The sequence below is a fragment of the Curtobacterium sp. RM9 genome (assembly GCF_054956955.1).
On the sequence record NZ_CM143271.1, the window covers coordinates 3,283,106 to 3,392,897 of the forward strand.

A 109,792-nucleotide genomic window follows, 5' to 3' on the forward strand; every position below is an offset into this window, starting at 1 on the left:
CGGGACGTCTCGCGCCGGTCAGCGGCGCACCGGCTCCACCGGCCGGGCACCGCGGCTCAACGCCGTCAGGTACAGCCGGTGCGCCGTGATCACCAGCGCCAGCCATCCGGCGCCGAGGGCGAAGGCCGCGAGCACGTCCGTGAGCCAGTGGTGGCCGAGGAACACCCGCGACGCACCGACCGAGAGCACGAACAGCGTGCCGACGACGATCGTCCACACCCGGGTCACCGTGCGGGACTGCCGGAGCAGCAGCAGGTAGACGATGGTGCCGACGATGACGGTGGCGTTGAGCGTGTGCCCGGACGGGAACGACGGGGAGTGCTCGTACGGCGGCACCGCGTCGGTCAGGGGCGGACGTGCACGGCCGATGAGGTCCTTGCCGGCGATGGTCATCGCGAGCGAGCCGGCGCTGGCGGACACCAGGAGCACGAGCGGCGTCCACGCCCGACGCTGCACCGTGAACCCGACCAGGAACAGGAGGGCGACGATCGGCATCCCGATCGTGCCCGCGATGTCGGTCCACCACGTCACCGCCGTGTCGACACCGGGCGACCGGAGCGTCAGCGCCCAGTCGAGCACGGGCCGGTCCAGCACGGCGACGTCGTCGGCCTCGCGGACGGCGTCGTACACCTCGGACGCGAGCCAGGCGAAGACCGCGGCGATCACGATCCCGACGACGAGCGTCACGACGAGGACGGGCAGAGCGCCGTACCGGTGTCCGAGCCGGACCCACCACGACGCGGACGCCCGCCCGGCCGGGGTGCGCCAGCGTGTCAGGTCGACGTCGCCGACGTGCCGGTCGGGCTCCTCGTGCCGCAGTCCCGGCCGATCGTGGGTGTCCATCGACCCACTCTGCCCGCCGGGGGCCGCAGGACGCCCAGGTGATCAGTCCTTGGCGTCGCCGTAGTCGTCGACGACCGCCACCGACAGCGGGAACACGATCGGGAAGTCGCGGAACAGCAGCCGGCCCGCGTCCACCGCGGCGGCGCGGACCTGCTCGGCGACCCAATCGGCGTGCTCGGCCGGTGTGTGCACCACGAGCTCGTCGTGCACGAAGAACACCAGGTGCGGGCCGGCCGTCACCGGGCCGGGGAACCGTGCCGCGAGCCGCGTCCGGAGCGACCCCATCCACGCGAGCGCCCACTCGGCGGCGGTGCCCTGCACGACGAAGTTGCGGGTGAACCGTCCCCAACTCCGCGCCCGGGCCTCGACCGAACGCTGCATCGCTGGCGTGCCCTCGACGCCGTACGCCCGGCTGCGCGCCTCGGACCACGACGCCTCGGGGACCGGGGAGGTCCGGCCGAGCAGCGTCGTCACCGGCTCGCCGCGCTCCCCCGCCCGGGCGGCACGGGCGACGAGGTCGAGCGCCCGTGGGAACGCCCGCTCGAGCCGCGGCACGAGTCGGCCGCCCTCGCCCTGGGTCGCGCCGTACATCGCGCCGAGCATCGCGAGCTTGGCCTGCTGCCGGGTCTCCACCGCGCCGGAGGCCACCACCCCGTCGTACAGGTCGCGGCCGTCCCCCGCGGCGGCCATCGCCCGGTCGCCGGCCATCGCGGCGAGCACCCGCGGCTCGAGCTGCGCCGCGTCCGCCACGACGAGCCGCCACCCGTCGTCGGCGACCACGGCCGAGCGGACCTGCTTCGGGAGCTGCATCGCTCCCCCGCCGTCCGCGGCCCAGCGCCCGGTGACGACCCCGCCGACGACGTACTTCGGGTGGAAGCGGCCGTCATGCACCCACTCGTCGAGCCACGACCAGCCGTTCGCCGTCAGGAGCCGGGCGAGCCGCTTGTACTCGAGCAGCGGCGCGATGACCGGGTGCTCGATCTCCTGCAGCTCCCACTTCCGCGTGCTCGACACCATCAGGCCCGCGCGGCGCAGCGACCGGAGGACGTCGGCGGGCGAGTCCGGATTGAGCGCGGGGTCGTCGAGACGCTCCCGGATGACGACCGCGATCTCCTCGAGCCGCCGGGGACGGACCCCGTGCGGCACGCGCGGCCCGAGGGCGTCCTCGAGGAGGCGTTCGTGCACGTCCGCACGCCAGGGCAGCCCGGCGTGCAGGATCTCGGCGGCGACCAGGGCGCCGGCCGACTCGGCGCTGAGCAGCAGGCGCAGCGCGCCGGGCGCGGCCGAGCCGCCGACGGCGGCGAGCTGCGCACGCAGCTCGGTGACCGGGTCGAGCGCGTCGTCCGGCACCGGCGCGGTGAACAGTTCGTCGTCGAAGAGCTGCGCCTGCGTCGGTCGGGCGGGGCGCGCCTCCAGGGTGGGTGCGTCGAGCGCGTCCTGCGGAGCCGACGCGAGTGCGGATCCACGGGCGGCGAGGGCCTGCCGCAGCAGGCGGCGGCCGAGCCGGAGGTCCACGCAGCGGGCGACTCGGCCGCCGGACCGGAGGACGGCCGGGTACCAGCGGGTGGTGTCGTCCCAGACCCAGCGGACGTCCGGTGCCTCGTGCGCGGCGACCCAGGCCGGGAGGCGCGGCTCGTCCACGCGGACCGGCTCGCCGCCAGCGGTCCCCGCGTCGGTCAGGGGCGTCACGAGGACGCCGCCGTCGACGCGGCGGAGGACGAGGTGCACGGGACGATCCTGCCGCACCCCACCGTCACCGGCTGACCGGTGGACCGGCTCAGTCGGTGGTGTCGTCGCCGCCCGGCCGGACGGCCGCGGTGTCGGCGACGTCGATGCGGACGTCGCCGTCGGGGGCTTCGGAGACCTCGACGCGGGGTGCGGCGTCGTGCGCGTCGGAGCCGCTCATCCGGCGGAGGGTGTCCTGTCGGCGCTCCTCGAAGGACATGTCGACACCGTCGTCGAGGTGGTCGCGGTCGGGCTTCGTCATGCCGCCGACGCTACTCGGCGACGACTTCGGAAAATCCTGTTGCTTCGAATTCGGAGCAGTGCTAGCGTGGCGGCAGTTGCTTCGAATCCGAAGCACCAGCGCTCCACCGACGGAAGGCACGATCATGCAGGCAGTACGGTTCCACGAGGTCGGCGGCCCCGAGGTCCTCCGCATCGAGGACGTCGAGCAGCCCACCCCCGCTCCCGGCGAGGTCCGGGTCCGCGTCGCGGCATCCGCGTTCAACGCGGCCGACGACGGGATGCGGGGCGGGTTCCTCCCGATCCCCGTCCAGCTCCCCCACGTGCCCGGCTACGACGTCTCCGGCACCGTCGACGCCCTCGGCGACGGCGTCACCGGGCTCGCGGTCGGCGACGCCGTCTTCGGGTTCCTGCCGATGGAGCGTGACGGCGGCGCGGCCGAGTACGTGGTCGCACCGGCCGAGGCCCTGGTGCCCGCGCCGACGAGCATCCCCCTCGCCGACGCCGCGGCGCTGCCGAGCGTCGCGCTCACCGCCTGGCAGGCGCTCGTCGACGAGGGGCAGCTGCAGGCAGGGCAGCGCGTGCTGATCGTCGGCGCCGGCGGGGTCGTCGGGAAGTACGCGATCCGTCTCGCGAAGCGTGTCGGGGTCGAGGTCGTCGCCACGGCCAGCCCGCGCAGCGCGGACGCCGTCCGGGCAGCCGGGGCGGACGAGGTCGTCGACCACACCACCTCCGACCTGCTCACCGCGGTGTCCGGACAGGTCGACGTCCTGCTCAACCTCGCACCGCTCGACCCGGAGCAGTTCGCGTCGTACGTCGCCCTCGTGCGGGACGGTGGCGCGGTCGTGAGCACCACGGCGTTCATCCAGACGCCAGGCGACGAGTCCCGCGGGGTCCGCGCCGCGACGGTGTTCGTGCGGCCGGACCGCGAGCGTCTGGCGGAACTGGCGTCGCTCGTCGACCAGGGGGCGATCGAGGTCGAGGTGACGCGGCGGATCCCGCTCGCGGAGCTGCCGGCGCTGCACGCCGAGGCCGCGGCGGGGCGGATCAGCGGCAAGGTGGTCGTCCTGCCGTGAGGCCGGCGTCGGCGCCGAGGTCGGCGTCGGCGTCGAGGTCGGCGTCGGCGTCGGCGTCGAGGTCGGCGTCAGCAGAGCGGGACGTTGACCGCCAGCCCGCCCATCGCCGTCTCCTTGTACTTCGTCGACATGTCGGCCCCGGTCTGCCGCATGGTCTCGACCACCTGGTCGAGCGAGACGTGGTGCACCCCGTCCCCCCGCAGCGCCATCCGCGCGGCGTTGATCGCCTTGTTCGCGGCGATCGCGTTCCGCTCGATGCACGGGATCTGCACGAGGCCGCCGATCGGGTCGCAGGTCAGACCGAGGTTGTGCTCCATCGCGATCTCGGCGGCGTTCTCCACCTGCTCGGGCGTGCCCCCGAGGACCTCCGCGAGCCCGGCGGCGGCCATCGAGGCAGCGGAGCCGACCTCGCCCTGACAGCCGACCTCGGCGCCGGAGATCGACGCCCGCTCCTTGTAGATCGACCCGATCGCTCCCGCGGTCAACAGGAAGCGGACCACGGCGTCGTCCCGTTCCGCGGGGCCGACCGACGGCACGTAGGTCAGGGCGTAGAAGAGCACGGCGGGGATGATCCCGGCGGCGCCGTTCGTGGGGGCGGTCACGACGCGGCCGCCGGTGGCGTTCTCCTCGTTCACGGCCATCGCGACGAGGTTCACCCACTCCATGGCGAACAGCGGGTCGTGGTCCGGGTCGTCGCGGCCGAGCTGCTCGTACCACGTGGCCGCGCGCCGACGGACCTCGAGACCGCCGGGCAGCGTTCCGGCCCGGCGGACACTGCGGTCCACGCACGACTCCATCACGCCGTGGACGCGGAGCAGGCCCGAGCGCACCTCGTCAGCGCTGCGCGTGGCGGTCTCGTTCGCGAGGGCGATGCCGCTCACCGGCAGCCCGGTGGCGGCACAGGCGGCGAGGAGCTCCGCGCCGCTGGAGAACGGGTACGGGACGGCGTCGTCGACGGGGATCGCTGCGGCGGACACCGGGGCCTCGTCGCCGTCGCTCGTGATGAAGCCACCGCCGATCGAGTAGTAGGTCTCCTCGGCCACGGTGCGTCCGTCGGCGTCCGAGGCCGCGAGCCGCATGGCGTTCGGGTGCCGCGGGAGCATCGTCAGCGGGTGCAGCACGATGTCGTCCATCCGGAACGGCACGGTGGTGCCGCCGGACAGCCGGAGCGTGCCGGACGCGTCGAGCCCGGCGAGCGACGCGGCCATGGCGTCCGGGTCCACCGACTCCGGGTCGTCCCCCATCAGGCCGGCCACGACGGCACCGAGCGTGCCGTGACCGCGGCCCGTCGACGCGAGCGAGCCGTACAGGTCGATCCGTACCGATGCGACGGGGGCGTCGGCGATCCGCCGGGCGAAGTCGGCACCGGCGCGCATCGGGCCGACGGTGTGCGAACTCGACGGTCCGATCCCGATGCTGAACAGGTCGAACACGGAGACGGGCACCTCGCCACACTAACCCGTCCGGACGGCCGGTCGATCAGCGGCGGGTGCCCTGTGCCGGCATGAGGATCCAGAGCACGACGTAGGCGATCCAGAGCGGCCCGGGGAACAGGCTCAGGACGACCCAGAGGACGCGGGTCAGGGTGCGGGACCAGCCGAGGCGGTCGGCGATGCCGGCGCAGACCCCGGCGAGGACGCGGCCGGAACGGGGACGGGTGAGTGCGTTCATGTCCTCCACGGTACGGAGCGTGCGAAGCGTGGCCGAGCCGGGTGGCACCCGGATCCGGGGTGGGGCTGCCCCCACCCCCGAGATCGCGGCGTGGACCGCTCCATCGGCACGGTGGTGGGAGACTGGACCCATGCCCATCCTCAACAAGGACATGCAGGTCTGCATCTCCCTCGCCGCACGACCGAGCAACATCGGCACCCGCTTCCACAACTTCCTCTACGACGAGCTGGGGCTGAACTTCGCCTACAAGGCGTTCACCACCACCGACCTCGCCGGTGCGGTGACGGGCATCCGGGCGCTCGGCATCCGCGGGTGCTCGGTGTCGATGCCGTTCAAGGAGGCGATCATCCCCCTGGTCGACGTCGTCGAGGACTCCGCCGCGGCGATCCAGTCGATCAACACCGTGGTGAACGAGGACGGCGTGCTCACCGCGTCGAACACCGACTACGAGGCCGTCGCAGCGCTGCTCGCCTCGCACGAGGTCGACCCGGCGTCGCGCGTGCTCCTCCGCGGGTCCGGCGGCATGGCGAAGGCCGTCACGGCGGCGTTCCGCGGCGCCGGCTTCGAGCACCTGACGGTCGTCGCCCGCAACGACGAGACCGGGCCGGCCCTGGCCGAGCAGTACGGCTACGAACGCGTGGCCGACGAGCGGGACGCCGGCGACGCCGACGTGGTCGTGAACGTGACGCCGCTCGGCATGCGTGGCGACCAGCAGGACACGCTCGCGTTCGAGCAGGAGCGCATCGACGCGGCGCACACCGTGTTCGACGTCGTGGCCTTCCCCGCGGAGACCCCGCTGGTGCTCGCAGGTCGCGCGGCGGGGAAGCACGTGGTCACCGGTGCCGAGGTCATCGCACTGCAGGCAGCGCGCCAGTTCGAGCGGTACACGGGCGTCGCACTGACCGACGACCAGGTCCGCCGCGCGAGCGAGTTCAGCCGCGCGGAGTAGCCCGCCCGACGGCGACCCACCCGAGCCGTCGCAGCGTCTCGCGGTTCCGGATCCAGATCGCCGGCTGCATCACGAAGCCGGGCACCCACGCGCCGGGGCCCTCGACGGCGTTCTCCACGATGGTCACCTTGCAGCCGCGGGCGTGCGACTCGACCGTGAGCTCGACCCGCGCCTCACCGATCGGCCATCCCTTCGGCTGGATGACCATGCGGTGCGGGGGCTCCCACGTGAGCATCGTCGTGACGTCGTCGATGACGAGCGGCCAGACGCCGAAGGAATGGTGCAGGCGCTGCCCGACCGCCGGCCAGCCGGGGTCCTGACCGCGCATGCGGGAGGCCCCCACCACCCAGGTGGTGAACAGCCAGCCGTCGGCGAGCACGTCGAAGACGTCCTCGGGTCGGCAGTGCAGGATGCGGACGTTCTTCGCCATGATCAGCCCTCCTGGGGGTCCGGAGCGAGGTCGGGGTCGTCCGGCAGGCCGAAGGTGTGGCGCAGGGCGCTCTTCGCCGCGCGCCACCCCGCCATGCCGTGCACGCCGGGACCGGGGGCGGAGGCCTCGGAGCACAGGTACATGCCCCCGCCCATCCGCCACGGGTCGCTCGACAGCACCGGACGCTTCACGAGCTGCCAGAAGCTCGCGGCGCCGGCGGCGATGTCCCCGCCGACGTAGTTCGGGTTGTGGTCGGACATGTGCGCGGCGGGGATGCTGTTCGCCGCGAGCACGGTGTCCCGGAAGCCGGGCGCGAACCGCTCGACCTGCCGCGTGATCGCCTCGGTCTGGTCGACGTCCGAGCCGGCGGGCACGTGCGCGTACGCCCAGAAGACGTGCTTGCCGCGCGGTGCCCGGGACGGGTCGACGACCGTCGGTTCCGATCCCAGCACGTACGGCCGTTCGGCGTGCTGCCCCCGCGCGACCGCCGACTCCGCCGCGGCGATCTCCGCTCGCGTCCCGCCGATGTGCACGGTGCCGGCACGCCGGAGCGCCTCGTTCGTCCACGGCACCGGGTCGGACAGCGCGAAGTCGACCTTCGCCGCCGCGTTGCCGAATCGGAACCGTCGGAGCGCGCCGCGCTTGGGCGTCGGGATCTGGTTCCCGGCGATCCGGAGCATGCCGGGGACGCTCGTGTCGAACAGCACGGCCTTCGCCGGGGTCAGGTCGCCGAGGGACCGGACCTCGCGCCCGGTCTCGATCCGCCCGCCGTGCGCCAGGAGGTCCGCGGCGAGCGCGTCGACGATCGCCTGGCTCCCGCCGACCGGCACCGGCCAGCCCCGTGCGTGGGCGTACGAGCCGAGCGACAAGGCCGCGGCGGCCGTGGACAGCGAGGGCATGTGCTGGATGGAGTGCGCCGCGACGCCGCTCACCATCGCGGGGGCGACCTCGTCGCGGAAGCGCACGTTCCACGCGCCGGTCCCCTGCTCGAGCGCTCGGAGGCCGAACTGCAGGACCGTGTACGGGTGGCGGGGCACGTGCAGCAGCGAGTCGGTCGCGAAGTCGGCGACCTGGTCGGCGTTCCGGGCGAGCACGCCCATGAGGTGCCGGAACGCCGGGCCGTCGATCCCGAGCTCGTCGGCGGTGCGGTCGAGGTCGCGGTACGCGATGCCGGCGTTCCCCCGGTCCAGCGGGTGTCCGTACTGCACCTCGGGCAACCGGAGGTCGATGCGGTCCTCGAGCCGGAAGCGTCGGAAGAAGTCGGACTGCAGCGCCATCGGGTGCACCGCGGAGCAGACGTCGTGGTGGAACCCCGGCAGCGTGAGCTCGGCCGTCCGGGCACCGCCGCCGATCGTGTCCTCGCGCTCGACGACCTCGACCGTCAACCCCGCGCGGGCGAGCGTCACCGCCGCCGCGAGTCCGTTCGGTCCCGCCCCGACGACCACCGCATCCACCATGGGTCCGAGCCTAGGGACCCGAGGCTGCGCGCCGTCCCGGTCACGGTCCTTCCCAGAACACCCGCGATGCTCGGCGGAACCGGGCGTACCTCGTGCGGTGGAAGGACCAGGGACGCCCGGGGCCGCTCACCGTGCCCGAAGACGCCTGCCACACGCTAGACCCGCGCCGCGTCCGGATCCGCCGGGTCGGTCCCGTCGTCGCCCGCATCGGCCGCGTCGGGCTCGTCCGCGTCCGCCGGGGTCACCGCCGACACCGGGTGCTCCGCGAGCAGCGCCGCGAAGTCCTCGTCGAGCATCTGCTGCAGCCGTTCGTCGCGTCCGACCTCGTAGTCGTCCGCTGGACGTTGCGCCCACCCGAGGCGCCCGACGACCGTGGTGCCGATGTCGTCCCAGGCCCGGGCACGGGCGGCGAGGACGAGGCGGTCGACGAAGCCCTGGTCGTCGCGGCGACGGTCGAGCATCTCGGCGAGCTGCTCGTAGGTCGCCTCGCGCGTCCGGAGCTTCAGGTCGTCCCCGCGTCGGTAGTCGTGCTGGTGCCGGGAACGTCCGCCCTGCTTGCTCGACTTCGAGCGGATGTCGCGCATGCGGGCGGCGTCCTGGCGCTGCTCCTCGGCCATCCGGTGCAGTTCCTCGCGGGCGGCCTCGGCGATGACGGCGTGGTCGAAGTACCCCTGGTCGCGGAGGGCGTTCGTGATGATCCGGTTCGCCACGGCCACGGTGAGGGCGGCCTTCGTGATGAGGAACCCCTCGTCGACGGCGCGCTTCAGTTCCACCTGGCTGACGGGTCGGTCGCGCACGTCCTGCTTGCTGCGTCTCCCGAACAAAGCCATGCTCAGACGATACCGGCGCGACGGTGTCCGTCGCCGGGTGGACCCTGATCACGCTCGGGAGGGACCGGGGCATCCTGCTCGACCTCGTCGCACTGGCCGTGAGGGTGCTGGTCGGTGTGCTGGCCGTCGTCGGCGGGGCCCTCGCGGTCTGGCAGAACGCGCACACCGGCGCCTGACCCGGCGGCACGGACCACCACTCCCCGCCCCGACGTCGCCTCAGAGCACCATCCCGTACACCGCGACGTCCACCCGGCGTGGCCCGAGCGGCAGCGCGGCGCGAAGCGTCCCCTCGTACCCGAGACCGAGCCGCTCGGCGAGGCGCCGGCTGCGCACGTTGTCCACCGCCGTCCGGATCTCGAGCCGCGCGGTGCCGCGTTCCCGGGCGACGTCGACGAGGACCGCGGCGGCCCGCCGGACGATGCCCCGTCCCTCCAGTCCGGCGTCGATCCAGTAGCCCAGCGACGCCTGCCCGAGGTACGGGTCGAACGCCAGCGAAGCGGCCCCGACGACCTCGTCGTCCGCCCGGATGACGCACGGCAGTGCCCGGTCCATCGCGTACTGGCCGAGCAGGTGCTCGGTGTGCATCCGCATGGCGTCGACGCCCTGCTCCTGCCACGCCCAGGGCTCGGCGGCGCGGAGGCGGTCCAGGTTCGCCGCCACGAGCGCGGCCATCGGCACGACCGTCGTGAGGTCGCGCAGGGTGAGGCCGTACCCGTCCCCGAGGTCCCGTCCCGATGCCGCCACGGGTCCGACACTAGGCACGCTCCGGGGCGCACGTCACCCTCCGGCGGTTACAGTCGTGCCATGCCCGACACCGCGCCTGCGCACGCGCTCGGTCTGCGCGACCGCAAGCGGATCGAGACCCGTCGACGCATCAACGTGGCCGCCCGCGACCTCGCGCTCGAGCAGGGTCTCGACCACACCACGATCGAGCAGGTCGCCGCGCGTGCGGAGGTGTCGCCGCGCACGTTCTTCAACTACTTCGAGAGCAAGGAGGACGCGGTCCTCGGGCACACCGAGCTCGACCTCGACCCGGCGACGCTGGACGCGCACCTCGCGACGGTCGCGGGGGAACCGGTGGCGCAGGCCGTCGTGGACCTCGCCTTCCTGGTCTTCGGCGACTCGTTCGGCGACGAGCGCGAGCGGCTCGCCCGCAAGGAGGTGATCGTGCGGTTCCCGCAGCTCATGCGCCGCCAGGTGGCGCGGATGACGACCGTCGCCGAGGCGATGACGGGCGCGGTCCGCACGCTGCTCGAACGCGATCCGGCGTGGGGGCCCGACGCGGCGACGCCGCAGGCGGCGGAGATGCTGCTCGGCATGTGCATGACCGGCATGCGGAGCGCGGTCCGGCACGAGGGCTCGGACCAGGACGACCTGCGCGACCAGGTGGTCGCCTCGATCCGCGACACCGCGGGTCGGCTCGCGGCCCACTGACGGACTGGAGGCGCGGTGCCAGCCGGCACCGCGCCTCCAGTCCGTCGGGTCGTCGCGACCAGAGCCGTCAGGCCTTGGTGATGAAGCCCTCGTCGACCATCCAGTCGAACGCGACGTCCGCGGGCTCGCGCCCCTCGACGTCGACCTGCCGGTTCAGCTCCTGCAGGACGGCGTCGGTGAGCGCCGGGGAGATCCGGTCGTAGACGTCCGCGAGCTGCGGGTACTCGTCGAGCGTCTCGGAGTTGATCACGGGCGAGACGTTGTACGCCGGGAAGAACCCGCGGTCGTCGTCGAGCACGGTCAGCCCGAGCGACTTGATGCGGCCGTCCGTGGTGAAGACCTCGCCGAAGTTGCACTTGCCACGGTCGGTCGCGGTGTACACCGTGCCGGTGTCGAGGATGCTGACGTTGTCACGCGGGACGCCGTTCTCCCCAGATCCGCCGTACTCCAGGCCGTACTTCTCGAGCATCGGCTTGAAGCCGTCCGCGCGGGAGTTGAACTCCGACTCCACGCAGAACGTGCGCTGGTCGAGCGGCAGCTTGGTGATGTCCGACAGGGTCTTGACGTTCCCGAGCTCGGACACCGCCTCGTCCCGCACGGCGAACGCGTAGGTGTTGTTCATCGGTGCGGGGTCGAGCCAGGTCAGGCCGTTGGCGGCGTCCTCTCGCTTGACCGCTTCCCACTGCTCGGTCTTGTCCGGGATCCCCTCGGCGTGCCCCATGAAGGTCAGCCACGCGGTACCGGTGTACTCGTACGTGAAGTCGGCGCCGTGCGAGGTCATCAGCTCGCGCACGGCGACGCTGCCCGGGACGTTCGTCTCGTCGGTGACGTCGAAGCCGGCGGCCTTGGCGGCGAGCACGGCGATCTTGCCGAGGACGAGCTGCTCCGTGAAGTTCTTGCTCGTCACGGTGAGGTGGGCGTCGACGGGCAGGTCGTCGATGCGCTCGATGGACCCGGGTCCGGCGGCGGGGACGAACGACGTCGCCGGCTGGAGCCCACACCCGGCGAGGGCGAGGGCGGCGGTGCCGGCGAGGACGCCCGTGGCGACCAGGCGCACGCGGGAGCGGCGGGTGGTACCGCGGGTGCGGGTGCTGCGGGTGCTGCGGGTGCTGCGGGTGCTGCGGGTGCTGCGGGTCATCGGAGTCCCTTCGGTCGTGCGACGGTCTCGACCACGCGGCCGATCCAGTCGATGGACAGGGCGAGGAGCGCCACGAGGAGCGCTCCCGAGACGAGCACCTTCGGCAGGAACAGCGTCACGCCGGTGGTGATCAGGAGCCCGAGGCCGCCCGCGCCGACGAACGTCGCGAGGCTGGCGGTGCCGACGAGCAGCACGAGGGCAGTGCGGATGCCGGAGAGCATGACCGGCACGGCGAGCGGCAGCTCCACCTTGAGGAGCACGCTGAACGCGCTCATCCCCATGCCTCGCCCGGCCTCGACGAGCCGGTCGTCGACGCTCTGCACGCCGAGCATCGTGTTCCGCAGCACCGGCAGGATCGCGTAGAGCACGAGGGCGACGACTGCCGACCACGAGTTCAGCCCGAGCCACGCCGCGAGCAGGACGATGAGCCCGACCGCGGGGGCGGCCTGCCCGAAGTTCGCGACGGCGATGACGGCCGGACTCGCGCGGCGGAACGGTCCGCGGGTGAGCAGGATGCCGAGCGGGATGCCGATGACGAGCACCAGGAGCGTGGCCTGCAGCGTGAGCACGAGGTGCTGCCCGGCCAGGTTGAGGATCGACGCGCCGTTCAGCGTCTGCCGCTCGGTCGCGGTGAGGTCCGCGGTGCGCAGCCAGACGAGCCATGCGGCGAGCACCACGAGGATCGCGATCGGCTGGACCGCGAGGCCCTTCCAGGACGTCGCCCTGCCGGTGGCGGGCCCCGCGGCGACCGCGCTCACAGGTCCTCCCCGGACGGCGCCACCGTCGGGGTGACCGGCGCGGACGGCATGGTCTCGATCGGGTTCGTGTTCGTGCCGACCGGCGTGTAGGCCTGCTCGGCGGCTGCGGCGGAACGCGAGCGCGTGATCGCCTCCATGACGGTCTCGACCGTGATCACGCCGCGGAACGCGTCGCGACGGCCGGTGACGAGGGCGGCGCCGGCGCTCGACACGAGCATGGTGTCGAGCGCGTCGTTGAGCGTGGCGGCCTCGCCGACGACCGGCAGGGCGGGGTCGATGCCCTCCGGTACGCGCTCGAGGCGCTCGAGCTGCCGACGCGACGGCCAGCCGATCGGACGCTGGCGGCGGTCGACGACGACGGCGTGCTGGTGGCCGCCGGCCTCGTTCATCCGCTGCAGGACGGCCTTCGTCTCCTCGCCCGGCGAACACGTCACCGCGGAGACCACGTCGACGTCGCGGACGCGGTTCAGCGTGAGCTGCTTGAGCCCGGCGCCCGAGCCGATGAAGTTCTCGACGAACTCGTTCGCCGGCTCGGCGAGGATCCGCTCCGGGGTGTCGTACTGCACGATGTGCGCGCCCTCGGTGAAGATCACGATCCAGTCGCCGAGCTTCACGGCCTCGTCGAAGTCGTGCGTGACGATGACGATCGTCTTGTGCAGCTCCTCCTGGATCCGCAGGAGTTCGTCCTGCAGGCGCTGCCGGGTGATCGGGTCGACCGCGCCGAAGGGCTCGTCCATCAGCAGGACGGGCGGGTCGGCGGCGAGCGCCCGGGCTACGCCGACGCGCTGCTGCTGGCCGCCGGAGAGTTCGCGCGGGAAGCGGTCGCGGTAGGTGTCCGGGTCGAGCGAGACCAGGTCGAGGAGCTCGTCGACGCGGGCCGCGATCTTCTCCTTCGACCAGCCGAGCATCTTCGGCACGATCGCGATGTTCGCCGCGACCGTCATGTGCGGGAAGAGTCCCCCGGCCTGGATCACGTACCCCATGCGGCGGCGCAGTTCGTCGCCGTCGATGCCCGTGACGTCCTCGTCGCCGACGACGATCCGGCCCTCGGTGGGTTCGATGAGCCGGTTGATCATCTTCAGCGTGGTGGTCTTGCCGCAGCCGGACGGGCCGACGAGCATGACGACCTTGCCGGCGGGGATCTCGAGCGTGATGCCGTCGACCGCGGGCTTCGTCTGCCCGGGGTACCGCTTGGTGACCTCGTCGAGCAGGATGCTGCGGCCGGTGACGTCCCCGGCGGGAGCGGTGGTGGTGGCGGGGTCAGTGCTGGACACGGATACCTCTCGAGATGGTCAGGCGGCCGAGGCCGATGAGGAGCAGGTCGAGGACGAGGGCGATCAGGACGACCCCGACCACACCGACGACGACGGAGGACAGCGCGTTCGCGCCGCCGAGCCGCGAGAGCCCGGAGAAGATGAAGCCGCCGAGGCCCGGACCGAGCGCGTACGCGGCGATCGCGGCGATGCCCATCACCATCTGGGCGGAGACCCGCACGCCGCTGAGGATGATCGGCCAGGCCATCGGCAGCTCGACCTGCACGAGGGTGCGGAAGCGGCTCATGCCGATCCCCCGGGCGGACTCGACGACGGTCGGCGGGATCTCGGCGAGCCCGACGACGGCGTTGCGCAGGATGGGGAGCGCGGCGAAGAACACCACGGTGGTGACGCTCGGCACCACACCGAAGCCGAGCGGCACGATGAGCAGGCCGATCACGGCGAAGGACGGCAGCGTCAGGCCGATGGCCGACACCCCGTTCGCGATCGAGGTCAGCCGGGCGCTGCGGTAGACGAGTGCGGCGAGCGCGACGGCGATGACCGTGGCGAGCACGACGCACTGCACCACCAGCGAGAAGTGCTGCCACGACGCGAACCAGATCTGGTCCCATCGCTCCACGACGTACTGGAACACGCGAGGCGCCCCCTTCCGGTCGGCCGAAGTGCCCACGGATCGGGGCACGAGTGCCTTCGAAGGTACGCAGGTTCGACTTCCCGGACCGACGGACCAACCGGTCCACCGGTCGCGCAGCCCTCAGCGAAGCGAAGGGATCCCCTGATCAGAGCGGGGTGACCCCGACGACCCTGGGAGAACGGTAACGATGCCGAGCAGTGGTCGGCTATGACTCCAGGCCGCGCAGTCCGGACCGTTCCGCGAGGTCGACGAGGTGCTCCCGCCAGGCGATCCACTCGTCCGGGCTCTTGTCGGCGAGGTTGCCGTCCCCGTCGCCGGCGAGACCGTCGAGCATCTCGCGCACGATGTCGGCGTGCCCGGCGTGCCGGGCGGTCTCGTACGCCATGTGCACGAGGATCCGGTGCAGTGTGACCTCGCGGTGCCCCTCCGGCCACCACGGCACGACCCCGTGCGCGTCGAGGTCGAGCGCCTCGATCGTGGCGTCGGCGTGCGCGGCGCTGCGGTGGTGGAAGGCCACGACGTCGTCCATCGTCTCGTCGGGCCCGGCGTACATGTCGTCGCCCTCCCACGACTCGAGCCAGGCCGGGGCGTCCGGCAGTGGCCGGCCGAACACCAGGCCGAGGTACCCCGCCTGCACCCCGGCGACGTGCTTGACGAGCCCGAGGACGTTCGTGCCGGTGGGCGTGACCGGCCAGCGCGCTTGGCGTTCGGCGAGCCCGTCGAGCTTGGCGAGCAGTGCGGCGCGGTGCTTCTGGAGGTACCGCTGCAGGGTCGCCTTGACGACCGTGGCGTCCGTCGTGGGCGACGCCCCCTCGTCGGACAGCAGCGACAGGCCGCTCGACGCGATCGTCCCGCGCGCGGGCGCGGGACGGACCTCGGGGACCTCGGGGACGGCGGCGTCGGCGCTCATGCCCTCGATCGTGCCAGTTCGCGCTCGCGGATGCGCTCCGACTCCGACACGGCGACGCGCTCGGCGGTGAGCAGCAGCCCGGCGACCTCGGCCGAGGTCCGCGCGGGGGCGTCGTTCCAGGTCGTCAGGTCGCGCACACGGCCCATGCGGACGTCGGGTGCCGGACACCAGAGCACCGGCTGCCCCTCGTCGGCCGCGAGCGCGTGCCAGACCACGTCGAGCGCGCGCTGCACGGGCTGCGAGTGCACGGCGTGCGGGCCACCGGCTGCCGAGACGATCGACCCGACCAGGCAGGCCCCGACGAGCGGACGCCCCTGCACGTCCATCGCGGCAGCGCTCGACGCCTTGCGCATCCGGCCGTGCTCGTCGAGGTAGGCGAACCAGGCGTGCTGGATCCAGCCGCGCTCGATCACCTCGCGCGCACCGGTGAGCAACCGTTGCAGGTCGGCGAGCTCCGCCAGACGGGCCTCAGCGCGGCGGACGCGAGCGGCGGCACGACGGGTGGCGAGCCGGTCGAGCAGGCGGCGGAGGCCGGTGCGGTCGGGGACGGACGGGACGGGAGAGGCGTCGGTGGCGACGTCGTGCTGGACGCGGAACTCGAGGGTCATGTCGGCCCCTCCGATCTTCACGTGCACGGATGGTGTGGGAACGATAGCCCCGCGCGGAGTCAGTCGTCCAGCACTTCGTCCAGGACGCGTCGGCCGACGGTCCGGAAGGCGTGGTCGTCGGTGGTGTGGAGCGCCGAGCCGATCGACACGGCCCAGCCCCGTGCCCTGGTCCACGCAGCGTCGTCGACCGCGAGCGACGTCCGGAACGCGCCCCGCGCCTCCCGGCCGAGCACCAGCCAGGCGGCCGCCAGGTCGACGGCGGGGTCGCCCGCCGTGACGTCCCCGAAGTCGACGACTGCCGCCAGGCGGTCGTCGCCGTCCGGCGACGGGTCGACGAGGACGTTGAAGGGGTGCAGGTCGCCGTGCACCCAGACGGCAGGCCCGGTGTACGCGGGTGCGTCGGCCGCCGCCCGCCAGAGCGCGGCCGCCGCTCCGGCACGGGGCACGTCCTCGGTCGTCAGTCGCGTCAGCACCGCGTCGCTCCGCGATGCGAGGGGCACCGCGCGGACCGGGTTCACCGGCGCGTCCGAGGGAGCCGGCACGTGCAGCCGCCGGAGGAACCCGGCGAGCGCCGAACCGAGGCGCGGTCCGCCCGGCCGGGTGCCCGCGACGACCCCGGGCAACCACGGCACGATGCTCCACGACCACGGGTACCCGAGGGCCGGGCGGCCGGTGCGGACCGGCAGCGGGACGGGCACCGGCGCGACCAGCGGAGCGAGTTCGGGAAGCCACCGCTGCTCGTGCTCGACGAGCTCCGCGGCGGCCGCACGGCGGGGGACCCGGACCGCGAGGTCGGTGCCGAGCCGGAGCACGACGTTGTCCCAGCCGCTCGCGACGATCCGGAGCGGCAGGTCCGCGAGGTCGGGGTGCTGGTCGACGAGGAGCGCCCGGACCAGGGAGACGCCGACGTCGACCTCGGCGGCGGGGGTGGCCATCGGGTCAGGGTAGCCGTCTGCCGCGCACCCGTGAACTGGGGCCGGGAGGGCTGAGTGCTCCTCGGTATCCTGGTGGCAGCGGTGACGTGGGTGTCCGTGGGGGGACCCGCGTCATCGGGTCCACCGGACTCTCGGACGCGAGTACGTAACATACTGCCGGTGATCCGCCAGTCATCGCTCGCCGCTGCCCCGCCGCTCGACCACGGCCCGCAGGACGGCGCCCCGGTCTACACCGTCGCCGACCGCCCTCGCGCCGCCGTCCTCTCGGCCGCCACCCTGCTGCTCGCCGGCGGGGTCGTCCTCGTCATCGCCCGGCTGCTGCCCGTCGTCGGCACCTGGGTGCTGCCGCTCGTGCTCGCCGGTCTGACCGGCGCCTTCCTCGTCGTCGGTCGCCGGCACGCTGCCCGTGGCCGGACCTGGGCCGCGCGCGCCTGGGCGGGGTGGGCCGGTGTCACGGGCGCCCTCGCGGTGGCGGGGACCGTGAACGCCGTCGGGCTCGGGGGAGCGCTCGTCGCCGTCGGGCTCCTGGCGATCGCGGTGAACGGCGCGATCGCACTGTGGTTCCGGTCGTCCGTGCACGCGGCCGTCGTGCAGCTCCTCGGACTCGGGTGGGGAGCGCTCGCGCACGTGTACGGCGAGGCACCGTGGGCCACGCTCGTGCTCGCGGCGGCCGGCCTGTGGTGGCTGCGGACCGTCGCCCCCGCGCGGACCCTGACCGCGACGACCACCCTGGTGCTCCCGGTCGCGATCGCGTTGCTGGTCCACCCGCTCGCCCACGACGGCGCCGCCCTCGACGGAGCGGACGTCGTGGTCCTCACCGGGGCGGTGGCCGCCGCGGTCACCCTCGTCGCCGCGGACCGACGACCGTCGGTGACCACCGTGTGGCGCACCGTCCGGGCAACCGCGACCACCGCACTCGTCGTGCAGGTCGCCCTCGGTGCGGTGCCCGCCGTGTCGACCGCGCTGGCACCGGTGGCACCGTGGCCGTCCGTGCTCCTCGCCGTCGCCGTGGTCCTCGGGTGCCTGGCCGTCGCCGCCGTCCGGGCCGCCCGCACCGGACTCGTGACGGTGCTCGTCCTCGCCGCGCTGCAGGTCGTCGAGACGGCGGTCGCGGTCACACAGGGGGCGGTCGCCGCCGGGACGGTGGGGCTCGGGGGGCTGCTGGCCCTCGTCGTCGTCGCGCTCACGCGCCCGGTGGACCGGACCGGGACCTCGCGACGACGGGCACTGCTCTGGGCTGCAGCGCTCGCGCTCCCGGTCGTCTGGGCGCTCGTCGCCGGTCTGCCCGCGCTCGCGCTGGCCGTCGTGCTCATGGTGTCCGGCGGCACGGTCGCGGCCCTCCTCACCGCCGGGGGTGCCCGGTGACCCGGCCGAGCCGCCGGTCCTTCCTCGCCGGGGGACTCGGAGCGGCCGCAGCGGGTGCGGCAGCGGCGGCCGCGGTCGTCTCCCGCTCCGATGCTCCGGCCGAGGCCGGTGCCGGACCCCGGCGTCCCACGGTCGACACCGACGCGCTCGGCACCGCGACCGAGTACGACTACGTGGTCGTCGGCGCCGGGGCCGGTGGGGTCCCGCTCGCCGTCCGGCTTGCCGAGGCCGGACACAGCGTGCTCGTGCTCGACGCCGGGCCGGCCCGCACCGACCCCGACGTCTACGACGTGCCCGCGTTCCACCTCTTCGCCTCGAGCGCCCCGGAGATGAGCTGGGACTTCTGGGTGCGGCACTACTCCGACGCGGCGGCGCACGGCTCCGCGTTCGTCCCGGAGCGGGACGGCGTGCTCTACCCGCGGGCGTCCACCCTCGGCGGCTGCACGGCGCACCACGCCCTGCTCATGCTGGCGCCCGAGTCCGACGACTGGGACCGGATCGGGCGGATCACCGGCGACCCCGGTTGGAACGCCGCGGTGATGCGCCGGTACCAGGACCGTGTGCGCGAGTGGCTGCCGATCGAGACCTCCCCGGCCGCCGTGCTCACGGAGGACCCGACGCTCGCCCGGATCGTCACCGCGGCGCTCGTCGAGACCGGGCACCTCGCACCGCCGGCCTCCGACGTCGACGTCGACCGGGGCACGGTCGGCGGCACGCTGCTCGACCCCAACGACGAACGGGGCATCGAGGCGTACCGCGAGGGCGCGTTCCTCGTACCGCAGTCGTCACGGGACGGCAAGCGCTACGGCACCCGCGAGCGACTCCTCGAAGCGGTCCCGCGCTGCGACGGCCGGCTGGCGGTCCAGTCGGACGCGCTCGTCGAGCGCGTCGTGTTCCGTGACGACGACCGGGGTCCGCGGGCCGTGGGCGTGGACGTCGTCGTCGCTCCGTACCAGTACGGCGCGAGTCCCCTCCGTCGACGCCTCGGTCCGCAGCAGCGCGACGCGGCACGCGTCCGGGTCACCGCCAGGCGCGAGGTGATCGTCGCTGCCGGGGCCTTCAACACCCCGCAGCTCCTGATGCTCTCCGGCGTCGGCCCCGCCGAGCACCTCCGCGCACACGAACTGCCCGTCGTCGTGGACGCCCCAGGGGTCGGCGCGAACCTGCAGGACCGGTACGAGATGACCGTCGTCACCGAGTACGACCGCGAGTTCTCCGTGCTCCAGGGCAAGCGGTACGGACGACCGGGCGACCCCGGCATGCGTCAGTGGCGGTCGGGCGACCCGAACGCGCTCTACCGGTCCAACGGGATCCTGGTCGGCGTCAAGCGCAAGGCGCCGGGCGGCAGCGAGCACCCCGAGCTGTTCGTCTTCGGGGCACCGTCGGACTTCCGCGGCTACCGACCCGGCTTCGCGGAGGACGGCCTGCGCGGCGGCGACCACTTCAACTGGGCGGTGATCCGCGGGTACCAGCGGAGCATGGACGGCACCGTGCGACTGCGCAGCAGCGACCCGACCGAACCGCCCGCGATCAACTTCCGCTACTTCGACGACGACGGGGACTCCCCGGGCGTCCGCCAGGACCTCCGCGCGGTCCGCGCCGGCATCGACCAGGCCAGACGGATCGACCGCACCGCCCGGGCGCTGCGTTTCGGGGACGCCGCGACCGCCCGCGAGGTCTGGCCGGGCGCCGGCGTGCACGGCGACGAACTCGACGCGGTGATCCGTCGCGACGCCTGGGGGCACCACGCCAGCTGCTCCGCACGGATGGGTGCCGGCGGGGACCCGCTCGCCGTCCTCGACAGCGACCACCGCGTCCGGGGCACCCGCGGTCTCCGCGTCGTCGACGCCTCGGCCTTCCCGGTCATCCCCGGCCTGTTCCCGCTGATGACGATCTTCGCCATGTCCGAACGCGCCGCCGAGCGCATCCTCACCGGAGGAGACCGATGAACCCCCTCGCCACGGAGGACCTGCCGACCGAGTGCGCCGTCGCGGTGGTCGGATCCGGCTTCGGCGCATCCGTCGCCGCCGCCCGCATCGCCGCGGCGACCGGGGGCGTCGTCGTCCTGGAGCGCGGCGAGGAGTGGCCACCGGGCACGTTCCCCACCGACCTCGCCGGCATCCGGTCGGCCCTGCGCAGCCGACGCAACCCGCTCGGCCTGTTCGACCTGCAGCTCGGCAGCGACGTCGACCGCCTCACCGCCAACGGCCTCGGCGGCGGCTCGCTCGTGTACGCCAACGTGCTGCTCGAGGCCGACCCGGACGTCTTCGCCCACGGTTGGCCGACCGGGATCGACGCGGCGGTCCTGCGGCCGTACGCCGACCGGGTCCGGGCCGTGCTGCGACCCGAGACCGAGGACCGCCCGGTGCCGAAGGCCACGGCGCTGACCGCCCTCGGGCGCGCGCACGGGCGGACGCCGGTCCGCGTGCCCCTCGCCGTGCGGCTGCGGGACGACCCGATCACCGGCGCACCCGGTTGCACCCGCTGCGGCAACTGCGTGACGGGGTGCAACGTCGGCGCGAAGACGACGATGTGGGCGAGTTACCTGCCGATGGCCGCGGCCTCCGGCGCGCGGCTCGTCACGCGCACGGAGGTGCTGCACGTGACGCCGGGCACCGCCACGGGCCGTCGCTGGACGCTGCACGGGGTCCGGCACGCTGCGACCGGACGACGCCGGACGAGCACGCCGTTCACGCTGCACGCCGACGTGGTCGTGCTCGGGGCGGGCGCCCTCGGCACGACCGCGGTCCTCCTCCGGAGCCGCCGTGCCGGGCTCGCCACGAGCGACCGGCTCGGCCACGGGTTCTCCGGCAACGCCGACTCGCTCGCGGTGTCGTACAACTCGATGAGCCGACGGACCGGCATGGGTGCGCGGGACCAGCACCGGCCGGAGGTGCCGATCGGACCGACCATCACGACCGCGCTCGACCTGCGCGACGGCCGCGACGGGTACCTCGTGCAGGACGGCGCGCTGCCGCACCCGCTCGCCGACGCGCTCCGCCGGGTCCTCGGCCTCCGGTTCGCCCTGTCGGCGGACAGCCGGGTGTGGTGCGACCTGCGCCCGAACGGCTGCCCGCCGGGCTGTTCGGCGATCGAGCACTCGCAGGTCTGGCTGGCGATGGGCTCCGACGCCGCCGCCGGCCGGATCGAGCTCGACCAGCGCGACGAGCCCCGGATCGTCTGGGCCGACGCCGGGCGGCAGGACGTCTACTCGCGGCAGCTCGACGACCTGCGGCTGCTCTCCGAGGGTGCCGAGGCCACCCACGTCGGCAACCCCCGGCACGCGCTCCTGCGTCGCGGGCTCCCGTCGACCACCCCGATCACGGTGCACCCGCTGGGCGGCGCGGCGACGGCGGACCGGCCCGCCGAGGGCGTCTGCGACGCGGACGGACGCGTCTTCGACCCGGGCGGCGGCGTGCACGACGGCCTCTACGTCGTCGACGGTGCGCTCTGCCCGACGAGCACCGGCGCGAACCCGTCGCTCACCATCGCCTCGCTCGCCGAGCGGATCGCGGAACGACTGGTGCAACGCGACCTGCCCCGGCTCCTCGCCGGCACCACCCGACCGGGAGGCGCACGGTGACGCGGGCACGGACGGGTGCGGTCGCGCTCGGGGTCGCCGCTGCCGTCGCCCTCGCCGCGGGCGTCGTGCCCTCGGTCGCCGAGACCGTCGAGACCCACCGGGCGCTCAGCGCCGACGGCGGTGCCGTCACCGCCGCCTTGCAGCTGCGACCCTCGCGAGGACCGGTGGCCCGGCTGCGCACGGGCATGCTCGCCGTCCCGGGCCTCGGCGGCGGGGCGCACCGCGTCCGCGTGGGCGTCGCCGAACCGGAGGGGGAGCCGGTCGCCGACCTCCTGTTCCTGCACGGGCACGCGGACCGCCTGGACAACCACGCCGCACTCTCCGACGCGCTCACCGCGGCCGGCGTCCGGGTCGTGTCGTTCGACCTGCCGTCGCACGGCGAGACCGACGCGGGACCGATCGACCGGTGGTCCTTCGACGACCTCGCCGCGCTGTCCGGCCGGGTCCTGCAGGCCACCGAGCAGGACCCGGACCGGCCGCTGGTCGTCGCCGGGTGGTCCTTCGGCGGGCTCCTCGCCACGCGGTTCGTGCAGGACCCGGCGGAGCGCCGGGCACTCGGGCGCCCGGTCCGCGCACTCGCGCTCGAATCGCCCGCCGTCGCACCGCGCACCTTCGCGGGCGGCGACGGCGTCTCCCGCCTCCGGGCCCTCACGCACGACCTGCACGCACCGGTCGTCGGACCACCGGCCCCCGCATCACCGTTCCTCGACCCGGTGTTCGCGGGTCGGCTCGTCGCCCAGGCCGGGGTCGCGGTGGCCACCCCGCTGCCGGACGGGGTGCCGACGCTCGTGCAGCTCGGCGGTGAGGACGAGGACCGCTACGTGGACGTGCCCGCCGTGCGTTCCTGGGCCGAGCGCGTGGCGCCGCGGGCCGGTGCCGCGGTCCGGGTGCAGGACTTCCCGGGTTCCCGACACGGGATCGACCTCGAGTCGTGGCCCGTCGGCGAGTCGGCACGGAGCCGACTCGTGGACTTCGTGCTGCGGGAGGTCGGACGATGATCCGTTTCCGGGAGCGCATGGCGGGGCCGGTCGGCCGGGTCGACCCGCGCCCGTGGACCCTGCCGCCGCGTGGTGTGCCGACGACCGACGCCGAGCTCCGGGACACGGCCGCGACGGCGGACCTCTCGGAGACGGTGGAGCTCGACCTCGACGACCTGCACGTGCTCGTCGAGGGCGTCGACGCGACCGACGGGTACCGCGCCCGGATCACCGCCGGGTCCGTGCGGGGCATCGGCGGCACGGTGCTGCCCGTGGCGTGTGGGTTCGCAGACCTCCTCGCCGCGGCACCCGGTCGGCGGCGGATGCACTACCGGCTGCTCGTGCTGCACGGTGGCCACGGGTACGTGGTCGAGGGCGTGAAGACCGTCACGGGCGCTCCGTGGCGCGCTTGGCGGGAGACGACGACGCTCGCCACGGTGGTCGTCCGTGTCCCGCGCGCCGAGGTGGCCGCGCGGGACGACGAGTCCTGGCTCGCAGCCGGTCGGACCGACGGCCGGGTGGTCGCCGCCGGGGTGCTGCGCGTCCGGGGGCTCGTCCGGCAGGCCGCGTCGATGCGCGGCGCGGTCGGCCGGTTCCTCGTCGGCTTCGCGCGTCGGGTGCTCGCGTCCTGAGTGCCCGTCCCACCGGCGGTCCCAGGTTCCCGGACCGGGCCTGTCGTACCGTTCCGGCATGGACGGATGGCGGAACCCCGCGCGCTGGGCCCGGACCGGGCGCTGGCTGCTCCTGCCGATCGCCGTGCTCGACTGGGTCGCGCTCACTCCGCAGACGATCGTCGTCGCGGCGTTCCTGCTCGCCGTCGTGGGACTGGCCGGCATGGCCGCGGCCCTCGTCGCCCGCATGCTGCGCCGGTCGCGGGGCGCGATGGCCGGCCTCGGTGTCGTCCTGCTGCTCGGCGGCCTCGTGGTGTTCGGGCTCGACCCCTTCCCGGGGCCCTTCCCACTGATCGACGGGTGGTGGCCGGACGCGATCACGCAGCCGCAGCGCGTCGCGAGCGCCTACTGGCAGCTGGCCGGACTCGGCATCGAGCTCGCCGGCGTCGGCATGCTCGCGACGCTGCTGGTCGTCTCGCTGACCGACCGTCCCGCCGCGCGCTGAACGGCCGCGCGGCACGGTCCGTGCTCGGTCCGGCTCAGTGTCGGGCGACGGCGAGCAGCGCACCGCGCTCGACCAGGGGTCGCACCGCCTCGACCGCCGCGGTGCCGTCGCCGGCGGCCCGGACGGCGTCGACGAGGGCGTCGAGCCCGCCGACGTCCGCGAGCGCGTCGTCGGTGCCGAGCACGAGGCGGTCGCCGGGAGCGAGGACGGTGGAGCCGACCGTCCGGGTGCGTCCGGCGGGCTGGACGCCGAGGGGCGCCGCCTCGCCACCGAGCACCTCCGCGCCGCCGTCCGCGCGCACGACGACGGCGAGGCCGTGCCCGGCGCCCACGTGCTCGACGCGCCCCGTCTCGGGGTCCAGCCGCAGGTGCGTCAGCGATGCGACGGTCCCGGCGGCCGACAGGTCGGGGGTGAGCTGCGCCTCCAGGCCGGCGATCGCGACGTCCACCGGCTGGCCCGTCCGGGCAACGACCGCCGACCGCACCGCGGCGGCGAGCAGGGCCGATGCGCGGCCCGGAGCCGGTACGGTGCCCACGGTGACGTGCAGTCGACCGTCCGCTGCGACCCGCCAGTCGACGACGTCGCCGGCGTCCTCGCTGGGGAACGTCAGCGCGTCCACGGCGTACCCGGGGACGGTGACGGGCTCGGGGAGGAGGCCCCGCAGCACCTGCTGGACCCGTCCGCGCTCGATCGAGTGGCCGAGCTCCCGCTCCGCCCAGCGCGCCAGGTCCCCCAGCAGCGTGAGGTCCTCGTCGGAGAACACCCGCGGCTGCGCGTCCATCACGCAGAGCGTGCCGACCCGGGTGCCGTCCGGCATGGTGAGCGGAGCGCCCGCGTAGAAGCGGATCCCGTACTCCGTCGCCGCGGGTGTCTGTGCGAACCGGACGTCGAGCGCGACGTCGGGGATCACCATCGGGTCGGGCGACAGCACCGTGGTCGCGCAGAACTGCTCGGTCGCCGGAACGCTCGTGCCCTGCTGGAACCCGAACGTCGACTGCGTGGTGACCAGGTCGTGGTGCACGAGGTTGAGGAAGGTCAGCGGCACACCGAAGGCCTCGTGGGTCATCCGGGTGATCCGGTCGAAGCGTTCCTCCGGCCCGCTCCCGAGCACGCCGAGCGCCTCGATCACGGCCGTCCGGCGCTCCGCGGGCTCGAGCTCTGTCACTCCTCCGTTGTACCCGGCGCCGCCCTGAGGAACCAGTCCCGCGGGTGGGGGTCGGCGGTCAGCTCGCGTCGAGCGGATGTCGGGGCGACCCAGGCCGCTGCGTTCGCCAGCACCCGCTGGATGTCCGCGTGGTGGTACACCGGGTACTCCTGGTCGCCGGGCGAGAAGTAGAAGACCTTCCCGAGGCCGCGACGCCAGGCGACACCGGACCGGAACACCTCGCCGCCGGCGAACGTCGACAGGAAGACCTCCTCGTCCGGGCGCGGGATGTCGAAGAACTCCCCGTACATCTCCTGCCGGTCGATGACGATCGGGTGCGGGACCCCGGCGGCGATCGGGTGCTCGGGCGCCACCGTCCAGACGAGCTCGCGCTCCCCGTCGTTGCGCCACTTCAGGGAGCAGGTCGTCCCCATCAGGCGCTTGAACGGCTTCGAGTAGTGCCCGGAGTGCAGGACCACGAGCCCCATCCCGGCGTGCACGGCGGCGACCACGCGGTCGACGACCTCGTCGGACACCTCGTCGTGGGCGGCGTGGCCCCACCAGAACAGGACGTCCACACCCGCGAGCCGCTCCGCCGACAGTCCGTGCTCGGGCTCCTGGAGCGTGGCCGTCGAGACCTCCGCCTCGGGGTGGTGCTCGCGGAGCGCGGCGGCGATGACGGTGTGCATGCCGTCGGGGTAGTGCCCGATCACGGTGGCATCGCCGCGGCTCTCGTGGACGTTCTCGTTCCAGACGACGATGTTCAGGGGACGGTCTTCGGTCGGCGCTGACATGCGACCGACGCTACCGTGCCCGTGTCGGAGGTCTCCAGGTCGGTGCGCCACGATGTCGCCATGACTCCCCGATCCCTGTTCCGCGCCGCCGCCGTGGCCGAACTCGTGACCTGGACGCTGCTCATCGCCGGGATGGTGCTGAAGTACGGGCTGGACGCCGGCGACTGGGGCGTGCGGATCGGCGGGGGCGTCCACGGTTTCGTGTTCCTGGCGTACCTGGTGGTGACGACGGTCGTCGCGGTGAACCAGCGGTGGTCCGTCGGGGCGCTCGTGCTCGGGTGGGCGAGCGCGGTGGTGCCGTACGCCACGGTGCCGTTCGAGGTGGCGGTCGCTCGGCGCGGCATGCTCGACGGGGCGTGGCGCCGGACCCCGGACGCGCGGTCGGGGGCCTGGGACCGGCTGCTGTTCTTCGTGGTGCGTCGGCCGGCGGTGGCGGCGGGCATCGGGGTCGTGGCGGTCGCGCTCGTCTTCTCGGGCCTGCTGGTCGCCGGCCCGCCGGTGCCCTCGCGCGGTTGAGGCCCGGCGCGAGCTCCGCGCGCCGACCGGCCACCCCCTCCCCGAGCGGGCACGGCATGCCGCTCACGTCCGCGGCGTGGGCGGGATGCGGGGTGGGGGCGACCACGGACAGACGGGAGGCGCGGTGCCAGCTGGCACCGCGCCTCCCGTCCGTTCCGGTGCGCGTCTAGAGCGCGGCCAGCGCCTCGTTCAGCGTGGCCGACGGACGCATCACGGCGCTCGTCTTGGCGTCGTCCGGCCGGTAGTACCCGCCGATGTCCGCGGGGTGGCCCTGCACGCCGTTCAGCTCCGCCACGATCGTCGACTCGTGCTCGTCGAGCTGCTGCGCCAGACCGCGGAACGCCGAAGCGAGCTCGGCGTCGTCGGTCTGCCGGGCGAGCTCGTCGGCCCAGTACTTCGCCAGGTAGAAGTGGCTGCCGCGGTTGTCGATCGAGCCGAGCTTGCGACCCGGGGACTTGTCCTCGTCGAGGAACGTGCCCGTGGCACGGTCGAGCGTGTCCGCGAGGACCTTCGCCCGCGCGTTGCCGGTCACGCCGGCGAGGTGCTCGAACGACACCGCGAGCGCCAGGAACTCGCCCAGGGAGTCCCAGCGCAGGTAGTTCTGTTCGACGAGCTGCTGCACGTGCTTCGGGGCCGAGCCGCCGGCACCGGTCTCGAACAGGCCGCCGCCGCCGAGGAGCGGGACGACGGAGAGCATCTTCGCCGAGGTGCCGAGCTCCATGATCGGGAACAGGTCGGTGAGGTAGTCGCGGAGGACGTTGCCCGTGACCGAGATCGTGTCCTCGCCGCGGCGGATGCGCTCGAGCGAGAAGCGCATGGCGTCCTCGGGCGAGAGGACCTCGATCTGCAGGCCGTCGGTGTCCTGCTCGCCGAGGTACGTGCGCACCAGACCGATCAGGTTCGCGTCGTGCGCGCGGGTCTCGTCGAGCCAGAACACGGCGGGGGAGCCGGTGGCACGGGCCCGCGTCACGGCGAGCTTCACCCAGTCACGGATCGCGACGTCCTTCGTCTGGCAGGCACGCCAGATGTCGCCCTCCTCGACCTCGTGCTCGATGACGGTCTCGCCGCCGCTCGTGACGACGCGGACGCGCCCGGCACCCGGGAGCTCGAAGGTCTTGTCGTGCGAGCCGTACTCCTCGGCCTTCTGCGCCATGAGCCCGACGTTGGGCACCGAGCCCATGGTCGACGGGTCGAAGGCGCCGTTCGCGCGGCAGTCCTCGATGACGGCCTGGTAGATGCCGGCGTAGCTCGAGTCCGGGATGACCGCGAGGGTGTCGTGCTCCTCGCCGTCCGGGCCCCACATGTGGCCGGACGTGCGGATCATCGCAGGCATCGAGGCGTCGACGATGACGTCGCTCGGCACGTGCAGGTTCGTGATGCCCTTGTCCGAGTCGACCATCGCCAGCTCGGGCCCGGCGTCGATCCCGTCGGCGAACGCCTGCTTGATCTCCGCGCCGTTCGGCACGCTGTCGAGCCCGGCCAGGATCGAGCCGAGGCCGTCGTTCGGGTTGAGGCCGGCGGCGGCGAGGTCGGCACCGAAGCGCTCGAACACGGTCGGGAAGAACGCGCGGATGACGTGGCCGAAGATGATCGGGTCGGAGACCTTCATCATCGTCGCCTTGAGGTGGACCGAGAACAGGACGCCCTGGTCCTGCGCGGCCCAGATCTGGTCACGCAGGAACGCCTCGAGCGCGCGGACGTGCAGCACGGTGCCGTCGACGACCTCGCCCGCGAGGACGGGGATCGACTGCTTGAGGACGGTCGTCGCGCCGTCGGCCGCCACGAACTCGATGGTCAGGGTGTCGTCGGCGGGGGCGATCCACGACTGCTCGTTCGACCGGAAGTCGTCCTCGCCCATCGTCACGACGTTCGTCTTCGAGTCGGCACTCCACGCGCCCATGCGGTGCGGGTGCTTCTTCGCGTAGTTCTTCACCGAGAGCGGCGCGCGGCGGTCCGAGTTGCCCTCGCGGAGCACCGGGTTGACGGCGCTGCCCTTGGTGCGGTCGTAGCGGGCGCGGACGTCGCGCTCCTCGTCCGTGGTGGGCTCGTCGGGGTAGGCGGGCAGGTCGTAGCCCTGCGCCTGGAGCTCCTTGATCGCGGCCTTGAGCTGCGGGATGGACGCCGAGATGTTCGGCAGCTTGATGATGTTCGCCTCGGGCGTCTTCGCGAGCTCGCCGAGCTCGGTCAGGGCGTCGTCCAGGCGCTGCTCGGCGGTGAGCCGCTCCGGGAACTGGGCGATGATCCGGCCGGAGAGCGAGATGTCGCGGGTCTCGACGTCGACCCCCGCGGTGCGCGCGAAGGCCTGGACGACCGGGAGGAAGGAGTGCGTGGCGAGGAACGGTGCCTCGTCGGTGAGGGTGTAGATGATCTTGGCCATGCTGGCGGGTACTCCCTTGTTCATGCCGTCGGTACGTCCACGCTACTCGGGGCGCAGGATGTCTCGACATCAAGATACATCGCCCGACGCGACGCCGACCGCGGCCGTCCGCGCCCGGCGCATCGCGGAGCGCGCGGCTACTCGCTGATCGCGATCCGGAACACCCGCACCCCGGCGGCCCGCAGCGCGGTGAGCCCGAGGCGCATGCGGAGCGGACGGAACGGGCGCTCCGAGCCGGACCGGGCCGAGGCCTCCCCGATCTGGTGCAGCACCTCGGAGGTCAGCGTCCGCTCGACCTTCGGCACGAGCCGGGTCGCACCGGAGACCGTCACGACGATCCGGACGGCGTGCGGGGCGAGCAGCGGGTCGATGCGCTCGGCAGCCTCGTGTGCGCGGTGGAACGCGGGGTCGTCGCCCGGCCGGCGGATCGCGATGACGGCGAGCTCGGCGTCCCAGGTCTCACCCGGGTCCGGCGGGTCGTCGACGCCCACGACGCGCATCCGTGCCGCGTCGACGCCGGCCCGGACGGACGCGGCCCGCAGCACGGGCAGCAGCTCCTGGGTGCCGGCGAGCACGACGTGCGCGCGCGCCAGGTCGACGGGTTCGTGCCGCTCGCGCGGTCTGCGGGCCATGTCGGGGTCCTTCCGCTCGGTGTCTCGGACACTACCGATCGCCGTGTGCCCGGGGCGAGCGGGCCGGATGTCCGGCCGCCTCCCCGGGTCGTTCGGTAACGAGGAGATCACGACTGCCCCTGTACAAAGCGACAGAGTCGTGCAGAATGGTGGGCGGCCATGACGACGACACGCGAACTCGACCAGCACCCGGAGACCCCGGTGGTGCACCTGTCCCGACGCGCCGCCCTCGAGGCCGAGCGTGCAGCGGCCCGCCGACCGGCACGCCGCTCGCGTCCAGCGCAGCCCGACGCGCCCACGCCGTCGCCCGCCGCCGTCGTCCCGACGCAGGCCACCACCACGCAGGCCGCGGCCGCCCCCGTCGGCCGCCGTGCCACCGCCGCCCGGGCCACCACGGAGCACGTCGACGCCCGGATCACCCGCGTCGTCCGTCGCCCCGGCACCGCCCGCGCAGTGGCCCCCACGGCCCCGCGCGTCGCCCGCACCGGTCCGACCCGCTCCCAGCGCGCGAGCCGCATCACGGTGACGAGCGCGATCGCCGCCCTCGCAATGTTCGCCGCCTCCGCCATGCCCGCGCACGCGAGCGCCGGCACCTCGGTCGCCACCTCGACGATCGCCCCGACCGTCCGCACGCAGGACTACGCCGTCACCCAGGCGATCACCGCGACCGGCCTCGACCGCGACGGCTTCACGATCGGCGGCGGCTCGATCGTCGTCGGCCCGTCGACCGGCGGGAAGGCGGGGGTCAGCGCGGCGAACGCCGTCTCGTTCGGCGGCGACGTCCGCTCGCCGTTCCCCGGCCCGGTCCGCATGAGCTCCGGCTTTGGCTACCGCTCGGCCCCGTGCGGTGCGTGCTCGTCCCTGCACCAGGGCCTCGACTTCAACCCCGGCATGGGCGCGCCGATCGGTGCCGTCGCCGCCGGCACGGTCCGGGTCTCGGGCACGTACTTCTCGTACGGCAACGCGGTCATCATCGACCACGTGATCGACGGCCGGAAGGTGTCGACGCTGTACGGCCACATGATCCCGGGCTCGTCGCCGCTCAAGGTCGGCGACACCGTGCAGGCGGGGGAGTTCGTCGGCCAGGTCGGCACGTCCGGCGTCTCGACCGGGGCGCACCTGCACCTCGAGGTCCTGATGGACGGTGTGACCCCGATCGACCCCGAGGCCTGGCTCGAAGCGCGCATCGGGCGTTCGCTCACCACCTGACCAGCTTCCCTGTGCAGGATCACAGGCATGGACGACTGTCACAGACCCGCCGCCCATCGCCGATCTGACCGGCCGACCCGCTGATGGGCGCCGACACCTGGATCGCGTTCGGGCTCGTCATCCTCTTCGTGCTCGTCGGCGGCGTGTTCGCCGCAGCCGAGATCGCGCTCGTCTCCCTCCGGGAGTCCCAGCTGCAGCAGCTGGAACGCCGCGGTGTCCGGGGCGCCCGGGTCGCCGCACTCGGGCGCAACCCGAACCGATTCCTCTCCGCCGTGCAGATCGGCGTGACCGTCGCGGGGTTCTTCTCGGCCGCGTACGGTGCCTCGTCGATCGCCCCGGACGTGGCCCCGCTCCTCGCCGGCCTCGGGCTCGACCGCGGGACCGCCGAGGCCGTCGCGCTCGTGCTGATGACCCTCGTCATCGCCTACCTCTCGCTCGTGTTCGGTGAACTCGTGCCGAAGCGGCTCGCCCTGCAGCGGGCCGAGGGCTTCTCGATGGCGGTCGCGCCCACGCTCGACCGGTTCGCGACCCTGATGCGCCCGGTCATCTGGGTGCTGTCGAAGACCACCGACGCCGTGGTCCGGCTGCTCGGCGGCGACCCGGACGCCCGCAGCGAGTCGATGAGCACCGAGGAGCTCCGCGGCCTGGTCGACGACCACGACGCCATCGACGCGCAGGGCCGTCGGATCGCCCGGAGCGCGCTCGACGCCGGTGACCGCATCCTCCGCGAGTCGATGCGCCCCTGGTACGACGTGTCGACTATCGACGCCGCCACCTCGATCGCCGAGGCCACCGACCATGCCATCCAGGTCGGTCACACCCGGTACCTCGTCACCGTCGGCTCCCGTGACGACGTGTCCGGCTTCGTGCACCTCCGTGACCTCCTCCGCCCGACCGATCCGTCCGCCCCGGTCGCGTCGCGCGTCCGACCGGTGCTCGCACTGCCCGAGACGAAGTCGCTCTCGGGTGCCATCGCCGACATGCGGACCGAGGGGCACCAGATCGCGCTCGTCGTCGACGAGTACGGCGGCAGCGCGGGCATGGTGACGCTCGAGGCCCTCCTCGAGGACCTCGTCGGCCGGATCCGCGACGAGTACGACGAGCCGGCAGCCGAGACGGACGGGGTCGACGGCGCGACCGTGCTCGAGGACCTCGCGGCCGACGGTGGTCCCGAGCTGCCCGACGGTGACTACGAGACGGTCGGTGGGCTCGTGCAGGTGCACCTCGACCGCGTACCCGTCGTCGGCGACGTCGTCCGGGTGGGCGAGCACCGGCTCGAGGTGACCGAGATGGACGGGCACCGGGTGGCGCGGGTGCGGATCGGCGCGGTCGCGCCGGTGCAGTAGCCGCACCAGGAGCCGGACTGGAGGCGCGTGGCGGGGCCGCCACGTGCCTCCAGTCAGTCCACAGGTACCTCCAGTGCCTCCTTCCGCACCGGGTGGGGCACGTACGCTCGGGGCATGGGTATCGACGTCCGCAACGAGATCCGCGACTTCCTGTCCTCACGACGGGCCCGCCTCACCCCCGACCAGGTCGGCATGCCGTCGTTCGGCGGCGGGGTGCGACGGGTGCCCGGTCTGCGGCGGCACGAGGTCGCCATGCTCGCCGGGGTCAGCGTCGACTACTACACGCGGCTCGAACGCGGCTCGCTGAAGGGCGTCTCGGACAGCGTGCTGGAGGGGCTCGCCGGCGCGCTCCAGCTCGACGAGGACGAACGCGTGCACCTCTGGGACCTCGCCCGGCTGGCGAACTCCGGCGTGAAGGTCATGCACCGGAACGTGCCGACCCGTGTCCGGCCCGGCGTCCAGCGACTGCTCGACGCGATCACCGGTGCCCCCGCGTGGATCCGGAACGAGCGCGGTGACGTCGTCGCGACGAACGAGCTCGGACAGGCGCTGTACGCGCCGATGTTCGCCGGGCCCGGACGTCCGGTGAACACCGCGCGCTTCACGTTCCTCGACCCCGCAGCCAAGACGTTCTTCCCCGACTGGGCGCAGACCGCGCGCGACGCCGTGGCGGTCCTCCGCGCCGCCGCCGTGTCGAACCCCTGCGAGCCCGGGCTCGTGACGCTCGTCGGTGAGCTGTCCACCCGCAGCGAGGAGTTCCGCTCCTGGTGGGCCGCGCACGACGTCCGGCTGCACCGCACGGGCAAGAAGCGCATCGACCACCCCGTCGTGGGCGAGCTGCACCTGACGTACGAGGCGCTCGACCTGGTGGCCGACCCGGGCCTGACGATGTTCTCGTACTCGGCGGAGCCGGGCAGCGAGTCGGAGCGGTCGCTCGCGCTGCTCGGGTCGTGGGCGGCGACGGAGCGCGCCGAGCGACTCGCGGCCGTGCGCGACGCCGAGTCCGAGCCGGTCGACTGACCCCGCTGTGCCGGTGAGCACCCTCCGCGTCGAACCCGCCTTCGTGCGCGCCGTGCGGACCGCACTCGGTGACGCCCGGACGGTGCTCGAGATCGGTGTCGGCGCCGGTTCGTACGCGCCCGCGGATCGCGAGGTCATCCGGGTGGACGCCACCGAGGGCAAGCTCCCCGACGGCATGCACGACGCTGCCCTGTGGGCGTTCCCCGAGCACGAGCGCGACGCCCCCGAGCGCATGCTGCCCGAGCGCGTGCTGCCCGAGATCCGCCGGGTGACCGCCGGCCCGATCGTCGTCCTGACGCGCGACCCCGCGCGGATGCCGGACTTCTGGCTCGCCGAGTACGCCCCCGAGGTCATCGCCGCCGAGGCTCGGCGGTCCCCCTCGCTCGACCGGATCACCGCCGCGCTGCCGGACGACACCGTCACGACCACCCTGCTGCCGATCCCGTTCACCTGCGTCGACGGGGTCACCGAGGCGCACTACGGGCGTCCGGAACGGCTGCTCGACCCGGACGTCCGCAGGGCGGACCCGGCGTGGGCGTCCGTCGACGAGATGACCGCGAGGCGATCGGTGGCAGCGCTCCGGTCCGCGCTGGAGTCGGGGGCGTGGGACGCCCGGCACGGTCGGCTCCGGGTGCAGCCGTCGTACGAGGGGTCGCTCGTGCTCCTCGTCGCCCGGCCCTGAGTCGCGGGCTTCAGCGGCGCCGCTTCAGCCACTCGGCCACGGCAAGACCGCAGAGGGACAGGAGCACCATCGGCGGCGACCACCCGGCGAGCGCTCGTCCGGTCGGATCGTCCGGCGCGAAGCAGGTCCACGAGACGACGGCGAGCGCGAGGGCGGCACCGGACACTGCCCCGGCCAACGGGTAGATGGCGGCGCTCGCGCGTGGCATGGTGACGGTCGACCGCGGCCGCTGGCGGATCACGAGCGACCCCGATCGCGGCGCCGTCGGACGGTCGTCGCCAGGTGGATCACGGCCCCGCACCCGCTCACCGCGAGCGTGATCGCCCCCATGCCAGGGTCGGGGGCGTGCACGGCCAGGACCGCTCCGAGTGCCACCAGGGCGGCGGCGAACAGGACGGCGAACCAGATGCTGTCGAGGACCTTGGACACGCGAACCTCCTTCGTCCGCTCAGCATGTCACACATCACGGCCCGCTTGACAGCCGGTCGTAGGCTGGGGACGTGAGCTTCCAGGAGGTGGTCGGCGCCCGTTGCGCCGGCATCAGGGCGTGACGCCCCCGGTCGTGCCCTCGGGTACGGCCGACGTCGACGACCCCTGACCCCTCCGCCCGGTGCGGCGCGCGTCCGCGTGCCCCGGGCCCCTGCGAAAGCGACCCGTCATGCTGCCCATCAGCGAGAAGACCATCCGCACGTCCTTCGTCAACGCCTCCCGCAAGGAGACGAGCGACCTCACCCTGCCCGACCTCGAGACGATCGAGTGGGACCAGCTCGACTACCTCGGCTGGCGCGACCCGAAGATCGGCCGCCGCGCCTACGCGGTCGTGCCGACCATCGACGGGGACCTCGTCGGCATCCTGTTCCGGCAGGCCGAAGCGTCGCCGCGCTCGCGTGCACAGTGCTCCTGGTGCCAGGACGTCAAGCTGCCGAACGACGTGGTGTTCTGGAGCGCCAAGCGGTCCGGCAAGGCCGGGCGGAACGGGAACACCGTCGGGACGCTCGTCTGCCAGGACTTCCAGTGCTCCCGGAACGTCCGGCGGACGCCGCCGTTGGCGTACGAGGGCTTCGACGTCGAAGCGGCGCGGCTGCAGCGTATCGAGGACCTGCAGCTCCGGGCCGCGTCGTTCGCCGCTGAGGTCTGACGCGCGAATTGAATACACCTTTTATATACCAACATTGCATTTGAGCCGGCAGGGTGCCACGGTAAGTGGAGAGGTCAACGACGGCCTTCAACGACGAAGGGGAAGACGCATGTCACGCTCACGGCGGCTCACCACAACGGTTCTCAGTGCCACCGTCCTCGCGGCGAGCACGATCTGGCTGCCGACCGCAGCGCATGCATCGGAGCAGCCACAACCCCTCAGCGACGCGATCAGTGCACCGTTGCCGGTCGTCACTGAGGACACCGTCCGTCAAGCGATCGCCGATGCACGAGACCACGGCGCTCTGACGAGCACAGTGCTGAGGGCGGACGGCACGCGAACGACGACGATCACAGTTCCAGCCGGGTCGCTCGATCTCGTAGAACCGGGGCCGAGCACGCGGCTGGGGGCGGGAAGCGACAAGAACGGCGCTTACGTCGACTTCAACCAGTACGACCAGGGGGTGATCCTCGGCGGAGCAGGGATCGGTCTGGCCGCCAGTCTGTGCCTCCTCGGCCCGGCAGTGTGCGTCATCGCCAACGCGGCGATCCTGCTCGCGACGACTGCCATCACGACACACCACCTGCAGTGCGGATCGCGCGTCATGCGTGTCCACCTGAGCGGAAGGCCTGGCCCGAAGTGCGTGTGACGCGTGGCGTCCTGAGGCGGACCCTGACGCACCCGGCGGTTGCCATCAGCATCGCGGCGGCGTTCCTGTTCGGCGGAACCGCGATCGCGGTTCCGCTCCTCGGGTCAGACTGCCCGCCTGTGGGCGGGTTGGTGCTCGGCCTGTCGGCGGTCTCTGGGGGGACGTTCATCGCCGGCGCGCATCGCTCTCGACGACGCTGTCGCTGACGACATCGACAGCGGCAGCGGCAGCGGCAGCGGCAGCGGCAGCGGCAGCGGGCCGATGACGGACGGGAGGCGCGGTGCCAGCCGGCACCGCGCCTCCAGACCGTGGCCTGGTCGCGTCAGCGACCGATGGTCGACATGTCGGGGTACCGGTCGCCCGTCGGGACCGGCAGCGCCGACAGCCGCTCGAGCTGGTCCGCACTGAGGGTGAGGTCGGCGGCGCCGACGTTCTCCTCGAGCCGCGAGACGCGCTTCGTGCCGGGGATCGGCACGACGTCGTCGCCCTGCGCGAGCAGCCAGGCCAGCGCGACCTGTGCGGGCGTGCCGCCGGCCTCGGTCGCGATCTCCTTGACGGCGTCGACGATCCGCATGTTCTCGGCGAACGCCTCCTCCTGGAAGCGGGGGTTGGCGAGGCGGAAGTCGTCGGAGTCGAGGTCCGAGGGCTTCGTGATCGCGCCGGTGAGGAACCCGCGGCCGAGCGGCGAGTACGCCACGAGGCCGATGCCGAGCTCACGGAGGGTGTCGAGGACCTCGCCCTCGGGGTCGCGCGTCCACAGCGAGTACTCGCTCTGCAGGGCGGTGATCGGGTGCACGGCGTGGGTCTTGCGGATGGTCGCGGCGCTGGCCTCGGACAGGCCGATGTGCCGGATCTTGCCCTCCTGCACGAAGCCGGCGAGCTGCCCGACGACGTCCTCGATCGGGACGGCCGGGTCGACGCGGTGCTGGTAGTAGAGGTCGATGTGGTCGGTGCCGAGGCGGCGGAGGGAGCCCTCGAGCGCCTCGCGGACGGACTCCGGCGCACTGGAGATGCCGCGCTGCTGGGTCGGCGTCTCCTCGCCGGCCTCGTGGCGGTAGAGCCCGAACTTGGTGGCGATGACGACCTGGTCGCGGCGGTCGCCGAGTGCCCGTCGGAGGAGTTCCTCGTTCGTGTACGGGCCGTAGGCCTCGGCGGTGTCGAAGAGGGTGACGCCGAGGTCGATCGCGCGGTGGATGGTGCGGATCGACTCGGCGTCGTCGGAGCCGGCGCCCGTGTAGAAGGCGCTCATCCCCATGGTGCCGAGGCCGACGGGGCCGACCTCGAGGTCTGCGAGCGTGCGTGTCTGCATGCCTGCAGGTCTACTCCGGTCGCCGCCCTCGCTGGGAGGTACTGACGCGGCTACGCTGAACGCGCGGACAGTCGTCCGCGGCGGACGTTCGTCCGCAGGGGAGGGGGATCTCATGGTCATCGTCTGGACCGTCATCGCAGCTGCCGTCGTGATCGGCACGATGCTCGTCGTGCTCGAGGTGCAGAACGTCCGGCGCCGACGGTCCCTCGAGGGCCTCGAGCCGGTGGACCCGCGGGTCGGCGAGCGTGCGATGGTCGACGCCGAGAGCGCCCACTCGATCGCCGAGGGCACCGCGCGGGCCGCGCACCCGGGCATCGGCGGCGTGGGCGGGACGCTCGGCGGTTCCTGACCGGTTGGAGGGAGCCTCCGGTCCGTGTTGCACTGCGCACGGACGAGTGGTGCGGTTCCTCCAAGACCGTCGCGTGAGCGGGTCCGGGCTGGTGTGATCGGCTCGTGAACCTGTACTTCCGGCTGTTCCTGCTCCAGTTGCGCGTGCGGCTGCGTCCCCGCGTCGGTCGGCGTGCGTCGCTCTGGGACACCGTGCGGACACCGTTCCGCGTCGTGCCGACGGACCTCGATCCGCTGCGGCACGTCAACAACGGCAAGTACCTGTCGATGCTCGACCTCGGACGGCTCGACCTGATGCTCCGCTCCGGCTTCTGGGGCGAACTGGCGGGGCACGGCTGGTACCCGGTCGTCTCCGCCCAGACGATCACCTACAAGCGGTCGCTGACGCTCGGGCAGCGGTTCGAGCTCGTCACGCGCGTGCTCGGGGTCGACGAGCGCGCGGTGTACCTGGAGCAGACGTTCGAGCGTGGCGGCGCGGTCGTCGCCCGCGCGGTCGTCCAGGCACGCTTCCTCCGGCGGTCCGGCGGCACGGTGTCCACGGACGAGCTGCTCGCGGCGGCCGGCGGCACCGGCCGAGACCTCTCACTGCCGGCCTGGGTGCACGACTGGGCGGGAGCCACCCGGATCAGCAGCGGCGCCGCCTGACCGGGCCCCGGCCGCCTGACCCGGCCCGACCGCCTGACGGAGCCACGCCCGGTGCCCGGACGTCCGCCCGGTGTCCGACCGGCCACGTCAGGATCGGTCGCGCGGCGGACGGCCGGGCCCTGGTGCCGGGGTAGACAGGGACGATGCACGGACCCGACCACGATCAGCCCCCGAGGAACGAGCGGTCGCCCCGCACGTCACGACGCGTGCTGCTCGCGGGAGGCGTGGGCCTCGGCATCGCGGGCGTGCTCGCGGCGTGCTCCCGACCGTCGCCCACACCGTCCGGGTCCCCGACGACGGCGCCGTCCGGCGGTCCGTCCGGAGCTCCGTCGGACGGAGCCACGAGCGTGCCGACGGCGACCCCGACCGCCGGTGGTCCGGACAGCTGGGACGCCCTCGCCGCCGCGGTCTCCGGCCGGTTGCTCCGCTCCGGATCGGCGGGGTGGGACACCGCCCGGCTCGTGGAGAACCCGCGGTACGACGACGCGGACCCGCAGGCGATCCTCCGTGCCACGAGTGCCGCGGACGTGCAAGCCGGGCTCGCCTTCGCCCGGAACACCCGCACTCCCGTGGCACTCCGCGCTGGCGGGCACTCGTACACCGGGTGGTCGGCGGGCGGCGCGAGCGGCACCGACGTCCCGCGGTCCCTGGTGATCAGCACGCAGGACCTCGACGGCATCACCGTGCACGACGACGGCACGGCGACGATCGGCCCCGGAGCACACCTCGCCGACGTCTACGCCGCCCTGGCTCGGGCCGGTCGGGCGATCGGGGCCGGCTCCTGCCCCACCGTCGGCATCGGCGGCCTGACGCTCGGTGGCGGCGTGGGGGTCCTCGTCCGTTCCTTCGGCCTCACCTGCGACCAGCTCACCGGCGTCACCCTCGTCACCCCCGACGGCACCGTCCGCCAGGTCTCCTCGACCACCGGTCCCGACCTCTTCTGGGCCTGCCGCGGTGGCGGCGGCGGGTCCGTCGGGGTCGTCACCTCGATGACCTTCCGGACGCAGCCGGCCCCGGAGGTCCTGCTCTTCCGCATCGTGTTCCCGTGGTCGGCGGCCGCGGCGGTCGTCCGGGCCTGGCAGGACTGGGCACCGACCGCCGACCGGCAGCTCTGGTCGACGTGCAAGCTGCTCGCCGGCTCGCGGCACACCGGCCCGACGGTCACGGTGACCGGGGTCTGGACCGGCGCGAAGACCGGTGCGGACGCGTCCGTGGACGGCTTCGTCCGGGCGACGGGTGCGACGCCCACGAGGCACACCGCGCAGCAGCTCTCGTACGGTGCCGCCATGGCCGCCCTCGCCGGTGCTCCGCAGCGGGTCTCGCAGTCGGCGACGTCGTCGATCGGCGTCCGGAAGCTGTCCGACGCGCAGATCGACGTGCTCGTCCGACGGGCAGCGGCCGCCGGGGACGTCCCGGGCAACCGCGAGGGCGGGGTCGCGCTCGACGCCCTTGGTGGCGCGGTCGCCGACGTCGGACGCACCGACTCGGCCTTCCCCTGGCGTGACGCCCTGATGACCGTGCAGTACACGGCGGTGTACGCCGACGGGACCGACCCGGCACCCTTCGACAGCTACGTGCGGGGCTTCCGCGAGGCCATGCGCCCGGCGTGGGGCGACGGCGCGTACGCGAACTACTGCGACGCCGCGATCACCGATCCCGTCGCCTACTTCGACCGGAACACCTCACGGCTGCACCGCATCGCGGAGCAGGTGGACCCGACGGGCGTCCTGTCCCAGCCGCACTGGGTCTGACCCCGCCCGGGAGGCGCGGCTCACGCCCGCCACGTCGGTCCGGCCGTCCGAGGGTCGCCCTACGATGACCGCATGGACACCGACGACCTCGTCCTGCCCGACGCCGCAGCGTGGCGCGCCTGGCTCGACGCGCACGAGGACGACCCGGACGGGGTGTGGCTCGTCCTCGCGAAGAAGGGCACGACGGAGCCGACGAGCCTGACCTACGACCAGGCCCTCGACGAGGCGCTCTGCTCCGGCTGGATCGACGGGCAGAAGCGCGGACGCGACGCCGCGACGTTCCGCCAGCGGTTCACCCCGCGGCGGAAGGCGTCCCTCTGGTCGCAGCGGAACGTCGGTCTCGTCGCGGGGCTGGTCGCCGCGGGGCGGATGCGACCCCGCGGCCAGGCGGAGATCGACCGGGCGCAGGGCGACGGCCGGTGGGACCGCGCCTACGCCGGTGCCGCGACCGTCGCCGTGCCGGACGATCTGCGGGCAGCGCTCGACGCCGCTCCGACCGCCGCAGCGCTCTTCGCCGACCTCGACGCGACGAACCGGTACGCCGTGCTGCACCGGGTGGTCACGGCGCCGAGCGACCGGGCGCGAGCGGACCGGATCGCGCGGCTCGTCGCCGGGCTCGAGCGCGACGAGACGCCGTACCCGCGCCCCGCCCGTTCCTGACCGACGCCCGGGCCCGGCCGGGGGACGGGTGCTCAGGGCGCAGCCACCCCGGCGGGCGTAGACCGGGGTCATGACCACCGGTACCGACACCACCAACCGTCCCGCCGCTGCCTCCGGCACGTTCCGCATCGGCGGCGACCTCGAGGTCCACCGTCTCGGCTACGGCACCATGCAGCTCACCGGACCCGGCGTCTGGGGTCCGCCGAAGGACCACGACGAGGCCGTCCGCGTCCTCAAGCGCGCGGTCGAGCTCGGCGTCGACTTCTTCGACACCGCCGACTCCTACGGCCCCTACGTCGCCGAGGACCTCCTCAAGGAAGCGCTGCACCCGTACGGCGACGACGTCGTCATCGCGACCAAGGCCGGGCTCACCCGCACCGGTCCGAACGAGTGGCCGCCGGTCGGCCGCCCGGAGTACCTGCGCCAGGAGGCCGAGATGAGCCTCCGCCGCCTCGGCCTCGAGCGCATCGACCTGTTCCAGCTGCACCGCCTCGACCCGAAGGTCCCGCTCGAGGACCAGATCGGCGAGCTCAAGAAGCTGCAGGACGAGGGCAAGATCCGGCACATCGGCCTGTCCGAGGTCTCCGTCGACGACGTGAAGGCCGCGCAGGAGATCGCCACGATCGTCACCGTTCAGAACCTCTACAACCTGCAGAAGCGTGACGCGGAAGAGCTCCTCGACTGGTCCGAGGAGCAGGGGATCGGCTTCATCCCGTGGTTCCCGCTCGCGACCGGCGGCCTGACCGGCGAGGACTCGCCGCTCACCGAGATCGCCCAGCGCAAGGGCGCGACGCCGGCGCAGCTGGCCCTCGCCTGGCTGCTGAAGCGCTCGCCCGTGATGCTGCCCATCCCGGGCACGTCGAGCGTCGACCACCTCGAGGACAACCTCGCGGGTGCGACCGTCGAACTGACGGACGAGGAGTTCGAGGAGCTGTCCGGCCTGGGGAAGTAGACCCGGACACCCCAGGGACGGGAGGCGCGGTGCGGGCTCGCACCGCGCCTCCCGTCCCTCGTGTGATGGATTCGTGACTTGCCCCTCCATACCGCGTATGTGCATACTCGGTATGTCCGAGACGGACACAGGTGGGGGAGGCCGACATGAGCGTACGGATGGGCGTACTCGCGCTGCTGGTGGGAGGACCCGGCTACGGGTACCAGCTCCGGGGGGAGTTCGAGCACCGGACCGGGGGGAGCTGGCCGCTGAACATCGGCCAGGTCTACACGACGCTCGACCGCCTCGAACGCGACGGGCTGGTGGCTCGCGGCGACGCCGACGACGACGGACACGTCGTCTACACGGCGACCGACGCGGGCCACGAGGCCGTCGCACGCTGGTTCTCGGAGCCGGTGCCGGCGAAGCGCGGACGCGACGAGCTCGCGATCAAGTTCGCCCTGGCGGTGACCGTGCCGGGCGTCGACGTGACGCACCTCGTCCAGGTGCAGCGCGCCGCCGCCGTGCGGAACCTGCAGGACCTGACCCGGCTCAAGCGCGCGACCGACCCGGCTGTCGACCTGGCGTGGTCGCTCGTGCTCGAGTCGATGCTGTTCCAGGCCGAGGCCGAGGTGCGCTGGCTCGACCACGTCGAGACGAGCGTCGCACGGTACGTCCCGGTCGCCGCCCCCGCTGCCGGGTCCGCCTCGGGCGCCGCCGAGACTGTCGACACGACCGCGCGGAGTGCCCGGTGACCGCCGCTCCGCTCCTCGAACTCGACGCCGTGAGCGTGCAGTACGGCACGGGTGCCAAGGCCGTGACCGCCCTGGCCGGTGTCGACCTGCGCGTCGCCCGTGGCGAGATGGTCGCCGTGATGGGGACCTCGGGATCGGGCAAGTCGACGCTCCTGGCGTGTGCCGGCACCCTGCTCCCGCCGACCAGCGGCGAGGTCGTGATCGACGGCGCGTTCGTCTCCGACCGTCCCGCGAAGGACCTCTCGGCACTCCGACGACGTCTCGTCGGCTTCGTGTTCCAGGACTTCAACCTCATCCCCTCGCTCACCGCGGTCGAGAACGTCGCGCTCCCGTTGGAACTCGACGGGTGGAAGCCGAGCCGGGCCCGACGCGCCGCCGAGCACGCGCTCGAGGACGTCGAACTCGGACACCGCGCCGATGCCTTCCCCGACGACCTGTCCGGCGGTCAGCAGCAGCGGGTGGCCATCGCCCGCGGTGTCGTCGGCGAGCGTCGACTGGTGCTCGCGGACGAACCGACCGGTGCACTCGACTCGCAGACCGGCGAGGTCGTCCTGCGCATGCTCCGTCGACACGTGGACCAGGGCGCCGGTGCCCTGCTGGTCACACACGACGCGCGGCATGCGGCATGGGCGGACCGCATCGTCTTCCTGCGCGACGGCCGGGTCGTCGACGAGACCGTGTACGCGGGCGTCGAGTCGGCCCTCGCCGACCGGACCGGCTCGTGACCGACGGGCGTCGTCGCCCCCGCGACGGTCGCCGACCCGTGACACGGACCCCGTTCGCGTTCCGCACCGCGCTGCGCACCGGACGCCGACTCGCGTTCGCCAAGGTCGGCCGGGCCGCGCTCGTCGTCGCGCTCATCGGGATCCCCACGGCGGGCTTCGTCGGGGTGTCGGTGCTGTTCCAGTCGACGGAGGCCACCCAGACCGAGTCACTGCACTACGACCTCGGGCGCGCTGCCGCGCAGATGCGTGCTGCCGGTCCGGACGCGGTCGGGCTCCGCCAGGACCCGGTCGAGTGGCAGGCCACCGAGACCGGACCGAACAGCTCCGCCGGCAAGGCCGGGGAGGAGGGCGAGTACCCGGACCCGCTGCGGTTCGTCCCGCGGGGCGCCGTGTCCATCCCGGTGGCGCCGACGCAGGTGGTGCTCGCGGGACGTCACGGACCGGTCGGCCTCGTCGCGACCGAGGGCAGCACCTGGGCCCCGGCCCTGGAGGGGCGCTGGCACGTCGTCGACGGCACCGCCCCGACGGACCGCGACGAGCTGATGCTCGCGCCGGCCACCCTCGAACGCCTCGGCCTGCGGATCGGTGACACGGTCGACATGACCGACCCCGCGACCCGGCGCTTCACGATCACCGGCACGATCCGCGACCTCGGGCTCGACGCGGACCAGCAGGGCGTGTTCGTGCCGTGGGGCACGACGACGACCGACCGGGTGCCGACGCCGTCCTGGCGATCGCCCTCGCCGACCGAACTGACGGTGTACCTGCCGGACGTCGCACCGACGTGGGACCAGATCCGGGCCCTCAACGCGCACGGCATCATCGTGCAGTCCCGACCCGTCGTGCTCGACCCGCCTGACGACCGGCTGCAGAGCGCAGGTGTGTCGGGGAGCGGCGGCTGGTACCTGGCCTACGTCTCGCTCACCGGTGCGTTCGCGATGTTCGAGGTCGTGCTGCTCGCCGGCGCCGCGTTCCTGGTCGGCACCCGCGCAGACGCACGTTCGTACGCGATCCTGGCGAGCGTCGGCGGCGGACCGCGGTTCGTCCGCACCGTCGTCGTCGGGTCCGGGCTCGTGCTCGGCCTCTGCGGCGCCGTCCTCGGTGCGCTGCTCGGCACCGGTGTCGGCGTCGTCGCGTTCCACCTGCTGGACGACGGCGTCGTGACGCGCTTCCCCGGCTTGCACGTCCCCGCCCTGAAGATCCTGTCCATCGCCGCCGCCGCGGTCCTGGCCGGAGTGGTGGCCTCGCTCGCGGCGGCCCGTGCCGCGACGAAGGTGAACGCCCTCGCGGCACTCCGTGGCTCGACCCGGCCCGCGACGGTCACCCTCACCGCCCGGAAGCGCCGGCGCGTCTGGGGCCCGGCGCTCGTCGTGCTCGGCGCCGTGATGACCCTCGCGTGCGGCATGGGCGTCCTCGTGCTCAACGACCGTCCGGTGCAGCAGGACCGGCTCGCCTTCGTGGTCGGGGCCGGCGTCGCGATCGGACCGTGCCTCGTGCAGCTCGGTGTCGCGATCTGTTCCCCGTGGGTGCTCGCCCTGGTCGCCCGCGTGGCCGGACGCTTCGGCCCCGCCGCCCGGATGGCCGCGCGCGACGCCCGGCGCAACCCGGTCCGGACCGTGCCGGTGCTCGCCAGCGTGATGAGCGTCGTGTTCGTGGCTTCGGTCCTGCTCACCTACAGCGCCTCGGCGAGTGCGGGGACCGTGCGGGACTGGCAGTACCGGACCGCGATCGGTGTCGCGACCACCGACGTCACGCTGATGGACGACGAGGGCGCCAGCTCCGGGTACGACGCGGAGGTCACGGCGCACGCCGCCACCGTCGTGAGCCGCGTCCTCGACACCCCCTTCCGGGTGCTCGGCGTCGTGAACGAGATGCCCGGTACCGAACCGACCGACGTCACCTCCCCGCACGACTTCGTGCGGCGCGACTGCCCGGCGAACAACACGACGACGTGCAACCCGTACCTGCAGTCGCAGTCGACGGACATGCCGCACATCTGGACCGGCACCATCGACGACTACGCCGTCCTGACGGGCAAGCAGCCGTCCCGTACGGTCCGCGACGCCCTCGCCGACGGCCGGGCCGTCTCGCTCTGGCCCGAGTACGTCCACGACGGCGCGGTGCAGCTCGACACCTACCGTGATCGGACGATCGACGGCCCTGGTGTGACTCCCGACACCCGGCCCGACGCCGTCACCACCGTGCCCGCCGTGCTCGACGTGCAGACACCGCGGATCCAGGTCGGCGTCTTCATGACGCGCGAGACCGCCGCACGGTACGGCGTCCCCGCGGTGGACGGCATGCTGATGGCGAAGACGGCGGCGGACCTCGGACCCGAGCAGTGGGACGCGCTCGCGTCCGCGTGGCAGGCCTCCGGCGGCGCCGACCGCGACCGGTGGAGCGGCCCGTCGGTGCTGCGCGAAGACGGCCCGCAGGCGACCGACACCGCGGTGCAGGTCGTCGCGCTCGGGCTCACCGCCGCGGTGACGATCGGTGCGACCGCCGTGGCGATCGGTCTCGGCCGAGTCGACGGCCGCCGGGACGACGAGGTCCTCGCGGCCATCGGTGCGGCGCCCGGACTGCGGCGGCGCATCTCGACCTGGCAGGCCGCGATCCTCACCCTCGTCGGGGCGGTGGTCGGCACGCTGCTCGGGCTGCTGCCGATCCGAGCGCTGACCCTGCGCTTCACGGCGACCCCCGCCGGGGTGCAACACCTGCCGTTCGCTCCGGACTGGCCGGTGCTGGCGGTCCTCGCGGTGGGGCTGCCCCTGGTCGTCACGGTCGCCACCTGGGCCACCTCGGGTCGGATGCGGCGACTGCCGGTCCGTCGGGCGCACTGACCGTGCCCGCGCCGATCGCTGGGAACGACCGCGAGGACCCACAGCCTCCGGCCCCGTTCCCCAGGTCTGGGGACTGGTGCCGCACGCCGATCCAGGCCACCCTCGGAGTCGTGTCCCGCACCCGTCGGCTCGCACTGATCGCGAGCATCGTCACCGCCACGTGCCTCGTCGCGGTCGGCTCGTTCGTCGCCGTCTCCGCCCGCACGGCCTCGGCCGACGACACGGACACGGTCGCGATCAGCGCGCCGCAGGCAGCGACCCGCGCCGACGACCGGACCCGACTGTGGCCGCCGGTGCGCGACCAGGTGGTCTCCGGGGCGCTCGGCACCGACCCGCTCCCGGGCGCCGTGACCTTCGCGTACGCCGGCGACTCGATCACCGCCCGACCCGACTCGTGGTTGCACGTCGTCGAGTCCGACGACCGCCTGCACGCCGTCGGCGGCTACGCCCACAGTGGCTACCGGGCGGACCAGGTGCTCCGCGAGATCGGCCCCGTGCCCGACGCCGACGTCCTCGTCGTCGAGCTCGGCACGAACGACGTGAACCAGGCCGTACCGCTCACCACGACCCTGCGTGACGTCGACGCCGTCGTCGCGAAGGTCGACGCACGCCACGTCCTCGTCGTCGCCGGACCCCCGGCGAACTGGACGACGAGCCGCTACGGCGCCGACCGGCGGACCGGCCAGCTCGTGCTCAGCGGCGCACTCCGCGAACAAGCGGACGAGAACGGCTGGTCGTACGTCGACCCGTTCACCGCGCTCCGCGCGCCGGACGGCGGGTGGAAGCCGGGCACGACCCCGGACGGCATCCACGGCACGGCGGCGTCGAACGTCGTGATCGCTCGGGCGCTGGCCAGCGCGATCGAGTCCGCCGCGCGCTGACCGCAGCGGACGGCCTCGCGACCGGCCCGCTACTCCGGCAGGGGCTCGGCGTAGGTGCGGAACTCGCCGCGCTCGGTGTGCAGGGCCCACAGCCGGTCGGCGATCGACGCGGCGGAGTGCTCGTCTTGCCCGTCGTCGATGCCGAAGGGGATGATGAGCTGCGCGACGTGCACGTGCTCGTCCTGAACGGCGTCGTGCAGCAGCTGGGCGTAGGCGCTCTCGCCCGCGAACGCCACCGAGGTGCCGGTCACCCGGGCGCCGGGACGGACGGCGCTGCCGCCGTTCACGAACAGGATCGTGCCGGTGCCGAGGGCGCGCATCCCGGGGAGGACCTGGCGGACGGCGTTCACCGAGCCGTAGACCGAGAACTCGATCGGACCGACGAGGTCCTCGGCCGTGGTCTCGAGCACCGGGCGCATGTACTCCTTCGCCGGCAGCGGGCTGTACTGCAGCACCTCGATCGGCCCGAGCTGCTCGGTCGCCCGCTCGAGCGCAGCGCGCAGGGAGTCGCCGTCGCGGACGTTCGCCGCGAAGCCGGCGGCCGTGATGCCCTGTTCGCGGAGGGACGCGGCGAGGCTGTCGAGCCGGTCCTGGTTGCGGGAGACGAGTGCGACGGCGAAGCCCTCGCGGCCGAAGCGCTCCGCGACGGCGGCGCCGAGGCCCTTGCCCGCTCCGATGACGGCGATGGTGGTCATGTGCGGTCCTCCTGTGGGGTGGTGGTTGCCCGGCCCACTGAACCAGGCCGTGGTCCTGCCGGTGTCAGTGGGCGGCGTACTCCTCGTCGGTGACGTGCTCGAGCCAGGTCGTCGTGGTGGCGGGGTCGTCGGCCAGGTCGAGCATGGCGAGGTGCTCCATGTACGACGTCGGAGCGGCGCCGTGCCAGTGCTCCTCGCCGGCGGGCGTGGAGACGGTCTGTCCCGCCCGGACCTCGATCACGCCTCCGTCCCGCGTGCCCATGCGCGCGATCCCCTCGGTCACGTGGAGGGTCTGCCCCTTCGCGTGTGCGTGCCAGGCCGTCCGGGCACCGGGCAGGAACCGCACCTTCACGACGGTCATCGTCTGTCCGTCCTCCTTCGGCGCGGCGATCGCGTCGAGCCAGACGTCGCCGGCGAACTGCTCGGCGGGGTTCTTCACGGTGGGCTGCTCGGGTTCGATGTGCATGGTCCCGACGGTAGGTCGGTCCCGCCGGTGCAGAGGGGGGACACCGGAACCCCCCAGGCGTTTCCCGACCGCGACGTGTGGGATCGACGGACGAACCGGGAGGATCACCGTGGACACCACCCCGCTCACCCGCCGCCGAGCCCGTCGGACCTGGACCGCCGCCGGACTCGCCGCCGTGGCCGCCCTCCTGCTCACCGCCTGCACCGACGCCGGTCAGGACGACGGGGACCGGACGGCCGGCAGGGCGGCGACCGCGACGCCGCCCACCGCGCGGGCCGGTCAGGTGGTGCTCGACGGCACCACGAGCGACGTGGTCACCGGCCTGGAGGCACCGTGGTCGGTGGTCCGCACCGGGACGGACGGCGACGCCCTGGTCAGCGAACGGGACTCCGCGCGCATCCTCGAGCTCGCCGACGACGGTTCGACCCGCGTGGTCGGGACCGTGCCGGGCGTGCGGCACGGTGGCGAGGGCGGCCTGCTCGGCCTGGCGCTGCACGACGACGCCCTGTTCGTCTACTCGACCGCGGACGACGGCAACCGCGTCCAGCGCTTCCCCCTCGACGGCACAGCGGGGTCGTGGTCGCTGGGGGAGCCGACGACCGTCGTCGCCGGACTGCCGGCGAACAGCTTCCACAACGGCGGGCGCATCGCCTTCGGCCCGGACGGGATGCTCTACGTGAGCGTCGGCGACGCGGGGCGGCGGTCGGAGGCACAGGACCGCGACTCCCTGGCCGGCAAGATCCTGCGCTGGACCGCCGACGGCGACGTCCCGGACGACAACCCGTTCGCCGGCTCCCCGGTGTGGAGCCTCGGGCACCGGAACGTGCAGGGCATGGCGTGGACGGACGACGGCACGATGTTCGCCGCCGAGTTCGGCGAGGACACCTGGGACGAGCTCAACGTCGTCGAGCCCGGCGCGAACCACGGCTGGCCCGAGGTCGAGGGCACGGGCGGCGAGGACCGTGGCTTCGTCGACCCCGTCCAGCAGTGGCCGACCGACGAGGCGTCCCCGAGCGGCATCACCGCGGTCGGTGACACCGTGTTCGTCGCGAACCTGCGGGGCGAGGTCGTGCGTGCCGTCCCCGTAGCCGACCCGAGCACCGCGACGGAGTACTTCGCGGGCGACTTCGGCCGCATCCGGACCGTGCTCGAGGGCCCGGACGACACCCTCTGGTTCGTCACGAACAACACCGACGGGCGCGGGTCTCCGGGGCCCGACGACGACCGCATCGTCTCGGTCCCCCTCCGCCGCGGCTGACCGGCCGGTCGCGGACAGGGGTTCCGACAGCACCTCGTTGCGCACACCGCGCCGGTCGTACCGTGGGCGCATGGACCACCGCGACGAAGCGCGCGACTTCCTCTCCGGTCGTCGAGCGCGCATCACCCCCGAGCAGGCCGGGGTGCAGACCTTCGGCACGCGCCGCCGGGTCACCGGACTCCGGCGGGAGGAGGTCGCCCGGCTCGCCGGCGTGAGCATCGACTACTACACCCGGCTCGAACGCGGGAACCTGCAGGGCGTCTCGGACAGCGTGCTCGACGCCGTCGCGGGCGCGCTGCGGCTGGACCCGGCCGAGCACGAGCACCTGCGCGACCTCGCCCGACACCAGAACGAGACGCCCCGACGCGCCGGTCGGGCGACCCCCGTGGCAGCCGTCCGGCCCGAGCTGCAGTACCTGCTCGACGCCGTGACCGAGACCCCGGCGACGATCATCAACAACCGGCAGGACATCGTCGCCGCGAACGACCTGGGGTTCGCCCTGCACGAGGCGATCGTGTCGTCGAACGCCCGACCGCTGAACCACTCGCGCTTCATCTTCCTCGACCCGCAGGCGCACACCTTCTACCTCGACTGGCAGCGGGCAGCACACACGAACGTGGCGATCCTCCGCCGTGAGGCCGGCCGGACCCCGCACGATCCGCAGCTCGCGGCGCTCATCGGCGAGCTGTCGATGCGGAGCGACGACTTCCGGGAGCTCTGGGCATCGCACGACGTCCGTCGGCACTACGCGGGGGTCAAGGCGTTCCGCCATGCCGTCGTCGGACCGCTGGAGCTGCACTTCCAGACGCTCGAGCTCAATGAGGACCCGGGGCTGTCGTTCACGGTCTACCCGGCGACCCCGGGCAGCCCGTCGGCGGACGCCCTGCGCATGCTGGCGTCCTGGGCGGCGACGGAGCGCATCGGCGAACGGGCGAGGCAGCCCGCGTGAGCGACACCGAGTCGATCGCGACGACGACACCCGCAGGCCGGCAGGGGCTCCTCGACCGCCTGCGTTTCCGGTGGGAGGCCGAGCGGGACCTGCACGACCTGACGACCGACCGGCAGCACGAGGAGCGGGTGCTCGCGGAGGCGACCGTCCGGCTCGCCCCCGGTGCGTGGCAGATCGCGCTCCTGTTCCGGCGGCAGCCGTGAGCGACGGCGGCAGCGAGGGCACGGCGGCACCCGGCGCTGGCCGCGGCATGACCCGTGGCCGCACGCTCCTCTTCGCGGTCGCCGGAGGAGCCGCGGTCGGCAACCTCTACTGGTCACAGCCGCTCCTCGACGACATCGCCGCCTCGCTCGGGACCTCCTCCGCGGTCGCGGGCCTGCTCGTCACCCTGACCCAGGTCGGCTACGCGCTCGGGATCCTGCTCGTGGTCCCCCTCGGCGACGTCCTCGACCGCCGTCGGCTCGTCCCCGCGGTGCTGGTCGGGTCGGCCGTCATGCTGCTCGGCGCGGCCCTGGCCCCGACGTTCCCGGCGCTGCTCGTCGCCCTCGCGCTCGTCGGCCTGACCACCGTCGCCGGGCAGCTGCTCATCCCGCTCGCCGGTGACCTCGCCGACCCGGCCTCCCGCGGCCGGGTGGTCGGGACGATCGCCTCGGGCGTGCTCACCGGCATCCTGGTGTCCCGCACGGTGAGCGGGCTGGTGGCCGACGCCTTCGGCTGGCGGGCGATCTACGTCGTCGCCGCGGTCGCCGCCCTCGTGTTCGCCGTCCTGCTCCGGCGGTCGATCCCGCAGTTCGACCGCCGCGACCACGTGCCGTACCCGCAGCTCATCTCCTCGGTGTTCCGCGCCGTCGCCGCACACCGGTCGGTCCGCGTGACCCTGGTCGTCAGCGCGTCGGTCTTCGCGGTCTTCACGATGTTCTGGACGTCCCTGACGTTCCTGCTCAGCGCCGAGCCGTACGGCTGGTCGACGTCCGCGATCGGCCTCGTCGGGCTCGCCGGACTGGCCGGGGCGGTCGCCGCGCAGCGCGTCGGACGGCTGCACGACCGCGGGCTCTCCGTCCCGGTCACCGGAGCGGCGCTCGCGATCGTGCTCGTCTCACTGGTCGTCGCCGGTCTCGGCGCACACTCGATCGTGGTCGTGCTGGTCGCCGTGGTGCTGCTCGACGTGGGGGTGCAGGCCGCGAACGTGCTCAACCAGACGCGGCTCTTCGCGATCGACCCGGCGGCACGGAGCCGACTCAACACCGCGTTCGTGACGGGGAACTTCGTGGGCGGGGCGATCGGGTCGGCGGTGGCCTCGGTGCTCTGGGACGCCGGCGGCTGGACCGCGGTGACGGTCGGGGGCGCGGTGCTCGTCGGCTTCGCCCTGACGGTCTGGGCCGTGCACCGCCGCCGCGGCCTCGTCGTCACCCCCGTCGAGCGCTAGATCGCGAGTTCGACGTCACGACCGTTCACCGTCACGACGATCCGTGGGTTCTCGGCTCCTGTCGCGGTGATGTAACTGCGGAGCGTCGACAGCAGCATGTCCTCGCGCCGCTCCATCTGCGACACCGCGCCCTGGCTGATGCCGAGCTCCTGAGCGAGCTCAGCCTGTGTGCGTTTCCCTGCCTCGCGGACCATCGCAAGGCTCATCGCGTGGACGCGGTCCAGTTCGTCGGCCTCGCGCTCGAGGTCACCGACCGCGTCCGCCATACCGGGTCGGCCGAGGAGCCGATCGAGTCGCTCGTCACCGCGCTCGAAGTCGTTCGCACTCATGTCGTCTCCGTCTCACTCGTCCATCGCTCGATCAGCTGATCCGCACGGACCCCGACCGAGTCGTAGAACACGTCACCCATCGAGGCCTTGTCCCCCGAGAACAACGCGACCACCACCCTGCGCCCGCCCGGCGGGAACCAGCAGATCAGCCGCAACGCGATCCCGGGTCGGTACGGATGCGACACCCTCCACACCGGGTACCGACCTGACTGCCGAACCCGCTTGAGCATCGCGGTGTCCTGCTCCGGCGGCGCTTCGAGTGTGCGGAGGCGCTTCAGCATGAAGGTCAGCAGCTCCAGCCGTTGCCGTCCACGTGGGGACCCGTCCGCTTCGAAGCGGTCGAGTTGGTCGCCGAACTCCCGTGGCCAATCGATCTCCATCCCGGCACGATGAGTTGCGACTGATATTAGCCGCAACTGATGCCAGCCGCAAGGAGAATCGACTCACGACACGAACGCCACGTCCACCCGCCCCTGCTCCACGAGCCACCCCACCGCGTCCCGCACCGTCGCCTCCGCCGTCCACGCCGGCTCGTACCCCAGCGCCGCACGCGCCTCCTCGACGCTGAAGACCTGGCTCCGCGACAGGTGCTCCCAGCTCGCGTCGGCGTGCTCGGGAGCCGTGGTCTGGCGGAACCGGTCCCACGAGACGGACTCGAGCCGCGCCTCCAGACCGGACCATGACGCGACCAGCTGGGCGTACCCGCGCACCGTGAGCGCCGTCGGAGCCGTGACGAAGAACGAGCGACCGGCGGCCGCGGAGCGGCGCTCGACGGCGAGCTGGAACGCCTGTGCCACGTCGTCGGCGTGCACGTGCGCCATCGTCTCGGCACCGAGTCCGGGCACCTCGACGACCTCGCCGCGGGCCAGCCGTTCGAGGACGGTGGTGTCGAGGTTGCCGAGCGGGCCGATCGGCACCCACCCCGGACCGCTGATGTGGCCGGGGTGGAGGGACGTCGTCACGACACCCCCTCGGGCGGTCTCCTCCATCAGGAACCGCGCGATGGCGTCCTTCTGCGTGCCGTACTCGCCGAACGGCGGCGTGGCGTTCGCCTCGGTGATCGGCAGGACGTGCGAGACGCCGGCACGCCAGATCGACCCGCAGTGCACGAGGTGGGTGTCGGTCCCGCGGAGGGCCTCCACGAGCGACCGGGCCGACTCGAGCGTGAAGCAGACGAGGTCGACGACGGCGTCGGCCCGCAGGTCGGCGATGCGACGTCCGAAGGTGCCGTCGCGGTCCTCCTGCTCGCGGTCGGCGACGATGCGCTCGACCTGCTGCCACTCCGGAGCGTCGACGTAGGGGGTGCTGGTCCCGCGGGTCACGACGGTGACGTCGAGGCCCGCTCGGACGAGGCGCGGGACGAGGAAGGTGCCGATGTGGCCGGTGGCTCCGATGACGACGATGTGCATGGGCGCCACGCTAGGCCGCGGACCCTCCGAACAGGAGGCGCGCCGCCGTTCCGCCACGCGCCTCCCGTCCGACGGATCACACGCTGGTCATGCCGCGCGGTCCACCCGGACGATCGCTCCGGTCGCGGAGGACCGGTTGCCCGGAGGGGCGTCAGGCCGAGGTGACGGCCTTCACCGAGCCAGCGATCGTCGCGGCGTCCTCGGCGAGCGCGACGACCGGGTCCGGCAGCCGCGTGGCACCGCCGACGGCCTTCCGTGCGGCCCAGCCGACGAAGCTGCCGACGATCGCGCCGATCCCGCCGAGGATCGCGCCTTCGATGCGCAGGTCACGCTTGCCGGTCGTGCCGAGGGCCGCTCCGGCGAGCGCACCGGAGGCGATGCGTCCGACGAGGCCCATGGGCGAGATGCGGTTCGGCGTCTTCGGCAGCTTGTCGCCGACGAGCTCGCCGACCGCCGACGCCACGAGCGCGCCGCGTCCGAGCGGCGTGCTGAACACCTTCCAGTCCTGCCAGGCGCCCTTGAGCGAGGAACGGTCGTGGTTCAGCGCGAGGACCGCGAGCGGGGTCGCGCTCCGTCCGCCGCTGAGGATGCCCAGCACGAGGGTGCGGACCAGGGTGTGCTGCTCGGTGTTCTTGCCCATGGGGTCTCCTGTCGTCTCGCTGCGGACGGTACTCCCGGCCGCCTGACGGCAGGCGTCGGTGGTCAGGCTGCCCGGAGCGGTCGCGCGTACCGTCCGCGGCATGAGCGACATCATCCTGTTCGGCGGCCACGGCAAGGTCGCACTCCTCGCGACCCGCATCCTCACCGATCGCGGACACCGCGTCACCTCGGTGATCCGCGACGCCGACCAGTCCCACGAGGTCCGGGCGCACGGCGGCGAGCCCCGCGTCGCGGACATCCAGCAGCAGACCCTCACCGACTTCGCGGAGCTCGTGCACGGGCACGACGCGGTCGTCTGGTCGGCCGGCGCGGGCGGCGGTTCGGTGGACCGCACGTGGGCGATCGACCGCGATGCCGCGGTGCTCTCGGTGCAGGGTGCGGCGAAGGCCGGTGTGGACCGCTACGTCATGGTGTCCTGGGCGGGGAGCGTCCTCGACCACGGGGTGCCGCAGGACGACGACTTCTTCGCGTACGCGCAGTCGAAGATGATCGCCGACGCGGTGCTGCGCGACTCCGGGCTCCGCTGGACCGTCGTCGCGCCGAGCACCCTGACGGACGACGAGGCCACGGGCTCGATCGGTTGGGACGGCTCGGCGACGCAGGTGCCGCGCGGGGACGTCGCCCATGTGGTCGCCGACGCGCTCGAGGACGACGGCACGGTCGGCCGCACGTTCCGGTTCAACGAGGGCAGCACCCCGATCGCCGAGTTCCTGCAGACGTCCTGACGGACAACGGCCGGAGCGCCTAGGTTCGGCGACATGGCGAACCCGATGGTCCTCTTCGTGCACGGAGCCCTGGTCCGCGACGGCGACTGGTGGTGGGGTCCCACCGCCGAACTGCTGCGGTCGCGGACCGGCGTGGACAGTCGTGCCATCGCCCTGCCCTCCTGCGGCGAGGCGGAAGTGGACGCGGTCGGGGGCGGCGGCCTCGTCGAGGACGCCGCTGCGCTCCGGACCGCACTCGACGGTCTGTCGTCGGTGGTCCTCGTCGGGCACTCCTACGGCGGGACGGTGATCGCCGAGGCGGGTGCACACCCGGCCGTCGAGCACCTCGTGCTGATCTCCTCGTACACACCCGCGGTCGGTCTGGCGCAGGGCGCGATCATGGCGGACGAGCCGGACCCGGTGTCCGTCCGGGTCGAGGGCGGTCGGGTCGCGCTCGACGGCTACGACGCCGCGTCGTTCGGCGCGCGGTTCCTGCAGGACGGCGACGCCGACACCCAGCGGGCAGCCTTCGAGCGGACGACGAGCCAGGACGCGCGGGCGTTCGGCACGCCCACCACGACCGCCGGGTGGGAGGGCGTCGACTCGACCGCGGTCGTCTGCCTGGAGGACCGGAGCACCACCGTCGCGCTCCAGCGCGCCCACGCCGCCCGGGCGACGCGCAGCGTCGAGGTGCCCACCGGGCACCACCCGTTCATCACGCGCCCCGACCTGGTCGTCGACGCGATCGAGGCGCTGCTGCGCTGACGCGGTCTGGAGGCGCGGGGCGGGCCCGCCCCGTTCCTCCCGTCCGTCAGCCGGTCACCGCCACGGCGACCGCCTCGGGGCTGCGTCCGGTCGTGTCCACGACCGTCCCGCCGACGAAGGCGTGCACGCGCGGACCCTAGCGGACCACCCCGGGCGCCCGACCGTCCTCGGGCAGGGCACGCCAGACGTCGGCCCAGACCGACTCGAAGTCCACGGGCCGGATGCTGCCCGCGCGGAGTGCCCGTTCGAGCACCGTCAGCGACTCGAGCGACCCGCGGAGCAGCCGGGCGTCGCCGTGCACCTCCGGGCGGCCACCGCCATGGAAGGTCGTCACGGTGACGCTCCGGATGCCGGGACGGACGCGACGGGTCGCACGGCCGAGGACGGCGAACCCGAGCGTGTACCCGAGGACCGCCGACACCGTCCCGAGCACCGGGTGGTCGGCCGACGCCGCGGTGACACCGATCGCGAGCAGGGCACCCACGCAGGGCCAGGCACCCCACGCGCGGAGCAGCACCCGCTCCCGGGATGACGTGCCGGGTGGCCAGACCACGAGCGTCCGGCTGCTCCAGAGCGTCCGGCCGACGGGTCGCACGGCGTACCGGCCCCACACGTGCGGCCCGTCGACGACCCGCGTGCGGACGTCCGCCGCGACGCTCATCGGGCCGCCACGGCGGGGGTGGCGACACCAGCGGGGCCGACCTCCGCGCGGACCGGCTCGACGACGTCGCGGTGCCGGATCGCCGCCACGCACGGGAAGCAGAGCAGGTCACCGACCCGCACGTCCGAGGGCACCGGGGCGGGCAGACGGTGGAAGGGCCCGTCGGTCGACCCGTCGCACGCGCTGACGACGTACGCGCGCATCGCGGGCGCCGTGCTCACCCGGCCGATCAGGCGGACCTGGTCGAGCACGGCGAAGCGGGGCAGCACCGCGTCGAGCTCGAGCAGCACGACGTCCGGTCGCGGTCGCCGCACGTGCACGACCGACGCGACCGCGACGCTCACCGCACGCGGGGTCCAGCCACGCGGCCGGTACCGGGGCGGTGCCTGGTCCGCGGTGTGCACGCACGGGGTGCCCGTGAGCGCAGCGAGCCGGACCATCGACACGGCGGCGACGAGGACGTCGTCCGTCGTGGTCTCGGTGTGCGCGGGCCAGAGGAACGGGTCCGTCGGTTCGGGGAGGGAGGCGCGGAGCGTCGGGAGGATCGCGGTCAGGGTCACACCGGAAGGCTCCGCCCGGACGGCACCGGCGCCCAGGGCTCCTGACGGACTCCTCACACCGCGGGTGCCGTTCCGTGCGCGGCCCTCACGCGGGCGCTCGGCGATCAGGCGGACTGCGCGGAGGACGCCTCGGGGTCCCCGGCCCTCCGCGAGCCCGAGGCCGTCGCCGCCCGAGCCGTCCGGGCCACCGGCCTCAGTCCTCGGCGACCGTCACGATCCGGTTCTGGTACGCCCACACCACGGCCTGCAGCCGCGACCGGACCCCGAGCTTCGGGAGCATCCGCGTCAGGTGTGACTTCACCGTGGAGACCTCGACCACGAGCGCCGCGGCGATCTCCTCGTTCGACATGCCCTGTGCGAGGAGCATGAGCACCTCCCGCTCGCGCGCCGTGAGCACGTCGTCCGCGCGGTCGCCCGTCACCGGCTGCAGGCTCCGCCGGGACACGAACTCCCGGAGCACCCGCCGCGTGAGGGCCTGGTCGAGCGTGCCGTTGCCCGCGGCGACCTGCCGGACGGCGTCGATGATCACGTCCGGCTCGGCGTCCTTGAGCAGGAAGCCGGACGCGCCGGCCTCGAGTGCCCCGAAGACGAGCTCGTCCATGTCGAACGTCGTGAGCATGAGCACCGGCACGGCGGGGTCCGCCCCCGGAGCGCAGAGCTCCCGTGCGACCTCGATGCCGTTGCGGACCGGCATCCGGATGTCCAGGCAGGCGACGTCCGGCCGGGTCTCGCGGGCGAGCGCGAGCGCCTCACCGCCGTCTGCGGCGACCCCGACCACCTCGATGTCCGGCTCGGCCGCGAGGAGCGCGGAGACCCCGGCCCGGACGAGCGGCTGGTCGTCGGCGACGAGGACCCGGATCACCGGGCCACCTCGCCGTCGGTCGTCGCGGACGTCGGACCGGCACCGCGGCCGTCCGCAGCGGTCGCGTCGGACGCGGGGAGCGCCTCCCGTCCGACGGTCAGGACCACCGACCAGCCGCCACCGTCCGCCGGTCCGGTCTGGAGGCGCGCCCCGACCAGGTCCGCACGCTCGCGCATGCCGCGGAGTCCGTTCCCACCCGCCGGCGTGCTCCCGGCGGACGGGACCGTCGCCGGACCGTTGTCGACGCGGATCGTGAGGTGGTCGTCGGCACGGTCGTCGACGACGACGCGGCACGCCGCGCCGGGTGCGTGCAGGGCCACGTTGGCGAGCGCCTCCTGGACGGTGCGGTAGACGGCGAGCTGGGCGAGCGGTCCGACGCCGTCCGCCAGCGGGCGGTCGCCGGCGCGGACGTCGAGGTCGACGGGGGTGCGGTACCGGGCGCGTTCGACGAGGTCGACGATCCCGGCGACGGTCTCGACGGTGCGTTCGGCGGGGGAGTCCTCGCGGAGCAGACCGACGAGTCGGCGGAGGTCCTCGAGCACGGCGGTGCTCTGCTCGCGGACCTGCCGGACGCCCTCGTGCGCGCGCTCCGGGTCGGCGTCGATCTGACGGTCGATCACGGCGGACATCAGCGCGATGCCCGAGAGGTGGTGCGCGGCGATGTCGTGCAGCTCCCGGGCCATCGCCGAGCGCTCGCGGGCGATCGCCGCCTCGAGCCGGGCGTCCTGTTCCCGGTCCACCGCGGACGCCTCGGCGGTCCGGGCGGAGGCCTCGGCGGTCCTGGCGGCACGGACGTCGCGGCGGGAGCGGACGACGAGCACCACGAGGAGCGGGATGCCCACCACTCCGAGGGCCTGCAGCACGGCCTGACCCGGTCCGCCCGGGACGGCTGCCGGGTCGGTCGTCGCGGCCAGGCCCTGCGCCGCGGCCACGAGCACCGCAGCCCCGGTCAGCGTGGGCCAGAGGCGGCCGACGGGGTGCCGGAGACCGGCGAGGACGACCGCGACGACGACGGGCAGGCTCGTCAGCCCGAAGAGCGACGTGCTCGCGAGCGCCCCGACGACCACGGCGAGCGCGGCCGTCACGAGGAGCGTCGTCCGCGGTGCCCGTCGTGCCGCGAGGAGCACGAGGGACTGGACGAGGAGCACCGCGGCGGTCACCGACCAGGCGGTGCCGCCGACGCTGGGCCACGACGTGTGGACGCTGTCCGGGTCGACGGCGTCGAGCGGGGGCAGCCCGAGCAGCAGCCCGAGGGAGACGACGGCCGTGCCCGCCGCGACGAGGACGTCGGTGCGCCGGTCGCGCGCGTCAGCGGGTGCCATCGTTCGATCCTACGAGCGCACGGTCGCGGTCGGCCGGGGCCACGGTCGCGGCGGAGCCGGTGCGGGGTCCCGGGTACCCGAGGCGGCCGCGGGTGACGACGACCAGCACGACGGCGGCGACGGTCGAGACGATCGCGAGGCCCTGCATCATCGTGCCGGCACTCATGCCCGGGTACATGTCGGCCCAGAGCGTGGAGATGGTGTTGTTCACGCCGACGTGCAGCAGCATCGACAGCGGCAGGCTCTCGCCGGTCCGGTTGAAGACCCAGGTCATCACGACGTTGAAGGTGATGGTGAACAGGGTGAACACGAGCGGCTCGGTCCAGTGCACGTCCGGCCAGCCGCCCCAGTCGCTGAGGTAGAGCGGCATGTGCCACAGCGCCCAGATCGGCCCGAGGACCGCAGCGGAGCCGAGCGGTCCGAAGCGCGACTGCAGCCGAGGGAGGGCGAAGTCGCGCCAGCCGGGCTCCTCGGACAGCCCCGTGCTGAACAGCTGCACGATCAACCCGGGCACGAGGGCGACCAGGACCATGAGCGAGGGCGCCTGCACCTGGCCACCGGCGAAGGGTAGCCCGGTCAGCACGACGAGCGCGGGAACGCCGACGAGGGCGAGCGCGTACCAGTACCAGGCGACCCGCCAGCGCCAGAGCCGTCCGACCCAGCGGCGGAGTCCGGCGCGACCGTCGGCGAGCGCCGTCACGAGGAACGCGCTGCCGAGCGGGCCGAGCAGGGCGCCGGGCAGGACGCCGGTGAACTGCGCGGTGCCGAGGAACTCGGGGAAGTGCAGGTCCCACACGCCGAGGCCGTGCGGCGACAGGATGTAGGGCACCCACGCGAGCCAGCTCAGGGCCAGCGCGAGGGTGAAGAAGATGCGCAACGGGTACCGGGCCACGAGGGCCCGGATCCCGGTCGGTGCGGTGGTGTTCGTCATGCCCTCGACGCTAGGAAGTGAGAGCGATGCGGACGACCGGCGGAGGGAGGCTCCTGCCGGGGTTGCGACGGAAGTCGTAGGCGCTACCCGGTGCCCTCGTCGTCCCCGGCGGCGGCCGTCCGACGGCGGGAGACGACCCGGGTGACGAGCACGGCGACCAGGACGAGGACGACCAGGCCGACCAGGAACCACAGGGTCGCCGTCTGCCCGTGCTGGTGCTCGGCCGGCGCTGCGGTGCCGGCGGCGTCGGACACGACCGCGTCGGCGGTGGCTGTCGGGGTCGTGGTGGCCGCCGGGCTCGACGCATCGGTCGACGCGGCCGCGGTCGGGGTGGCCGAGGGTGCGCCCTGTGACGTGAAGCGGTACTCGCCGTCGATGGGGTGCCCGTCGACGGAGACGCTGCGCCACCGCACGTCGTACGACCCGGCGGCGGCGAGGTCGACGTCCTTCGCGATGGTGTTCCCTGCCGTCCGGACGTCCCCGCTGGTGTGCTCCGCCCCGTCCGGTCCGGTGACGCTGATCACGATGCCGGTCTGCAGGCCGGACAGCGGCGGCTCCGAGAGGGTCAGGACCACCTCGTCGACGGTGCCCGCGACGGTGCTGTCGGCGGCCGGGGTCGCGGACACGAGGGAGTCGTGCGCGGCGGCGGGACCGGCGGTCACGAGGACCGCGGCGAGCGCGACGGGGACGGCAGCGGCGAGGAGGGAACGGAAGCGCACGGGGGCCTTTCGGTGGCGGTGGTCGGAGGTGCTTCGGAGCGGACCGGCTCCGCGGACGGGTCGAGGTGGGAGGAGGGGCGGAACCGGGCGTCCGGCGTGGGTCAGGCCTGCGTCGGCAGCGGCACGACGCGCTCGGCGTCCCACGGTTCGGCCCAGCCGACGCGCTCGAACAGGGCGTCGAGCAGCGCCGCGGTGAAGCCCCACACGACATGCGTGCCGTCCGCCCCGGCCACCTCGAACGCCGGTCCGCGCCACTCCCGGTCCGCCCGGTGCAGCACCGTGACGCCGCGGTTCGCCGGGTCGACGAGGTCCGCGACGGGCACCCGGAACACGGCGGCGGTCTCACCCCGGTCGACGACCTGCACCGGGGAGGGCTCGTGCCACCAGCCGAGCACGGGCGTGACGAGGTGCCGCGAGAACGCCAGCGGGACGGGCGGCAGCGTGCCGAGGACGTCGACGCCGGCGGGGTCGAGGCCGGTCTCCTCGCGCGCTTCGCGGAGCGCTGCGGCCACGGGGCCGCTGTCCTCGGGGTCGACACGACCGCCGGGGAAGGCGACCTCGCCGGGGTGCGCGCGGAGCGTGGTGGCACGGGCGAGGAGGAGCACGTCGAGGTCGGCGGGGACCGCCGCTGCCGATCCGGGTCGCGCCGCGGGGATCCGGTCGAGCGCGCCGAACAGCATGAGCACGGCCGCGGCCCGGGGCGACGGCGCGGACGGCATGCCGGTGACGAGGGGACGGTCGCCGTCGAGGAGCGCTGCGAGCTGCGCGCGCGGACCCCCTGGTTCGACCACGTCGCCAGGCTACCGGGCGCGGACCGTCCAGCTCCGCAGCGTCAGCGCCGCCGGGCGCGGACCGTCCACCTCCGCAGCGTCAGCGCCGCCGGGTCGCCGTCACGTGCACGACGCCGGAGGGCGACGCCACCGTCTCGACGTCGAACCGCTCCTCGAGGCCCTCGAGTCCGTCCCAGAGCCGCTCGCCCCGACCGAGGACGATCGGGACCACCACGACGTGCAGGTGGTCGACGAGGTCGGCGGCGAGGAACTCCCGCACGGTCTCCACCCCGCCGCCGATCCGGACGTCGGTGCCCGGTGCAGCAGCCTGGGCGAGCGCGAGCGCCTCGGCGGGGGACGCGTCGACGAAGTGGAAGGTCGTGCCCCCGGCCATCGCGAGCGGCGGCCGCGGGTGGTGGGTGAGCACGAACACCGGCGTGTGGAAGGGCGGCTCGTCGCCCCACCAGCCCTGCCAGCCGTCGTCCGGCCACGGTCCACGCTGCGGACCGAACTTGTTGCGCCCCATGATCTCGACCCCGATCCCCGGCCCCCACCGTCGCGCGAAGGAGTCGTCGATCCCGGTCTCGCCGTCGGTCCGACCGATCATGGCGCGGAACGTGGCGGTCTGCTGGAACCAGCTCATGAGTCGACCGTCGGCGTGCCCGAACGGCCGCTCCAGGGACTGCTCCGCGCCGGCACACCGAAGCCGTCCAGCGAGACCGCGAAGTTGTGCACCCGGACCGTCACGACGCCTGCTCCCCGGCGGCGCGCGCGCCGAGCTCGACGCCGGTCTCCCGCGCGAGCGTGTCCACGAGCTGGTCCCGGAACCGCCGGTCGAGGACGGCCGGATGCGGCTCCTGCCGCTGCTGGTGGAACCAGTAACCGCCGCTGGTGGTTGCTTCGGGAGCGGTCGCGAGCCACTCCTGCGTGCGGTGCCCGAGCACGAGGTCGTCCGGTGCACCCGCTCCGCCCATCTTCGTCGGGACCCACCCGGGGTCGACCGCGTTCGCCGTGACCTCCGGACGACGCTCCGCGACGGCGAGCGTGAGCGCGGTCACGAAGAGCTTCGTGTCCGAGTACGAGCCGGTCGCCGTGCGTCCGTCCCAGTCCACCCCGTCGAGACGCGGCCGACCCCCGCGGTGCATGCCGCTGGACAGGTACACGTGCCGGGACGCCGACGGCAGCAGCGCGGTGAAGAGGTACGGCGCGACGACGTTCACCGGGACGAGCGAGGGGCCGGAGATGACGCCGGCGTTGTGCACGACGACGTCGACGGGGTCCCCGGCAGCGAGGTCGTGGGCGGCGCCGAGCACGGCGTCACGGTCGGCGAGGTCGGCGACGACGAGGGCGGCACCACGGTCGACCAGGTCGCCGACGGCCTCGGCACGGGCGGCGTTGCGAGCGTGCACGACGACGTCGTGACCGTCGTCGAGCAGGGACACGGCGGTCGCCCGACCGAGTCCGTCGGTGGAGCCGGTCACGAGGATGCGGGACATGCGCCCATCATGGCCGCGCCGGCGCGTCGGCGTCAGCCCCGCGTCCACGGCGGCGGTCGGGAGGCGCGGGGCGGGCCCGCACCGCGCCTCCCGACCGGCGGGTGGTCCTGGTCCTGACGGTCCCCGGATCGGCGGGGACCTGTCTCCCGGGTGCGCAGCGCGCGACGCTGCTGCCATGGACACCACGAAGCGCACCGCACTCGTCGTCGGGGGCACCTCCGGCATCGGACTCGGCCTGGCACGGCGGCTCGCCGCCGCAGGCAGCACCGTCGTCGTCGGCGGACGCGACCCCGGACGCATCACCGACCTGCCGACGGTCCGGGTCGACGTCACCGACCCGGCCTCCGTCACCGCCGCCCGCGACGCGGTCCTCGCCGCGCACCCCGACCTCGACCTCGTCGTGACGATGTCGGGCGTCATGCTGCTCGAGGACCTCCGCGACCCGACGCACGTCGCACAGGCCGAGGAGACGATCGCCGTGAACCTGCTCGGCACGATCCGCGTGCTCGACGCATTCACGCCGCACCTCGTCGCCCGCGGCGGCGGCGACCTCGTGACGGTCAGCTCGGGCATCGCGTTCCTGCCGTTCCCGCCGATGCCGACCTACGGCGCGTCGAAGGCCGGCGTGCACGCGTACACCGAGGCGCTCCGCGCACAGCTCGCCGGCACCGGGGTCGACGTCACCGAACTCGTGCCGCCGGCCGTCGCGACCGCCGGGCAGGAGCGCGTCAACCCCGCGGCGCTGCCACTCGACGACTACCTCGACGAAGTGCTCGACCGGTTGTCCGCGGAGCCGACGCCGCACGAGGTCGTCGTGACCGCCGCCGAGCGTCTGCGCTGGGCGGAGCGGGACGGCACGTACGCCGAGCTGCTGGCGCAGCGGTCGCAGGCGCTGTCGATGCTGCCCGGGCGGGCGTAGCCCACACCAGGCAGCAGGCGGCCCGCTCAGAGCCCGCGCAGGAACGGGTCGAGGACCGCCCAGGTCGCCTCGGGTGCCTCGAGGTGCGGGAGGTGCCCGGCTGCCGCCACCTCGGCGAAGCGCGCACCGGGGACGGCCGCCGCCACGGCACGCCCGTGCGCCGGGGTCACGATGCGGTCGCTCGCGCCCGAGACCACGAGGGTCGGCACCCGCACCGCGCCGAGCCGCGCGAGCAGACCCGGGTCGCTCATGGACCGACCCGCGAGGGCGGCCATCGTGCGGCCGTTCGCCTGCTGCACGGCACGCTGCTCGTCGGTGAGCGTGGCCGGGTCGGTGTAGCCCCGCTCGGGGTCGTGCCAGGCGAGCTCGGCCAGCCCGCGGGCGCCGAGCGCGAAGAAGTCCGCGACCGGCTCGTCGGACACGACCGGACCGACGGTGTCGATGACCACGACGGCGCCGACCAGACCCGCGTACGGCGAGTCCTCCGCCGCCTGCAGTGCCATCTCGAGTGCGACCCAGCCGCCGATCGAGGACCCGACGAGGACGACGTCCCGCTCCTCGTCCGCGCCGAGCCGGTCGAGGTGGCTGGTGGCGAGGGCGCCCACCGAGTCGATCGCGGCAGGGCGAGGCGTCCCGTCCCAGCCCGGGTGCGTCGGGGCGGTGACCCGCATGGTCGCAGCGAGGTGGTCGGCGAGGGGTGCGACGGTGCGTGGTCCACCGCCGCCGTGCAGGACGAGGGCGGTGCGGCGGTCGTCGGACGTTCCGGTCATGACACTCCTGAGTAAACATGTTTATGTACGAGTGTTGATACGGTAGCACCATGACGACGGACCTGGAAGCACTGGGGCAGGCGGTCAAGCGCGCGCAGTACCGGAACCACCGCACGATGGACGCCGCACTGCGCGACGTCGGCGTCAGCCTCGTGCAGTGGGACGCCCTCCGCGCCGTGCACCGGATGCCCGGGGCGAGCGGGCACGACCTCGCGGTCGCGACGTTCCAGAGCGACCAGGCCTTCGGGACCCTCGCCACCCGGCTCGTCGACCGCGGGCTCGTCGAGCGGTCGGCGGGACGCGGGCGGCGGCTCGAGTACACGCTGACCGACACCGGGCGCGAGGCGCTCGACCAGGGTCACCGGATCGCGGCGGACGTGCTGCTGCAGCTCTTCGCGCCGCTTGACGAGTCGCAGCGAGCCACACTGGCCACCCTGCTCGGCAGGCTCACCGCGGAGTGAGTCAGGGCCGCGTCGAGTGGTCCTTGTCCGTCAGCGCCCGGCGGCGGCGTGTGCGACGACCTGCGCGGCCGTCAGCTCCGTGCTGTACACCGCCGCGTACCGCATCGACCCGGTGAAGTAGTTGTTCGCGGGAGCGCCCGGCCAGCCGCTGATCGTGTCGTACCCGATGCGGAAGTACCCGGTGTAGTTCTCCGGGCTCTTGTACGCCGCGTTCGAGGCGACGAGCGTGCCGTCGACGTAGAGCCGCATGCCGTTCGTCGCGGACATCGTCGAGACCACGTGGTGCCAGGCACCGTCCGTGTAGGCCTTCGGTGAGGTGACCACCTGGGTCGTGCCGTTGTAGGCGCCGAACACGAGCTGGCCGCCGGTGTTGAGGTACACCTGTCGGTCGTGCTGCCCGGAGGACGCCGTCTGGTTCGACCCGAAGCCGATGAGCAGACCGCCCGCGACGGTGGTCCGGAACCAGACCTCCTCGCTGAAGGTGGTGGGGTTCACGATCGACTTCGGCGTCGAGACGAAACTCGTCGAGCCGTCCAGCACGTACGCGCTGCCACCGTCGCGCGGGCAGGCGTTCGGCGACGGCGTGGTGGCCGTCATCGTGCCCTGGTACGCGCCGTTCGACGCCTTCCCGGACCAGTCGGTCGCGGTCTTCGCGTTCGTCGCCTCGGTGAGGCGGTAGGCGAAGAGCGCACCCGCGGTGTCGGCCCCGACGGCCCCGGTGCACGTGAAGTAGGGGGCGGTGGCGGCGGTGTTCGTGTCGTTCGTGACGCGGGCGCCGTAGGCCGACCGGGTCGGCGCGAAGTGGTTCAGGAGCACCACGACGGCCAGTGCGAGGACGAGGACGACGGCGATGACGCGGCCGTCCCGCAGGCGTGCCGGGTTCACGAGGCGCGCACCGCCTCGACGCGGCCGACCGCCAGGCACAGGACGAGCGGCACGGCGCACACGGCGATGAGCGCGATCCAGCCGAGCGGGTCGAGGTCGATGTTCGAGGTGAGCTGGTAGTGCCCGTTGCGGGTGAGCTCGTGGATCGCGACGCGGCCGACCTCGCCGTCGACGAGGTGCACGGTGTTCCCGCCGAGGGCGTCGACGCGGACGGGGAAGACGCCGGAGGACACGATCGTCGCCTCGACCCCGCGCGGCGACGAGGTGTTGGTGATCGTCGTGACGTTCACGAACGGCTTGAGCAGGAACGCCGCGTACGAGGCGGTGAGCGCGCCGCCGGCGATGCGGAGGCACGAGCGGGTGACGCGGTCGGTGAACGCGCTCGTCAGCGTCCAGATGATCAGGGTGCCGACGACCAGGATCGGGGCGGCGCGGAAGAGCCAGCCGAGGTGCGGCACGAGCAGCGCCGGGGTGCCGATGACGTCGGCCTGCGACAGCGTCCACGGGTCGGTCGCGCCGTTGATGTCGCCGCGGGTGTGGATGCCGCCGTCGGCGTCGATCGCGATGATCCGGTGCGTGTAGACCGTGCCCGGGTTGGCGTCGGTCTCGAACGAGACGATCTCGCCGACGTGCAGCGTGGTGACGTCGACGGGCAGGTCGAGGACGAGCGTGCCGACCGGGGCGGCCTCGCCCATCGAGGGCGTCTCGACGACGAACCAACGGCCTCCGGAGGAGAGGAACAGCACCGCGGCGGCGAGCAGGACGCCGGCGACGAGGGCGACCGTCCAGGCGATGACCGTCTCGGAGCGGGAGACTTCACGGCCGCGGAGCACGGGCCGGTCGAGCGTGCCGCTGAGCGGGATCGCTGCCGTCTGGCTCATGTGCTGCTCCGGGAGGTCGGGGGTGGTGCTGGGCTGGTGCGGGGGGGGGCGGCGACGCCCGGCCGTGGGGGGCCGGCCGGGCGTCGCCGGTCTGGGGTGATGCGTGCGGGCCGTGGGGACCCGCTGACCGGAGTGGGATCCGGGTCGTGCTGGACCGGCCGGCGTGGGGGGCCGCCGACCGGTCCGGTCGAGGGGGACTAGGCCGTGAAGGTCCAGGTCATCGGGACCGAGGCGGCGAGGCCCTGGTACGTGTTGCCCGCGGAGGAGTCCAGGGTCACCGCGAAGTTGAACGGGACGCTCGCACCGGCGGCGGGGGCCTGCGGCATTGTGAAGGACGAGGCGGCCGCGCCCTTGAAGCTCGCGAGGGTGCCGGAGAAGACCGTGGTCGACCCCGAGGTGATGACGAGGTTCATCTTCGCGCACAGGTCCGTCGCGGTGCCGTTCTGGGTGCCGTTCGCCGACTGGGTGCAGGTCGCGCCCGGGGTGAGCGTGAAGGTCGCGGCGTTCGCGGTGCCGGTGTTCTTGATCGAGATCGCGGTGTTGACCGTGTTGCCCGGGGTCATCGTCGTGCTGCCACCGAACTTGTTGATGGTCGAGCAGGTCGCGGCGTTGGTGGAGACCGAACCGCCGTCGGTGCTGAGGCAGGTGACCGTGGCGCCGGCGTTCTGCTCCTGCATCACGAGGGTGCCGGTGGCGGCGGTGTTGCTCGAGTTGGTGATGCTCGCGGCGAACCCGGAGAGGGTACCGGTGAGCGACAGCGACAGGAGGAGGGCCGCGAAGATGCCCGCGACGAGGGCCACGGGGGCGAAACGGATCCGCTTCAGCGCGGAGGTGCGGGGCTTGGACACGGGGTACCTCATCGTTCGGTGGTGTGCGTGGTGGTGGGGTGGAGCACGGCGTTCGGGCTGCCTTGCTTCAATGATCAAGATAGTCAGTCGTTCGCCAACTTGACCACTCGTATACTTGCCCCAGTGCGGGGGACACCCCCTGCGCAACCCCGGACGGAGACCCGATGCCCCCCACGACCGACGACCACGCCACCGACCTCATGGCGGCGTTCGCGGCGGTGGTCCGGGCCAACGGCAGCCTCGTCAGCCAGCTCAGCGCCCGCGCCGGCGTGCACGAGAACGGCCTCCGTGCCCTCGTCCTCATCAGCGACACGGGGTACTCCACCCCCACCGAGGTCGCCGGCTACCTCGGACTCACCTCCGGCGCGGTGACGAACATGGTCGACCGCCTCACCGGCATCGGCCTGCTCGAGCGCGCGCCGAACCCGAGCGACCGACGCGGCTCGCTGCTCCGCCTGCTCCCGCCCGGCGAGGCGGTCGTCGCCGACTACCGCTCCCGCTACGACGCGATGCTGCGGAGCGTGGACGTCGCGCACGGCGGCGAGCTGCACGAGGTGCTCAACGACCTGGCGACCAGCCTGTACGAGCAGGCCGCGTCGGCGGTGCCGCAGGACTGACGGACGGGAGGCGCGGTGCGGGCCCGCCCCGTTCCTCCAGACCGGCGGTGGTCCGGATCAGGGCACGCGGCCGGCCGCGGGACCGCCCGCGGTCCGGTGGTCCGATCAGTGCGCGCGGGCGTCCGCGGCGTCGCCGGCGGTCCGCCAGCGGAACCGCGCGACGAGCGGCGCGGTGAGGCGCAGCCGCGCGACCGCCGCGTAGGCGGCGAACCCGACGACCCCGCCGACGGTGTTCCACAGGAAGTCGTTCACGTCCGCGATGTGCCCACCCCCGGCGAGGTCGGCCGTGACGAGCTGGGTGGTCTCGATCACGGCGCTCACCACGGCACCGACGAGCAGCACCCGCCACCACGTCGGCCGGGTGAGCAGCAGGGACACCAGGGCACCGAGCGGCACGAACACGAGCACGTTCGTGACCGCGTCCGCGAACTCGTAGTCGACGAACGGCACGAGGACGAGCGGGAGGTACTGCGGACCGACGTCGGCCAGCCGATGGACGAAGACCGGGAAGACCGTGTTCGCGACGATGCCCGCGGCGTACACGGCGAGCGCTGCCGCCACCGAGGCGCGCGGCCACGAGAACCGCCGTCGGGCGACGAGGACCGCCACGAGCACGCCGAACACGACGAGGCCGAGCGGGACGACCACCGGCAGGACGGGTACGGGTTCAGGCACGTGTCTCCCCCGCTCGGTCAGACGCTCTGGTCGCCGCGGCGGTCCAGCCGGTCGACGAATCGTCCGAGGACCCAGTTGACCGCCCAGCCGAGCACGCCGATCACGGGGAGCGCGACGATCACGACCGTCCAGACGACCTTCGCGAGGCCGCTGCGGCGGCGGTCGCGCCAGACCTGCACGAGCGCGAGGACCTCGACGAGCAGGACCACGGTGATGACGCCGACGTGGCCGCCGGAAAGGTTCTCGAGCACGTGGTCCTCCGGTCGGTCGATGGGGTGTGCCGTCCCACGGTAGAGGGGTCGACCGGCCATCCGCGTCCTCCGGGCGGAGGACCCGACCCAGTGTGACAGTCCCTCGTTTTGGGGCCGGGCAAATCGGATGAACCCCCGTGTCCGCAGAAAGGGGGACAGGTACCGTCAGGGCATTCCGCGAACCCGAACGAACGGAACTCCCTTGCACAAGATCGTCACCGGCACCATCGCCGGCGCCGCCGGCATCGCCCTGCTCCTCGGCGGAGCGGGCAGCTTCGCGCTCTGGAACGACAGCGCGAGCACCCCGCCCGCGACCGTCAGCTCCGGCACCCTGACCCTGTCCGCGAACCCCGACGGCGTCTGGACGGACATCACCAACGGCCGCTCCGACGTCATCGACATCACGCAGGCCCGGATGGTCCCCGGCAACACCTACCGGTTCCACCAGACGCTGAACGTGACCGCGACCGGCAAGGACCTGACCGCCGACCTGTCCTACGCGCCACAGAGCATCACCGGCGACGCGGAGCTCATCACCGCAGCCACCCAGTACCTCGACCTCATCTCGACGGACTCGGCGCTGCAGCAGGCCGGGCGGACGACCTGGACCGTCGCGCCCACCGACGGCACCTCGACGCTCGACGTCACCTACACGATCGGCCTCGCCGAGGACGTCACGACCGGCAAGGCCCAGTCGATCGACCTCAGCGGCCTGACGTTCACGCTGACCCAGAAGCCGATCGCGTCCTGATGGCGCGGCGGGGGCGGCACAGCGCCGGACGGGTGGTCCCCTCGCGGATCACCCGGCGCTCCGTGCTGCTCGTCGTCCCCGTCCTGCTGGCCGTCGTGCTCGGTGGTCTCCTCGGTACGGGTGGCACGAACGCCCTCTGGACCGATGCCGCGACGGCGGGCGGCGGGTCCGTCGTCCGCTCCGGCACCGCATCCGTCTTCGTCTCCCCGCTCACCGACATGCACACCGCCGTGCTCGGCCCCGGCGCGAGCAGCACCGGGACCTTCACCGTGCGCAACACCGGCACGGTGCCGCTCTCGATGCGCGTGGCGGTCACGGCGACGAAGGTGTCCTACGCGGACACCTCGACGCCGACCGCCGTGCTCGGCGAACTCACGCTGCACCTGTCCGCTGTCGGCTCGGCAGCCGGATGCCGAGCCGGTCTCGGCGGGGCGACCTCGCGTCTGGCCGACTTCGACACCGGTGCCGGCTACTACACGCTCCCGAAGAACGTCACGGCGACCGCCTGCGTCGAGGTCGTGCTCGACGCGGACGCCCCGCAGTCGGTCTCGGGAGCGGTCACCGACTTCACCCTCACCGTGACCGGGACGCAGGTGGTCTCGTGACGGCCCCGGTCCGCCCGGTGTCGGTCGTCGCCGTCGTCGTCGTCGTGGCCGTCGTCTCGCTCGTGCTCGCGGCGACCGGGACCACCGCCGCGTGGGCGCTCTGGACCACCTCGCAGTCCACCTGGTCGAGCGCGGTGATCGGCAAGCCGTCCGCCGCGATCACCGGGACCGGTGCCCTGACCACCACCTTCTCCGCCGGTGCGCCGTCGACCACGGCACCGATCACCCTGCGGAACAGCGGGAACCTCGCCGGCAGCACCACCACCACGGTGTCGGTCGTCGCCGGCAGTTCCACCGCGCTCGCCCAGGCCGTCCGCGTCGACGCCTGGCCGGTCGCCACCTCGGACTCGTGCACCGCGACCGCTGCGGTCGGGTCCGGAGCCGTCACCGGCACGTGGGCGTCGCTGGCGAGCCTGACGACCCGGCTCGACGCGGGTGCGTCCACCATCTGGTGCATCCGAAGCACCGTGACCGCCGACGCTCCGACACCGGCCACGGCGAACGTCCGCATCGCCCTCACCACCTCCACCGGCAGCTGGGTCAGCCCGGTCGTGACCGGCGGCTTCTACCTCAACACCGGGACCGCGGGCACGACCGCGACCCTCGCCTGCACGAGCGCCGCGAACGACGACAACTACGTCGAGCTCAGCTGGGACGACCCGTACCGCGACGCCGCCACGAAGTACCAGGCCTTCGTCGGGTCCGCGGCGGTCGGTGACGCGCAGTACGGCGACTGGCACCGGATCACCGTCGCCCCCGAGCAGCTCCCGGCCGGAGCGACCGGCACGCTGACCGTCACGATCCGTGCCCTCGACGCGAGCGGGCAGCCGACCGACACGGTCGCCGGGACGGGGCAGATCACCCGGTACGACAAGACGACCGGTTCCCCGGCCGTCCGGTGCGGCGCATGAGCGTGCCCACCCGGTCGTCGGTGCACCGGACCGGTCCGGGTCGTGCGCGGACCGCCCACCGCGGGGTGCGCCGTCGGCCGGCCCGGCTGCTGCCCGGACGCCACACCGCGCCGACCGGTCCGACGACGGTCGTCGAGCCGGTCGTGCGCTCCGGCTGGCGTGCGGTCCTGCACGCCCTGCTCGTCGGCATCACCACCGGCACCGTGGTGCTGCTCGCCGCCCTCGCCGTCGTCCTCGTCGTCCTGCCGAAGGCGACCGGCTCCGTCCCGCTGACCGTGCTCACCGAGTCGATGGAGCCGTCCCTGCCCCCGGGTACGCTCGTCGTCGTCCGTCCGACCCCGGTCGACGACATCCGCGTCGGCGACGTCGTGACCTACCAGATCGCCTCCGGTGAGCCCGCGGTCGTCACCCACCGGGTGACCTCGGTGACCTCGGCCTCCGACGGCACGCGGCGCCTCGTCACGAAGGGCGACGCCAACGCCGTACCGGACGCCCGCCCGGTGCAGGCAGCGCAGGTCCGTGGGGTGGTCTGGTACAGCGTGCCCGGCGTCGGGTACGCGAACCAGCTCGTGAACGGGTCACGCGGCTGGCTCGTGCCGACCGTCGCAGTGGCGCTGCTGCTCTACGGGGCGGTCATGGTCGCGCTCGGGATCGTCGGTTCCGTGCGGCGTCGGCGCGACCGCCGTGCACGGGGCGTCGTGCGCGGTCGGCGTGCGCTGCGGCTCGTTCAGTCGCGTCGGAGCCGCTCGACGAGTGCCGGCCCGTCGGGGACCATGCCCTCGAAGACCCGGTAGAGCGTCTCCGACCGGTCGGCCCGGCCCACCGCCCAGCACCGCTTGCCGAGCCCGTACGCGATGCCCGCTTCCATGTGTCCCGCTGCGCCCGCGGGGAGGACGAGCACGAACTGCTCGGCAGCGCGCAGTGCCGCGAGGTCCTGCGCGAAGAGCCGCTCGACACCGGGATCGTCGAGCTCGGCGTCATCGGCGCCGCCCGGTACCGCGAACCGCGCGGCCTCGACGTCGTACTGCGCGCGGACGAAGCTGTACGACGAGTGGCCGGCCTCGTCGAGCGCCCGGACCACGTCGCGGATCGCGGCCTGGTTGCGCCAGCTCCCGGCGACGAAGAACCCGGTCATGGGTGTGCGGTCCGACGTGTCCGTGGTCATGCCCCCTGCTCTGCCTGCTGGTCGTGGGCGAACGGGAGCAGGTCCCGCGCCGCGACGCTCACGGTCCCGTCCGGGATCGGCAGGACGAGCTCGCTCATCCCCCGACGGTAGCGAGCACCGTCACGGCCGCGCGCACACCCCGCGGTTCAGCCCTGTTCGCGTGCGGACCGGTCCGGGGAGCCCTTCGCCTCCCCGCGGCGCCCCTGCAGCAGGTCCGCCGAACGCACCAGGCGCAGGGCCGTGACGAGCACGACCCCGCCGAGCACGTTGAACAGCAGCGTGTAGCCGAACCAACCGAGCCACTGCCCGTAGGTGATCGACGCCCCCGACTGGATCGCGCCGAACACGAGCAGCGAGTCGAGGATCGAGTGGAAGAGCTGCAGGCCGGAGAGCAGGAACCCGCCGCGTGCCGCCGCGACGAGCTTCGCGGGGTCGGAGTCCGTCCCCTGCTGCATCCGGGTCATGAGCGTGATGGTGCTGCCGCCGAGCACCGCGAGCACGATGCTCTGCAACCCGAACGGCGCCTCCACGTAGTGCCGCGCCGACTCCTCGAGCACGCTGTGCCACTGCGGGAACGCCTGCACGACGAGCCACATGAAGATCCAGCCGCCCACGAGGTTGCTCAGCAGTGTGCCGACCCAGAGGCGGACGAGCTGCCCGGTCGTGCCCTGCCGCGCGATCCGCGCCACGATCGGCATGAGGAAGTTCTCGGTGAAGAGCTCGCTGTGCGCCAGGTGGAGCGCGATGAGACCGACGCTGAAGGCGAGTCCCGCGAGCAGGTGGTCGTCGGTCTGGTGCAGCACGGCGAGGTACGCCATCACGCCGAGGCCGATCTCCAGCCCGCCGGCGAAGCCCGTGGTGAGCACGACGCGCGTCGTGCGCTGCAGTCGCTCGGCGCCCTCCTCGACCGTCGCCTCGAAGGACTGGTTCAGTTCGTCCTCGACGGGTGCGTCGCTCTCGCCGATCTCACGGCGTCGGTCATCGGTCACGGGCCCGACGGTAGCCCGGGCATCGAGCCGGGCCATCAGGGACCGACAGCGAATGCAGCGCCGGGGTCGTCCGACCGATCAGGTGGCGCCGGGCCTGCTGAACAGGTTCACCACGTTGCCGTCCGGGTCACGCACGAGCGCCGATCGGTTCCCCCACGGCATCGTCGTCGGGCCCATGACGACGTCCTCGGGCTCGGCCCCCAGCGCCTCGAACGCCGCCGCGACGTCGGGCACCTCGAACTCGATGAACACCGAGCGGTTCGTCGCGGGTGTCAGTGCCCCGCCGAGCATCGCGACGGTCGCGGTGCTCGCGATCGCGAGCGTCGAGCCTCTTCCGACGAACTGCGCGAAGACCGGTGCGGGGCGGTCGGCCGTCTGACCGGTCACCCGCTCGTAGAACGTGACGAGACCCTCGAGGTCGTCGGTGACGATGCGGACGGACGTGAATGCCATGGCGTGCTCCTGCGGTGTCGTGGTGCTGAGCCTCCAGCGTCGCGCGTCGTCGCGACACCGTCCTGTCGGTGTTTCCGGGATCCGCTGCCGCTCAGGTCTCGACGACGGACCGCAGGCGCCCGTACTGGATCGCGAGGTCCTCGGGCCGGACCGTTCGCCGTGGCGGTCGTTCGTCGGTCACCTCCACCGTCACCATCCGGTCGGCCCGGAACGCCCGGACGCCGTCGCGGAGGCGACACCACGCGACGAGGTACCACTGTCCGTCCTTCTCGATCGATCCCAGGGGTTCGACGTCGCGGACGGACTCCGAACCTGCGCCGTCCCGGTACCGCAGCCGCACGACGCGGTCCGCTCGGAGGGCCTCGGCGAACGCTGCCGGGAGGACCGGGTCCTCCTCGCGCTCCAGGAAGTGCACGCGTGCGGCGAGCGCGCTCGCCCGGGCCGCGTCTGCTCCGGACATGACGGCGAGCGTCTTCTGCGCCGCGCTCCTCGCTGCGTGCCGGTAGGGGCTGCTCCGGAGCGACCCGAGTCCGATCAGCACCGCGAGGGTCTCGTCGAGCGTGTAGCCCGCCGGCCCGAGGGTCGCCGATGCGTCGAGCACGTACCCGCCGGTCCGGCCGGGTTCCGCCCAGATCGGCAGGCCCGCCGCCTGCAGCGCCGCGAGGTCCCGCTCGACGGTCCGGACGGACACCTCGAAGCGCTCCGCGAGTCGCCGAGCGCTCCGTGGTCGGGGCGACACCGCGCGCAGTTCCTCGACGAGCGCGTACAGGCGATCGGTGCGGTTCACGGGGCGGCGCCACCGCGCTCGCGGGTGGTGCTCGCCCGCAACCCGTCGACCACCACGTCGAGCAGGTGCGGCACGCGCGCCGATGCCGCCGGACCGAGTCGCCAGAGGAACGCGACGAGCGCGAGCAGGTCGCCCGGTGTGACGTCCTCACGCAGCACCCCGTCGCTGACGCCCGCCGCGAGCAACTGCGCGATGGCGTCCTCGATCTCGTCGACCTGCTCGTCGTGCAGCTGCTGCCGCGTCGCCGCGTCGAGCACGTCGGCGAGCGCGTGCTTGCGGTACCCGAACGACGCGAGCACGTCGAGCCACGACCGCAGCGCCCCCTCCTGCTCGGACCGCCGGGCCAGCGCACGCGCATCGGTGACGAGCCCCTGGAACTCGTCGCGGTAGACCTCGACGAGCAGGGCCTCACGCGTCGGGAAGTGCCGGTAGATCGTGCCCTGCCCGACCCCCGCGAGCCGGGCGACGGACTGCATGGTCACGTCCGGGTCGGCGACCAGGGCATCCCGCGCGACGTCGACGAGCCGCGATCGGTTGCGCGCAGCGTCAGCACGACGGGGTGATTGCGAAGCGGACATGTGTCCGTTAGCCTCCTCTGTGAATCGGACGACTGTCCGTTTGACTCTACCGGAGGGACACCATGGACGGCATCACGAACAAGGTCGTCGCCATCACCGGCGCCTCGAGCGGCATCGGCGAGGCGACCGCCGTCCACCTCGCCGCACGCGGCGCCAAGGTCGTCCTCGGCGCACGTCGCGTCGAGCGGCTCGCCGCCGTCGTCGCGCAGATCGAGGACGCCGGTGGCGAGGCCATCGCGGTCGAGACCGACGTCCGCAGTCGGGAGGCGCTGGTCGCCCTGGTCGCGTCGGCCCGGTCCCGCTTCGGTCGCCTCGACGTCCTCCACCAGAACGCAGGATCGATGGCAGTCTCCCGCTTCGACGTCCTCGACGTCGACGGCTGGCAGCAGATGGTCGACGTCAACCTGGTCGGCGTCCTCAACGGGATCGCTGCCGCCCTGCCGGTGTTCCGCGAGCAGGGGTCCGGTCACTTCGTGCACACGGCGTCCACCTCGGCCCACCGGATCAGTCCCGCACAGGGTGTCTACGCAGCGACGAAGACCGCCGTGCGGGTGCTCAGCGAAGCGCTACGGCAGGAGGCCGGACCCGACCTCCGCGTCACCGTCGTGTCACCCGGCTTCACCGCGACCGAGGGCGTCACGAAGACAGAGGACCCGGAGCAGCGCGCCGCACTGGTGGCCCGCCGTGACGCGCTCGCGATGCCGGCCGACGCGGTCGCCGCTGCCGTGGCGTACGCGATCGCCCAGCCCGCCGGTGTCGACGTCGGCGAGGTGGTCATCCGCCCGACCGCGCAGGACTGACGGGGGTGCTGCCGGAACACCCCTCGGTCCAGCCGACGCGCCTACCGTCGGAGCCATGAGCACCTGGACGACGGACGACCTCGACCGGTTCGCAGCGGCGGACGACCTGCACGTCAGCCCCTTCCGTGCCGACGGATCGACGTACGGCACACCCACGTGGGTCTGGTCCGTCGTCGTGGACGGCGACCTCTACGCCCGGGCGTGGAACGGGCGCCGGTCCTCGTGGTGGCGGGCAGCCGTCGAGCAGGGGGCCGGCGGCATCCGGATCGCCGGCGCGGAGCACGACGTCCGCTTCGACGAGCCGGGCCCCGACCTGAACAGCCGGATCGACGCGGCCTACGAGGAGAAGTACGCCGGCAGCCCGTACCTCCAGCCGATGCTGCAGGACGGCCCCACCGCAGCGACGATCCGGATCCGACCCCGCTCCGCCTGACTCGCTGGCTGCGGCCGGGACGGACGTCAGGGCAGGCCCATCGGGCCCCGGAACTCACCCCATCCGAATCCGCTCTCCGCGATGAAGTCCTGCAGGTCGCTCTGCACGTGGCGCACCAGGGCGTCGGGACCGTCCTCGAGCCAGAGACCGCCGGACGACCCGCGCTCCCCCTTCACCCGCCACCGGACGACGGCGCTGTTCGTCTCGACGAGGTCGTCGTCCTCGAGCAGGACCGGGTTCTCGACGCCCATCGGCACGATCTGCACCCGGAGCGTGGCGAGCTCCCCCGGGCTCAGCATGCTGCGGAACATCGGCGCCAGGAGTTCCCGGACCTCCGACACCGCCATGATCTCGTTCACGGGAGCACTCCACGGGTGGCCGCATCGACCGCGCTGCGCACCGATCCGTCGGACATGTCCTCATCCTCCCGCCGACCGCGCCGGCTGCAGCACCGCCCGGAGGTCACGACCTCATCACGAGTCAGCCCACCCCGGAAGGATCCGCCCACCGCGGACATCTCCCAGTAGGAGAGAGGAACACCACCATGAACAGCACCGGCCGCCGCCGTCCCGTCATCACCTCGTTGACCGGAGCAACACTGATCGCCGCCGTCCTGAGCGGCTGCTCCGGCACCACCGACACCGACCCGACCGCGGAGCCGACGACGTCACCGACGGCAACCGCGGCACCGACCGATGCTGCGACGAGCACGCCGGACCCGACGGCTCCGACGACACCCGGTCCCGTGCCGCCCACGACAGCAGCGACCGCGCCGCAGGGTGGCACCACGACGAAGCCGTCGGCGCGGCCGGCGTCGTCGTACCGACTGGCGGACCCGGCGACGTGGACCATCGCCGGCAACGAGGTCGGCCCCATCGCCATCGGCGGCCGCACCGCAGCGGAGACGGACGACCTGCCTGCTGCCTACCAGCGCAGCACCGGGGAGTGCCCGGCGGCCCCGGAGACGCAGTTCTGGAGCAACGGGAAGAACCCGGCGCTCATCGTCACCACGGACACCGGGAAGGTCTCCGGTGTCGCCGTGGGCAACTACGAGCCGGATGCCGTCCACGCCAGGTCACCGAAGACCGCGGAAGGCGCCGGCATCGGCACCAGCCTCACCGAGCTGCAGCGGCTGTACCCGCAGCTGACGTACCTCGGCACCTACCTCGAGGAGCGCGCCGGCTACTCGATGTGGGGCATCGACGACCACGGCGGCCACATCACGTTCGAGCTCGGCGAGGACGGGAAGAACGTCGGCATGGTCTGGGTGAGCCCGCACGCGAAGGTGCCGTACGAGTTCTGCGGGTGACGCGCAGGATGCGAGCCTTGCAGGTCGCTCGGCCGATCGTCGCTCATCGGTCGCGAGTGGCCCTGCGCGCTCGGGAGATCAGCGTCGCGGCGAGAGCCAGGACGACCGCTGCAACCGCGGCCGGCCGACCCCTCGTCGCACGCCTGCCCGGCACGAAGCGAGGTACGCCCGCGGGAACTCCTCGACCTCCACGTCGAGTTTCAGCGGATCAGGAGACAGTGACCACGACCTTCCCGCTGCCGGTCTCGGCCGCGGTGTGTGCGTGACCGATGTCCTCGAGGGCGAACTCGCGATCGACGTTCGGGGTCCACGCCCCGGCGGCGCCGAGATCCGCGCCCTGACGGAGGAGACCGGACTCGTTGCGGGCGTTCGTCTGCAGGGTGCCGTAGTGCGCGGCGCCCTGGTGATCGACGACGGTCACGACGCGGGAGGCGTCGCCGACGATCGTGACGAGGTCGCCCAGCGAGTTCGACGGAGCGGAGTGCACGGCGGCGTCGACGCCACCCGGTGCGAGCGCGGCGACGCGGCTGGCGAGCCCGTCGCCGTACGTGGTCGGGACGACGCCGATTGCCCGGAGCGCGGCGTGGCTGCTCTCGCGCCCGGTGCCGATGACGGTGGCACCGGCAGCCGATGCGAACGCGGCGACCGCGCTGCCGACGGCGCCGGAAGCGCCCTCGACCAGGAGCGTCGAACCCCTGAGGTCACCGAGCTCCTGCAGCGCAGCAGCAGCGGTGGCGCTGGCGAGACCCGCCGCGGCGGCCTGCACGGTGGTCCACTGCTCGGGAACGTGGGCCCACGCGGTGAGGACGGCGTACTCGGCCGTGGTGTCGCTGACACCGCCGAGCCCGAAGACGACGTCGCCGACCTGGGCGTCCGTCACGCCGGCGCCGACCTCGTCGACGACGCCGACCGCGTCACGGCCCGGGACGGCGGGCAGGTCGAGTGGCAGGAACTCGGCGAGCTGGCCGGCTCGCAGGAGCACATCGATCGGGTTGACACTCACGGCCCGGACGGCGATGCGGACCGCGCCCTCGCCGGCGTGGGGCTCGGGAGCCTCCTCGACCACCAGGACGTCGGGGGCTCCGTAGGAGTGGAAGCGGGCAGCGCGCATGAAGGGAGGTCTCTCTGTGGAACGACACGACAGCAAATGCTTGCCGCGGAAAGGAACGGTAGCGTCGTTTCATTTCCGCAGCAAGTAACTTAGGCTGGTGTCATGACGGACGACCGCCTCTCCCCGCAGGAAGACCGCTCTTGGGCCCTCCTGGTGGGCGTGATGATGTGGCTCCCCGCGGAACTCGACACCTGGCTCGAGGACGCCGCCGACCTGAGCCACGCGGAGTTCGGCGTCCTGCGGTGTCTCTCGACGAGCGAGGACCGCGAGATCCACATGAGCCGGCTCGCGGCAACCGCGAGCGTGACTCCGTCTCACCTGTCCCGCATCGTCGGCCGCTTGGAGCGTCGCGGGCTCCTGCTGCGCAGCACGGACCCCACCGACGCGCGGCGGACTCTGGCGCGCTTGACCGAGTCCGGGGCAACGCTGATCGACGAGGTCGAGCCCGGCTACGTCGCCCAGGTGCGCGAGCGCGTGTTCGGGCTCCTCGGCGCCGACCAGGTCAACCAGCTCGAGGACCTGGCGGAGGCGATACTCACTCCGCTCCGCGGCGAGTGCGTGGAACTGTTGCCCCCTCGCGGAGCGCGCACGTAGACCGCTGCCTGGCGCCTCGGTGGCCGATGAACCATCGAGGCGGCACTGACTCCCTGCGCGGACCTGCGGTGCTCGCGGACGCAGCGCGTGTCACCGGCAGCCGAGCGCTCGTCAGGGGAGGTAGTCGCCGTGTGCCAGATCGTCGAGGAGGCCGACGTGCACTGGCTCCCAGCTGAGGAGCTTCCGGGTACGGTCGCTGGACGCGGGGGCGTCAGCGGCGTAGAGCAGTGCCATGAACGGGCTGACGTAGTGCGCTGCGGCTTCCTCTGGGGTGAGTGATGCGGTCGGGACGTCGAGACGCTGACCGATGGTGGTGGCGATGTCGGCGAACGGTACGTTCTCGGCGACGGCGTGGAGGACGCTTCCTGCCAGGGCGCCTTCGAGCGCCAGTCGGTACAGCGCTGCGGCGTCCTCCCGGTGGACGGCCGGCCACTGGTTCGACCCGTCTCCGACGTACGCCGAGACCCGCTCGTCCCGCGCGGTACTGATGAGCATCGGCATGAAGCCGTGGTCGTTCGGGCCGTGGACGGTCGGTGCAAGCCGCAGCACGATGGCGCGAACGCCCTTCTCCACGAAGGCCAGGCAGGCATCCTCCCCAGCCAGACGAGCAGCGGCGGGGCCGTCTCTGTCGGGCGCGGTGTCCTCGGATGCCAGCGCACCGTGTGGCAGGACGAGGGTTCCGGACGTGACGATGAACGGCTTGCCTGACCCCTCCAGCGCCTTTCCCATCGCGGTCACGGCGTTGACCTCTCGGCGGATCATGCCTTCCGGGTCGGCGTAGTCGCCGCCGTAGGCCATGTGTACGACGCCATCAGCAGTCGAGGCGACACTCGCGAGGACGTCGAGATCCTCGAGCGCGCCCCGCACGACCTCGGCGCCGAGTCCCTCCAGCGTCGTTGCGGCCGCATCGGAACGAGCGAGCCCAGCGACCTCGTGGCCGCCGCGGACGAGTTCTCTGACGATGGCCGGTCCGGTCTGCCCGGATCCACCTGTGACGAACACCTTCATGTACAGCTCCCCTTTTGTCAGTGGCTCGTTGCGCCAGTTACTGGCGCCACGTTACGCCAGGAACTGGCGTGACGTCGACGGTGCGACTACGGTGAGGGGATGCCGAGGAGCGGAGCTGCTGCACGCCGTCGTCTGTACGAAGCGGCGCTGGAGCTCTACACCGAACGTGGGTACGACGCGACCACGACCGCGGACATCGCGCGGCGGGCCGGCGTGAACGACCGCACGTTCTTCCGCCACTTCCCGGACAAGCGCGAGGTCCTGTTCGACGGGCAGGGCCGGCTCTTGGACGCCCTCGTGGCGTCGGTTCGCACCGCGCCTGCCGGTGCCGCCGCAGTCGAGGTGCTCAAAGCGGCGTTCATCGACTCAGCTGGCCTGCTGGAGGAGAACCGCGCCGCTGGCATCACCCGACTTCGGATCATCGCGGAGACCCCAGCCCTGCTCGAGCGTGACCTCGCGAAGGGCGCGCACATCGCCGGGGCCCTCGCGGCGGCACTGCGCGACCGTGGCGAAGACGGTGACGTTGCGTCACTGATCGCCACGGTGGGCTGGGCGACGTTCCACCATGCTGCTTCACGGTGGATCGATGATGCGAGCCACGATCTTCGCGGCCACATTCACGAAGCCTTCCGTCTGCTCACTGCAACAGCTTCCCGGCCTGGTCAACCGGACTGACGATCCGTCCCGGCCGCCTCTCGGGCGAGTGCCCCCCCCAGCGACCGACCATCGTCCCGGTGGGCGAGGTTGCCCAGCTCGCTGTCGCGACGTCTCATTAGCCGATGGCAGAGCGATCGCCTAGCGTGCCGCGTCCTCTGCTGCTGCTCGGATTGACGCTAGAAGCGCTGCCTCGAATTGGGACGGAACCGAGTCGGGTGCAGCGAGGCCTCCGCGCCGGGCGTGCAGGATCGCGACCGTAGTTCGACCGTCTTCACCTCGGTGGAACGCGAGGGTGAGGACCTCAGCACGCGGCATCAGAACCCCGGATCGTTGAGTCAGCACGGCTGAGGAGTCTTCGAGAGCGGCGATCGAGGCCCGCGGGATGCGGGCTACTGCGGACCGGATGATGCCGGGGACGTCCTCGATCGCTGTGTCGACGAGTGCAGTACCGCGAGGTCTCTCTGCCGTGTGAAGACCCTCATTCTGTGCATGGGACTCGCCTCGCTGGCACCCGCACTGTTGCTTGCAGCGCACGACAATGGCTGGCTCAGCGCCGCCACCATCATCCTGACGTTCTTCGCATAGGGAATCGGTGTCACCAGCTACAACGTCCAGGCCATGTCGGCACGGCAAGTGGCAGCTGGGCCAGGGATGCAGAGTCGAGCCAGCGGGATCTACCGTTTATTCGCCTACGGCGCCATCGGCGCGGGCGGTGCTCTCGCAGGCGGACTCGGAAGCGTTCTCGGTCTGTACGGCGCATTGCTCCTTGTCTGTGTCCTCCTCGCGGCAGGCTGGCTGGTCTACGCCATCCTCTTCTGGCAGCTCCGCAGCACGATCGACACCAACGAGACTCCCGCTCGCTCGTAGCACCCCTTCTGACTCCACTTCTCGAACGAAGCCAGCAGCGCCACACGCTCCGGCACGCAGCACTTCATCGCCAAGACACCAGGAACCCCATGCCCACCCCAGCACACCTGCGCCTGTTCACCTCCGAGTCAGTAACCGAGGGACATCCCGACAAGATCTGTGACCAGATCTCGGACACGATCCTGGACGCGCTGCTGACCGTCGACCCGCACGCGCGCGTCGCGGTCGAGACGATGGTCACGACCGGGCTCGTGCACGTCGCCGGTGAGGTCACCACCTCCGAGTACGTCGAGATCCCGAAGCTCGTCCGCGACGTCATCACGGGCATCGGCTACAACTCGTCCGAGGTCTCCTTCGACGGCCGCACCTGCGGCGTCGAGGTGTCGATCGGTGCGCAGTCGCCGGACATCGCGCAGGGCGTCGACGAGTCACTCGACGCCCGCTCCGGCGCCGGCATCGACCCGCTCGACCGCCAGGGCGCGGGTGATCAGGGCATCATGTTCGGGTTCGCGACGAACGAGACGCCCGAGTACATGCCCGTCGCGATCTGGCTCGCGCACCGCCTGGCGGAGCGGCTGGCCGAGGTCCGCAAGACCGGCGTGCTCGACTTCCTCCGCCCGGACGGCAAGACCCAGGTCACGGTCGGCTACGACGGCGTCGTGCCGAAGACCGTCGAGACCGTCGTGCTCTCCACGCAGCACTCGCCGGCGGTGACGCTCGACGAGCTCACGGCGCAGATCACCGAGCACGTCATCCGTCCGGTGCTCGACCTCGTCGAGCTGGACTCCTCGCACGTCGACGTGATCGTCAACCCCACCGGCCGGTTCGAGATCGGTGGCCCGCAGGGCGACGCCGGACTCACCGGCCGCAAGGTGATCGTCGACACGTACGGCGGAGCCTCCCGGCACGGTGGCGGCGCGTTCAGCGGCAAGGACCCGTCGAAGGTCGACCGTTCGGCGGCGTACGCGCTGCGCTGGGTCGCGAAGAACGCGGTCGCCGCGGGGCTCGCGGACCGACTCGAGGTGCAGGTCGCGTACGCGATCGGCCGTGCGAAGCCGGTCGGGCTGTACGTCGAGTCGTTCGGCGCCGGGCACGTCGACGACGCCACGATCGAGGCCGCGATCCTGCAGGTGTTCGACCTGCGTCCGGCCGCGATCATCCGCGATCTCGACCTGCTCAAGCCGCGCTACGCGCAGACCGCCGCGTACGGGCACTTCGGCCGTGAGCTCCCCGGGTTCACCTGGGAGCGACTCGATCGCGTCGAGGAACTCCGCGCCGCCGCAGGGCTCCTTCTCGCTGCAGTGTGAGTGCGCGTGTACGCAGGCAGGAAGTGAAGCCAGCGCCGTTGCCGTGTCAGGCCACCTGATGCACCGGTTCGAGCGCGGGGGACTGCTGCAGGTTTGGTTGACTCGTTCGTTCAGGCCGCGAGTGCGACCTGTGGGTTGATGATCGTCTCGTACTCGATCGGGGTCAACTTCCCCAGACCACGTTGCCGTCGTTTCCGGTGATAGGTCGCCTCGATCCAGGTAATGATCGCCAGCCGGAGCTCCTCCCGAGTCGCCCAACGTTTCCGGTTCAGGACGTTCTTCTGCAGCAGCGCGAAGAACGATTCCATCGCAGCGTTATCCGCGCACGCACCGACTCGGCCCATCGATCCGAGCAGGCCGGCATCACCCAGCGAGCGGACGAACTTCTTCGACCGGAGCTGACTACCCCGGTCCGAGGGCCGCTGGTGCCCTCTGTAACAAGCCTTCACGCACAGCTCGACGACGTCGCGCAGCTGAAGTCGACCGCAGCAGCGCTTCCCCGCAGCGCTCGTGATCTGTCGGTGGCGCCAGCGCTTATTGACGTAGGGCCTCACTGGGCGCGATGCGCGCTGCCCGGAGGCTGGCTGCCACGCCCCCTAACATGCCGACCACGATTCCCCCTCCGACCGCTGTCGGCATGAGCGCGAAGTTGAACACCGGCGACCAACGATTCGCGAGAGTGATGATGAGCACGGCCGCGAGGCCGCCCAGGAGACCGATGACGCCTCCTATCACGCCGATCGCACCGGACTCAACGACGATGAGCGCCGCAAGATGACGGGCCCGCGCTCCGACGGCCCTTCGTAGCCCCAGCTCACGGCGCCGTTCAAGGACAGAGAGCACAAGGGCGTTGGTCAACGCGGCCAGCGCGGCGAGGCCGGCGACTGCGGTGAGTGCGAGCAACGTCACTCGAACGCTGTCCTCAACCTTCCCACGGATCGTGGATGGATCCTGCGGTGCTCGTACCTGAACCGCGGTGGCATCCGTTGGCGCGATCGCGATGGGAAGCTGGCGAGCGACCTGCAGTGCGGCGCCCGCGCTGGTGGTGACGAACAACTGCCGTTGCCCGGAAGCGACGTCCTGTGATCCACCTGCATGGACGATGGCGCCCGAGAGTTCTGGCATCCGCGTCGAAGCCTCGATGATCCCTTGCACAGGCACGATCGCGTTCCCGATCTGGATGCGGTTCGCTCCAGCGCTTGGCCCTAATTGCATGCGAGCGGCAAGGTCCGCACCGATCAACACGCCGTGGGAGTTCGACTGCGACGGCCCCCACTCGTGGCTCGGCAGATGTGACCCGGTGAGACCGAAACCCGCACCCACGTCGCCGTAGACGGCGTAGGAGGGTGCGTTGTACGCGGGCCGGTCCGGGCTCGCCCTGACCTGGTCCACCGGTAGCGTGACCGCGAGGGCCGCCCTGCGGACCCCGGCAAGGTCGCTGGCAGCCTCGACTGCATTCGCAGCTGTCGGGGAATATCGGGCGGGAAGCATGTTGGGGTCCCATGTGGCCGAGACGCGGCGATTAGCAGCAGCGTTGAAGGTGTCTGCCACTTGCGCCCGCGACGTGTCGGATAGCCCTAGTGAGGTGACGACCAGTCCAACAGCGACCGCGACCGCCACGGCGAGGCCGAGGGTGCGTCCGGTGGTCGACGCGAGCCCACGGAGGGCGTCCCCAATCAGGTCCCGCACGCGCAAGGTCGCCGGACGCCGATTCGCTTCCACGTCCGCAGCGTCGCCGACGGCCGCAGGACGAAGGACCGACGCCGCTCCCACTATCGGGAGCAGCTGCCTGTCTCGCATCACGAACCGCCTGTCGGCCACGCTCGCAGCGGCGGACGAGTGCGTCACCATCACCACGGTGCGACCATCGTCTGCCAGGCGACGAAGTATGGCCAAGACCGCGGCGGTGTTCTCGGAATCGAGGTTGCCGGTCGGTTCGTCCGCGATGATGATCGGAGCATCCGAGGCCATCGCACGGGCGATAGCTACGCGTTGCCGTTCACCGCCGGAGAGCAGGTTCGCTCGCGTGAATGCTCGCTGTTCCAGTCCCACCGATCGAAGCGCATCGAGCGCCAGCTGCCGCCGCATAGGACGTGGCGTTGCGGTGTACAGCAGCCCGAGTTCGACGCTCTCCCAAGCAGGTCGGCGGTCGAGGAGATGGAAGTTCTGGAAGATGAAGCCGAGGTAGCGGCTCCTTGTCTGCGCCAGCTGCGACGCCGACATGCCATCGACACGCTCCTCCCCAAGGGAATACGCGCCATCGTCGATCTTGTCCAGTAGGCCCAGGATGTTCAATAGCGTCGATTTTCCGCTGCCGGACTCACCCTCGATCGCAATGAAGGTGCCGGCGGGCACGTGCAGGTCGACTCCGTTGAGGACTTCGAGGCGGGGTGGGCCAGCGAACGATTTCCGCACTCCTTGGAGAGTGATGTCGGGCACGGGCTAACGCACTTCGACGAGGTCGCCGGCGCTGACATCACCGTCGGTCGCGGTGATCGCCGATTGGCCGTTGAGCGTCGCGGTCTCCTGCACCTGGACGCGACGGAAGTCGCCGTTCTTGCTCTGCACAAGCACGTAGGCTCGGTTCGAGTCGCCAGTCGTGATGATGGCGGTCGTCGGGACGATGAGCGAATCACGTGCGGCGGACTGCAAGGTCACGTCGAGGGTTCCGCTCTTGCCGACCTGGTCGTTTGTCAGCCCGGAACCTGCGAAGGTGGCTGTCTGGTTTCCATCCGAACCGGCAGTCCCTACAGCGCTCACCTGCACGCTCTCGGTCTTGCCGTCTCCCAACTGCAGCTTCGCCTCCTGACCGACGGTCAGCCCGACGAGGTTCGCGCTGGGTGCGGTGGCCTCCACGGTAGGGGCACCGGAAGCGATGGACACAGTCGTGTCGGCGGACAACGACGTCCCAACCGGCAGACTCGAGGCCGCCCGCGCGGGCACGGCGTTGACGATGACGACCGCGGACGGCGGAAGCAGGACGTGAGTCACCGGCTTCTGTCCTGCTGAGGCATCGCCCGTCGCGTTCGCGTTGCTCGCCGCCGGTGCCGCGTCCGTACTAGTGCTCGTGTCAGTCGACGTTTTCCCATTGGAGGCGGCGGGCGTTTCCGAGGAAGTTGGGCTATCTGCACCGTCACCGTCGTCGGAGGTCGGTGCGTCGTAACCAAGCCGTGTGAACAGCAGGCGCACTGCTTGCTCGGTCGTCGAACCGAACACTCCGTCGGCCGTCAGATTGAAACCGGAGGCGTTCAGTCCTGCTTGGAGCTGCCGAACGTCCGGACCGCGGTCGCCGAAGGTCATCGACCGATACAGCGGAAACGACCCAGGCATGATGAACACGGGGGCTCCGTTGACCTCAACCAGCCGCGATCCAGCTCCGTAGGTGGCACCGGCAGTGACTGGGTTACCGGTCACTGTTCCCGAGCTGCCGGCGATGGCGACTTTCTGGTTCTGCGCCTGAGTCACGGTGGCGTTGATGCTGATTGTCTGGTCCAGGTCGCCGCGGAGCACTTTCGCGACGACTGCCCGCTTCGCTGGCGGCTGCGCTGCGGCCTCGCGCTGCGCTGGCGACTGAAACACGCTGGCCATCAGGAAGCCCGCGGCGAGACTGGCGACTACGATCGCGGCCCCGATCGCGCCGATCAGGACCTTCCGCCGACCACCAGAGGAAGCAGAGTCGCGCGTCATCCGGCAGACGGCGCATTCGCCGAGATGATCTTCGTGACAGTGTTGTCCAGCTTCTCCAGCTGCTTGCGCGCCGAAGCCAGTTCAGCCGTGTTCTGCTTCAGCTGCTGGTCCTGTGCGTCCCACTCGGCGTCGTACTGGGCTCGGGCGAAACCGGAGCTGGTGCGACATCCGACGTCCTTCAGCGCGAGGGCGCGCTCGTCCTCGGTGACGGTGCTCGCGGAAGGGCTCTCTGGGTCACTGAGTCCGAATCGCGTCGCGACCGACTGGGACGGCATCTGCACGGGAATCGTGGGCAGGTCGGGTACACCTGCGTCCTTCATGCACGTCCGCCACTTCGCCGCAGCGGCGAGCACAGGCTTCTTACGAAGCGACGACTCGAATGCTGCTGACGAGAGCGATGTGACGAAATTGGCAGTCGCGATCGGTGCAGCCGGCTGCTGCTTGCTGAGTTCCTTGTTGCAAGCATCGATGGCGTCCTGCTCGCCGGGCTGCAGCGTCCGGTACGCGTAGTTGTGCCACGCGTCGGCACTGCTCTGGACGGCAGCCAGCGGGTGGTAGCCCGCGGCCTGAGCGCGCTGCTCAGTGAAGGGGTCCCGCACCGTCATATCGAGCTTCGACGTGTCGAGGTACGGTACCGGTGTGTTGAAGCCCTTCTTCGCGAGACAGGGCTGTGCGATGAGCGCGTCAGCGTAGGCGACCTTCACATCCTGGCCAGGCGCGTACTGATACTCGTCGAGCGGCAACGCGCCCGAGGTGAAGTCCTTGCCTGAGGAATCCTGCGGATCGGCCGTCTTGTCGGATGCTGCGCTGCACCCTGCGACGGAAAGAGTGATGGCGATGACTGCAACGAGCGGGAAAGCCCGGGTTGTGAGGTTCATGTGCGGCCTTTCCCGCTCGTTGTTGGAGATGGCTACGGCTTCAGCGAAGAGAAGTAGCCGGAGGAGATGGTGTTCGACTGGCCCGACACGAGCCCGTCACTGTTGGTGATGTTGCCGTCACCGGTCTTCTTTGCGAGAGCGAAGCGCGCGGTGGTGCCGGCGGTCGGGTACGCCTTCGTGTAGTAGTACGTTGTCTCGTAGTTGCCGTTGTTGTAGAACGACAGCGAGTTGTCATTGGCGTTGATGCTCGTGCCCTTGAATGTCCACGTCGAGTAGTCGGGGATGTACTTCGAGAACGCCACCAGCGCGCCACCACTGTTCGACGTGACGTACGAAGCGTCGCGCCAGTTGCACGCGGAGCCCGACGGGCAGTCGGAGGGGGCGGCCTGGGCTGCCGGTGCCACGAGGAGAGTTCCCCCGAGCACAGCACCCACAGCAGCGAGGGACAGGAGCCCCTTGCGGATCGAGAACGACATGAGTCGCCTTTCTGGGTATGCGGTGTGAGCCGAGTAGCTCGGGTTGAACGTACTGTAAGCAGGTCGACCAACCAAGTTCTGGCGTATCCCCCAAACGGGGGCAGTGATGCGTTCGAGACAAGCTTCCCGCCTCCGAGAAGCCAAAGCATCCCTCGCACGGATGAAGCGCGTTCCGTCGCGAGAGCGAAAACGCTCGGCGTCGCGGCGGCCTCGACGGTGTTCGACGCCGACCGGGCACTCTGGGCAGTCACCGTAGGGGCGAGCCTTCACTGCTTTGGCCGCGACTCGGAGAGATCATCGGCGACGTCGAGTCGGCTTGGAGCCGCATCTTCGGGGTCGAGCCAACACAAGGCGCCGTGCGTCTGACATCGGATCCAGGTCGCACACCGTCGCGCACGCTGCTATCGAGCACCCGTTCTCCAGGGGCAGCTGAGGACCCGTTCCGGCAGCGATGCATCTCGGAGTTGCAGGCCGTCCCATATTGCGCGTGGGCAGCGTCACAAGTCCCAATGCTGGGTGTTTGACTCATTCTTTTCTTCGCTTACTTTCGGGTGGTCGACCAACTAATTCCGGTCTACCCGAAAGGCAATGACATGTCCCTTGTCCTCGATCCCGGCACTGTGGGAACGAACACCGATCACGGATTCGACGCCCTCCTTGGTTCGGCCCAAGATCGCTACCTCGGGGAGGGCCACCGCAGAGTGGGTTTGACCCTGGGCGTGCTGAACTGCATCTCCGGCTCCGAGTTCTCGACGAGCGCGCAACTCAGCTATCCGACCGATTGGTCGATGAAAGCCGGGGCCTCGCGAACGGCACATCTCAGCACCGTCGATGCAATCCGCATCGCCAGCCGTCTCCGCGAAACTCTCGCCCTTCAGGTACCACTACTTGCGGAATTCTCGGCGGAGCGTTCGTTGACAGTTCGCGCGGGTTCCCGCCCGTGGGAGGCGCTTGACGATGTGCCCGTTCAGACTGAGGTACTGCAGACAGAACGTGATGGCGCGGTGCGTCTGCAGCACACGATCGGGTCCCTGAAGGTCCTGTCCGACTGGGAGAAGCCCGACCAGGTACTTCCGACATCCGAAGCGTGGAAGGCAGGACAGGTGAGCGGCGTCCGACTTCTCCCGGACGATCGCGTGGAGTGTGTCTACGAACGAACGGCTGAGCGCGATGCGTCGATGACATTCCTTGAGGCAATGATGCTGACGGCGCAGATGGCGCAAGTCGCTCTCTACAGCGGCGACGCTGCTCGTCGTGACGCGAGTGGAAATATGTGGATGCGGCGTGCCCAGTTTGTTCGTCGTCGGTGGTCGTCGGACCAATCGCAGCTGATTGCCGCTCGGCTAGGAAACCGCCGCGAGTTGACCGTGGGCGGGCGTCAAATCGGCACCGCTGACGTTCACGCTGACGACGTCTTCGGCATTCAGATCGACGCATCCTTGGCTTCAGGCGCATGAGCACCCTGAGTGTCATCGAACGTTTCGGTCACCAGAGCCCGCAACCGATCCCGATGCTCGTCCGATGCGACGCCGTCGACGAGGAGCGTCCACATGGTGTCAAGGGACCCCATCAGGTCCTTACGTCCACTGCGCACATTCGACACCAGCTGCACTCCCGTGAAGGTTGCAACAACGCTCGCGCCGAGTCGTTCCGGAGGCACAGTGGTCGTCAGCTCCCCGGCAGCCTTCGCAGCCGCGAACGCTTCGATCACGCCCGAGATCCACTGATCGTAGAACGCGGATGTGGGGTCAGCGAAGACTCCTTGCTCCAGGGAGAGGCGGATGCCTGCGCGAACGATGCCGTCATCGAGAAGAAGCTGACCGATCCCCTTCGACGCACGAATGAGGGTCGCAAGCGGAGAGTCAGGGTCGTTCAGCTCCTGCATCACCGCGAAGGTGCGGGCGTTCTGCTCCTCGATGATCGCGAGAGCGATTGCTTCCTTCGTTCGGAAGTAGAAGTAGAGGAGACCTTGTCCGACACCCGCCTCAGTTGCGATCTGGGAGAGGCTCGCGGTCCCGAAGCCGACGCGGTCGAAGATGGCGGCCGCGGCGTCCAAAATCACCGCACGGCGCGCCATCGAGCGCCCCTGCTGTGGCGTCCGCTCGTCTGGCATGTGTTCTTCCTTCCGCTGCCCCATCAAAAACAGCGTATCGGGCGGCTCTTCCACGACCATGGTGGTGCGTCGTGAAGGTCGTCCTCACCGGTGCTCACGGCTTCGTTGGCCGACAGCTTCGACCAGCCCTTGCGGCGGCGGGCCATACAGTCACCGCGGTCGTTCGGCGAGCAGTTGAGCATGACCCTGCCGAGTTGGTAGCGGATCTTCGGAATGCCGACCTCGCCGGGGCCTTACGCGGCCAAGACTTCGTCGTGCATGCTGCATCGACGACCGATGGTCCCGCTCGGTCGCTCTGGGAGGGCAACGTCCGCGCCACCGAGCGGCTAGTCGACGCGGCCCGCAAATTGGACGTGCCGATGCTGTATCTCAGCAGCACTGGGGTGTACGGGCGGAGCTTTGGCTTCTTCGGTGATCCCACACGGATGACGCGCCGCCCCTCCTCGCCATTGTCTCAAGCTCGCGCAGCCGCCGAGGACCTCGTCCTCCAAGCAGGCGGGACAGTCATACGATCTCACGTGGTCTTTGGCGACGGCGACCGCTGGGTCGCGCCTCCCCTCGCACGTCTCATGATCAGCGAAGAAGCTTGGCTCGGAGCGCCCGATGTCAGGGTCGCGGCAATCTCCACCTGTCGACTCGCTGAAGGCGTCACCGCCCTCCTGAGCCGCCCCTCACTGCCCTCGATCCTTCACGCCAGCGAATCCGCACCCGTTGCCGTCGAGTCGCTCGTCGCAAGCTCCTTCCGAGCGGCAAATACACCACTACCGACTCGCTCCCTCACTATCGAAGCCGCCTTCGCGAAGCTGCAGGCGCAGGGCGTCACACTCAACGCATTGCGGATGCTCGGCCTCCCCAGCCGCATGGACTCAGCGGTATTTTGGGGAACACCCGCCCCAGTAGCAGCCGCGATCGAAGGGCCCGCAATCGACCGGCGATCATGGCTTACAGCGACAAAGTCCGCCGACTCGTTCCCGGACGGTCCTCCGGGCCATCGGCTCGCCGAGCTAGCGGTGACCGCTCCGACGCGGACGAACTGACTATCCTGATGAGACGCGGAGAGGCACCACCCCCCAGCGGTGCCTCTCCGCAGCCTCTCACACCGCCCATCGCTCGCGCGTCAATCGGGCAACCTGCCGAAGTTGCTCAACGTCGCCGCCTCGCCAGCAGACGTGGCGATCAAATTCGCTCGACAGGGCCGACTGACTCCGTCGCTACAGGTCCATCTCCACGATGTCCTCTGGCACGCGAAGATGCGTCGCACGGCCACCCGACTCGTACCACGGGTAGAGCAGCTGCGGCACCCCGGCGGGGACGACGCCTTCCTCCTGCAGCGTCCTCGTGATGCGCACCACAGGCTTGGTGAACCCGGTCAACATCTTCTCGTCAGGCAGATTCGCAACCTTATAAACCTGATCTCTATCGAGAGAACCCCCGTTCGCAGCCGCCGCTTCGATCACGTCGGCCTGCGCCAGCTCCTCATCGCGAAGTGCCCGCAGAACCGCCCCGACAGCGTCAGCAGTCCAGGCGGCGACCTCGTCGCGAACTCGCTCGACGTCCTGCACGGACTGTGGGTCAATTTCCACGTCGAGCACCTCCGAGGCTTGCAGGAATGCTGCCGGTTCCAGCAGGTGCACTCGCCCTCCAGCGGCTTCGCGGAACTCTTCGATCAGCTCTCGCCTCGGGCCGATGAGGGCGCCCTGTGCGCCACGTTCCCACCAGTCCTCTTTGACGTCTCCCGTGACGAGAACAAGGTCAAGATCTCGCGCTTTCGCTTCTTCGAGCAGCTGCACCCAGATCAGGTAGTCTCCGGCTGCACGCTCAGGGTTGTCCGACTCCAGCTTGTCGGCGTCCTTGAACCCGGGTGGAATCTGCTCAACCACCCGCCTGTTGCCTTCGAGAATTTCCGCCTCGCTGCGGTCTTCGGTGAACGCTGGGCCCACCTTGCCTTGGAGGATGGGCTCGAGTCTGTTCAGCACGCTGTCATCGTCTGTCGGCGGCGCGGCAGATACGCGAACAGACCCCACAGCTTCAAGGCGGGCGTTGACCTCGACGTAGGCGTCCTCGATCAACGCCGCTAGTTCCTGGGTCGTTTCTTGCGGGAGGGCAACCTGCTTAGCCCACCGCTCAATCGCGGCGGTAGACCCGTCACGATTCTTCAGCAGAAGGCGATGCGCCTCTGCTCGGGCGCCGGCCGGGTTGCCGAGCACGAGACGACGGTTCCGCCAGAACTCGCGTAGCACCTGGTGTGGGACGAAAAGACGGTCGCCCAGCTTCGCCAACAGACCCAGAAGGTCACTGACCGTGGCTGGGTTGTACCGGTACAAACTCAGTAGAACGTTGGTATCGATCGCGACCAGGCCGTCCCGAAGAGCGGCGTGCAGCTCCGCCTCTCGGGGTACTCGGTAACCTTCGAATTGGGTGTATAGGCCGTGCTCGGGCAAGACGTGTCCCTTCTAGATGATGCTCAGTAAGCTGGTCGTTTGACCAACTCTGGCCGCACACCAGGGAGAGCGCAGCCCCCCATTAACGTGTCGAGCCACCACCGACGCCTACGGCGGTTTCCTTCGCACCGGCAAGACGGCGGCGTTGGTCCTGTCTGTCCGACGCCGCCCGAGGACATGGCAGCGCGGCGATTGTCAGACGCCGCGTCGGGTCTGCCAACCGCGATGAGGGTGCTGCGCGCGCAGGGCAAGCTCAAGCCGGTGCCGTTCGCGGCGGAGCCGTTCTTGCCGGCGGCGGAAGCGGCGGAATCGTAAGCCGTCGAGTCCACCCCGAAGGGTCCACCCGGCCCACATCGTTCGCGGCACGAACGCCGCTAGGAGGGGCAGCGTGTAGGCGCTGAGAATACCAATCACCGTGATGCGGACGGGTGGTGAGCTTGGCAGCGATGCCATGATGACGCCGACCGGTGCTACGGCGACGAGTGTCGACGATGCCGTAGTGAGAAGCTCACCCCACCGGCTAATCGAGCTATCTCGCGCCTGGCTGATCAAAGCCGACTGCAGGGTCCCGCCGATCGCCGCTGCAACGCAGATGCAACAAATGACTACGAAGTCGAGGGGATCCCATTGCAAACGGGCCGACTCGAATATGCCTGCCATCGCTGTAACGCCGCTAGCCACCAGGGCGGCGCCGAAGGCCAGAGCACCGAGGCTCAGCGACAGACGCAACCAAAGCCGGCCACCCTCGTGCTGAGGCGGCATTGCCTCGATCCGTTGCTGAAGGTCGTTCTCGGTGTTGGCGAGCACGCTGAGCTGCTGCTGCGGCGAACCGAGAACAATGACGCCACCCCAGAACGCCGCCGAAACGATCAACGTCGTCACGAGCGTGCTTGCCCAGAGGTGACGTGACCCCGAACCAGGGGCGGCGAGGCTGACCAGGCTCAGCATGAGCGTGGCCATCGCGATGCCAGCAATGATCCAACTTGCGGTGGCCAGACGTCGCCGGTTCGCGGCCGCGTCTTGTTCGTGCAGGTCCACGAAGTTCTGTCCCACCAGGATGGCGATAACGGCGAGGATCGCTGCAAAGAGGGTGGGAAGTAGCCAATTTGCATCTCCAGCCACCTCCAGGCTGAGTCGCGTGACGGCACCCCAGGTTTCGGAAGCGGTCGCACTGAGCGCAGAGCCTGAAGCGGCAATCACCGCAACACCGACGGTAGTGATCACCGTGGAAGCGACGAGGGCGACACCAGTGCGCAGAGGCATCCAGATGCGGGAGGCGGGCGCAAGCTCAGGGCCTGCGACTGGACCGGGGGTGTGAGGATGTGCGCCGCCCTCGGTGGGCTGCGTAGTCATGGGGACGCTCCTGCGGTACACGACGGACTTCTGCTTGCGTTGCGACAGTTCGATTTGCCACGTACGCCGCCTACTTCTCGGGCCGGAGCCCGCGGACGCCGCGGGCAGCGGCGAACACAAAGTAGGTCGCTCGACCAGGTTAGAGTACCTGTACGTCTCGCGTTGTCACGGAGGGTGTCGACGCGACGAGAACCGGAGGTGCACCGTGAGCGCTTGGGGGGACGTCCCGACCTGGATCACAACGCTGGCCGTCGGCTTCGGTGCCGTGCAGCTCTATCAGGATCGCCAGAGCCGCCAGCGACAGACAGAGGTCGAGGCGCGTTCGCAAGCCGGCGCAGTGTCAGCTTGGGCCGGATCCCTGCGGGCGGCACCGAACCAGGTGCAGGAGTACGGCTTCGTCATCGCCAACGACTCCGGCCTACCCATCCGAGACGTAGCTGTCGACGTCGCACTGCACGGTCATCCGCAAGCGCAGATGGAGATCGTGGTGCTCCCGACGGGGCGCTACTTCGGCTTCTCGCGGACAACAAGTGGGACTACCCCGCAGAGCTGCGGGAGTTCGACCGCCCCGTCCGCCCATATACGCGCACCGACCGCTACAGGGTCATCGCAGTGACGTTCGCCGACACCCTCGGCGTGCGCTGGTCGATCAACGCGTCCGGTGCGCTCGATCGATGTTCTTCGTGATGGGTCAGTACCAGGCACGCAACCGAGAGCAGTCCCGGCACATTCAATAGAGACGCGTATGAACTCCAGCAGACCGCCGTCGCTCCGTCAGCCGGACTTCGGCCTCACGGATCGACCGCATGCCGGCGAATAGCAGGGGCGCTGCGCTCATCCGCCAGTGAGCCGCGCGTAGGAGAAAGTCGGTGGATCGCCTCAGTATGGGTGTGATGAGCGAAGGTCGCTCGCACCGAAGGGAATGACGATGTCGATTCAAATCACTCATGTCAAATTCACGAACAACGTTCGCGATCACGAGCACATCTCTCACGTCGCGTGGACTTCGAGCGAAGGCAAATCCGCCACGAGCACGCGCGCGGAGATCGTCGCTTGGATCGACGTGGAGAAGGGGGTGGCTTACGTCGGAGCGGGCGCACAGCAGGTTCGCGTTCATACGGTGCACCCCGTAGGTCGGGATGCTTACCTCCGAACGCAGGCCGACAACGCTTGGTCGAACAACCTGCTCGCGCTGCCAACGTTCTAGCGACCGCCCGCAAGGCATCCTCGGAAGTCGGACGGCAAGCTGACCTCCTCTGACGGGAGACGACTGCTCGCAGAGGAGGTCAGCACGAGCCCTGTCCCGTCGGCGTCGAGCCCGCGGAGCGCACCGTCGAACTGCGATCGCCAGGCTGATGGCGCCACGCGGCTGCCGACGCGGCGACGCCCCGCACCGGTGTGCAAGTTGCCGAATTCAGATTGGACGTAGACGTCAGTTTACCGCGGCGCTTCGCATATCAAACATGGGCCGTGATACCAGAGGGCGCGTCAGCCTCTCTTTACTCGGCCACAAGCCACGAATGAATGGTGTCAACGAGTAAATCAAGGTCATCGTCGCTTTCAAGAGTGCAGCGAGCGTTCCCGATCCCGTGATGCCCTTTGCCCGTCGTGTCGGCGACGAACGGGAGGTGCTGCAGCGTGTTGAGCGGCAGTGGGAGCGTGACCGAGAGGCGGCGCTGGGCACGCAGGACACTTAGGAACGCCAGCGATCGAGTGCCAGCCGCTCCCTCGATGGGGCGGTTGCGCCGATAGGAGTAGAACGCTCCGCGAACTACGAGGGTGCACATCGGGTCGCGCAGCCGAACCTCGCGGTCGAGGCGAGCAGCGAGACGGCGCACTGGCTCGTCAGCGTCGGCGAGCAGCTCGATCACAGCGTCGGCCTGGTCGACCTTGGTGATCTTCTGCATCCAGGTTTCCTGGTCCAGGCCGAGCAAGCGGCAGGACTCGTCTCGGAACCGCGTCCAGCTATCCGACGTCATCGCGGCGGCTTGAAAGCAGCGATGATTTCGCGGGCCCGTTCCCCGGACAAGCCGAGCTGTAAGCCTAGCGAGGCCGCCGCCTCTGCTCGAAGCTGGCGGGCTTGCGCCTCTGCTGCTTCGGCAGCGGCAAGTGAATTAGTGACCGCGCTGGTGAGGGCCTGGTCGGGAATCGGGAGTTGAAGGTCCCGGATCTCACCCCACCGGACCCGCGTGCGTCCGATCCCCGTTGAGAGCAGCAGCAATTCCGAGCGGGCTTCTTCGGTCCGAAGCAGTGACCAGACCACCGGCGCGGGCAGGTCCGTCGTTGATCCACAGACGGTGTACTCGCTCGTGACATACAACCCGGCCAGGGCCTCGGGGATTACAGCTATCGCCCCGTGAATGGCGTTGATGTGACTAAAGACAAGATCGCCGGCTTCGATTCGAGTGAGATCCCGTTTCACTCCAGGGTCGACTTCGTCGCCCGCCTCGGCGAAGCCGTCGTAGCGAACTCGCAAGTAGCGCAGTTCCCCGACGCTGTCTTCGGTATTGACGACCCGCCCCGGATGCGACTCACCTGTAACCGGAGCCAGCAGGTCGCGAACAGCGCGGATGGTGAAACCAGTGTCAGCCCACTCGTCCAAGCGCGCTGCTCGGGGCACAAGACAGGCTTTGACATCCATCCGCTCCTGGATGGCATCAGCGTCAACCTGCCACCGAGGATCGCCCTTACCGTTCAGGAAGTCGTCGAAGAGTGCGCTGACCGTCTTGATCTCAGCGTCGGCACGTTCCCGGTTGTGACGGTCGACCGGTAGCTCACGTGCGCGTGGAGCGTCGTCGACGCCTACGTGTCCGCAGTAGAACATGAAGACCGAACCTTGCTCGTCGCTAGGCTGCTCCTTCTTCTCCAGGACAAGGATGGAGGTCTTCACACGAGCTTGCGATCGCTGGAACGCGTCGCCGGGCAGCGAGACTACGGCCTTCACGAACCAGTTGCGTCTGATCCAGCGGCGCACACGCGCGTTCCCCGCGGATCCAAGGATGCTGTCGTCGAGCACGGTGATGAGTCGGCCGCCCGGCCCGAGCAGGTCGTAATACCGCTCTAGGAACAGGACCATCGAGCTGACCGTCTTCAGCGGCAGCTGGGCTCCACCGTCGGTGTTGAACGCGAGGACGTAGTCGTCGAGGAGCGCGTTGTCCCGATCGGCGCGGGCTTTCCGCTCGTACTCCTTCGCGAACGGCGGATTAGTGAGGACCACGTCGACGAGGCCGGCCGCCCCGGCGGACGATACGAGTTCACGAAACTCCTTCTTCTCCTTCCCCAGTTCCGGGCTGTCCTCCGGGAAGGTCGTCACCTTCTTGTCCAGCGAGTCGAGCTGGTAGATCCGCGTGCCGCCGTCGCCGTGAAGGTACATGTTGATCCGCGCAATACGAGCAAGCGCGGGGTCGCGAGCTACGTCGATACCGAACAGGGATTCCTCAGCAACCTCCTGCATGGATCGCGCCGGCACGCCACTCTTGGAACTTCTCCGGGAAGGCTTCTCTGGAGGCCCGAACGTCGACCGCCGCGATCCGCGCCGGTAGTACGGACGCTTCTGACTCAGACGGCGTCACCACCCATCCAGGATATTCGGCACCGGCACGCGAGAGCTATCGCGGTTGCCCGAAGGCTGCTGCGTGATCACCCAGCTCAGCGCGTTCACGACGGCAATGTGATTCCTCCTCGCGAGGGCCAGCACTAGCGCATTGTGATCGCCCAGATCGTGGTGCGCGGGCGGATCACTCGTGATTCCACGTCGACGGGTGCGTTCTCGACCGCATGGACCGCGCCTCATAACCGAACGCCCCTCCAGGCGTTCATGGAGGGACGTTCGGCTTGTGGTCATCGACTAGGCGCTACTGGCACCGCTCGGTCGCTCTCCTTCCAGGGTCCGAAAGAACCGCTCGGCGTACTTGTCCGCCTGGTCACGAACCCATCTGTCGTTGATGACTAGTGACCAAGCCAGGAGCGCACCAGCGTTGATCACGATTGCGCTGATTCCAAGTCCTGCGTCGCCACTGAAGACAGCCAGGACCGTCGACGCGCCGAGCGCGATCGCCGCGATGATTATTCCGAGGGGACGAGCCGCTCGCAGGTTGCGTCGGAACCCGTAGGCAATGTTCTCGTTCAGGAGCAGTCGGGAGCCGACCGCTCCGTCTCGGACACGGTCGATGGAGAGTCGCACGGCGTGCACGATCTCCTCAGTTGCTTCGTCGGGGTGATCGCGCTCACGACGTGCTGTGGGAAGCGTCATGCCAGAAATTCGTTCGACGTCAGAACGGCGCCGCGCCCTCAGCGTCGCTGAACCCTCGAAGGTCGAGCGCAGTTGCAGAGTGGTTGGCAGTCCACCCCAAGCGCTGACGAGCCGTTGCTCCGTTGTTCGGCCTCGGTGGAGGAGCAGCTGGACCGCCAGGGTCACTCCTCCTAGGAAGCCTAGGCTCGGCAACGTCCCCGCGAGCGGCAAGGCACCCCAGAAGAGCAGCAGCGTGAGGGCGGGTGCTCCGATGAGTACGGCCGGAAGGACTCGCGCCTTCAGTCCGTACTCATCAAAGTACCCGCGGATTCCGGTCACTCGTCCTCGTCTTCTTGCAGAGGCTTGACCGGAGTGCAGGGGGTGTAGCCAGGCCGATCGCTATCGCCGTGGTGGATGTTCTGCCCCTCAGTTGTGATCACCCTTGCTCCCCGGCGTCCGAGCGCGTTGGTCACCTTGGGCGAGGGGTGCTTCTTGGACGCCTTAGCGCTAGAGACGAAGGATGCGAGAGGGCCGTGGGGGCTGTTCTCGGTCCCGATCACCCGGTCGAGGATGGTCGGTCCGAGGTTGTGCTTACTGCCGTGGTGCGGAGCTTGGAAGAAGGTCAGCGGCTTCAGCGCAAACGACCCGATGGTCGCCTCGTAGTCATCTGCGGCGGCGGTGATGGCACTGATGCCAGCGTCTCCGGTGAGCATCGAGCGGCGTTCGCCCTCGCGGATGAGAGTGATAGTGCTCATTTGGTTCCGGGGACCGGTGTCATCGGTGTCGTTGAGAGTCTCCGCCGGGAAGAAGCTCAGCACACGGTCAAGCAGGTCCGTCCCGGCCGCTAGCAGTACGGACAGCTTGGACTTGCTGAAGCGTTCTGCTGCCATCCCGCTTGTGGCCTCCTCGATGGCTTCGATGAGGCGAGCCTCGTAGAAAGCGTTCGAGGGCCCGAGAATTCGTACAGCCCCGCCAAAGCGCTCCGTCCCGGTGAAGGGCTCGGTGATGCGGATGCCTCGTGACACTGCTGCGTCGTAGACGGCTTCGATCTTCCCGTAGTTCCCAAGCTGGCCAGCGTCGCCGTTGTGCTTCCATGGCAGGTGCATCATCAGTTCGTCGACGTCGAGTGTCTCGATGACGGTGAGCAGCCCGTTGAGGTGGTCAGTGTCCGGGTGTGTCGAGATGACGAGGTCGACGTGATCTGTGTCGTACCAAGTCCGGAACCGTTCGATCACCTTGTCACCGGTCGGCCCGAAGCCTCCGTCGACGATGATGCGCCGCTGCGACCCGGTGGCGGCGTCGGCAACGTTGACGATGATGGCGTCCCCGCTGCGGGATCCGTCCGCGTCTTCGTTCTCGACGGCGAGAAAGTCAATGTCGTACAAGTCGTGCCTCCTTGGCACTTGATGAGACAGGACCCACGGTGACGCAGCAGCCGGCGAACAACGAGCTAGCGAAGAACGCTGTCGTTGCCCTCCAGGCCGCGCGCCATCGTGGACTCCCTCCCGAGGAGGCAGATGCACGCCGTTGTCCACCATGTGGCTGACTGGCGTAAGGGTTACGGAACCCTTAAGGTCGAGGACGTCCCGCAAAGACACCTCAGCCCCGATCTGCTGTATGAGAACCCCCCACTCAGACCAGCCGGTCGGGGCTCTGTTTGTACTCAGCATTGTAGTCGAAACCACCGACTAACTGAGGGGATCACCTAACTCTCGCAGCGGTACGGCTCTCCAGCCGGTCAGGCCAACAGCGCTCGAAGTGATCCCCTCCCAGAAGCGCGGTCACCGCGGCTTCCTCAGCTGTCGAGTGCTTGCCCCTCCGGCTCTGCGAGGGAACCTGGCGACTCGAAAAGCTACGAACCGGCCCCGGACCGTTCGAGTGACGAGCGGACCAGATGAATGACGAGCGCTAACAAGCTGTCGACGCACTCTTTACTTGTCGCCAACTGCGGCTCGCGAGACTCGCCGTTAGCCCGCCTGTCACTCGACTTGACCGAATATCTTGTCGCCGATTCGCGTGCAGCCGCTCCGGGTCTGGAAGGGCACCCGTGCACGGCGGTATAGGTGCTCAGGCCTTGTGAACGGTTGCCTGCTCGCGTCCGTTCGCGGTGCGTCCGCGCGAAAATCCTGGGCGTATCTTTAGCTGCTGATAACAGCCATCGAGCCGGCGTCATCCCCCCTCATCGCTGAGTGGCGGCCGGGGTGTCACGTCCATAGAAGATTCGCGGGGCCGGCGCGTCAGATTTCCCGCGCCGTGCCGCGACCGCGATCAAGTGAGAGGATGAGCGCTCCCAATGGTGAACCGAGCCCATACCGCTCACGCGGTTCGCCCTTCGGAACGAGCTTTCTCGCGTCGTGAAGGAGCAACTACCTTGGGTCGACGTTCACCGCGATTTGCCCACGTTCCACTGTGGGGAGCTGTAACGGCTGCCCGAACACGCGAGACGTACAGCTGGCGATCGCTTCGCGGAGATACGGAAAGACTGTCATGACACCGACTTCGTTCGTGAAGAGCTGAAGCGTGCGGACGCTGGGTTGGTGCCCGTTGAGGAGCGCGTATTCCCCAGCAACGCTGGCCGTGGCAGAGCCAACGGAGATGGCGACGTTCGCAACAAGGCGTACGCCGAAACTGTCATCGTCCCGGCGCTGTTCGACGGTGATCGACAACTCCGCATCCTCCGGCCCCTCCGACACCTTTGGGGCAGCATCGGCCCGCTGAGCGGACAGCTCGTAGTACTCGACGCTGCGCAACTCGGAGTTCGCGATGAGGTCCTTCACGGCCGCGACGTCGTCCCCGCTCAACTCATTGTCGGTCATCCGACGAGGGCGAAGTCGGTCCGCTTGCTGTTGACCCATCCCGCACCGGCCAGGTTCTTCTCCACCGGCGCGAACTCGGCATGCAGCGACGCCGGCTGGATTTCGACGTTTGACTCCCACCGCGTAGACGACGCGATCCACACGGACTGACCGATGTCGCGCGTGACACGGTGCTCAACAAGGGCTCCGACAGCGTTCGCATACTGACGCAGCGTTGACTGCTTCGGGTCGGCGTCGTAGCGCTCGAGCTTGTGTATGGCTTGCTGCGAAACGCCGACCAAGTCCGCGACCTGTTGCTGGGTCATGCCGGACTCGCGGCGCAGTCTCACGAGAGCAGCACGAAGTTCGCGGTCTTCACGGGCGAGGACCTTCGCGCGCGCACGCGTCAGGCGGAGGTTCAGCGCCGGCAAGACCCGTTCGAGGATCGAGGGCATGTCCGGAACTATAGCCGCACAACCTGGAAGTTGTTCAAGCCCCAGTTTTCGTCCAGGCTGTGGGGCGCCCGGAGTCGTAACGGTCGGCCGCGGCTTCGATCTGAGCTTGCTGGTCCGCGCTGGTCGTCTTGATATGGCGGTGCACAGCTACCAGCTGTAGCGGTAGTTCTGATGGCTCGCCGTGGTAGAATCTCAGTTTTTTCGACAACGTCGTGTGCCGCAGCTCGTAGATCTCCGGGTCCTCGCGAATCGGCTTGATAGGCGTCCGTTCGTCCCCTGAGTCCTCGAGGCCCCCCTTAGCCGCGGCATCGAAGAGGTCGTCGATCTCGCCCTCGGCAACTGCGCGGGCGAAGGGACGCAACGACCCCAACCAGTCCCGTAGATCACTGACCTCTTCATCGTTATCGTCGACGTAGTCCAACCAGGCGTACGGCGCAGCGGAGGGGTCGCAACAGCGAGACTCGGACCCTCGTCTCCAAGCTGCGCTCATGTTCTGATCGTAACTGCCAGAGACGACACTGCAGAGTCGCTCGAGCCTGACTGCTGCGCCTTTGCGTGCCGCGTAGACGAGACCACCACGTGGTGCGCGGACGAACCGTGCGCTTGGGGCTCCCGGTTGCGGCGGGGCGAAGAACACGGCTATGTGCTCGTGACTTCGCCGGGGTGCGCCGCTTTGTAATGGCAATCAACGACGAGGGGCCGTAGGTTGCCGGGCAACCAGAGCCGCAGATGAGTCTTAGTCGTAGAAGCGACGTGCATAGTCAATGCGTGAGTCCCAATCGATTACGGTGCGGGGCCGTCCACTCGGCACGGGATGCGCGGCTAGGGCCCATCGGACGTGACGTGGGCTGCGATGCAAGTCGATCGCCAGATGAGTGAGCGCATACTCGCCTGCACGGACCCGATCGTGGAGCTGAGTCAGGTCGATGTCGTCGAGTTCCGGCGAGAGCGGCGAACCGGCTGGTCTCCATCGTGGTGGCGCCCAGACAACGGGTTCGTCCTCGAACGCGCGAATGTGCCCAACCTCGGGGAACGTGCCCACCATGCGGTGTTTCGGGAGCCAGGCCGTGAGGTAGTCGTCGATCGCGGTTTGGAGCTCCGCGCTCATCGTGGTGAGGAAGCGGGTGTAGCCGGCCGCGTCTGCGGTACCGGGTTCAAACTGGAGGTGCTGCGGAAGGTCACGGGTGCCGGCGGCGGTGAGTCGTAGCCACGCGTAGCGCTGAGCGTTCAGCACCCTTCTGCCTCGGCCGGGGGCCTCTCCGACGCTGCTACTCAGCAGACGCCAGTCCGCCTCGGGGAGCAGCCCGCTCCACCTCAGGTATCGGCGCGCCACGTAGTTGATGGGCGACGGGTTGAGACGGAGCCATCCTGCTAGCTCTCCGAGTTGCCGGAGCACTGCGGTCGCCTGTTCAGGAGTCCCAAGCATCGACGGCCTGAGCTTGCGGCCGATCCCGACGATTCGCTCGATACCGCCTTCGGCTCCGACGCCGGCGACGCGAAGCGCGTCCGCGAGTCCGCGCTGTAACGCGGAGGGGTCGGTGACGTTGTCGACGCCGAGGGGGTTTGCCCAGGTGGGCCACATCAGAGGTGGGATGAGGACGTCGGTTAGGGGTTGCTCGGTCGCCAGGGCACGGGCGTTCCACGACCATTCGGTGCGCTCGATCCGCGGGTCCGGCTCTGCAAGAGCAACGATGATTTCCGCAAAGCCGGGCGAAACGGCTGTGGCGTGAACGAGCCGTTGCATGTCGGGAAGGTCGCCGTCGAGCGCGCGGAGGACTCTTCCTCGCATGGGCGCGCCGACCCCCGGCCAGAACTCGAGGAGGTGCGATGCGCTGCCGGGGCCCGATAGCTCCTGGGTTGTGCGAACGGGTCGCGAGAACGTGATGCGCCGGATCGTCCTGCTGACCTCGGGCTCGGGGTCAGTTGCGAGGCGGTGCGCGGCGCCGATGAGGGCGCTCATTGCGAGCGCGTCGCGAGGCGGGGTGGTGCCGATCCGTTCGGTGTCCTCGAAGAGCCCCACGAGCGCGTCTCGTGGGATATCCGACAGGCTGCTCACAAGGTCGATATCTCGCGCTCCGAGAAGTGCGATAGCGATGCCGCGAAGCGTGCTCGTATCGATGACACGTCGGCGTCGGTCTGTTTCAACCCAGGCCTTCGATAGCGCGATCTGGGCCCGATACGCAGGGCTCGAGTCGAGAACCGGTGCTTCAGTCCAGCCGGCGGTAAGGGTGTGACCGCAGATGCCTCCGAAGGGGAGCGCAGCGTGGCACTGGTTCGGGTTACGGCTCTCGACCTCCATGACGTTGGCTTCGATGATCGGGCTACTGCACGCGGGGCAGTCATCGCGAAGGGGCGTGTGGTGCTTCAGACAGAGGAAGGCCCACCATGTGCGCCAGTAGGTGTAGTAGACGCCGGGTCGTTCCGCGAGACACTCTGCGCAGTACCTCGTCCCGCCGCCTCGAGTCCAGATATGTGACTGGGAAGGCTTCCCGTCCGGGCGTATCGCGACGAGGCCCGGCGCGAGGTGCGACATCACAGTTGTCTGAAGCAGCTTCGGGTCGCAGTCGAGCCCGGCCGCGATGCCTGTGGTGGCTTTCGGATGGAGCACGTTTGGCAGCCGGTCCCGGAACGTGCGGGGGAGGTCATACAAGCCGCACCAATGGGCAATGACGACCGCCGGCTGACCGTAGAAGTACCCGATCCGGCGGAAGAGGCTCGGCAACCATTCGTGCTCGAACACCGTGATCGTAGTTCCCAGTGGACGGACGTCGTCGGCGCCGATCTTGTAGGGCTGGTTCGGCGCGCGGGTCATACTGCCCATGCCGGCCAGTCGGTGGACCACGAGAGCCGGCCCGACTCCCAGAGCCGAATACGCTCCTGTCGGCCCTGCGCTACGCGGTCTTCCACGCCGCCGTCATCGAGCAGCGCCCGTGTGATGCGCTGAGATGGGGTTCGCATCGCCCCGATGCAGGCGTCGGTGACGAGTGTCGCAAGAGAGTTGGCGTATCCAAGCGTGGACACCCAGAGATATTCTTCGAACTGCTGGCTGAGGACTCGTTCCCCGGGTTCGTGACCCTCGAGCCGCAGTCGGTCGTCCAGCCGGCCCAGGAGCGTTCGCCATTCCTTCACCTGTTGCGGCGTCCGGTGCTCGTACCGTGAGAAGTCGATGAACGCCCAGCGCGCCTCTGATTGCATGCGTGCGGCGTTCTGCGCTGCGGTCTTCTGCCGCCGGAACACGCTGCGCATGTTGTGGCCGCCCATCACGAGCCGGAAACCCTGGTTCTGGAGCGCTTTGAGCGCGTCGTGGAGATATCGCCCGTATTGGCCGTCGTAGTTGACCATCTGCATCTCATCAAGGAAGATCCACCGCACTCCGTGACGCTGCGCGGCCGTGGTGAAGGACGCATGCGGGTCGTCGCCGGTGGGGACGCCGAGACTCGAGCAAAGCGTTCGGAAGAGGGACTTCGGTGTGGGGTTGCCCTGCAGCGAGTGCCAGATGACCGGTCGCCAGGTTGACCGGTACGTCGGGTCGGACTCGACGACACCGTCTTCGAGATCGAGCCGGCGGTTCCACGCGGACTCGGTTATGGCCCGCGTCGCGACGTGTTTCAGGAAGAAGGTCTTTCCGACGCCTGACTCACCGGTGATGAAGGGGGCTGCGAGGAGGTCGGGTGCTCGTCCCGGTTTCGGTTCGGGGAGGGCCGCGATGCGCCGTTCGGCGAGGCGGTATTGGCCGGTCCGCATGTAGGGCCATGACTGGTACCACTGCTGCATTCGGCGTTCCCGTCGGCGTCGAGCGTCAGCATCGAGGTGAAGGAAGTCGGCCCGGGTCATCCGGCCGGGGTCGGTGCCGGAGCGCAGTGCGATCTGCTCGACGAAGTCCTGATCGACCGGTGCAAGCAGTCGCCAGCTCCTCTCCGGATGTGGGTCATCGCCGAACAGGTCAACGATCTCGTCTGGCAGCGTGCTGCTCACGCGTACTCCTCGAAGAGGTCCGAGTCGAAGTCGTCAGCGCCCTCGGTCAGGAACTCCAGAACGGAGTCCGGCAAGTCCGCTTCCGCGTCGGGCAAGGTTTCGATGCCATTACCTGGGGAGGTGGTGCGCTCCGACCGGACGGTGCCGTGATCAGCGGCGAGGAGCCGATCGAACTGAGCGGCGTACATCTCCTCGTTTCGGGTACTGCCTGCTCGTCGGACAGCAAGGAGGGCGTTCTGGTGGCGCCATGTGGTGACGAGTTCGATGAGCCGCTTCTGCGCTTCTCGAGGTGAGAACGAGCCCGGTTGGATGTGTGCGCGAGCGCGGTCCACGGTGAAGTCGCTGAACGGCTCGGTGTCGTCGTCGAGTCCGACCCAGGGAACTTCCCACGCGTTGCCATCGGGGTCGAAGCAGTACATCCGACGCAGGTCCGATGGGTCGTAGAACATGCGAGCGACGCCGCCTGGTGCCGCTCCGGGAACGGCGAGGAGGGTCTCAAGGATCGGGGCGTGGTAGACGAACTTCTTCCTCGTCACGCCGAACGGACTGATGGCGAGCACGTCACTGTCGAGGAAACGGATCCACTCGTTCCGCCAGGCAGGGATCTCGACGCATCCGTACTCTTCCGCGAGTTCGATCCATCGCGCGTTGGGGCTGATTCGGCGTCCGGTGAGAGCGAGGAGGCCACCGTGTACGGACGTGTTGTGCAGGTCCGTCCATTCGCCGTCGCGGTCGAAGAGCTCTTCCCAGGTCAGGCATGCTTCCCGCTCGGCTGCACTCCCGCGGGTGTCGACTGACCCGGACACGTAGCCCGGCTGTTTCGACTCAAACTTGGTCTTGTCGGTGCCGAAATGCCGCTCGAGCGCAGCCTTCATTCGAGGGTCCGTGACACGAGCTGGTTCCACGTCGATGCCAAGTCGGTGCAGCGCAGCGAGGACCAGCCGGTTGAGGAACTCTGTCCCGTTATCGGTGAGCAGTCTTCGCGGGGGGATCGGGAACCGGGTGATCGAACGAGGGATTCCGGCGAGAGCTCTCGGGTGGGGTTTCCCGTCAACGAGCACGGGTCCTTGGTCGTGGACCATGCTGCGGAAGGCGTCCGCGAGGGCAAGATTCGCAGCGAGCCCACCGACGTTGTTACTGATCGCGCGTCCGGTGATGAGCCGGGAGGCGACATCCATGGTCTTCGTCATCGTCGGGCGGAACGTAGAAGCCTTCGGGTCTGGCGCGTAGGGATCCCAGACGGTGACATTAGATGTCGTGCTGTCAATGAACCACAACTCGCCAGCGCGCTTCGGCAGGCGTCGCTGCAGAGCGGGTTTGGGGCTCTTGGACTTCGTCTGCAGCTCAGCAGTCTTACGGCGTTTCAGCCGAAGGTGCGGTTTCCGTCCGAATACCTCGCTCTGGATGCGGTCGTAGACGCTCTGACTTGGGGCGGTTTCGCCGTGCTCCATCTGCAGCCAGGCGGCGAACAGGACGTACTTGCTCTCCGATGGGAGGTACGAGCCGAACTCACCCTCGGTGAGGAACTCCTCTACCCAGTGCTCCATCCGCGGATGAACGCGGTGCCCGCGATCGGCGAACACGCGACTGTCCAGCAGATTGTCCTCACCGAGCGTCGCGTCGCTCAAGGTGCGTGAGATGTAACGCTGCGCACTTTTCAGATCGACGCCGCGCTGTCGAGCGATCTCTCCAGCGATCGCGCGCTTGCGTCGCTTCTCGTCGAACTTCGCCGGATCCCAGCTCGTTTCGATAGGGGTGTCGGCAGCATCGCCTGGGCGCCGGCCGGTCTCGATCCATGCCAGCAGATCCTTCTTGTCTTGGAAGTTTCGCTTCGCGACCTCGGACAAGTTGTCGTGGATCGCGTCAAGGCGATCGCTGACCATCGGCGGGGCCGCGTCGTCGCGCGACATGAGTGCGGCGACCTCTGCTTCGCGCATCATCGGCGGCGTCGTCCCGGCAGCGTCTCTGAGTTGCACCCATCCGCCGCTGCGCCGTTGAATGACGAGCGGTTGTCCCTCGACGACGACGGTCTCGCCGACCTCCACTGATCGGCGCCACTCAGACTTCGACATCAGCACGCCACACGATGGACATCGAGTCAAACGGGCAAAACATGTCAGTCAAGAGCGTGCGCCGCCACAACATCCGTCGGATCAGCATGAGCGCCCACTCGAGGCGGTACCCGGACGCCTCGAGACGCTCCGCGAGCACCCGCGCAGGTATGGGTTCATCGCAGAGCTCCAGTGCTGCGACGCTCCACGGACCGTACGACTCGTCCGCCACCCTCGCTTCGGTGAGAAGCTCGAGGTTCCGCCGGTACCGGCGCGACATCCCTGTCCACAGTAGGTAGCCCATACCCATTGCGTGGACAGCGGCCTCGACGTGCGGCCGCTTCGTCACCCAGTCCTCGCGGGCTGCGTCTTCGGGAGTCTTGACATCGAGGACGAGAGGGATCCTGCCGGGGCTGAGCGTCACAGCATCAGGGGTGTGGCTCCTGGCTGGTGAATTGACCGGCCAGGTGAGGGTGAACGGTTGGCCAGCGACACGGTGCACCGCAGGGTGGAAGTCGGCGACTGTCATCATGGCGCGCTCGTGGTGCGACTCGCAGCCGACATGGTGGCCGTTCGTGTGCAGCCAGGTTCCGACCGGCTTGTTCTCTTGGCCGAGACGGCGCGCAAAGTCGCGCATGGGCAGCGCAGTCCACAGCGCGCCCTGATCGAAATCGTCGAAGCGGTCGGTGATGACCAGCCGACCGTCGAACGTGTACGAGATCGTGACAACGTCCTGGACACCGACGTCTGGGTCGATCTGGAGGCGACGCCGACCCCTCGAGGGGCTTGTCATCCGCGTCTGCCGCGGATGCCATCGCTCGAAGGACGGCTGGAACACGGGCTTCGAGGCAGGGTCTCCCGCTCCAAACCAGTCTGTGAAGACCACCGTTGGGTCCACACCCTCGAACGGATCGGCGGCGTTAGCTAGATCCTTGCTCGCGGTGCGTCGGACAAGCTCCTCGCCATGATCGCCGGCCCAGTCCGGAGGCGACGAGACCGGTACAACCCGCGGGGGAAATCGGCGCCTCACCAAGGTCCGGCCCGCCCCGAAGGGCTGTCCTACACCAGAAGTAGATCTGGCGAGGCGCGCCTCTGGCTCGCTTCGTAGGTCGATGACGGCCGGTTCTTCACTGAGCGGAGGTGTCTGCACCACAGGCAGAACCTACGAGCTATGCTGTACTTTTACAAGCTACTTTTACTACTTGGTGGAGTTGCTATGACCTTGTGCCTCGCGAGCAGCTCGCACCCAGTTCGAGACCGCTGGCTGGCTCACGCCGACCGCCTCAGCGATCTTCGTCGTCGTCAGCCCAATGGCGTGCGCCTCGATGGCCAGCTCAACCCGTCGCGCTGCACTCTCGCGAAAAAGCGCCTCGGCTTGTCGGAGCTCGTCGAGGAGCTGCTCAGCGCGAGCCTCGTCGGTAACGGTCTTCCGAGGCTTGCCGGCCCGTCGTGGCGGCGTAGGCATGATCATCGCTGTGTTCCGATCTGTGAGACGAGCGTCGGAACGGCACTTGCGCAGCCTGTAGGCACGTGGAAAGATCCGACGCGAATCTCGCTCGGACCTCGGTTCCACGGTGTCAACTTGAGAGGCATGGTGTGCGACCGGCAAGTCGCGCACAGCACGGTCAACGAAGACCGTTGCTCACCATGCTCGCAAGTCATCGTACTCAGCACCCTTCGGTCACCGACGGTCCGGACCGTCGAGTGCACCCAATGTTGTCACTTCTCCACGTCTACGAGGAGAAACCGACAAGTACCCGTTAGCGAATCACCCATGCCGAGCCGGAGGGCTCGAGTGCAACCGGGCGTTAAGCCAGACCGAAGGACGGCGTCGTTGAACCCAACGACGACCCGAGCCGATGCTGAGAACGCCCGTGGCGAGCACTGAACCGGGTTGCGACGAGGCAGACCGCCTGGCGCGCCTGAATGAGATCCGCGACGTGGCGGTACGGCTCGAGGACCAGGAACCCTCCATCGGAGCCCTTGCACCGCCAGATGCACTTCAGAGGGCCGTCGAGCGTATGGACCCGGGTCGTGCGGGCCGAGCAGACGGCGCGGCCACCCTGGACGGACGGGTAGGGCCGTTCTACGACACCGCTGTCCTACTCGAAACGCTTCAAGAGAGCAGTGTCACGCTTGATGCGCTGGTACGAACCGGCGACGTGCTCGAGGTGATCTCCTCGGACGGCTGCCCGCTCTTTCCCGCCTTCCAGTTCGGGCAGGACGCGCAGCCCCTGCCCCGGCTGCGTGATGTGCTCGCTGAGCTCGATCCGGGACAGGTCGACCCATGGGGTGACGCGGTATGGCTGAATGCACCGGCGGAAGAGCTCGAGGGCGTGAGCCCCGCGACGGCGCTGCGGGCTGGCCGAACGGAAGACGTGGTGCGTCTCGCTCGTGCTGCCGGTTCGTTCCGGTTTG

120 protein-coding genes and 1 pseudogene (1 of these 121 only partly in view) are annotated in these 109,792 nt (G+C 70.9%); 49 read left to right on the forward strand and 72 right to left on the reverse strand.

Translation table 11 applies throughout. The annotated features are described in order from the left end of the window. Positions 1–18 precede the first annotated feature (18 nt). The 3 genes from ACY3FI_RS15620 to ACY3FI_RS15630 are packed head-to-tail and all read right to left on the reverse strand — an operon-like array spanning position 19 to position 2,830. Positions 19–843 carry a phosphatase PAP2 family protein gene (locus ACY3FI_RS15620; protein ID WP_462548520.1) on the reverse strand — a complete coding sequence of 275 codons (825 nt, stop codon included), beginning with the start codon at positions 841–843 and terminating at the stop codon, positions 19–21. A 42-nt stretch (positions 844–885) separates the two neighbouring features. Continuing rightward, a complete protein-coding gene (locus tag ACY3FI_RS15625; RefSeq protein WP_462548521.1) occupies positions 886–2,571 on the reverse strand; it encodes a bifunctional 3'-5' exonuclease/DNA polymerase in 1,686 nt (561 codons plus the stop codon). 49 nt (positions 2,572–2,620) lie between these two features. Further along, on the reverse strand, positions 2,621–2,830 hold the full coding sequence (locus ACY3FI_RS15630; protein WP_462548522.1) for a hypothetical protein: 210 nt from the start codon (positions 2,828–2,830) through the stop codon (positions 2,621–2,623). A gap of 124 nt (positions 2,831–2,954) precedes the next feature. On the opposite strand from ACY3FI_RS15630, the gene ACY3FI_RS15635 reads away from it, so the two are divergent. Beyond that, positions 2,955–3,884 carry an NADP-dependent oxidoreductase gene (locus tag ACY3FI_RS15635; protein WP_462548523.1) on the forward strand — a complete coding sequence of 310 codons (930 nt, stop codon included), beginning with the start codon at positions 2,955–2,957 and terminating at the stop codon, positions 3,882–3,884. A 68-nt stretch (positions 3,885–3,952) separates the two neighbouring features. Here the strand turns inward: ACY3FI_RS15635 and ACY3FI_RS15640 are convergent, their stop codons facing one another. Both ACY3FI_RS15640 and ACY3FI_RS15645 read right to left on the reverse strand, forming a co-directional pair. Continuing rightward, positions 3,953–5,329 (reverse strand): L-serine ammonia-lyase, encoded by a 1,377-nt coding sequence (locus tag ACY3FI_RS15640; protein ID WP_462548524.1) that lies wholly within the window; start codon positions 5,327–5,329, stop codon positions 3,953–3,955. Positions 5,330–5,363: 34 nt separating this feature from the next. Then, the gene (locus tag ACY3FI_RS15645) at positions 5,364–5,555 is read right to left on the reverse strand and encodes a PspC domain-containing protein (protein ID WP_462548525.1); all 192 of its coding nucleotides are present in this window, start codon (positions 5,553–5,555) and stop codon (positions 5,364–5,366) included. A 130-nt stretch (positions 5,556–5,685) separates the two neighbouring features. On the opposite strand from ACY3FI_RS15645, the gene ACY3FI_RS15650 reads away from it, so the two are divergent. After that, complete coding sequence (locus ACY3FI_RS15650) at positions 5,686–6,504, forward strand: shikimate 5-dehydrogenase (RefSeq protein ID WP_462548526.1); 819 nt, start codon at positions 5,686–5,688, stop codon at positions 6,502–6,504. Here the strand turns inward: ACY3FI_RS15650 and ACY3FI_RS15655 are convergent. From ACY3FI_RS15655 to ACY3FI_RS15665, 3 genes are all read right to left on the reverse strand, one after another. Then, positions 6,488–6,934, reverse strand: a complete 447-nt coding sequence (locus tag ACY3FI_RS15655) for an SRPBCC family protein (protein WP_462548527.1) — start codon at positions 6,932–6,934, stop codon at positions 6,488–6,490. The two genes, ACY3FI_RS15650 and ACY3FI_RS15655, sit on opposite strands and share 17 nt — an antisense overlap. A 2-nt stretch (positions 6,935–6,936) precedes the next feature. Then, a complete protein-coding gene (locus ACY3FI_RS15660; protein ID WP_462548528.1) occupies positions 6,937–8,391 on the reverse strand; it encodes a phytoene desaturase family protein in 1,455 nt (484 codons plus the stop codon). Between the two features lie 155 nt (positions 8,392–8,546). Next, a complete protein-coding gene (locus ACY3FI_RS15665) occupies positions 8,547–9,221 on the reverse strand; it encodes a hypothetical protein (protein WP_462548529.1) in 675 nt (224 codons plus the stop codon). Positions 9,222–9,244: 23 nt separating this feature from the next. On the opposite strand from ACY3FI_RS15665, the gene ACY3FI_RS15670 reads away from it, so the two are divergent. After that, positions 9,245–9,397 (forward strand): hypothetical protein, encoded by a 153-nt coding sequence (locus ACY3FI_RS15670; protein WP_462548530.1) that lies wholly within the window; start codon positions 9,245–9,247, stop codon positions 9,395–9,397. Between the two features lie 40 nt (positions 9,398–9,437). Here ACY3FI_RS15670 and ACY3FI_RS15675 read toward each other — a convergent pair whose 3' ends face one another. Further along, the gene (locus ACY3FI_RS15675) at positions 9,438–9,965 is read right to left on the reverse strand and encodes a GNAT family N-acetyltransferase (protein WP_462548531.1); all 528 of its coding nucleotides are present in this window, start codon (positions 9,963–9,965) and stop codon (positions 9,438–9,440) included. A gap of 60 nt (positions 9,966–10,025) precedes the next feature. On the opposite strand from ACY3FI_RS15675, the gene ACY3FI_RS15680 reads away from it, so the two are divergent. Then, positions 10,026–10,655: a TetR/AcrR family transcriptional regulator gene (locus ACY3FI_RS15680; protein WP_462548532.1), complete on the forward strand. Its 630-nt coding sequence runs from the start codon at positions 10,026–10,028 to the stop codon at positions 10,653–10,655. 67 nt (positions 10,656–10,722) lie between these two features. Here the strand turns inward: ACY3FI_RS15680 and ACY3FI_RS15685 are convergent, their stop codons facing one another. From ACY3FI_RS15685 to ACY3FI_RS15715, 7 genes are all read right to left on the reverse strand, one after another. Further along, entirely contained in the window at positions 10,723–11,793 is a 1,071-nt protein-coding gene (locus tag ACY3FI_RS15685; RefSeq protein WP_462548533.1) for a glycine betaine ABC transporter substrate-binding protein, read from the reverse strand. After that, entirely contained in the window at positions 11,790–12,551 is a 762-nt protein-coding gene (locus tag ACY3FI_RS15690) for an ABC transporter permease (RefSeq protein WP_462548534.1), read from the reverse strand. Before ACY3FI_RS15690 ends, ACY3FI_RS15685 begins: the two co-directional genes overlap by 4 nt. Next, the gene (locus ACY3FI_RS15695; RefSeq protein WP_462548535.1) at positions 12,548–13,825 is read right to left on the reverse strand and encodes an ATP-binding cassette domain-containing protein; all 1,278 of its coding nucleotides are present in this window, start codon (positions 13,823–13,825) and stop codon (positions 12,548–12,550) included. Before ACY3FI_RS15695 ends, ACY3FI_RS15690 begins: the two co-directional genes overlap by 4 nt. Further along, positions 13,812–14,459, reverse strand: coding sequence for an ABC transporter permease (locus ACY3FI_RS15700; protein WP_462548536.1), 648 nt, complete (start codon positions 14,457–14,459; stop codon positions 13,812–13,814). Before ACY3FI_RS15700 ends, ACY3FI_RS15695 begins: the two co-directional genes overlap by 14 nt. Before the next feature lie 205 nt (positions 14,460–14,664). Beyond that, positions 14,665–15,369 (reverse strand): DinB family protein, encoded by a 705-nt coding sequence (locus ACY3FI_RS15705; RefSeq protein ID WP_462548537.1) that lies wholly within the window; start codon positions 15,367–15,369, stop codon positions 14,665–14,667. Beyond that, complete coding sequence (locus ACY3FI_RS15710) at positions 15,366–15,977, reverse strand: DUF6197 family protein (RefSeq protein WP_462548539.1); 612 nt, start codon at positions 15,975–15,977, stop codon at positions 15,366–15,368. The genes ACY3FI_RS15705 and ACY3FI_RS15710 overlap by 4 nt, the downstream gene beginning before the upstream one ends. A 59-nt stretch (positions 15,978–16,036) precedes the next feature. Beyond that, the gene (locus tag ACY3FI_RS15715; RefSeq protein WP_462548540.1) at positions 16,037–16,912 is read right to left on the reverse strand and encodes an aminoglycoside phosphotransferase family protein; all 876 of its coding nucleotides are present in this window, start codon (positions 16,910–16,912) and stop codon (positions 16,037–16,039) included. Between the two features lie 159 nt (positions 16,913–17,071). Between ACY3FI_RS15715 and ACY3FI_RS15720 the strand changes: the two genes are divergently transcribed. Genes ACY3FI_RS15720 through ACY3FI_RS15745 form a run of 6 tightly spaced genes read left to right on the forward strand, consistent with a single transcriptional unit; the run spans position 17,072 to position 23,953 of the window. After that, entirely contained in the window at positions 17,072–18,277 is a 1,206-nt protein-coding gene (locus tag ACY3FI_RS15720; RefSeq protein WP_462548541.1) for a hypothetical protein, read from the forward strand. Next, on the forward strand, positions 18,274–20,226 hold the full coding sequence (locus tag ACY3FI_RS15725; protein WP_462548542.1) for a GMC family oxidoreductase: 1,953 nt from the start codon (positions 18,274–18,276) through the stop codon (positions 20,224–20,226). The genes ACY3FI_RS15720 and ACY3FI_RS15725 overlap by 4 nt, the downstream gene beginning before the upstream one ends. After that, positions 20,223–21,860 carry a GMC oxidoreductase gene (locus ACY3FI_RS15730; RefSeq protein ID WP_462548543.1) on the forward strand — a complete coding sequence of 546 codons (1,638 nt, stop codon included), beginning with the start codon at positions 20,223–20,225 and terminating at the stop codon, positions 21,858–21,860. The genes ACY3FI_RS15725 and ACY3FI_RS15730 overlap by 4 nt, the downstream gene beginning before the upstream one ends. Beyond that, complete coding sequence (locus ACY3FI_RS15735) at positions 21,857–22,858, forward strand: alpha/beta hydrolase (protein ID WP_462548544.1); 1,002 nt, start codon at positions 21,857–21,859, stop codon at positions 22,856–22,858. Before ACY3FI_RS15730 ends, ACY3FI_RS15735 begins: the two co-directional genes overlap by 4 nt. Next, the gene (locus tag ACY3FI_RS15740) at positions 22,855–23,469 is read left to right on the forward strand and encodes a hypothetical protein (RefSeq protein WP_462548545.1); all 615 of its coding nucleotides are present in this window, start codon (positions 22,855–22,857) and stop codon (positions 23,467–23,469) included. The genes ACY3FI_RS15735 and ACY3FI_RS15740 overlap by 4 nt, the downstream gene beginning before the upstream one ends. Positions 23,470–23,527: 58 nt before the next feature. Further along, the gene (locus tag ACY3FI_RS15745; protein ID WP_462548546.1) at positions 23,528–23,953 is read left to right on the forward strand and encodes a hypothetical protein; all 426 of its coding nucleotides are present in this window, start codon (positions 23,528–23,530) and stop codon (positions 23,951–23,953) included. 34 nt (positions 23,954–23,987) lie between these two features. On the opposite strand, the gene ACY3FI_RS15750 is transcribed toward ACY3FI_RS15745, so the two are convergent. Then, positions 23,988–25,118, reverse strand: coding sequence for a GAF domain-containing protein (locus ACY3FI_RS15750; RefSeq protein WP_462548547.1), 1,131 nt, complete (start codon positions 25,116–25,118; stop codon positions 23,988–23,990). Further along, a complete protein-coding gene (locus tag ACY3FI_RS15755; RefSeq protein ID WP_462548548.1) occupies positions 25,115–25,891 on the reverse strand; it encodes a ThuA domain-containing protein in 777 nt (258 codons plus the stop codon). The genes ACY3FI_RS15750 and ACY3FI_RS15755 overlap by 4 nt, the downstream gene beginning before the upstream one ends. Before the next feature lie 60 nt (positions 25,892–25,951). Between ACY3FI_RS15755 and ACY3FI_RS15760 the strand changes: the two genes are divergently transcribed. Then, on the forward strand, positions 25,952–26,407 hold the full coding sequence (locus ACY3FI_RS15760) for a DUF3817 domain-containing protein (RefSeq protein ID WP_462548549.1): 456 nt from the start codon (positions 25,952–25,954) through the stop codon (positions 26,405–26,407). 166 nt (positions 26,408–26,573) lie between these two features. Here the strand turns inward: ACY3FI_RS15760 and ACY3FI_RS15765 are convergent, their stop codons facing one another. Together ACY3FI_RS15765 and ACY3FI_RS15770 are read right to left on the reverse strand one after the other, a co-directional pair. Then, positions 26,574–28,784 (reverse strand): NADP-dependent isocitrate dehydrogenase, encoded by a 2,211-nt coding sequence (locus tag ACY3FI_RS15765; protein WP_462548550.1) that lies wholly within the window; start codon positions 28,782–28,784, stop codon positions 26,574–26,576. 137 nt (positions 28,785–28,921) lie between these two features. Then, entirely contained in the window at positions 28,922–29,416 is a 495-nt protein-coding gene (locus ACY3FI_RS15770; protein ID WP_462548551.1) for a hypothetical protein, read from the reverse strand. Between the two features lie 159 nt (positions 29,417–29,575). Here ACY3FI_RS15770 and ACY3FI_RS15775 point away from each other — a divergent pair, with 159 nt between their 5' ends. From ACY3FI_RS15775 to ACY3FI_RS15790, 4 genes are all read left to right on the forward strand, one after another. Further along, positions 29,576–30,625, forward strand: a complete 1,050-nt coding sequence (locus tag ACY3FI_RS15775) for a M23 family metallopeptidase (protein WP_462548552.1) — start codon at positions 29,576–29,578, stop codon at positions 30,623–30,625. Positions 30,626–30,708: 83 nt separating this feature from the next. Beyond that, complete coding sequence (locus ACY3FI_RS15780) at positions 30,709–31,971, forward strand: hemolysin family protein (protein WP_462548553.1); 1,263 nt, start codon at positions 30,709–30,711, stop codon at positions 31,969–31,971. A gap of 114 nt (positions 31,972–32,085) precedes the next feature. Further along, positions 32,086–32,991 (forward strand): helix-turn-helix transcriptional regulator, encoded by a 906-nt coding sequence (locus tag ACY3FI_RS15785; RefSeq protein WP_462548554.1) that lies wholly within the window; start codon positions 32,086–32,088, stop codon positions 32,989–32,991. 13 nt (positions 32,992–33,004) lie between these two features. Continuing rightward, positions 33,005–33,673 (forward strand): SAM-dependent methyltransferase, encoded by a 669-nt coding sequence (locus ACY3FI_RS15790; protein ID WP_462548555.1) that lies wholly within the window; start codon positions 33,005–33,007, stop codon positions 33,671–33,673. A 10-nt stretch (positions 33,674–33,683) separates the two neighbouring features. Here the strand turns inward: ACY3FI_RS15790 and ACY3FI_RS15795 are convergent, their stop codons facing one another. After that, a complete protein-coding gene (locus ACY3FI_RS15795) occupies positions 33,684–33,881 on the reverse strand; it encodes a hypothetical protein (RefSeq protein WP_462548556.1) in 198 nt (65 codons plus the stop codon). Positions 33,882–33,910: 29 nt separating this feature from the next. Further along, positions 33,911–34,102, reverse strand: a complete 192-nt coding sequence (locus tag ACY3FI_RS15800; protein WP_462548557.1) for a hypothetical protein — start codon at positions 34,100–34,102, stop codon at positions 33,911–33,913. 229 nt (positions 34,103–34,331) lie between these two features. Here ACY3FI_RS15800 and ACY3FI_RS15805 point away from each other — a divergent pair, with 229 nt between their 5' ends. Further along, a complete protein-coding gene (locus tag ACY3FI_RS15805) occupies positions 34,332–34,811 on the forward strand; it encodes an FBP domain-containing protein (RefSeq protein WP_462548558.1) in 480 nt (159 codons plus the stop codon). A gap of 109 nt (positions 34,812–34,920) precedes the next feature. Then, on the forward strand, positions 34,921–35,460 hold the full coding sequence (locus ACY3FI_RS15810) for a hypothetical protein (RefSeq protein WP_462548559.1): 540 nt from the start codon (positions 34,921–34,923) through the stop codon (positions 35,458–35,460). 322 nt (positions 35,461–35,782) lie between these two features. On the opposite strand, the gene ACY3FI_RS15815 is transcribed toward ACY3FI_RS15810, so the two are convergent. Continuing rightward, entirely contained in the window at positions 35,783–36,769 is a 987-nt protein-coding gene (locus ACY3FI_RS15815; RefSeq protein ID WP_462548560.1) for an aldo/keto reductase, read from the reverse strand. A gap of 112 nt (positions 36,770–36,881) precedes the next feature. On the opposite strand from ACY3FI_RS15815, the gene ACY3FI_RS15820 reads away from it, so the two are divergent. The 9 genes from ACY3FI_RS15820 to ACY3FI_RS15860 all read left to right on the forward strand — a co-directional run bounded on the left by ACY3FI_RS15820 (position 36,882) and on the right by ACY3FI_RS15860 (position 46,305). Beyond that, on the forward strand, positions 36,882–37,118 hold the full coding sequence (locus ACY3FI_RS15820; protein WP_462548561.1) for a hypothetical protein: 237 nt from the start codon (positions 36,882–36,884) through the stop codon (positions 37,116–37,118). Between the two features lie 104 nt (positions 37,119–37,222). Continuing rightward, positions 37,223–37,762, forward strand: coding sequence for an acyl-CoA thioesterase (locus ACY3FI_RS15825; protein ID WP_462548562.1), 540 nt, complete (start codon positions 37,223–37,225; stop codon positions 37,760–37,762). Positions 37,763–37,905: 143 nt separating this feature from the next. Next, positions 37,906–39,513 (forward strand): FAD-binding protein, encoded by a 1,608-nt coding sequence (locus ACY3FI_RS15830; protein WP_462548563.1) that lies wholly within the window; start codon positions 37,906–37,908, stop codon positions 39,511–39,513. Positions 39,514–39,585: 72 nt separating this feature from the next. Further along, a complete protein-coding gene (locus tag ACY3FI_RS15835; RefSeq protein WP_462548564.1) occupies positions 39,586–40,173 on the forward strand; it encodes a YdeI/OmpD-associated family protein in 588 nt (195 codons plus the stop codon). A gap of 70 nt (positions 40,174–40,243) precedes the next feature. Next, entirely contained in the window at positions 40,244–41,125 is an 882-nt protein-coding gene (locus tag ACY3FI_RS15840) for an aldo/keto reductase (RefSeq protein WP_462548565.1), read from the forward strand. Positions 41,126–41,271: 146 nt separating this feature from the next. Then, on the forward strand, positions 41,272–41,859 hold the full coding sequence (locus tag ACY3FI_RS15845; protein WP_462548566.1) for a PadR family transcriptional regulator: 588 nt from the start codon (positions 41,272–41,274) through the stop codon (positions 41,857–41,859). Beyond that, positions 41,856–42,584: an ABC transporter ATP-binding protein gene (locus tag ACY3FI_RS15850; protein WP_462548567.1), complete on the forward strand. Its 729-nt coding sequence runs from the start codon at positions 41,856–41,858 to the stop codon at positions 42,582–42,584. The genes ACY3FI_RS15845 and ACY3FI_RS15850 overlap by 4 nt, the downstream gene beginning before the upstream one ends. A 38-nt stretch (positions 42,585–42,622) precedes the next feature. Beyond that, positions 42,623–45,424, forward strand: a complete 2,802-nt coding sequence (locus ACY3FI_RS15855) for an FtsX-like permease family protein (RefSeq protein ID WP_462548568.1) — start codon at positions 42,623–42,625, stop codon at positions 45,422–45,424. A gap of 110 nt (positions 45,425–45,534) precedes the next feature. After that, positions 45,535–46,305, forward strand: coding sequence for an SGNH/GDSL hydrolase family protein (locus tag ACY3FI_RS15860; protein WP_462548569.1), 771 nt, complete (start codon positions 45,535–45,537; stop codon positions 46,303–46,305). A 29-nt stretch (positions 46,306–46,334) separates the two neighbouring features. On the opposite strand, the gene ACY3FI_RS15865 is transcribed toward ACY3FI_RS15860, so the two are convergent. Together ACY3FI_RS15865 and ACY3FI_RS15870 are read right to left on the reverse strand one after the other, a co-directional pair. Then, entirely contained in the window at positions 46,335–47,000 is a 666-nt protein-coding gene (locus tag ACY3FI_RS15865) for an SDR family NAD(P)-dependent oxidoreductase (RefSeq protein WP_462548570.1), read from the reverse strand. Between the two features lie 64 nt (positions 47,001–47,064). Continuing rightward, positions 47,065–47,466, reverse strand: a complete 402-nt coding sequence (locus ACY3FI_RS15870) for a (R)-mandelonitrile lyase (RefSeq protein ID WP_462548571.1) — start codon at positions 47,464–47,466, stop codon at positions 47,065–47,067. 109 nt (positions 47,467–47,575) lie between these two features. Here ACY3FI_RS15870 and ACY3FI_RS15875 point away from each other — a divergent pair, with 109 nt between their 5' ends. The 4 genes from ACY3FI_RS15875 to ACY3FI_RS15890 all read left to right on the forward strand — a co-directional run bounded on the left by ACY3FI_RS15875 (position 47,576) and on the right by ACY3FI_RS15890 (position 51,099). Beyond that, on the forward strand, positions 47,576–48,724 hold the full coding sequence (locus tag ACY3FI_RS15875) for a PQQ-dependent sugar dehydrogenase (RefSeq protein WP_462548572.1): 1,149 nt from the start codon (positions 47,576–47,578) through the stop codon (positions 48,722–48,724). A 70-nt stretch (positions 48,725–48,794) separates the two neighbouring features. Continuing rightward, positions 48,795–49,673, forward strand: a complete 879-nt coding sequence (locus tag ACY3FI_RS15880; protein WP_462548573.1) for a helix-turn-helix transcriptional regulator — start codon at positions 48,795–48,797, stop codon at positions 49,671–49,673. Continuing rightward, positions 49,670–49,876 (forward strand): hypothetical protein, encoded by a 207-nt coding sequence (locus ACY3FI_RS15885; protein ID WP_462548574.1) that lies wholly within the window; start codon positions 49,670–49,672, stop codon positions 49,874–49,876. The genes ACY3FI_RS15880 and ACY3FI_RS15885 overlap by 4 nt, the downstream gene beginning before the upstream one ends. Then, entirely contained in the window at positions 49,873–51,099 is a 1,227-nt protein-coding gene (locus ACY3FI_RS15890) for an MFS transporter (RefSeq protein ID WP_462548575.1), read from the forward strand. The genes ACY3FI_RS15885 and ACY3FI_RS15890 overlap by 4 nt, the downstream gene beginning before the upstream one ends. Here ACY3FI_RS15890 and ACY3FI_RS15895 read toward each other — a convergent pair. The 4 genes from ACY3FI_RS15895 to ACY3FI_RS15910 all read right to left on the reverse strand — a co-directional run bounded on the left by ACY3FI_RS15895 (position 51,096) and on the right by ACY3FI_RS15910 (position 53,477). Continuing rightward, positions 51,096–51,428 (reverse strand): helix-turn-helix domain-containing protein, encoded by a 333-nt coding sequence (locus ACY3FI_RS15895; protein WP_462548576.1) that lies wholly within the window; start codon positions 51,426–51,428, stop codon positions 51,096–51,098. The two genes, ACY3FI_RS15890 and ACY3FI_RS15895, sit on opposite strands and share 4 nt — an antisense overlap. Beyond that, positions 51,425–51,808 (reverse strand): hypothetical protein, encoded by a 384-nt coding sequence (locus ACY3FI_RS15900; protein ID WP_462548577.1) that lies wholly within the window; start codon positions 51,806–51,808, stop codon positions 51,425–51,427. The genes ACY3FI_RS15895 and ACY3FI_RS15900 overlap by 4 nt, the downstream gene beginning before the upstream one ends. 63 nt (positions 51,809–51,871) lie before the next feature. Then, positions 51,872–52,837, reverse strand: a complete 966-nt coding sequence (locus ACY3FI_RS15905) for an NAD-dependent epimerase/dehydratase family protein (RefSeq protein WP_462548578.1) — start codon at positions 52,835–52,837, stop codon at positions 51,872–51,874. Between the two features lie 151 nt (positions 52,838–52,988). Next, the gene (locus tag ACY3FI_RS15910) at positions 52,989–53,477 is read right to left on the reverse strand and encodes a DUF4126 family protein (protein ID WP_462548579.1); all 489 of its coding nucleotides are present in this window, start codon (positions 53,475–53,477) and stop codon (positions 52,989–52,991) included. 100 nt (positions 53,478–53,577) lie between these two features. On the opposite strand from ACY3FI_RS15910, the gene ACY3FI_RS15915 reads away from it, so the two are divergent. Next, positions 53,578–54,222, forward strand: coding sequence for an SDR family oxidoreductase (locus ACY3FI_RS15915; protein ID WP_462548580.1), 645 nt, complete (start codon positions 53,578–53,580; stop codon positions 54,220–54,222). A gap of 33 nt (positions 54,223–54,255) precedes the next feature. Further along, positions 54,256–54,966 carry an alpha/beta fold hydrolase gene (locus ACY3FI_RS15920; RefSeq protein WP_462548581.1) on the forward strand — a complete coding sequence of 237 codons (711 nt, stop codon included), beginning with the start codon at positions 54,256–54,258 and terminating at the stop codon, positions 54,964–54,966. Positions 54,967–55,102: 136 nt separating this feature from the next. On the opposite strand, the gene ACY3FI_RS15925 is transcribed toward ACY3FI_RS15920, so the two are convergent. The 9 genes from ACY3FI_RS15925 to ACY3FI_RS15965 all read right to left on the reverse strand — a co-directional run bounded on the left by ACY3FI_RS15925 (position 55,103) and on the right by ACY3FI_RS15965 (position 62,287). Further along, entirely contained in the window at positions 55,103–55,627 is a 525-nt protein-coding gene (locus ACY3FI_RS15925; protein ID WP_462548583.1) for a DUF6611 family protein, read from the reverse strand. Further along, on the reverse strand, positions 55,624–56,187 hold the full coding sequence (locus tag ACY3FI_RS15930; protein WP_462548584.1) for a hypothetical protein: 564 nt from the start codon (positions 56,185–56,187) through the stop codon (positions 55,624–55,626). Before ACY3FI_RS15930 ends, ACY3FI_RS15925 begins: the two co-directional genes overlap by 4 nt. A gap of 193 nt (positions 56,188–56,380) precedes the next feature. Next, positions 56,381–57,049: a response regulator gene (locus ACY3FI_RS15935; protein ID WP_462548585.1), complete on the reverse strand. Its 669-nt coding sequence runs from the start codon at positions 57,047–57,049 to the stop codon at positions 56,381–56,383. Then, positions 57,046–58,371 carry a sensor histidine kinase gene (locus tag ACY3FI_RS15940; protein WP_462548586.1) on the reverse strand — a complete coding sequence of 442 codons (1,326 nt, stop codon included), beginning with the start codon at positions 58,369–58,371 and terminating at the stop codon, positions 57,046–57,048. The genes ACY3FI_RS15935 and ACY3FI_RS15940 overlap by 4 nt, the downstream gene beginning before the upstream one ends. Further along, on the reverse strand, positions 58,358–59,302 hold the full coding sequence (locus ACY3FI_RS15945) for a CPBP family glutamic-type intramembrane protease (protein WP_462548587.1): 945 nt from the start codon (positions 59,300–59,302) through the stop codon (positions 58,358–58,360). The genes ACY3FI_RS15940 and ACY3FI_RS15945 overlap by 14 nt, the downstream gene beginning before the upstream one ends. Positions 59,303–59,385: 83 nt before the next feature. Next, complete coding sequence (locus ACY3FI_RS15950) at positions 59,386–60,021, reverse strand: copper resistance CopC family protein (protein WP_462548588.1); 636 nt, start codon at positions 60,019–60,021, stop codon at positions 59,386–59,388. Positions 60,022–60,122: 101 nt separating this feature from the next. Next, entirely contained in the window at positions 60,123–60,740 is a 618-nt protein-coding gene (locus ACY3FI_RS15955) for an NUDIX hydrolase (protein ID WP_462550376.1), read from the reverse strand. Between the two features lie 151 nt (positions 60,741–60,891). After that, the gene (locus tag ACY3FI_RS15960; RefSeq protein ID WP_462548589.1) at positions 60,892–61,434 is read right to left on the reverse strand and encodes a dihydrofolate reductase family protein; all 543 of its coding nucleotides are present in this window, start codon (positions 61,432–61,434) and stop codon (positions 60,892–60,894) included. A 100-nt stretch (positions 61,435–61,534) separates the two neighbouring features. Then, entirely contained in the window at positions 61,535–62,287 is a 753-nt protein-coding gene (locus ACY3FI_RS15965) for an SDR family NAD(P)-dependent oxidoreductase (protein WP_462548590.1), read from the reverse strand. Positions 62,288–62,462: 175 nt separating this feature from the next. Between ACY3FI_RS15965 and ACY3FI_RS15970 the strand changes: the two genes are divergently transcribed. Further along, positions 62,463–63,206: an SDR family oxidoreductase gene (locus ACY3FI_RS15970; RefSeq protein WP_462548591.1), complete on the forward strand. Its 744-nt coding sequence runs from the start codon at positions 62,463–62,465 to the stop codon at positions 63,204–63,206. Between the two features lie 26 nt (positions 63,207–63,232). Here ACY3FI_RS15970 and ACY3FI_RS15975 read toward each other — a convergent pair whose 3' ends face one another. Then, positions 63,233–63,976: an alpha/beta fold hydrolase gene (locus ACY3FI_RS15975; RefSeq protein ID WP_462548592.1), complete on the reverse strand. Its 744-nt coding sequence runs from the start codon at positions 63,974–63,976 to the stop codon at positions 63,233–63,235. A 50-nt stretch (positions 63,977–64,026) separates the two neighbouring features. Here ACY3FI_RS15975 and ACY3FI_RS15980 point away from each other — a divergent pair, with 50 nt between their 5' ends. Further along, entirely contained in the window at positions 64,027–64,437 is a 411-nt protein-coding gene (locus ACY3FI_RS15980; protein WP_462548593.1) for a MarR family winged helix-turn-helix transcriptional regulator, read from the forward strand. A gap of 30 nt (positions 64,438–64,467) precedes the next feature. Here ACY3FI_RS15980 and ACY3FI_RS15985 read toward each other — a convergent pair whose 3' ends face one another. The 3 genes from ACY3FI_RS15985 to ACY3FI_RS15995 form a co-directional block, all read right to left on the reverse strand. Continuing rightward, the gene (locus ACY3FI_RS15985; RefSeq protein WP_462548594.1) at positions 64,468–65,322 is read right to left on the reverse strand and encodes a LamG domain-containing protein; all 855 of its coding nucleotides are present in this window, start codon (positions 65,320–65,322) and stop codon (positions 64,468–64,470) included. After that, positions 65,319–66,203 (reverse strand): S26 family signal peptidase, encoded by an 885-nt coding sequence (locus ACY3FI_RS15990; protein WP_462548595.1) that lies wholly within the window; start codon positions 66,201–66,203, stop codon positions 65,319–65,321. Before ACY3FI_RS15990 ends, ACY3FI_RS15985 begins: the two co-directional genes overlap by 4 nt. Before the next feature lie 197 nt (positions 66,204–66,400). After that, on the reverse strand, positions 66,401–67,051 hold the full coding sequence (locus ACY3FI_RS15995) for a COG1361 family protein (protein WP_462548596.1): 651 nt from the start codon (positions 67,049–67,051) through the stop codon (positions 66,401–66,403). Positions 67,052–67,215: 164 nt separating this feature from the next. Between ACY3FI_RS15995 and ACY3FI_RS16000 the strand changes: the two genes are divergently transcribed. Further along, complete coding sequence (locus ACY3FI_RS16000) at positions 67,216–67,668, forward strand: MarR family winged helix-turn-helix transcriptional regulator (RefSeq protein WP_462548597.1); 453 nt, start codon at positions 67,216–67,218, stop codon at positions 67,666–67,668. A gap of 105 nt (positions 67,669–67,773) precedes the next feature. Here the strand turns inward: ACY3FI_RS16000 and ACY3FI_RS16005 are convergent, their stop codons facing one another. Together ACY3FI_RS16005 and ACY3FI_RS16010 are read right to left on the reverse strand one after the other, a co-directional pair. Continuing rightward, positions 67,774–68,343, reverse strand: coding sequence for a VanZ family protein (locus ACY3FI_RS16005; RefSeq protein WP_462548598.1), 570 nt, complete (start codon positions 68,341–68,343; stop codon positions 67,774–67,776). A gap of 17 nt (positions 68,344–68,360) precedes the next feature. Beyond that, the gene (locus tag ACY3FI_RS16010; protein ID WP_462548599.1) at positions 68,361–68,654 is read right to left on the reverse strand and encodes a PLDc N-terminal domain-containing protein; all 294 of its coding nucleotides are present in this window, start codon (positions 68,652–68,654) and stop codon (positions 68,361–68,363) included. 142 nt (positions 68,655–68,796) lie between these two features. Between ACY3FI_RS16010 and ACY3FI_RS16015 the strand changes: the two genes are divergently transcribed. The 4 genes from ACY3FI_RS16015 to ACY3FI_RS16030 are packed head-to-tail and all read left to right on the forward strand — an operon-like array spanning position 68,797 to position 71,655. Further along, positions 68,797–69,345 carry an alternate-type signal peptide domain-containing protein gene (locus ACY3FI_RS16015; protein WP_462548600.1) on the forward strand — a complete coding sequence of 183 codons (549 nt, stop codon included), beginning with the start codon at positions 68,797–68,799 and terminating at the stop codon, positions 69,343–69,345. Between the two features lie 32 nt (positions 69,346–69,377). Beyond that, positions 69,378–69,950 carry a SipW-dependent-type signal peptide-containing protein gene (locus tag ACY3FI_RS16020; RefSeq protein ID WP_462548601.1) on the forward strand — a complete coding sequence of 191 codons (573 nt, stop codon included), beginning with the start codon at positions 69,378–69,380 and terminating at the stop codon, positions 69,948–69,950. Further along, on the forward strand, positions 69,947–70,861 hold the full coding sequence (locus ACY3FI_RS16025) for a hypothetical protein (protein WP_462548602.1): 915 nt from the start codon (positions 69,947–69,949) through the stop codon (positions 70,859–70,861). The genes ACY3FI_RS16020 and ACY3FI_RS16025 overlap by 4 nt, the downstream gene beginning before the upstream one ends. Then, positions 70,858–71,655: a signal peptidase I gene (locus ACY3FI_RS16030; protein ID WP_462548603.1), complete on the forward strand. Its 798-nt coding sequence runs from the start codon at positions 70,858–70,860 to the stop codon at positions 71,653–71,655. The genes ACY3FI_RS16025 and ACY3FI_RS16030 overlap by 4 nt, the downstream gene beginning before the upstream one ends. Here ACY3FI_RS16030 and ACY3FI_RS16035 read toward each other — a convergent pair. The 5 genes from ACY3FI_RS16035 to ACY3FI_RS16055 all read right to left on the reverse strand — a co-directional run bounded on the left by ACY3FI_RS16035 (position 71,589) and on the right by ACY3FI_RS16055 (position 74,833). Then, positions 71,589–72,026 (reverse strand): hypothetical protein, encoded by a 438-nt coding sequence (locus ACY3FI_RS16035; RefSeq protein ID WP_462548604.1) that lies wholly within the window; start codon positions 72,024–72,026, stop codon positions 71,589–71,591. The two genes, ACY3FI_RS16030 and ACY3FI_RS16035, sit on opposite strands and share 67 nt — an antisense overlap. 146 nt (positions 72,027–72,172) lie before the next feature. Beyond that, a complete protein-coding gene (locus tag ACY3FI_RS16040; protein ID WP_462548606.1) occupies positions 72,173–73,015 on the reverse strand; it encodes a formate/nitrite transporter family protein in 843 nt (280 codons plus the stop codon). A 78-nt stretch (positions 73,016–73,093) separates the two neighbouring features. Further along, the gene (locus ACY3FI_RS16045; RefSeq protein ID WP_462548607.1) at positions 73,094–73,468 is read right to left on the reverse strand and encodes a VOC family protein; all 375 of its coding nucleotides are present in this window, start codon (positions 73,466–73,468) and stop codon (positions 73,094–73,096) included. Between the two features lie 91 nt (positions 73,469–73,559). Further along, on the reverse strand, positions 73,560–74,255 hold the full coding sequence (locus tag ACY3FI_RS16050) for a helix-turn-helix transcriptional regulator (RefSeq protein WP_462548608.1): 696 nt from the start codon (positions 74,253–74,255) through the stop codon (positions 73,560–73,562). Beyond that, positions 74,252–74,833 carry a TetR/AcrR family transcriptional regulator gene (locus tag ACY3FI_RS16055; RefSeq protein WP_462548609.1) on the reverse strand — a complete coding sequence of 194 codons (582 nt, stop codon included), beginning with the start codon at positions 74,831–74,833 and terminating at the stop codon, positions 74,252–74,254. The genes ACY3FI_RS16050 and ACY3FI_RS16055 overlap by 4 nt, the downstream gene beginning before the upstream one ends. 62 nt (positions 74,834–74,895) lie before the next feature. On the opposite strand from ACY3FI_RS16055, the gene ACY3FI_RS16060 reads away from it, so the two are divergent. Then, positions 74,896–75,633 (forward strand): SDR family oxidoreductase, encoded by a 738-nt coding sequence (locus ACY3FI_RS16060; protein ID WP_462548610.1) that lies wholly within the window; start codon positions 74,896–74,898, stop codon positions 75,631–75,633. A 55-nt stretch (positions 75,634–75,688) separates the two neighbouring features. Further along, positions 75,689–76,066, forward strand: a complete 378-nt coding sequence (locus ACY3FI_RS16065) for a DUF2255 family protein (RefSeq protein WP_462548611.1) — start codon at positions 75,689–75,691, stop codon at positions 76,064–76,066. Positions 76,067–76,092: 26 nt separating this feature from the next. Here ACY3FI_RS16065 and ACY3FI_RS16070 read toward each other — a convergent pair whose 3' ends face one another. Then, entirely contained in the window at positions 76,093–76,425 is a 333-nt protein-coding gene (locus ACY3FI_RS16070) for a hypothetical protein (RefSeq protein ID WP_462548613.1), read from the reverse strand. A 185-nt stretch (positions 76,426–76,610) separates the two neighbouring features. Here ACY3FI_RS16070 and ACY3FI_RS16075 point away from each other — a divergent pair, with 185 nt between their 5' ends. Then, the gene (locus tag ACY3FI_RS16075; RefSeq protein WP_462548614.1) at positions 76,611–77,375 is read left to right on the forward strand and encodes a hypothetical protein; all 765 of its coding nucleotides are present in this window, start codon (positions 76,611–76,613) and stop codon (positions 77,373–77,375) included. 208 nt (positions 77,376–77,583) lie between these two features. Here ACY3FI_RS16075 and ACY3FI_RS16080 read toward each other — a convergent pair whose 3' ends face one another. Continuing rightward, positions 77,584–78,486, reverse strand: a complete 903-nt coding sequence (locus tag ACY3FI_RS16080; RefSeq protein ID WP_462548615.1) for an NADP-dependent oxidoreductase — start codon at positions 78,484–78,486, stop codon at positions 77,584–77,586. Positions 78,487–78,588: 102 nt separating this feature from the next. Here ACY3FI_RS16080 and ACY3FI_RS16085 point away from each other — a divergent pair, with 102 nt between their 5' ends. Next, positions 78,589–79,080, forward strand: coding sequence for a MarR family winged helix-turn-helix transcriptional regulator (locus ACY3FI_RS16085; RefSeq protein ID WP_462548616.1), 492 nt, complete (start codon positions 78,589–78,591; stop codon positions 79,078–79,080). A 111-nt stretch (positions 79,081–79,191) separates the two neighbouring features. Here ACY3FI_RS16085 and ACY3FI_RS16090 read toward each other — a convergent pair whose 3' ends face one another. Continuing rightward, complete coding sequence (locus ACY3FI_RS16090) at positions 79,192–80,088, reverse strand: SDR family oxidoreductase (RefSeq protein WP_462548617.1); 897 nt, start codon at positions 80,086–80,088, stop codon at positions 79,192–79,194. Between the two features lie 99 nt (positions 80,089–80,187). On the opposite strand from ACY3FI_RS16090, the gene ACY3FI_RS16095 reads away from it, so the two are divergent. Together ACY3FI_RS16095 and metK are read left to right on the forward strand one after the other, a co-directional pair. Next, positions 80,188–80,763: a TetR/AcrR family transcriptional regulator gene (locus tag ACY3FI_RS16095; protein WP_462548618.1), complete on the forward strand. Its 576-nt coding sequence runs from the start codon at positions 80,188–80,190 to the stop codon at positions 80,761–80,763. 938 nt (positions 80,764–81,701) lie between these two features. Continuing rightward, positions 81,702–82,919, forward strand: a complete 1,218-nt coding sequence (gene metK, locus ACY3FI_RS16100) for a methionine adenosyltransferase (RefSeq protein WP_462548619.1) — start codon at positions 81,702–81,704, stop codon at positions 82,917–82,919. A 110-nt stretch (positions 82,920–83,029) separates the two neighbouring features. Here the strand turns inward: metK and ACY3FI_RS16105 are convergent. The 5 genes and pseudogenes from ACY3FI_RS16105 to ACY3FI_RS16125 form a co-directional block, all read right to left on the reverse strand. Next, positions 83,030–83,335, reverse strand: a pseudogene (locus tag ACY3FI_RS16105) (transposase); the annotation flags it as partial. 118 nt (positions 83,336–83,453) lie between these two features. Then, positions 83,454–85,358, reverse strand: coding sequence for an ABC transporter ATP-binding protein (locus ACY3FI_RS16110; protein ID WP_462548620.1), 1,905 nt, complete (start codon positions 85,356–85,358; stop codon positions 83,454–83,456). Positions 85,359–85,361: 3 nt separating this feature from the next. Next, complete coding sequence (locus tag ACY3FI_RS16115) at positions 85,362–86,606, reverse strand: peptidoglycan-binding protein (RefSeq protein ID WP_462548621.1); 1,245 nt, start codon at positions 86,604–86,606, stop codon at positions 85,362–85,364. After that, positions 86,603–87,484 (reverse strand): hypothetical protein, encoded by an 882-nt coding sequence (locus ACY3FI_RS16120; protein ID WP_462548622.1) that lies wholly within the window; start codon positions 87,482–87,484, stop codon positions 86,603–86,605. The genes ACY3FI_RS16115 and ACY3FI_RS16120 overlap by 4 nt, the downstream gene beginning before the upstream one ends. Before the next feature lie 32 nt (positions 87,485–87,516). After that, positions 87,517–87,960: a peptidase inhibitor family I36 protein gene (locus ACY3FI_RS16125; protein WP_462548623.1), complete on the reverse strand. Its 444-nt coding sequence runs from the start codon at positions 87,958–87,960 to the stop codon at positions 87,517–87,519. A gap of 593 nt (positions 87,961–88,553) precedes the next feature. Between ACY3FI_RS16125 and ACY3FI_RS16130 the strand changes: the two genes are divergently transcribed. Beyond that, positions 88,554–89,417, forward strand: coding sequence for an AvrD family protein (locus tag ACY3FI_RS16130; RefSeq protein ID WP_462548624.1), 864 nt, complete (start codon positions 88,554–88,556; stop codon positions 89,415–89,417). On the opposite strand, the gene ACY3FI_RS16135 is transcribed toward ACY3FI_RS16130, so the two are convergent. Next, positions 89,384–90,133 carry a ScbR family autoregulator-binding transcription factor gene (locus tag ACY3FI_RS16135; RefSeq protein WP_462548625.1) on the reverse strand — a complete coding sequence of 250 codons (750 nt, stop codon included), beginning with the start codon at positions 90,131–90,133 and terminating at the stop codon, positions 89,384–89,386. The two genes, ACY3FI_RS16130 and ACY3FI_RS16135, sit on opposite strands and share 34 nt — an antisense overlap. Before the next feature lie 11 nt (positions 90,134–90,144). On the opposite strand from ACY3FI_RS16135, the gene ACY3FI_RS16140 reads away from it, so the two are divergent. Further along, the gene (locus ACY3FI_RS16140; RefSeq protein WP_462548626.1) at positions 90,145–91,110 is read left to right on the forward strand and encodes an NAD-dependent epimerase/dehydratase family protein; all 966 of its coding nucleotides are present in this window, start codon (positions 90,145–90,147) and stop codon (positions 91,108–91,110) included. A 174-nt stretch (positions 91,111–91,284) separates the two neighbouring features. On the opposite strand, the gene ACY3FI_RS16145 is transcribed toward ACY3FI_RS16140, so the two are convergent. Beyond that, positions 91,285–92,514 (reverse strand): PIN-like domain-containing protein, encoded by a 1,230-nt coding sequence (locus ACY3FI_RS16145; RefSeq protein ID WP_462548627.1) that lies wholly within the window; start codon positions 92,512–92,514, stop codon positions 91,285–91,287. 195 nt (positions 92,515–92,709) lie between these two features. Further along, the gene (locus tag ACY3FI_RS16150; protein WP_462548628.1) at positions 92,710–93,738 is read right to left on the reverse strand and encodes a hypothetical protein; all 1,029 of its coding nucleotides are present in this window, start codon (positions 93,736–93,738) and stop codon (positions 92,710–92,712) included. A gap of 1,057 nt (positions 93,739–94,795) precedes the next feature. On the opposite strand from ACY3FI_RS16150, the gene ACY3FI_RS16155 reads away from it, so the two are divergent. After that, on the forward strand, positions 94,796–95,074 hold the full coding sequence (locus ACY3FI_RS16155; RefSeq protein WP_462548629.1) for a DUF3892 domain-containing protein: 279 nt from the start codon (positions 94,796–94,798) through the stop codon (positions 95,072–95,074). A 292-nt stretch (positions 95,075–95,366) separates the two neighbouring features. On the opposite strand, the gene ACY3FI_RS16160 is transcribed toward ACY3FI_RS16155, so the two are convergent. The 12 genes from ACY3FI_RS16160 to ACY3FI_RS16215 form a co-directional block, all read right to left on the reverse strand. After that, entirely contained in the window at positions 95,367–95,774 is a 408-nt protein-coding gene (locus ACY3FI_RS16160) for a hypothetical protein (RefSeq protein ID WP_462548630.1), read from the reverse strand. A gap of 68 nt (positions 95,775–95,842) precedes the next feature. After that, on the reverse strand, positions 95,843–97,336 hold the full coding sequence (locus ACY3FI_RS16165; RefSeq protein WP_462548631.1) for an HsdM family class I SAM-dependent methyltransferase: 1,494 nt from the start codon (positions 97,334–97,336) through the stop codon (positions 95,843–95,845). Positions 97,337–97,714: 378 nt separating this feature from the next. Then, positions 97,715–98,437 (reverse strand): hypothetical protein, encoded by a 723-nt coding sequence (locus ACY3FI_RS16170; RefSeq protein WP_462548632.1) that lies wholly within the window; start codon positions 98,435–98,437, stop codon positions 97,715–97,717. Then, the gene (locus ACY3FI_RS16175; protein WP_462548633.1) at positions 98,434–99,483 is read right to left on the reverse strand and encodes a ComEC/Rec2 family competence protein; all 1,050 of its coding nucleotides are present in this window, start codon (positions 99,481–99,483) and stop codon (positions 98,434–98,436) included. Before ACY3FI_RS16175 ends, ACY3FI_RS16170 begins: the two co-directional genes overlap by 4 nt. 981 nt (positions 99,484–100,464) lie before the next feature. Further along, positions 100,465–100,914 carry a hypothetical protein gene (locus ACY3FI_RS16180; protein ID WP_214545988.1) on the reverse strand — a complete coding sequence of 150 codons (450 nt, stop codon included), beginning with the start codon at positions 100,912–100,914 and terminating at the stop codon, positions 100,465–100,467. After that, complete coding sequence (locus tag ACY3FI_RS16185; protein ID WP_214545989.1) at positions 100,911–101,348, reverse strand: helix-turn-helix domain-containing protein; 438 nt, start codon at positions 101,346–101,348, stop codon at positions 100,911–100,913. The genes ACY3FI_RS16180 and ACY3FI_RS16185 overlap by 4 nt, the downstream gene beginning before the upstream one ends. A 34-nt stretch (positions 101,349–101,382) precedes the next feature. Beyond that, complete coding sequence (locus ACY3FI_RS16190; RefSeq protein ID WP_214545990.1) at positions 101,383–101,838, reverse strand: hypothetical protein; 456 nt, start codon at positions 101,836–101,838, stop codon at positions 101,383–101,385. A gap of 246 nt (positions 101,839–102,084) precedes the next feature. Continuing rightward, complete coding sequence (locus tag ACY3FI_RS16195) at positions 102,085–104,169, reverse strand: TniQ family protein (protein ID WP_462548634.1); 2,085 nt, start codon at positions 104,167–104,169, stop codon at positions 102,085–102,087. Next, on the reverse strand, positions 104,157–105,323 hold the full coding sequence (locus tag ACY3FI_RS16200) for an AAA family ATPase (RefSeq protein WP_462548635.1): 1,167 nt from the start codon (positions 105,321–105,323) through the stop codon (positions 104,157–104,159). The genes ACY3FI_RS16195 and ACY3FI_RS16200 overlap by 13 nt, the downstream gene beginning before the upstream one ends. Further along, positions 105,320–107,395: a TnsB C-terminal domain-containing protein gene (locus ACY3FI_RS16205; protein WP_214545993.1), complete on the reverse strand. Its 2,076-nt coding sequence runs from the start codon at positions 107,393–107,395 to the stop codon at positions 105,320–105,322. The genes ACY3FI_RS16200 and ACY3FI_RS16205 overlap by 4 nt, the downstream gene beginning before the upstream one ends. Then, positions 107,382–108,260 carry a hypothetical protein gene (locus ACY3FI_RS16210; protein ID WP_462548637.1) on the reverse strand — a complete coding sequence of 293 codons (879 nt, stop codon included), beginning with the start codon at positions 108,258–108,260 and terminating at the stop codon, positions 107,382–107,384. The genes ACY3FI_RS16205 and ACY3FI_RS16210 overlap by 14 nt, the downstream gene beginning before the upstream one ends. A 312-nt stretch (positions 108,261–108,572) precedes the next feature. Next, entirely contained in the window at positions 108,573–108,845 is a 273-nt protein-coding gene (locus ACY3FI_RS16215; protein ID WP_214545995.1) for a helix-turn-helix domain-containing protein, read from the reverse strand. Positions 108,846–109,248: 403 nt separating this feature from the next. Between ACY3FI_RS16215 and ACY3FI_RS16220 the strand changes: the two genes are divergently transcribed. Continuing rightward, positions 109,249–109,792: the 5' portion of a hypothetical protein gene (locus tag ACY3FI_RS16220; protein WP_214545996.1), read on the forward strand. Its footprint extends 5 nt past the window's final position; the window shows 544 of its 549 coding nt (coding positions 1–544); its start codon is at positions 109,249–109,251; its stop codon lies beyond the right edge, outside the window.

What these genes read in the sequence shown, in the direction of transcription:
- ACY3FI_RS15620 (WP_462548520.1), bottom strand. Translation starts at nt 843, where the DNA reads ATGGACACCCACGATCGGCCGGGACTGCGGCACGAGGAGCCCGACCGG.
- ACY3FI_RS15630 (WP_462548522.1), bottom strand. Translation starts at nt 2,830, where the DNA reads ATGACGAAGCCCGACCGCGACCACCTCGACGACGGTGTCGACATGTCC.
- ACY3FI_RS15635 (WP_462548523.1), top strand. Translation starts at nt 2,955, where the DNA reads ATGCAGGCAGTACGGTTCCACGAGGTCGGCGGCCCCGAGGTCCTCCGC.
- ACY3FI_RS15645 (WP_462548525.1), bottom strand. Translation starts at nt 5,555, where the DNA reads ATGAACGCACTCACCCGTCCCCGTTCCGGCCGCGTCCTCGCCGGGGTC.
- ACY3FI_RS15650 (WP_462548526.1), top strand. Translation starts at nt 5,686, where the DNA reads ATGCCCATCCTCAACAAGGACATGCAGGTCTGCATCTCCCTCGCCGCA.
- ACY3FI_RS15655 (WP_462548527.1), bottom strand. Translation starts at nt 6,934, where the DNA reads ATGGCGAAGAACGTCCGCATCCTGCACTGCCGACCCGAGGACGTCTTC.
- ACY3FI_RS15660 (WP_462548528.1), bottom strand. Translation starts at nt 8,391, where the DNA reads ATGGTGGATGCGGTGGTCGTCGGGGCGGGACCGAACGGACTCGCGGCG.
- ACY3FI_RS15665 (WP_462548529.1), bottom strand. Translation starts at nt 9,221, where the DNA reads ATGGCTTTGTTCGGGAGACGCAGCAAGCAGGACGTGCGCGACCGACCC.
- ACY3FI_RS15680 (WP_462548532.1), top strand. Translation starts at nt 10,026, where the DNA reads ATGCCCGACACCGCGCCTGCGCACGCGCTCGGTCTGCGCGACCGCAAG.
- ACY3FI_RS15685 (WP_462548533.1), bottom strand. Translation starts at nt 11,793, where the DNA reads ATGACCCGCAGCACCCGCAGCACCCGCAGCACCCGCAGCACCCGCAGC.
- ACY3FI_RS15705 (WP_462548537.1), bottom strand. Translation starts at nt 15,369, where the DNA reads ATGAGCGCCGACGCCGCCGTCCCCGAGGTCCCCGAGGTCCGTCCCGCG.
- ACY3FI_RS15710 (WP_462548539.1), bottom strand. Translation starts at nt 15,977, where the DNA reads ATGACCCTCGAGTTCCGCGTCCAGCACGACGTCGCCACCGACGCCTCT.
- ACY3FI_RS15715 (WP_462548540.1), bottom strand. Translation starts at nt 16,912, where the DNA reads ATGGCCACCCCCGCCGCCGAGGTCGACGTCGGCGTCTCCCTGGTCCGG.
- ACY3FI_RS15730 (WP_462548543.1), top strand. Translation starts at nt 20,223, where the DNA reads ATGAACCCCCTCGCCACGGAGGACCTGCCGACCGAGTGCGCCGTCGCG.
- ACY3FI_RS15740 (WP_462548545.1), top strand. Translation starts at nt 22,855, where the DNA reads ATGATCCGTTTCCGGGAGCGCATGGCGGGGCCGGTCGGCCGGGTCGAC.
- ACY3FI_RS15745 (WP_462548546.1), top strand. Translation starts at nt 23,528, where the DNA reads ATGGACGGATGGCGGAACCCCGCGCGCTGGGCCCGGACCGGGCGCTGG.
- ACY3FI_RS15755 (WP_462548548.1), bottom strand. Translation starts at nt 25,891, where the DNA reads ATGTCAGCGCCGACCGAAGACCGTCCCCTGAACATCGTCGTCTGGAAC.
- ACY3FI_RS15760 (WP_462548549.1), top strand. Translation starts at nt 25,952, where the DNA reads ATGACTCCCCGATCCCTGTTCCGCGCCGCCGCCGTGGCCGAACTCGTG.
- ACY3FI_RS15765 (WP_462548550.1), bottom strand. Translation starts at nt 28,784, where the DNA reads ATGGCCAAGATCATCTACACCCTCACCGACGAGGCACCGTTCCTCGCC.
- ACY3FI_RS15770 (WP_462548551.1), bottom strand. Translation starts at nt 29,416, where the DNA reads ATGGCCCGCAGACCGCGCGAGCGGCACGAACCCGTCGACCTGGCGCGC.
- ACY3FI_RS15775 (WP_462548552.1), top strand. Translation starts at nt 29,576, where the DNA reads ATGACGACGACACGCGAACTCGACCAGCACCCGGAGACCCCGGTGGTG.
- ACY3FI_RS15780 (WP_462548553.1), top strand. Translation starts at nt 30,709, where the DNA reads ATGGGCGCCGACACCTGGATCGCGTTCGGGCTCGTCATCCTCTTCGTG.
- ACY3FI_RS15785 (WP_462548554.1), top strand. Translation starts at nt 32,086, where the DNA reads ATGGGTATCGACGTCCGCAACGAGATCCGCGACTTCCTGTCCTCACGA.
- ACY3FI_RS15795 (WP_462548556.1), bottom strand. Translation starts at nt 33,881, where the DNA reads ATGCCACGCGCGAGCGCCGCCATCTACCCGTTGGCCGGGGCAGTGTCC.
- ACY3FI_RS15805 (WP_462548558.1), top strand. Translation starts at nt 34,332, where the DNA reads ATGCTGCCCATCAGCGAGAAGACCATCCGCACGTCCTTCGTCAACGCC.
- ACY3FI_RS15810 (WP_462548559.1), top strand. Translation starts at nt 34,921, where the DNA reads ATGTCACGCTCACGGCGGCTCACCACAACGGTTCTCAGTGCCACCGTC.
- ACY3FI_RS15815 (WP_462548560.1), bottom strand. Translation starts at nt 36,769, where the DNA reads ATGCAGACACGCACGCTCGCAGACCTCGAGGTCGGCCCCGTCGGCCTC.
- ACY3FI_RS15820 (WP_462548561.1), top strand. Translation starts at nt 36,882, where the DNA reads ATGGTCATCGTCTGGACCGTCATCGCAGCTGCCGTCGTGATCGGCACG.
- ACY3FI_RS15830 (WP_462548563.1), top strand. Translation starts at nt 37,906, where the DNA reads ATGCACGGACCCGACCACGATCAGCCCCCGAGGAACGAGCGGTCGCCC.
- ACY3FI_RS15835 (WP_462548564.1), top strand. Translation starts at nt 39,586, where the DNA reads ATGGACACCGACGACCTCGTCCTGCCCGACGCCGCAGCGTGGCGCGCC.
- ACY3FI_RS15840 (WP_462548565.1), top strand. Translation starts at nt 40,244, where the DNA reads ATGACCACCGGTACCGACACCACCAACCGTCCCGCCGCTGCCTCCGGC.
- ACY3FI_RS15845 (WP_462548566.1), top strand. Translation starts at nt 41,272, where the DNA reads ATGAGCGTACGGATGGGCGTACTCGCGCTGCTGGTGGGAGGACCCGGC.
- ACY3FI_RS15865 (WP_462548570.1), bottom strand. Translation starts at nt 47,000, where the DNA reads ATGACCACCATCGCCGTCATCGGAGCGGGCAAGGGCCTCGGCGCCGCC.
- ACY3FI_RS15870 (WP_462548571.1), bottom strand. Translation starts at nt 47,466, where the DNA reads ATGCACATCGAACCCGAGCAGCCCACCGTGAAGAACCCCGCCGAGCAG.
- ACY3FI_RS15880 (WP_462548573.1), top strand. Translation starts at nt 48,795, where the DNA reads ATGGACCACCGCGACGAAGCGCGCGACTTCCTCTCCGGTCGTCGAGCG.
- ACY3FI_RS15895 (WP_462548576.1), bottom strand. Translation starts at nt 51,428, where the DNA reads ATGAGTGCGAACGACTTCGAGCGCGGTGACGAGCGACTCGATCGGCTC.
- ACY3FI_RS15900 (WP_462548577.1), bottom strand. Translation starts at nt 51,808, where the DNA reads ATGGAGATCGATTGGCCACGGGAGTTCGGCGACCAACTCGACCGCTTC.
- ACY3FI_RS15905 (WP_462548578.1), bottom strand. Translation starts at nt 52,837, where the DNA reads ATGCACATCGTCGTCATCGGAGCCACCGGCCACATCGGCACCTTCCTC.
- ACY3FI_RS15910 (WP_462548579.1), bottom strand. Translation starts at nt 53,477, where the DNA reads ATGGGCAAGAACACCGAGCAGCACACCCTGGTCCGCACCCTCGTGCTG.
- ACY3FI_RS15915 (WP_462548580.1), top strand. Translation starts at nt 53,578, where the DNA reads ATGAGCGACATCATCCTGTTCGGCGGCCACGGCAAGGTCGCACTCCTC.
- ACY3FI_RS15920 (WP_462548581.1), top strand. Translation starts at nt 54,256, where the DNA reads ATGGCGAACCCGATGGTCCTCTTCGTGCACGGAGCCCTGGTCCGCGAC.
- ACY3FI_RS15925 (WP_462548583.1), bottom strand. Translation starts at nt 55,627, where the DNA reads ATGAGCGTCGCGGCGGACGTCCGCACGCGGGTCGTCGACGGGCCGCAC.
- ACY3FI_RS15940 (WP_462548586.1), bottom strand. Translation starts at nt 58,371, where the DNA reads ATGGCACCCGCTGACGCGCGCGACCGGCGCACCGACGTCCTCGTCGCG.
- ACY3FI_RS15945 (WP_462548587.1), bottom strand. Translation starts at nt 59,302, where the DNA reads ATGACGAACACCACCGCACCGACCGGGATCCGGGCCCTCGTGGCCCGG.
- ACY3FI_RS15955 (WP_462550376.1), bottom strand. Translation starts at nt 60,740, where the DNA reads ATGCCGTCCGCGCCGTCGCCCCGGGCCGCGGCCGTGCTCATGCTGTTC.
- ACY3FI_RS15960 (WP_462548589.1), bottom strand. Translation starts at nt 61,434, where the DNA reads ATGAGCTGGTTCCAGCAGACCGCCACGTTCCGCGCCATGATCGGTCGG.
- ACY3FI_RS15965 (WP_462548590.1), bottom strand. Translation starts at nt 62,287, where the DNA reads ATGTCCCGCATCCTCGTGACCGGCTCCACCGACGGACTCGGTCGGGCG.
- ACY3FI_RS15970 (WP_462548591.1), top strand. Translation starts at nt 62,463, where the DNA reads ATGGACACCACGAAGCGCACCGCACTCGTCGTCGGGGGCACCTCCGGC.
- ACY3FI_RS15975 (WP_462548592.1), bottom strand. Translation starts at nt 63,976, where the DNA reads ATGACCGGAACGTCCGACGACCGCCGCACCGCCCTCGTCCTGCACGGC.
- ACY3FI_RS15980 (WP_462548593.1), top strand. Translation starts at nt 64,027, where the DNA reads ATGACGACGGACCTGGAAGCACTGGGGCAGGCGGTCAAGCGCGCGCAG.
- ACY3FI_RS15990 (WP_462548595.1), bottom strand. Translation starts at nt 66,203, where the DNA reads ATGAGCCAGACGGCAGCGATCCCGCTCAGCGGCACGCTCGACCGGCCC.
- ACY3FI_RS16000 (WP_462548597.1), top strand. Translation starts at nt 67,216, where the DNA reads ATGCCCCCCACGACCGACGACCACGCCACCGACCTCATGGCGGCGTTC.
- ACY3FI_RS16010 (WP_462548599.1), bottom strand. Translation starts at nt 68,654, where the DNA reads ATGGCCGGTCGACCCCTCTACCGTGGGACGGCACACCCCATCGACCGA.
- ACY3FI_RS16030 (WP_462548603.1), top strand. Translation starts at nt 70,858, where the DNA reads ATGAGCGTGCCCACCCGGTCGTCGGTGCACCGGACCGGTCCGGGTCGT.
- ACY3FI_RS16035 (WP_462548604.1), bottom strand. Translation starts at nt 72,026, where the DNA reads ATGACCACGGACACGTCGGACCGCACACCCATGACCGGGTTCTTCGTC.
- ACY3FI_RS16045 (WP_462548607.1), bottom strand. Translation starts at nt 73,468, where the DNA reads ATGGCATTCACGTCCGTCCGCATCGTCACCGACGACCTCGAGGGTCTC.
- ACY3FI_RS16055 (WP_462548609.1), bottom strand. Translation starts at nt 74,833, where the DNA reads ATGTCCGCTTCGCAATCACCCCGTCGTGCTGACGCTGCGCGCAACCGA.
- ACY3FI_RS16060 (WP_462548610.1), top strand. Translation starts at nt 74,896, where the DNA reads ATGGACGGCATCACGAACAAGGTCGTCGCCATCACCGGCGCCTCGAGC.
- ACY3FI_RS16065 (WP_462548611.1), top strand. Translation starts at nt 75,689, where the DNA reads ATGAGCACCTGGACGACGGACGACCTCGACCGGTTCGCAGCGGCGGAC.
- ACY3FI_RS16075 (WP_462548614.1), top strand. Translation starts at nt 76,611, where the DNA reads ATGAACAGCACCGGCCGCCGCCGTCCCGTCATCACCTCGTTGACCGGA.
- ACY3FI_RS16080 (WP_462548615.1), bottom strand. Translation starts at nt 78,486, where the DNA reads ATGCGCGCTGCCCGCTTCCACTCCTACGGAGCCCCCGACGTCCTGGTG.
- ACY3FI_RS16085 (WP_462548616.1), top strand. Translation starts at nt 78,589, where the DNA reads ATGACGGACGACCGCCTCTCCCCGCAGGAAGACCGCTCTTGGGCCCTC.
- ACY3FI_RS16090 (WP_462548617.1), bottom strand. Translation starts at nt 80,088, where the DNA reads ATGAAGGTGTTCGTCACAGGTGGATCCGGGCAGACCGGACCGGCCATC.
- ACY3FI_RS16095 (WP_462548618.1), top strand. Translation starts at nt 80,188, where the DNA reads ATGCCGAGGAGCGGAGCTGCTGCACGCCGTCGTCTGTACGAAGCGGCG.
- metK (WP_462548619.1), top strand. Translation starts at nt 81,702, where the DNA reads ATGCCCACCCCAGCACACCTGCGCCTGTTCACCTCCGAGTCAGTAACC.
- ACY3FI_RS16115 (WP_462548621.1), bottom strand. Translation starts at nt 86,606, where the DNA reads ATGACGCGCGACTCTGCTTCCTCTGGTGGTCGGCGGAAGGTCCTGATC.
- ACY3FI_RS16120 (WP_462548622.1), bottom strand. Translation starts at nt 87,484, where the DNA reads ATGAACCTCACAACCCGGGCTTTCCCGCTCGTTGCAGTCATCGCCATC.
- ACY3FI_RS16125 (WP_462548623.1), bottom strand. Translation starts at nt 87,960, where the DNA reads ATGTCGTTCTCGATCCGCAAGGGGCTCCTGTCCCTCGCTGCTGTGGGT.
- ACY3FI_RS16130 (WP_462548624.1), top strand. Translation starts at nt 88,554, where the DNA reads ATGTCCCTTGTCCTCGATCCCGGCACTGTGGGAACGAACACCGATCAC.
- ACY3FI_RS16135 (WP_462548625.1), bottom strand. Translation starts at nt 90,133, where the DNA reads ATGGTCGTGGAAGAGCCGCCCGATACGCTGTTTTTGATGGGGCAGCGG.
- ACY3FI_RS16155 (WP_462548629.1), top strand. Translation starts at nt 94,796, where the DNA reads ATGTCGATTCAAATCACTCATGTCAAATTCACGAACAACGTTCGCGAT.
- ACY3FI_RS16160 (WP_462548630.1), bottom strand. Translation starts at nt 95,774, where the DNA reads ATGCAGAAGATCACCAAGGTCGACCAGGCCGACGCTGTGATCGAGCTG.
- ACY3FI_RS16180 (WP_214545988.1), bottom strand. Translation starts at nt 100,914, where the DNA reads ATGACCGACAATGAGTTGAGCGGGGACGACGTCGCGGCCGTGAAGGAC.
- ACY3FI_RS16185 (WP_214545989.1), bottom strand. Translation starts at nt 101,348, where the DNA reads ATGCCCTCGATCCTCGAACGGGTCTTGCCGGCGCTGAACCTCCGCCTG.
- ACY3FI_RS16190 (WP_214545990.1), bottom strand. Translation starts at nt 101,838, where the DNA reads ATGAGCGCAGCTTGGAGACGAGGGTCCGAGTCTCGCTGTTGCGACCCC.
- ACY3FI_RS16195 (WP_462548634.1), bottom strand. Translation starts at nt 104,169, where the DNA reads ATGGGCAGTATGACCCGCGCGCCGAACCAGCCCTACAAGATCGGCGCC.
- ACY3FI_RS16205 (WP_214545993.1), bottom strand. Translation starts at nt 107,395, where the DNA reads ATGTCGAAGTCTGAGTGGCGCCGATCAGTGGAGGTCGGCGAGACCGTC.
- ACY3FI_RS16215 (WP_214545995.1), bottom strand. Translation starts at nt 108,845, where the DNA reads ATGATCATGCCTACGCCGCCACGACGGGCCGGCAAGCCTCGGAAGACC.